The following is an 82396-nucleotide window of genomic DNA, read 5'->3' on the forward strand; positions in this document are numbered from 1 at the left end:
GAGCAGAATCACGCACACCGCTATTACTCTCATGCCACTTTTCATATGCAATGGGATGCACCCAAGGCACTCGATGCAGTTAGAGCCCAGGAGCCAATCATTTGCCACGCACTTGGGCTCTCAACTTTGTCGGGTGCTACTTGCTACTGTCGCGCGCTGCCTTCACGTAATCGTGAGATTCCTGGACGTGTGCGTACTGCGTCGATAGAAGCTGATGCACGGGCAACGGCAGTTCCTTCTCGAGTGCTTCCTTATATGCCTTTTTGGCCGAATCCTCGGCTGCCTCTGCTGTCTCGAGAAGTGTGTGATCAGACCCGCCGAGATGAGCCTTGAGGTCACCCCAACTGCGACGGAGCGTGCCACTTATGCTGCCGCTTCCTTTTGGATTGTGGTCTCCTTCGCTGTGAAGCAGCGTCTCAATTTCCCCACGGAACGAAGCGCGTTTAAGTGACTCGGCTGCAAAGTAACGCCTTAGCGTTTCATCTTTGAGGTGTTCGCCAATCTGTTGAAAACCTTCCTGTCCGTCGATCAGGCTTTCGATCACCAAGTGCAGAGTTTCTTTCACCTCTTGATTTGTAACTTTATGCGATTCATTTGATGGTGTAGACATTGGTTCCTTTCACTGAAGCGTCGAATAAAAAACAGAGTTCTGAAACAAGCACAATTCGACCGGTGAGAAATGGCATTCTTTCTCGGTCGGCGAGCAAAGGAAATGGCGAAAACCCAGCAGCATTGCCTGTTAACGAATATCGAGTGGCCGTCTCTCAACCACACCGCCTACCCGTATAGAAGCATCCCACCTGATCGCAGTTGCCTTCTTGTTGTGCCGGTCAGCATTGTTCGCGTACAAGGATTGCAAATCGTTGACAACCGGCGATTTCGCTTTCCGATCCCAGTTCAACTCGCCTATTCGCCGGTTAAGTTTTCTTGAATAGTCGCTGCTACCGCGTCCACTGAAGTCGGGCGCCCCAAGTCTCTAATTTCCTCGTCCTTCGAAATACTCAGAAGGCCCAGACGCTCCGCAATCTGCTGATTCATGCGAACGACAGCCGACACTTCTTTCTCTGTGAGGAGAAGGATTTGCAGCATGAGATGTTCCCGTTCGTCTGCCCGCTTTGCCAGTCCCGATTGGCGCATGAGAATGAAACTTGCAAGCAGGATGGCTTCAAGGGCAACACCCGTATCCAAGAGGGGAAATGGGACGGGATCGAAGTGCCGTATGCCGCCGACGGAGAGCGTGTTGATGATCATCCATGTAAAAAAGAAGGTGATATGGACCGCAACGAATGAAAAACTGCCGGCAAAGGCAGCCACGCGATCGCCAATTCGTTCTGCTCTTGATCGGCTGGCTTGAAAGTCCTGCTCATGTTTCGCGATGGTTTCGATGTGATCTTGAACGTGATTTGGGGTTCGCATAGTCTCGTCCACTCTTCTTCGAATCGTTCCACTGTGCATGAGATGCGCTTTGTCTATCAAAGTCTTCGTTTGCCCACCGCTGTTGTGGCATAGGGCGCACTCTAAAGCGATAGCTTGACCTGTTATGCTCACCTGCATGCAGGCACTTCCTTCTTTTAACTTGATTGGACAGGTTGCTCTCGTGACGGGCGCGGCACGAGGGCTGGGACGCGCGATTTCGCTTGCGCTGGCAGAGGCAGGCGCAGATGTGGCGATCGGGTTGCGGGATATTGCACGCGATGCGGGGCTGGCGGATGAGATCAAGGCGCGTGGACGCCGGGTGCTGCCGCTACAGATGGAGATGACGAATCTTACGCAGATTAAGAGCGCGGTGGATGAAGCGGCGAAACACTTCGGGCGGCTGGATATTCTGGTCAACAATGCGGGGGTCGCTCCGACGAATCTTGCCGAGAATGTGGTCGAGAAGGATTTCGATTACACGCTGGCAGTGAATTTGAAGGGAACGTTCTTCGCCTGCCAGGCGGCGGGGCGGGTGATGATCGAGCAGAAGTATGGGCGCATTATCAACATGGGCTCGCAGGCCGGGTCTGCGGCGCTGCCAACGGAATCGATCTATTGCATGACAAAGGCAGGGATTGCGCACCTGACGAAGTGCCTCGCGGTGGAGTGGGGCAAGTACAACATCAACGTGAATGCCGTGGCTCCGACGTTTATCCGAACGGATGGAACGCAGCCGGTCTTGTCTGATCCTGAGTTTTACGCGGATACGGTGGAGCGGATTGCGGCGCTGCACCGCATTGGCGAGCCGATTGAGGTTGCGGGGGCGGTGGTGTTTCTCGCCTCGCAGGCGGCATCGCTTATTACCGGGCACACGCTGATGATCGATGGCGGGTGGACGGCGCGGTGATTCGCTAAACCCGCCGGTGCATGGGGAGTTCGAGCAGCTTTTTGACCAGCGATGAAAGTCTTTCGAGATCGGCGGACATATCTCGCGCCATCGCTCTCATATCGACGACGCCGTCGCCTTCGGTTGCGAGATAGGCGATATTGGTGAGGCTTTGCAGCGGGTTGTTAATTCTGTGCGCAAGATCATTTGCCATAGCCGCTGCAGCTGCCGCGCTTGCCTGGTCGATGAGCGCCTGCTGCTGCCGCTGCTGGCGCACGCCGATGGCGGCGAAATCTGCGAGTGATTGAAGGACGCGGCAATCGCTCGAGTCGAAGGCTTCTTCTTTGCCGTGCGCCATGATCCAGATGGTGCCGTGGGTTTCGCCGACATGCCATGGCAGCAGCAGGCCATCAGTTACAACATCGGCCTCAATTCCCATGAGGTCAAAGAAGAGTTTGGATACGCGGAAGATCTGGGGTTTTCCGCGCTCGATGCAGAGTCCGCAGGCGCTGGGAAAGGACGGCAGCATGGCGTTCAAAAAGTGAGCATACTTGCCGGCGGTCGCAACCCAGTGATAGACGATTGCGCCGTCTTTGTCTTTCATCTGGACGCTGATGCCGGCGCTCTCGGCGCCGCAGAGGTCTACAGCCGTCTCGACAAGTTCCTGCAGAATGTTATTCGGATTTTCTACGAATGCGCGTGCAAGGCGCTGGATGCCGATCATCTGAGTGTCGGCGTCGCGCTGGTGAAGATCTCGTTTCAGGAATGTGGGGTCCTGATCGATATCGATCACTTCCAGACCCGTGCCCGCCAGACTGACTTCCGTGCCGTGGTCGATAACCATAGGTTCTACTGCTCCGATTTCCATGAACCCAGCCAGATCGGAGGAGTTGCCGTCTGAGTCGCATATAAATTGTTTCATATTTCATACGATTTCTGCGGAATTTTGCGACTGGGGTACAGGCCACGAGGAAAGTAAAGACTTGCTGTTATAACAGGCCTGATGCCTGTTCAGCATTTTCGCGCATTGCGCTCTACGATTCTTGGGCTGCTGGTTCTCGGCGGGATTGTTAATTTTCTCGACCGCAGCGCGCTTTCGATTGCCAATACGACGATCCGGGGTGATCTGCATCTTTCGGCGACGGCGGTGGGTGCGCTGCTGTCGATTTTTTCGCTGGCGTATGGGCTGGCGCAGGTGCCTGCGGGATGGCTGCTGGATCGCTTTGGGCCGCGGCTGATTTTGAGCGCGGGCATGATGTTGTGGTCGGCGGCGCAGGTGGCGACGGGGATGGTTTCGAGCTTCGCTTGGCTGGCTATGACGCGCATTGGCCTGGGCGTGGGTGAAGCGCCGTTTCTGCCGGGGGGCTTCAAGGTTGTCCACGATTGGTATGAGGTGCCGGAGCGCGGGCTGCCAACGGGAATCCTGAACGCGTCGACGACGCTGGGACAGGCCTTTGCGCCGCCTTTGCTGACGCTGCTTCTGCTGCGGTATGGCTGGCGCAGTATGTTTATTGCGATCGGATTGCTGGGCGTGGTGATTGCGCTGGCGTGGTATCCGGTGTATCGCGAAGCTCCGAAGCCGGAGAATGACAAGGCTATTGTGAAGGCGTCGGCTCGGGACTGGCGCTGGCTGCTGAAGCAGCAGACGCTGTGGGGCATGATGCTTGGGTTCAGCGGCGTCAACTACACGGCGTGGCTTTATCTGGCATGGCTGCCGGGATACCTTGAGGCGGCGCATCATCTGAGCCTGGCGAAGACGGGATGGCTGGCGGCGATTCCGTTTCTGATGGGGTCGGCAGGCATGCTCATCAGCGGATGGACGGCGGATGCTCTGGTGCGGCGCAGGGCCGATCCGCTGCGAAGCCGCAAGCTGCTGGTGGTTTCCGGCATGGTGTGTTCGGCTGCGTGTACCTTTGCGGTGACACGCGCGGCGAGCAGTGGTTCGGCGGTTGCGATTATCGGCATGGCGCTGTTCTTTATCCACTTTGCCGGGACTTCAGCGTGGGGCCTGGTGCAGGTGGCAGCGCCCGCGCGGCTGGTGGGAACAGTAGGCGCGACGCAAAATTTTTCGAGCTTTCTGTTTGCTTCGATCGCTCCGCTGCTGACGGGGTGGATTCTCGACCGTACCCATTCGTTTCAGATCGCGCTGGTGGTGTGCGCGTGCGTAACGTTTCTGGGCGCGCTGGCGTACTTAGGGCTAGTGCGCCAGCCGATGGCTGAGGATCAGTTGGTGTCGAGCATGCGGATAAGCTCCTGATCGCCATTGAGGAGATAGAAGGCGATGAAAGTCATGGGATCGGAGCTGGAGGCGTTGCCGAAGTTGGCAATGATTACATTCGCGGGCTCATAGAAAGCGGAGCCTGCAGGGAGCGTCTGCAGCGGCTCACCCTCGATCTGGTAGACGGCTGTACCTTCGGCGATGTATCCGAGGACAGCGCAGGGATGGAGATGGCGTCCGCTCTGCTGGCCGGGTTCGAGGTGGATTTCACGGATGTCGGCGGTGGTTACGTTATGGTTACTAAGGGCAGCCAACAAGAGCTGCCTGCGCTGGACTTTCTGATCGTTCATGGGCATCTGATGCGGTGCTTTATTCCCGCGATTCATGCACTTAAATCAATTGCAACCAACAGAATTGCATATGTAGAGCCAACGCGGCACGCTGGAAGTGCTTCTCAGCTGATGTGCTCCATTCGTTCCCCGGAGAATCCATATCATGCGCGGTACAGCGCAGCTAATAATTTGTTGTTTGACAATCAGTGTTTTCCTTAGCTTCGGCGTGGCTTGCAAGCGCGGCGAAGGCCAGGCGGCAGCATCACCAACCACAGCAGCTCCGCCACCACCCGCAACCAAGACTGCCCCTCCCACGCCGCTCGCAGAAAAGAAGGCGGAGTTAGGCAGCGATAACAATTGGAATCCGGACTGGGACAAGGTCGTGGAAACGGCCATCCCTCCGGAGATGCTCTCGCGGCAGGTTCCGCGCGATGTGCGCCGCTTCTGTCCACGCTTCTATCAAATGACGGAATTAGATAAGCGAGCTTTCTGGGCTTACTTTTTCCAGGCGCTTGCCGGTGCGGAAGCCGGGATGAATCCCACAACCAACGTGAAGCATACGGAAGCCGAAACAGATGTGGTCGACAGTGTGACTCATCAGAAGGTTCATAGCGAGGGATTGCTGCAGCTTACCTATGAAGACCAGCAGCGCTATGGTTGCAATTTCGACTGGGAGACGGATCGCCATTTGCCGCCGCATGACGCGCAGCGGACGATTCTGAATCCGGAGAACAATCTTCGTTGCGGCATTAACATTTTGAGCAACCAGATTATGACGCTGCACAAGCCGCTGGTGACAAGCACCTCTTACTGGTCGACGCTGCAGCCGGGGACGGTGAGCTATCGCGTGTTTGCGAAGCAAATGACGAATCCTCCGGCCGCCTGCGGTCTGCGACGAACTGCTGCACCCGCACATTCGGCGGCTAAGGCAGCAGAAGTGGCGGCAAAAGAGTAGAAGCGGCTACTGAAGCGTATAGAATGGCGACGCACGCATATCTGCTGGCGTGACGGTCGCCGATGGACGTCTATCTTCATGTAAAAGTTCTGTTGAGCATGATCCTCGGACTGGGTGTGGCGCACCTGCTCCGGGGAATTGCGCGCATCGTTCAGCATCCGAGGAAGTACACGATCTATTGGGTACACCTGGTATGGGTGCTATTTCTGTTTCTCTACTTGATTCATTTCTGGTGGTGGGAGTTTTACCTACAGCGCGTGGCACAGTGGACCTTTCCGCTCTATTTTTTTATCGCTATTTATGCGACGTTGCTTTACCTGCTGTGCTCGCTGTTTTTTCCCGATGAAATGGATGAATACGACGGCTATCGCGGGTATTTTTACTCGCGGCGGCAATGGATCTTCACGTTCATGGCGATTCTGTTTGTCGCCGATGTGATCGATACGTTTATCAAAGGCCCCGATTACCGTGCGCGGCTGGGTATGTTTTATGTGATTCGCACGGCGGCCTATATTCTGCTGAGTTTGCTGGCTGTCAAGATCAGGAATCCTCGCTTTCACGCCGTGTTTGCCGTTCTGGCGGTAGCGGGTGAGGCATTGAATATTCTTAGGCTGTATCTGACCATTCATTGATTCAGCTACGATGAGCAGTCGGTCCGTGAGGAGTTTCCATGCAATTGCTGCGCTCGTCTTTCAACAGGTGCCTGCTGGCTTTGCTTCTGCTGAGCGCTGCTTCGTCGATGGCGCTTTCTGCGCAGTCCGGCATCGATGAGCAATGTGATGGATCGACGGTCGACACGCAAGGACCGGAGACGGCTAAAGCAGCCCGCGCTTTTCTTGCGGAGCTGCAGGCGGCTCTCCGCGCGAATGATAAACAGAAGATTGCCGGGATGGTTTCGTATCCGGTGAACGTGATTCACGCCGGCAAGCGGGCGCACATTCGCGATAAGCAGACTTTTCTTGCCCGCTATGACAGTCTCTTCGACGAGCATCTGCGCAAGGTGATTCTGGAGCAGTCGGCGCATTGCCTGTTTGGGAATGCGAACGGCGAGATGATCGGGCAGGGTGAAGTGTGGTTCAGCGAGTTGGGTAATGGCTCGGTGAAGATTATTACGATCAATCCGACGGCGGGGACGTAGATTTCTCTAAATGTAGAACCAGGCACAAATTCGTCATTCTGAGCTACAGGCGAAGAATCCCCGGCCAGCCTGGCTTGAGATTCTTCCTCCCTTCGGTCGTCAGAATGACGGCGGTCTTGGGCTGTAGGGAAAATGATCTAAATCGCCGGCTGCAGGCGTTCGATAAATGTTTCAAGCTCTTTGGGGAGAGGCGCGGATAGCTCCAGCATTGCTCCTGTGCGTGGATGGGCGAAGGCAAGCTCGGCGGCATGCAGGAAGTTGCGGTCGAGGCTGATGTCTTCTGTGTCTCCGCTGCGCTTGCCTTTGCCAGGCGGCGTGAGGTGCGCGGGTGCTCCATATAACGTGTCGCCTACAACGGGATGGCCGATCGACGCCATATGCACGCGTATCTGATGGGTGCGGCCGGTTTCAATGCGGACTCGCACAAGTGTGAATGCGCCGAATGGCGATGCGATGCGGCGCTCTACTTCATAATGCGAAACTGCCGTGCGCGCGCCGGTGTTGCGGCGCGTGGTCATGCGGGTGCGGCGGATGGCGTCGCGGCTGATGGGTGCATTGATGGTTCCAGCGTCCTGCTTCAGGTTGCCGTGTACCAGCGCGAGATAGGTTTTGCGCATCTGGCGGCGGGAGAACATATCGGCCAGCTTGAGATGGGTGGCGTCATTTCGGGCGATGATGATGAGGCCGCTGGTCTGCTTGTCGAGACGGTGAACAATGCCGGGGCGCAGCTCACCTCCAGCGGAAGAGAGCTGGCGGTAATGATGCAGCAGCGCATTGACCAGGGTGCCGAGGTTGCGCGCGTCGTCAGTGGCCCCGGAGCCTGCATGCACCATCATGCCGGCGGGCTTGTTGACGACGGAGAGGTCGCTGTCCTCATAGATGATTTCGAGCGGAATTTCTTCTGGAATGGCGCGCAGGGGTGGTGGTGTGGGCTCACCTGTGACTTCTACCGACTCGCCGCCGCGCAGCTTGAGCGAAGCTTTCGCGGGCTTCTGGTCGACGAGCACCTTGCCTTCGGAAAGCAGCAGTTGCACACGCGAGCGGCTTACGCCGTCAAGCTGCGCCGCAAGCCAGGCGTCAAGGCGCTGGCCTGCGGCTTCTGGAGCAACGGAATAGGTGGCAATTCCCGGCATGATTGGATCGAGGTCCTGCCTGATTTTACAGGCTTTACTTCTGCAGGCCGGGACCTGTCAGGCCTGCGGGTATCTCTTCATTGGGCGCTGGTGGCGGAAGCATGGGCGCATCTTTCGGCAGCCAGCCGGTGTGGTTGAGCCAGACGCGCAGCAGCATAGGCCAGGTGGAAAGCTCCGGGATATCGCCGCAGAGGCCGCAGCCGTGGTTCGCGTAATCGTAGATATGGATTTCTGCGGGAGCATGGGCGCGTTCCAGCGCGCGATACATGTCGAGACTGTTTTCGACGGGAACCGTTGGATCGCCGGTGGTAGCGAAGAGGAATGTTGGCGGAGTCTGCGCGTTGACTGCAAGCTGATTGGAGAATTTCTGCTGCTGCTGAGGGTCGGGCGTGTCGCCAAGCAGATTCTGGAGCGAGCCTTTGTGCGCCTCGGGCGACTGCATGCTGATGACGGGGTAGGCGAGGATCATGAAGTTCGGCTTCGCGTCGGCTTTATCTATCTCGTCGGTTTTCTCGGGGAGCGGAGCGGCGTCATTGCCATGCACGCCCAGGGTCGAGGCGAGATGGCCTCCGGCGGACGATCCCCAGACTCCGATGCGGCTGGCGTCAATTCCATAGTCGGCGGCGTGGATGCGGATGTAGCGCAGCGCGCGCATGCCGTCCTGTATCTCGACAGGATATTTGTAGGGCGCGACACGGTAATCGAGCACGAAGGCCGCCACGCCCTGCGCGTTGAGCCAGCGGGCGAACTGAAAGCCTTCATGCGCGATAGCGACGTGGGTGTAACCGCCGCCGGGAATCACCAGCACGGCCGTGGCTGTGGACTTTGTGTCGGGAAGGAAGGGATAGAGGCGCGGCTTGTCGGCTTCGGTGTCACCGAGGGCTCCGGGGGCTCCGTTGGGCCAGAGAAAAATGGGCTTAGGAAGGTTTTTGAGGGGGTCAGGGGCGGTTTGTGCCTTCATCGGAATATGTATAAGAGACAGCAGAAAGATCACCAGGAAGAGACGAAATGTAAAAGGCTTCATCGGCAGCAGTATACGGGGATACGGCTGCCCTTTGGCTGGCTCGTGATTTCCATCACAGCCGCCATGTAAAATGACGGCAGCACAATGAAGACGGTTTCTGCTACAAAGTTTCTCCTGCCTTGCGTGTTTGCCGCTGTTTTTCCTTTTTTCACGGCGCAGTCACAGACGACACCTGCGGCCACTCCGCCGCCGGCCCAGACGCAGCCTGCCCAGCAGGCGCCTGCGAATGGACAGCCGCCGAGTGCTCAACAGCCAACGCCAGCCAATGGGCAGCAGCCCGGCGACCAGCAATACACCATTACTACTTCGGCGAACGAAGTCGATCTGGTATTTACGGTCACGGATAAGCATGGCCACTTCATCAAGGACCTGAAACAGAGCGATTTTGCATTGCTCGACGATCAGAAGGCCCCGGCGCAGATCTTCAGCTTTACGCAGCAGACGAATCTGCCGCTGCGCGTGGGTATCGCGATCGATACAAGCACGTCGATTCGCCAGCGCTTTCAGTTTGAGCAGCAGGCGGCAGCCGAGTTTCTATTCAAGATTCTGAAGCCCCAGAGCGATAAAGCTTTCGTAATGGGCTTTGATGTAACGCCGGATTTCAAGCAGGACTGGACGAACAATCTCGACCTGCTCAATACGGGCATCAATTCCCTGCATTCCGGTGGAGGCACGGCGCTCTTCGATGCCGTGTACTCGGCATGCCGCGACAAGCTGCTGAACTTTTCCCGCGAGCGGGAGCCGGTGCGGCGCGCGATGGTGCTGGTTTCAGATGGCGACGATAACCAGAGCCACGCTTATCTGGACGACGCGATTAAAGAGTGCCAGCGCGCTCAGACGATCGTGTACACCATCAGCACGAATGTGAGCCCGAGCCGCGATCGAGGTGACGATACGCTGCAGAAAATTGCGGATGCGACGGGCGGCCGCGCGTTCTTTCCGAAGAAGCTGGAAGATATTTCGCTGAATTTCCAGGACATTGAAGACGAGCTGCGCAGCCAGTATGCGCTGGTATACAAGCCTGCCGACTTTACAGCGAATGGGGCGTTTCGTACGATTTATCTCTTTTGCCTGGATCGCCGGTATACGGTGCGCGCCAGTAAAGGGTATTTCGCTACGAAGTAGTTGCTCGGTGCTTTGAGGCGTTGTCAGACCCCACCCTTTCGCAAACTGCGCGAAAGAATGGGGCACGCGGCTTTTCTCTCTTAGTGACGCAGTTCTCTTTTTAGCTGCTTCCTAGCATCTTCAGCAGTTTGGCTTCGTTGATGATCGGGACTTTGAGATCGTTCGCCTTATCGAGCTTGCTGCCTGCTTCTTCACCTGCGACCACATAGCTTGTTTTTTTGCTGACTGAGCCGGAGACGCGGCCTCCTGCGGCCTCGATCTTCGCCTTGGCGTCTTCGCGGGATAGACTTGGCAAAGTACCGGTGAGAACAAAGGTGAGTCCTTCAAGCTCTGAGGATTTTTTTCGTTTCTCGGCGGTGAAGGTCAGCCCGGCTTCGCGCAGATGCTCGATCAGCTGGCGATTTTTTTCTTCCTCAAAAAATTCACGGATGGCCTGCGAAACGCGTGGACCGACTTCGTTGACGCGCTCCAGCTCTTCCTGCGAGGCTGCCATCAACGCGTCCATAGAGCCGAATTCTTCGGCCAATAGCTGCGCTGTGCGCTCACCGATGAAGCGGATTCCCAGCCCAAAGAGAACGCGGTTGAGCGGAGCTTTCTTTGACTGCTCGATTTCTTTGAGCAGCGTTCGCGCTGTTTTTTCGCCGATGCGTTCGAGCGAAAGCAGTTTTGGCTCGTCAAGCTTATAGAGGTCGGCGATGCTGCGCACGATCTTGCGATCGAGTAACTGGTTGACGACGGCCTCGCCCAATCCTTCGATGTTCATGACATTCCGCGAGGCATAGTGCAACAAGCTTTCGCGCAGTCGGGCCGGGCAATCGACGTTGATGCAGCGGTAGTCGGCTTCGCCTTCATCGCGCACAATTTCGCTGTTGCATTCCGGGCAATGTGCGGGGAAGTGAAATGTCTTGTGGCCGCGCGGGTGATCCTTATCCTCGATCACTTCTACGACTTTCGGGATGACATCTCCGCCGCGCTCGACCTTCACCCAGTCACCGATTTTCAGTCCCAACTGCTCGATGAAGTCGGCGTTGTGCAGCGTGGCGCGGCTTACGGTTGTCCCACCAATCGACACCGGCTTGAGTACTGCAACCGGCGTCAGCTTTCCGGTGCGCCCCACCTGCACCTTGATGTCTTCAGCCTGCGTAGTGCCGGCGCGCGCGATGAACTTGTAAGCGACAGCCCAGCGTGGGGCGCGGCCTGTATAGCCGAGGCGCGCCTGTAATTCTGTGGAACTGAGCTTGATGACGACGCCATCGATCTCGTATCCCAGTTCTGCTCGGTTCTGTTCGGCGCGATTGATGAAGTCCATCAGCTTGTCGAAGCTGTGGATGGCCTCGCGATGAGGGTTGACGCGAAAACCGGCGGCTGTGAGTACGTCCAGCGCGTCGCTCTGCTCGGTGAAGAGGTTTTCTCCGGTAGCAGTCAGCGCGAAGTAAGCATAGAAGTCGAGCCTGCGCTGAGCCACGATATTCGGCTCCAGGGTACGGATGGTTCCCGCTGCGTAATTGCGCGGATTTGCAGCGGCAGTCAGCCCCTGGGCTTCGCGCTCTTCATTCGCTTTGAGAAATGCGGCCAGCGGCATCACGACTTCACCGCGAACTTCAAAGGTTGCGGGCAATTTTGCCTTGTGAAGCTTTGTCTTGGAGATCGACAGCGGCACGGAACGAATGGTGCGCACGTTGGTGGTTACGTCTTCGCCGATGGTTCCGTCTCCGCGCGTCAGGGCGCGGGAAAGATGCGCAGATGCGTCGGCGGCCTGCCGATAATGCAGCGCCATGGAGAGGCCGTCCAGCTTGTATTCGCAGACGTAGCTAATCTCAGCGCCTTCACCGGCACGCTCGCGCACGCGTCGATCCCAGTCACGCAGCTCTTCTTCGCTGGTGACGTTGTCGAGCGAAAGCATGGGGCGAGAATGCGCGATCTTTGGAAAGCCCTCCTTGGGCTTGCCGCCTACGCGCTGGGTTGGCGAATCGGTTGTGACAAGCTCAGGATGTTCCTTTTCAAGCGCCTGCAGCTCACGTGTCAGTACGTCGTAGTCGGCGTCCGATATTTCGGGCGCGTCCATCACGTAATACAGGTGCTCGTGGTGCCGTATCTTATCGCGCAGTGTTTCGATGCGCGCGGCTGGAGTAGTTTTCGCCATGAAGGAAATTATAAGAAGCTTGCGTCAGGTACCGCTTCGTGAAGCGGCAGGATTTTTCCTTCTTTTGCGGGCGAGCTCAAGAAAAGCGCGCAGGACCGGACGTTCGTGCTCGGGACACCAGGCGATAACGAGGTCGATGGTGGCTGCTTCGTCGGCGAGCGGAATAAAGACAATTTTCGATGCCGAGGGCTTTCGATCCAATTGGAAGGACGGCCAAGCCTTCTCCGGCTTCGATGAGCGCGATGACTCCGGGGGATACTGTCGCGCTGGCACTAATCCTGGGAGAAAACCCGGCCTCCGCGCAGAGTGTGACGCTGCGCTGAACAATGAGCGCAACGATCTGGATATTATGCAGAGGCGCCCTGGATGCGAGCGTGCTGTTGATCAAGGCGCCAGGCGGTGGTTGGGATACTTCGAAGCTTCCGAAGATGTAAGGGAGAAATTCCGTCGTTCTGAGTCGACAGCGAAGAATTTCAAATCAGGTGGTTGAAGATTCTTCGCTGCGCTCAGAGTGAGAACTGTATCGAAGGGACAGAAATTAAAGTTTGTGAAGTGGGGTGATTTCTGTCTCGCCGGATTCGGCAATCTCAGAGATCGGCGGCTGTGGCACCCGCGGAGATGTAGCCACTAATCCAAAAATTATCAGCAGCGATACTGCCAGCAATCCAAATTCGACGAGCTTCAGCATTTGACCTCATTCTCTGGCTCCGGCCAGCATGGCCGCCAGCAATGCTGTGCGTGGGGCCACGTGCTCGAGCAGAAGAGATTCGTGCGTGGCATGCGCGCCTTCTCCTACTGCTCCCATTCCGTCTAATGTAGGCACGCCCAACGCGGAGGTAAAATTGCCGTCCGATCCGCCTCCGGTTGCCGCTTCATCGAGCGTAAAGCCCAGCGTGTTGGCATAGGCTGCGGCTTGTTGATAGAGCGCGATGGTTCCGCGTGTGCGCTCCATTGGAGGACGGTTCAATCCGCCTTCAACGTGCAGACTGCACTTGTTATCAAAGACGCGCAAGGATCGAAAATGTTTCTCAATGCGCTGTGTATCTTTCGCCTTCGCGATGCGGACATCGACCTCCGCATGTGCTTCGGCTGCTATTACGTTAGATCGCGTTCCACCTTGAACGGTTCCAACATTTACCGTGATACCGCGATCCAATTCGGTAAAAGCTGTAATACGCTCGATCTGCCGTGCAAGTTCAACGATGGCGCTGTGCCCGCGCTCGAAGTCGACGCCGCTGTGAGCGGCCACGCCCTGCACGCGAACCGAGTAATTGCCCACGCCTTTGCGCGCCGTCTTATAAGCTCCTGCGAGCCCCTGCGCCGGTTCCAGCACATAGACTGCTTCACATGCGCTGGCGATTTTTTCGGTCACCGGACGCGAAACGGTGCTGCCTATTTCTTCATCACTGACGAGCAGCATGACGATGGGGCGGTTTAACCGTTGTTGCTCTTTGAGAATGGCGATGGCTGTAAGGGCCATGGCGACTCCCGCCTTCATGTCGAGAACGCCTGGTCCCCACACACGTCCCTTCGCCTCGCGGAAGGGCATATCCTTTAGTGTTCCCAGAGGCCAGACCGTATCAAGATGGCCAAGTAAAAGTGTCGGCTTCTGCTTATTTTTTTTGGGGCCGAAGCGTGCATCGAGCAGATCGCCGAAGGTTTTCTGGCGATGGATACGGACTCGGCCTCCGAGGGCAGTGCACTTCCCGGCAACAAAGGAAACGCAGCGATCCACCGCCGCTTTGTCGTCGCTCGGAGATTCGATTTCGACCATTTCCCGGAGCAGTTTCAGCGTCGGCTGGAGTTGTTTTTCGGCTGCTTTTGCCAAGGATTGGACGGCGTAAGTGGTTGCCTGGTCAGTCATTTACTTTGTTGATACCTTTTCGAATGCGCTGCTTTTCTGCCACACCTGGTGTGGCAAATATACAACAGTGAAACTTAATTCTCTGCCAGTAGTCTATGACGTTGTTGCCCTAAATTGGGCCAGGAAGTTTTGTTTGCTAGATTCATCGTATCTGGAACAGACCGTCGCTTCTGTCATTGAATTTTCGGGCATTGGCCTGCACAGCGGGGCTCCCGTTCAGATGCGCCTGCTGCCCGCCCCGGCTGGCTCGGGTGTCGTTTTTAGGCGTACTGATCTCGATAATTTTGAAATTCCTGCCACCGGGCGTAACGTCGCCAAGGTGAGCTACGCCACCAGTCTGATGCGGCAGAGTGTGCTGATCTCTACCACCGAGCACCTGCTCTCGGCACTAATCGGGATGGGCGTGGATAATGTCATCGTCGAGCTGGACAATCTGGAGCTGCCAATTCTGGATGGCAGCGCGCTGCCTTATGTCGAAGCTTTTCAGCAGGTGGGCCTGAAGACGCAGCGGCGGCGGCGTGAGTATCTCCAGATTCAGAAGACCGTCGAAGTGCGCGAGGGCGACAAATTCATCGGCGTTTATCCCGGCGAAGGCTACAGCGTCTCGTACCAGATCGATTTCCCCGCACCCATCGGACGGCAAGGCTTCACCGTCGATCTGGCGACACGCAATTACGGATTGCAGATTGCTCCGGCACGTACATTCGGCTTCAAGGAAGACGAACAGATGTTGCGCAACATGGGGTTGATCCGCGGAGTCTCCGAATCGAGCGCCATCATCCTTACAAAACATGGCGTGGTGAATGGACCGCTGCGCTTTGACGATGAATTTGTGCGGCACAAAGTTCTGGACCTTATTGGCGATCTTGCCTTGGCAGGGCATCAGATTCTGGGCCGCGTCGTGGCCGAGCGCGCCGGGCATGCCATGCATACCGCGCTCGTGGCCAAGCTGCTCAAAGACCGCTCCGCCTGGAAGCTGGTAACGGCCACGCCGGAAAAAACAAAGTCCAAGACGGTTTCTACCGCGGCGGCTTCGCTGGTGACGGCTTAGCCAATCCCACGCAAGTGCTGATATTCCCAACAACATGCGTTTCGCCCTGGATTTCGTCCCCGGGAGTTCAGCGTTGGGCTTCCATCAGGTGACGAGTGGAGTGCGCGACGAAGGAGCCCTCGCGCCTCATCCGCTGGCGAGTTGCAAAAGCTTATCGTGGTATCTCTTCACGGAGAAGTCTGGAACCCACCACACGCACTTACGAAGGATCCACACGACTGCACCGATGTCGTAGAACTCCATGCGGCAGCGGGCCGTTTGAAGGTTTGTGATGGTCAAGCCCGTTTGCTCAGGACGTGATGCCTCCTCGAGTGGGTCTCGATCCTGATGATGTCTGGGACGCGGGCCGAGAAAGAATTCGATCAATTCGAACGCAGACGCCGGGCCGACATGCTGTGCGAAGTAGTGTCCACCAGGTAAAAGCACACGATGAATCTCCGACCATTTTGGATTCACCGGATGCCGGGCGGTCACAAGTTCAAATGACTCTCCGGAGAAAGGCAGTGGGCTGTCCCCGCTCACCTCATAGACCTCTACGCCTCTGGGAATAAGCAGTTCACGCGCCCGCTGCACATTTGGCGGCCAAGCCTCTGTAACACACATTCTCTCCGGCAAAGTAGCTGCTTCCGAGACCACTTCGCCGCCACCGGTATCGATGTCGAGCGCGGAGCGCACTCGCGCAAGGCGGTCACTCAGCAGACGCGCGTACCCCCATGGCGGCCGTTCTTCGGTTGCGCGTCCAGCCAGCCAGCCGAAGCCCCATCCTGCCACGTCAGCTGTCTCGGCCTCAGCGACCAAGTCGTCAAAAGATCGCATGCTTTTGAGCATACTGCCGAACCCTGTGGCGACCGCGATGATGAACGCTCCGAGACCGTGAGGAGCAGTTATACAGGCGGCTAAGCAAACACGAGGCACTGGGGTTTTACCAGAGGGAAGCTGTTCCCGGTCTCTGCAAGCTTGCCTGTTTTTGGATCGCGCTGGATGACGGCGATATTGTCGGAGGTCTGGTTTGCTATCAGCAGCCAGCGCTCTGTGGGATCGAGCGTCATGTGGCGCGGAACTTTGCCGCCGCAGGATACGGTGCCAATGGCGGTGAGCTTGCCGGTGGACTGATCGATGCTGAAAGCAACGACCTTATCCCAGAATCGGACGCAGGCATAGGCGTAGTGACCGGTACGGTCAATTACGATCTCGGAAGCCGCGGCTTGTCCGTGGTAATCCTTTGGCACGAGGCCGAGGTGCTGGCCTGAATGCAGCGAGCCGTCCTTGCTGTTCCATGCCAGCACGTCGATGGCGGACGAAAGCTCGTGAACGCAGTACGCCCATTTTCCGTTGGGATGAAAACGCAGCGCGCGCGGACCGGAAGCAGGCTGCGCCGTCCACTGCGGCGGATCATTGGGGGTCAGCTTCGATGTGGCAGAGTCAAGCTGATAGATATGAATGCAATCGAGTCCGAGGTCGTTGATGTAGGCGTAGCGGTTGTCAGGAGATAAGGTGCCGCGATGCGCGTGCGAAGCTTCCTGCCGGTCGGTAACCGGGCCGTGGCCTTCATAATGGAATTGCGAGACCGCCTCGCTCAGATGGCCCTGCGCATCGACGTGGAACGAAGCTGCTCCGCCGCCTGAGTAATTGGCGGCGAGAACGGTGTGTCCGGTTGCGTCGACGATCACATGGCACGGGCCGGCTGATGTCGAGGAAACGGTATTGATGTGGGTCAGCTTGGCTGCTGCGCGATCGAGAGAAAATCCGCTGACTGCTCCGCTCTTTGCACCTTCGTAAGAATCGATTTCGTTGGCGGCAAAGAGATGCTTGCCGTCGGGCGATAGCGCGATGAAAGTGGGATTGTCGCTTTCAACTGCAAGGCCGAGTTCTTTCAACTCGCCGCTCTTCGGATCCCACTGAAATGCGTAAATGCCTTTGCTGGACGGACCGGTCTGCGTACCGGCCAGAAGAAGATGGCTTTCTTCAGACATGTTGGTTTTCGCCTCTGCCCACCATGCGTTGGATGCAAGGGATGTGATTGCCGCGGCCTTGATAAAGGTGCGTCGAGAAACAGAATCGTTCAAAGCAAATATCCTCTGAGAGGTGGAACTGCGTTTACTGGGCAACGGTGACGGGCTGACGCAGCCATCCGTAGAGTGGAAACTGTTCGGCGAGTTCAAGCACCTCTCCGCGGATGCGCGCGAGGGCATGGGGATTGGCGCGTTCGTTCAGCGCCTCGGTAATCCACTTGCCGATAGTGCGCATCTCCGGCTCCTTCATACCGCGCGTGGTGAGCGCGGGCGTGCCAATGCGAATGCCGGATGGTTTGAGCGGCGGATTAGTGTCGTAAGGAATGGCGTTCTTGTTTACGGTGATGCCTGCCTCGCCCAACGCAGCCTCGGCTTCACTGCCGAGCATGCCCTTGGCGAAGACATCGACGAGCATGAGGTGCGTGTCGGTGCCGCCGGAGATGATGCGGAAGCCTTCGGACTGCAACGTATCGGCCAGCACTTTGGCGTTGGCGACTATCTGCGCCGCGTACTGCTTGAAATCAGGCTGAAGCGCTTCGCGGAAGGCGACGGCCTTGGCTGCCATAACGTGCACCAGCGGACCACCCTGCTGCCCGGGGAATACGGCCTTGTCGATGGCAGCAGCAAACTGCTGCTGCGAAAGAATCATGCCCGCGCGCGGGCCGCGCAACGTCTTATGCGTGGTGCTGGTGACGATGTGCGCATGCGGCACTGGCGAGGGATGCGCTCCGCCGGCGACGAGCCCGGCAAAGTGCGCCATGTCGACGATGAGCAGCGCGCCGATTTTGTCGGCGATCTGGCGCATGCGGGGAAAGTCGAAAGTGCGCGGATAGGCGCTGCCGCCGCCGATAATGACCTTGGGCTTTTCACGCGCGGCGGTCTGTTCGAGCTCGTCGTAATCGATCACTTCCGTGTCTTTGCGCACGCCGTAAGAGACGACTTTGTAGAGCTTTCCGGAGAAGTTGAGCTTGTGTCCGTGGGTAAGGTGGCCGCCATGTGCGAGGTCGAGACCAAGGATGGTGTCGCCGGGATTGAGCACCGCCATGTACGCACCGGCATTGGCCTGCGAGCCGGAGTGCGGCTGCACATTGGCATGTTCGGCGCCAAAGAGCTGCTTGGCCCGATCGCGAGCGAGGTTCTCAACTACATCTGCGAATTCGCAGCCACCGTAGTAGCGGCGGCCCGGGTAGCCTTCTGCATATTTGTTGGTGAAGACGGTTCCGGCCGCCTCAAGTACGGCTTCGCTGACGAAGTTCTCTGAGGCGATCATTTCCAGGCCTTCATGCTGGCGGCGAACTTCGTTTTCAATGGTGGCGGCGATCTCGGGATCGGCCTGCGAAAGCGGCAGAGACATGCGGTCGGACATGCTTCGATTGTAGGATGTTTAGACTTTAATGTGCCACCAGTTCGCGCATATCTTTTGGCTTGGATGAGAACCGTGGCTCCTCGGCCAGTTGCTTGAAAGCGTTATAGACAAAAGAGCCCAGATACCAGCCATCCATAAATTTGTAGGGCGTCTCGCCGGTGGTGTAATGGCCGCAGGGCAGCACCTTCGAGACGTAATCGATACCCAGATCCGAAAACTGGCGTAACACTTCGACGGAATATTCGCGCAGGAAGGTCAGATCGTAGGTCGCATGCACGACGAGAACTTTCTTCGGCGTGGCGGCGAACCGCTTCATATACGAGACAGGACTGACGGCGGCAAAAAGTTTGTGCAATCGCGCCTGTGTTAATCCGGCGTCTTCAAAGGCTTTACGGATGTGCCGCGTGCTCTGGCCGGTCCATGCGACGTCGCCAAAAGAGACGGAAGCATGGTTGAAGGCATTCACCCGCAAACGCGGATCGTGGGCGCTGGCGATGAAGCCGTAACAGGAGCCAAGGCTGGTGCCGAGAATGCCGAACTGCTCGTAACCCTGCGCCTCAAGCCAGTCGAGGCAGCAACGGATATCGACCACCGCCTGCCTGCAAGCGGAGATGGTACGGCCAATGTTCGAGCTGACAGCGTAGTCGGAGCGCTCGAGTTCCGCAGGGCGCCGGATGTCGTGATAGGGCTTGCTGAGACGGAGCGCGGAGACGCCAAAGCGGTTAAAGAGCGCGCAAAGCGCATTGTGACTGAAGGCATCCGCATTCCACTGCGGCATGACGATGATGGCCTGCTTCGGCTTGCCTGCCTGTTTCTCCGCTGGAGCCGGATACCAGCGCGCGTTGACCAGATCATTTTCCGGGTAGGGCGTGCTGATGGGCGAGGTAAAGCGCAGAAACTGCGCAGCTTTCAGCTTTCCGCGCGCTGCTTCCTCTTTCAGTCTTGCGTCCTGCGCCAGGGTCTCCGGGCGCACATTAGTGGGAAAAAGCTGCGGATGCCGCTCTTCCAGGCGGTAATCCTTGGGCGGTTCGTAGCCGAAAAAGCTGTCACTTTCATGCACAACGGCATCATTCAGAGCGACCATACACGCCTCCTGCCGCTCAGGGTCCACCGGCGCCTGCGCTGCGGTGCCCAATTTGTGCGAGTGCAGAAAATCATCAAGCCATTCAAAGCCCCACTCCATGGGGCGAACGACCCGGTTCTCGTCACGTGTTGTCAGCGCTGTTTCCCACGCAAACATCTTGCGCGCATACCACTTACCAAGCATGTATCTAGTTTAATCAATCATGACGCGAGGCACACGCGCGCCGATGGCGCAAAGTACCTCATAGGAGATGGTTCCGGTTAAGTCTGCGAGGTCGGTGGCAGTGATTTTCTCCTGGCCCTGCTCTCCGATCAGGACGACTTCATCGCCAATTTCAACGCCGGAAATATCGGTTACGTCAAGAATGGTCTGGTCCATGGAGACTCGACCGGCGATTAGGGCGCGTTGTCCTCGCACCAGCGCATGGCCTCGATTGGAGAGGAGGCGATTCAGGCCGTCCGCGTAGCCGACGGGGATGAGGTCGAGCCGCGTGGGACGCCGAGCTTTGAAAGTCATGTTGTAGCCGGCGGTTTCTCCCGGCTCGATTGTGCGGACGGAAACAATGCGGGTTTTCCAGGCGAGCACGGGAGTAAGCTTTTGAGCTGCGTGTGATGGCGATGCTTCTTGCGGAGTGACTGGGACGGGGTAACCGTACAGAGCGATGCCGGGTCGTAACATGAGGCGCGCGTTATGCCTTTTTGCCAGCTGTAAAAGCGCGGGAGTGTGATGCTGCGCCAACAGAGTGGTGGAGTTGCCGGCATGTATCCAGCGCGGATGGATGCCACATTCTGCGATGAGATCGAGCGCGGCTGCGAAACGCTCCAGCTGCTGCGCGGTTTCATCGGGCTGCAAAATTTCCGGCGCGCTGAAATGCGTCATGACGCCTTCGATCTGAATGGGTGAATCGGGTGTGATGCGTGCGAGCAGCTCTTTTAACTGAACGAAAGAGCGAACGCCTTGACGTGACATACCGCTGTCGATTTCAAGCTGGACGCGTACCGATTGCGGAGGGCTGTTCAGTGTGCGTGCTGCTTCTTCGAGCAGATCAAAATGAAGGGGCTCCCACACCTGCGGAGAAAGCCTGTGTTCAATCACTGCTTCCGCTTCTCCGCACCATAAGCCGGACATGACCAGAATGCGCGAATCGGAGGACACCTGGCGAAGCGCCACAGCTTCTTCAACGCAGGTCACTCCGAACCATTCGGCTCCTGCGGCTGCCAGCACAGGCGCGCACGCGGCTGCGCCGTGCCCGTAGGCATCTGCTTTGATAACGGCCACTAATTCGGCTTCGACAGGAGCGGCTGCGCGCAGCAGTTTCCAGTTGGCAGTAAGACGCGAGCGGGAGATCTCCGCCCAGACGGGACGAGTTGGAATCATGGCGATATTTTCATCGTAAACCGAGGTTGAGTTCCCAAATCAGGAAGCCACGATTTGTTTCGGGAAGTTAGCGGTCAGGAAGTTCATTTTGTCGCCTGCACACATGCGAAGGGCATAGAAGATGAGGGCGAGGAGAATGTTCATGGGTCCCCACAAAGATCAAACTCTTGCTAATTTCGGAAGTCTTGCTCTGCTGATGCTGCTCTGCCTGATTTTCTTCTTTCGCTGGAGTTAGTTATGTGCAAATTTGCAGCGTGATATGCTGCGTTTTATGCGTCGTTCCACTATCTGGTGGTTTATTGGCGGCTTATGGCTGGTTATTGCGATTGCAGCCGCGCTACGCCACGGATGGCAGGCGGCATGGCTGCAAGCCGTCGTTGCGACGGTCTTCTTTGGCGTCGCGCTATACACCCACCGCAAAGAAAACGTCAGGTAGCTACAGCTCCGGTATACACCGCCATACCCGAGACGACGTCGACACGGATTTGATGCAACGCGTCGATCTCGGCCTGTTCACGAATGCCTCCGGCAACGATGAGTTGTCGCTCCGTGAGTGCTCGTAATTGCCGTGCGATCTCAAACGGAAAGCCCTGCATGGTGCCTTCCCTATCGACATGCGTATAGAGGAATGCGCCGCAGAAAGGATTGAGGGCGGCGATGGCCTGCTGTGGTGTAAGGCCGGCCTGCTCCTTCCATCCCTTGACTGCAACCTGTCCTTGTTTTGTATCAATACTGGCTACAAATTGCTCGGCGCCGATCGATTTTTGAATGTCGCTTGCGAGGTCCACATTCACCATGCCGACGGTGTTTTCGCCGCTGAAGAGCGCTGAGCCGAAGATGATGCGGCGAGCGCCTGCTGCGAGAATCTGTTTGGCGCGCTCGACGGTCGCGATACCGCCGCCGACCTGGCAGGGCAGCCGCTTCGCAATTTTTTCAATGAGCGCGGCGTTGTCGCCCTGGCGCATGGCCGCGTCGAGATCGATGAGTTGAACCATGGGGTACGCGCTGAAGCGTTCGATCCAGTAGTCGAAGTCGTCGAATGCAAGCTTCAGCTTTTCGCCCTGCACGAGCTGGACGATGCGTCCGCCCATCAGGTCAATGGAGGGAATCAGCACGGCAGCCTCACTGGTACTCCTCGTTTTGCAATTTCTTTTTTCAGCTCACGCACATCGGCGATACCGAAGTGGAAGATGCTGGCGGCAAGCGCCGCATCGGCTTTGCCATCGAGCAAAACGTCGGCAAAATGCTGCGCGTTCCCTGCGCCGCCTGAGGCGATCACGGGAATCTGCACTGCCTCGCTCACACGAGCTGTCAGTTCGCAATCAAAACCTGCGCGGGTTCCATCGGCATCCATGGAAGTCAGCAGTATTTCTCCTGCGCCACGCTCTTCAGCTTCTTTGGCCCACTCCACGACCTTGCGGCCGGTCGACTTGCGGCCTCCACTCGCGAAGACTTCCGCGTCAGAAACGGGATCGCAGCTCTGGGTTGCGCGACGTGCGTCGATAGCGACGATCACAGCTTGCGCGCCAAATCTGCTGCCAATTTCATCGATCAGCTCGGGCCGGGCGATGGCTGCGGAGTTGATACTGACTTTGTCTGCACCGGCATCGAAGATTGCCGCTGCGTCGCCTACAGTACGGATGCCGCCGCCTACGGTGAACGGGACGAAGAGCTGCTTTGCTGTCCGCTTCACCGTGTCGATCAGTGTTCCGCGGCCTTCGTGTGTCGCTGTGATGTCGAGCAAAACAATTTCATCTGTCCCAGCTTCGGCGTGACGGTGTGCCAGCTCTGCCGGATCACCGGCGTCTATGATGTCCACAAACTGCACACCTTTCACTACGCGGCCGGCGTTGACGTCGAGGCAGGCGATGATACGTTTCGTCAGCGTCATGCGAGCCTCACAAAATTATCCAGAATATGGAGGCCGATGGCTCCGGATTTTTCGGGATGGAACTGTACGCCCATAATGTTGCCGCGCTCTACCGCAGCGGTAAAAGGCTGGCCATATTCTGTAACTGCAATCGTTTCATTTACCACTGGCGCTCGATAAGAGTGCGTAAAGTAGACGTGCTCACCGTTGGCTACACCTCGCAGCAGACGCGATTCTTTCACTTGAATCGCATTCCAACCTACGTGCGGCACTTTCATGCCTTCCGGAAAACGTTCGCACTTGCCGGATAAAGCCTTGAGGCCTTCTGTGTTTGGCGATTCGGTGCTGCCTTCAAAAAGCCACTGCAAGCCCACGCAGATGCCGAGAAACGGTGCGCCGTCCTGCACACGCTTTTCGATGGCGGCTTTCAGTCCGTGCTCTTCGAGGTAAGCGGTCGCGGAGAAGTGGCCGACTCCCGGAAGCACGAGCTTTTCTGCCTCGAATACATCATCTGGATTCGATGTCGCAACTGCTTCAGCGCCGACTGCATGCAGGGCTTTCATCACCGAGGTCAGGTTGCCTGCTTTGTAATCGATGACGGCAATCACAGCAGACCTTTCGTGCTGGGTAGCATATCGCCGAGTTGCGCATCGCGCATGCAGGCAAAGCGCAGTGCCCGCGCGAATGCTTTGAAGAGCGCTTCGACTTTGTGATGGTTCGAGCGGCCATACATTGTTTTCAGGTGCACGTTGGCCCGTGCGCCGCGCGCGAAGCCTTCGAAGAAGTCTTCTACCAATTCTGATTGCAGATCGCCTACCAGCCGCGTTTTTACTTTTGTGTCGATGACGGACGAGACGCGGCCGCTCAAGTCAACGGCTGAAATGCCAAGGGTCTCGTCCATTGGCATAAGAAAATATCCCGCGCGCATAATGCCCTTTTTATCGCCGAGTGCGCGATCGAAGGCCTCGCCGAGTGCGATGCCGACATCCTCGACAGTGTGATGCTGATCGACGTCGAGATCGCCTTTACACGTCAGTTCAAGATCGAAAGCGCCGTGGCGCGTAAACAGCTCAAGCATGTGGTCGAAGAATCGGATGCCGGTGCTGACCTTATACTTGCCGCCGCCCTCAATTGTGAGGCGCAGACTGATTTGAGTTTCTGCGGTTTTACGGTCGATCTCTGCGGTGCGTTTATGGGCTGTGCTCTTAGTCTTCATTCGCTCTCCATGCAATCTCTGCCAATGACGCTTCGAGCGCCTTGATTCCTATTGTCGTATGTTCCAGCGTTCCCATGGTGATACGTACACAACCATCGCAACCCGGGTCGTTCGAGCGGTCGCGCACCAGTACGCTGCTTCGACGCATCGCCGCAGCAAATTCTTTATGCTTGGCGCCAATATTCGCCAAGATGAAATTCGCATCTGAGGGCCAATAGCTAACGCCTAAACGCTCGAGTGCAGCGGCAAACTGTTTCCGGCCTTCGAGCACCTCTTCCACATACCATTTCAGGTAGGCTTCATCTTCCAGGGCCGGAGGCAGACAGGCCAGCGCCAGCCCGTTGACGCTATAGGGCGAGATGATGCGGCGCATCCACTGCATCTGCGATTCATGCGCGGCGAGCATGCCAAGTCGAAGGCCGGCCAATCCGTAGGCTTTGGAAAAAGTACGCGTGACGACGAGGTTCGGTATTTTGTCGATCAGGTCGAGAACAGTTTGACTGTAAAAGTGATAATAGGCCTCGTCGACCAGGACGATTGCATTTGGAGCGCGATCAAGTACTTTCAGAATTGATTCTCGCGACACGCTGCGTCCTGTTGGGCTATTCGGGTTTGCAATCGCGATGAGCTTCGTCGAGGACGTGATTTTTTGGAGCACAGCTTCGAGCGGGAAAGAGAAATCCACACCGGCCTGTACGAAAACAATTTTAGCCTCGGTTGACGAGCCGTACACCTCATACATGGAATATGTCGGTATCGGCAGAAGAAACTCATCGCCCTCATCGAGGAAGGTCTGGCACAGGACATGAATCGCTTCGTCCACGCCGTTCGTCAACAGAACCTGCTCAGCCTTCAATTCCAGATGAGAGGCGACAAGCTTTTCGACAGGATCGCGCTCAGGATACTTCGTCAGATCAGCGCGCGAGATGCTTCCCAATACTCCGAGCACTTTGGGGGAGCAGGCAAATGTATTTTCGTTGAAATCGAGACGCACGCCATCGCGCGACCCGAGCGGCGGGTGATACTCCTTCGTGCGCAGCACGGCTGCGCGAGGCTTAGGTCCCTCAAACATTTTTCCCTCGTACGCGAATCGCTTCTGCGTGGCCCAGCAATCCTTCGGCTTCGGCCAGGGAAATGGCGGCGGATGCCAGCGATTTGATTCCCTGACGCTGATACTTCTGAATGGTGATCGTCTTCACAAAATCGCTAACACTCAGTCCTCCGCGCACCCGGGCCAATCCACCCGTAGGCAGAGTGTGGTTGGGACCGGAGATGTAATCACCCAGCGGTTGCGCTGAGTAACGACCAACAAAGACAGAGCCTGCGTTTGCTACCCACTCCAGATCGCTTTCGTTGTCGACGGTCAGGTGCTCCGGTGCGAGGCGATTCGTGAGCGAATGGGATTCTGCCACTGAATCTGTTACAAATATGACACCGCTGTTACGAATTGACTCCCTGGCAATCGAATTCCCAGCCGCTTGGCGCTTTACCTCGGCGCTTACTTCTTCAGCCAAGCTGGCATTGCTTGTGATGAAGACGGCGAGTGCATCGGGATCGTGCTCGGCCTGCGCTACCAGATCAGAGGCGATGAATATTGCGTCTCCGATTTCGCTGGTGATGACGATTTCCGTTGGCCCGGCGAGCATGTCGATGGCGCAATCGAAGGAGACCAGCTTCTTGGCTGCGGTTACGAAGGCATTGCCGGGGCCGACGATCTTATCGACCGGCGCGATGCTTTCTGTTCCGTAGGCCAGCGCTGCGACCGCCTGCGCGCCGCCAATGCGGTAGAACTCGGTGACGCCAAGGAATCCGGCGACCGCCAGCGTTTCCGGTGCAGGTTTCGGCGAAACCGTCACGATCCGCTTGACGCCTGCGACCTGCGCGGGGATCACTGTCATCAGCATGGTGGATGGCAGCGGATAACGTCCGCTGGGAACGTAGCAGCCGACAGACTCCAGAGGGCGAATTTGCTGGCCGACAGTCAAACCTGCAACTTGCTCGAAGGTCCAGCTCTTTGGCATCTGGCGCTGCGCAAAGCGGCGGATATTTTTAGCTGCCACCTGAACAGCCGAACGAAAGGCAGGCGAGGCATCGCGCCAGGCCTGCTTCATTTCATCGGATGAGATTTGCAACTGTGATTGTTTCGTGATTCCGTCAAAGCGGGTGGCGTAACGGCGCAGAGCCGAGTCGCCTCCATCTCGTACGGCGTCGACGATGCGCCGCGCTACAGGCACAGCGCGTTCGTCTACCGAATTGCGACGGCGCTCCAGCTCGGCGATCAAGGTCTGAGCCTGTTTCGTGGTGCGTCCTGTTGTACGCAATATGCGCATTTACAGGACCACCTTGCTCAGTGGATATTCGACGATGCCGGTGGCGTTGGCTGCCTTGAGTTTCGGAATTACGTCGCGGACAACGGTCTCTTCGAGGATGGTATTCACCGCTACCCACGACGGGTCACTTAATGCAGAGACTGTCGGCGAATTCAACGCCGGCAATACGGAGAGCACCGAGGCGAGGTTTGCCTTCTGCACATTCAGCATCAGGCCAACCTGTCCTTGTGCGGCGATGGCAGCCCGCAGCATCAGCGCAATGTTGTCGATCTTATTTTTCTTCCAGGGATCTTCGTAAGCTGCCGGGTTGGCAATAACGTGCGTTTCACTTGCCATAACGGTATCGATAATGCGCAGGCGATTGGCTTTAAGCGAGCTGCCAGTCTCCGTTACTTCTACGATTGCATCGGCCAGCGTCGGGGGTTTTACTTCTGTCGCGCCCCAGCTGAACTCAACCTTCACTGGCACATTCTTTTCGGCAAAGTAACGCTTCGTGACTTCCACCAGCTCGGTCGCGATGGTTTTGTTGGCGAGGTCTTCGGCCTTCTGGAATGGAGAATCTTCCGGCACGGCCAGCACCCAGCGAACACGCTGGCGGCTCTGCTTGGCATAGACGAGGCTGATAACGCTTTTCACTTCGCGGCCGCTTTCGACGACCCAGTCGATTCCGGTGAGTCCTGCGTCGAGTGCGCCGTGATCCACGTAGCGGGCCATCTCCTGCGCGCGAATCAGCGTGCATTCAATCTCTGTGTCGTCGATAGAAGGAAAATACGAACGGCCGTTGGCGTAAATATTCCAACCCGCGCGTTGAAAGAGTGCGATGGTCGCATCTTGAAGGCTGCCTTTGGGAATACCGAGCTTCAGTTTGTTTGCCATTAGCGCACCTCCGCCATTGCGTTGATTGCGATCGGCCGTGTGAAGCAGCTAACGGTTCCTTCGTGGCAGACGAGACCGTCGCCTTCGACCTGTACACGATAAAGAAGTGTGTCGTTGTCGCAGTCGGTCGCAGCATCCACAATGCGTAGGCGATTGCCGCTCGATTCGCCTTTCATCCACAGCTTCTGGCGCGTGCGGCTCCAGAAGGTTACAAATCCTGTTTCGAGTGTCTTCTGATAGCTGACTTCATTCTGGAAGCCAACCATCAGCACCTGTCCGGTTACCGCGTCCTGTACGATCGCCGGCACCAGCCCGTCCATCTTTGCGAAATCAATTGCCTTATCCGTCATGACTCGTTCCTTTTCGATTCAGCCCGTTTTTGCGGAGTCGGTGCAGGCGGCAGATGCAAAAAGCCCGCCTGCGCTTAGCGCATCGGCGGGCTTTCTAGTCCTTTGATTCTGGCTTTTTACTCTAAGCCATAAGGATTCGCCGACACGCTCGTCACGTGATGATGGTGGTGATGACGATGGTGAAGGTGAATCTGCATCTGTGATTGAAGATATTCGGCCCACGGAATCATGTCAACCCCCTATCGGCACGCCGCACAGAATAAAGAACTTACTTCAGAGCTGATTCGTTTTACGATGATGCCATGCCGACTCCCATGAAAGAACGTCTGTTGCACGCTGTTCGTTTCACTTCAGCACTCTGCCTGCTCGCAGCCCTGGGAGCGGCGGCCAGAAGCGAAACGGCTATTGAAGGCCGCAATGGGATTACGCTTCCCGCACCGCCGCCAACCGCAAAGAATACGGTAATCGATAATCTGCACGGCACGGAAGTTGCCGACCCGTACCGCTGGCTCGAAGATGGCGACAGCCCGCAAACACGGGAATGGATCACCTCGCAGATAAAGTACACGGACGAGTATCTTTCGCAGGTAAAGATGCGTCCGCAGATTGTCAGCGACCTGACGAAGCTGCAGCGCGTCGACGTCTACTCGGTACCGGCGGAGTATGGCGGAAAAATCTTTTTTGAGAAAAGGCTGGCAAATGAGAATCAGTCATCCATTTACATGCGCGAAGGGCTGCAGGGTGAGGATATTCGCTTGGTGGATGCGACAAAGCTCAGCGCTGATCAGAATACTTCGGTTTCCATCAACGATATTTCTGTCGATGGCAAGCTGATTGTCTATGGCATTCGACAGGGCGGCGCGGATGAGGAATCGGTGCACGTGCTGAACGTGGATACGAGGCAGGAACTTCCGGATACATTGCCCAGCGGCCGCTACTTTGGAGTGAACCTCAGTCCGGACAAGCAGGGCCTCTATTACGCACGATTTACGCACGAGGGTACGACGATCTACTTCCATAAATTTGGCACGCCAGCCGCCAATGACGCGATGCTTTTCGGCAAGGAATATCGTGGCGAGAAGCTCGGCGAAATGGAATTAGTTGGCGTAGGCGTTACAGATAACGGCCATTACCTCGTCATCAACATCAGCCGCGGTGTTCCAGCTACGCGCGTGGATATTCTGGTAAAAGACCTGCGCAAGCCGAACAGCGATATCGTGCCGCTGGTGTATGGGGTTGAGGCACAAACATCCGTTTTCAATATTGGCGACCGCTTCTTTCTCGGCACCGATTACAAGGCTTCGAACAAGCGCATTATGGAAGCAACGCCGGGCGAGTCGCCGGATGCATGGAAGACGGTCATCGCTGAAGGTAAGGACGTGATCGACGGATTCAGCATCGTCGGTGGCAAGCTCTTTGTGCGGCGACTGCACGATGTGAAAACCGAGACCACCATCTATTCCCTCGATGGAAAACAGATCGGACAGGTCACGTATCCGGGTATTGGATCGGGATCGGACGTTATGGGAAGGCCGGAAAAAGACACCGGCTATTACGTCTTTCAGTCCTTCATCCTTCCGCCAACGATTTACCGCTATGACACAAAAACAGGGAAATCCGATATTTTCTTCCAGCCTAAGGTGCCGTTCGCTTCATCGCAGTACGAGATGAAGCAGGTCTTCTATACATCGAAAGACGGCACACGTGTTCCGATGTTCATCGCGGGCAAAAAGGGCTTGAAACAAGACGGCAGCGAGCGCCTGCTGATGACTGGCTACGGTGGATTTCAGCTTCCGATGCTGGCTACGTGGAATCCTGAATACGCATGGTGGATGCAGCAAGGCGGCTTCTTTGCCGAGCCGAATTTGCGTGGCGGCGACGAATATGGCGAGCCGTGGCACAAGGCAGCCATGTTTGAGAAGAAGCAGAATGTCTTCGATGACTGGTTGGCGGCGGCCGAATATCTGATCCAGAACCGCTACACGACGCCTGAGCGCTTCGCTATTCGAGGCCGTTCAAATGGCGGTTTGCTGATGGGCGCTTCCATAACGCAACGGCCCGACCTTTTTGGGGCAATCTGGTGCGGCTATCCGCTGCTCGATATGTTGCGCTACCAGAATTTTCTATTCGGGCGACTCTGGACCACGGAATACGGCAGTGCGGACAATGCGAAAGACTTTCCCTATCTGCTTAAGTATTCGCCCTACCAGAATGTGAAGCTGGGCACGAAGTATCCGGCCATCATGTTCTTTACCGGAGACAGCGATACGCGTGTGGCTCCCCTGCATGCCCGCAAGATGGCGGCGCGGGTTCAGGCTGCGAACGGCGGGAGTCGCCCGATCCTGCTGCACTACAGTCTGAAGGGCGGGCACAGCTCCGGGGTTTCTCTCACGCAACTCGTTGATGATGAAGCAGATGAGCTGGCTTTTCTATGGCACGAGACGAGCGTGAAATAGACGGCCTGCGCCCCATTCGCATGGGCTAAATCCCCATTCAAATGGACAAAGCCTCCGACGGGCGACCTCGCCTCGCCCTTAGCGCTTGTATGTGGTTCAATAAGAAGAGTATGTCTGCTGTCCGTCCACAAACCGCAAGCCGCCGCATGAAGGCTGCCAACCGCAAAGTGCGCGAGCTGGCCCTGGTGGGCCATGCGCTTGCTTCCACGCGGCATCCGGTGATGGCGCAGATTGTGCCGATGCGCCGCTGCAACCTGGCTTGTGCATATTGCAATGAGTATGACGATGTTTCGAAGCCGGTGCCGATTGATGAAATGCTGCGCCGCATCGACCATCTGGCGCGCCTGGGCACCAGCATTATTACGATTTCGGGCGGCGAGCCGCTCCTGCATCCGGAACTCGATCAGGTCATCGCCCGCATTCGCCACCATGGCAGCATGGCGGGCATGATCACGAACGGCTACCTGCTGGTTCCCGAACGGATTCAGCGGCTTAACAAAGCCGGGCTCGATCACCTGCAGATTTCGATCGATAACGTCCAGCCGGATGAGATTTCGAAAAAGAGCCTGAAAGTTCTGGATAAAAAGCTGCAGTGGCTCTCAGAGCATGCCGAATTCCATGTGAATATCAATTCCGTAGTGGGTGGCGGTATCAAGAATCCACAGGATGCGCTTACGATTGGGCGTCGCGCCATTGAGCTTGGGTTTACTTCGACGATCGGCATCATCCACGACGGCGATGGCCAACTGAAGCCTCTGGGCGGCGAAGAGCGCAGTGTGTGGACTGAAATGCGCAGCTGGAAGAAGAAGAATTACTCACAGTTCAATCAATTCCAGGAAGCAATTGCCAACGCGCAACCCAACGATTGGCGTTGTCGCGCCGGCTCACGCTATCTCTATATTTGCGAAAACGGCTTGGTGCATTACTGTTCGCAGCAGCGCGGCTTTCCCGGAGTGCCGCTGGCCGAATACACCAAGGCCGACCTGAAGCGCGAATTCACCACGGAAAAAACCTGCGCGCCGCACTGCACCATCAGCTGCGTGCATCAGGTGTCGCATATCGACCACTGGCGCGCTCCGCAGCATTCGAGCACAACGCCGGGAGCGGCGTCAGGACTGATCAACATCCAGATGTAATCAGCCGGCGTGCGGTGGCTGGTTTCCGCCGGAGTCTTTCTGCTCTTCCTTCTTCTCGCGCTGTTTCTTCGTCTTCCAGAAATCCTGTTGCAGCCGGAACTGATCGTTGATCTCCCAATCGATCAGCTGCTGCTCAGATTCCTGGCGCGATAACTCTTCGACTGACGTCACCTCAATACGCTGCACCTGGTGCCAAGGATAAATGTAGCGCCCACGGAGCAGGAAGCCGGATTTCGCCCAGCTCTCCATCAAATCATTGACTTTGCTCTTCACATCTTCGGCGCTCTCAAAAGGTAAAAGTTCAAATGAGTCGCCGCTGAGCAGATGCACTGTGACGTGCGCAATCAGAATCGTATCTGGCAGTTTATTTTCTTCGGGCAAGGCTTCTCTCGCTTTCTTTTCAGAGTCACAACATTGAGATGCATCACGGCGTCTCGATCGACCTTACAAATTTTTCTCCGTCTGTCACAAAGCAAAATCCTGTCTCGTCTTAGCGGCGGAGGAAGAAGCTTATGCGTTCTTATGTAGTCATCGGCGGCGGACTGGCGGGATTGACGGCGGCAAATGCGCTTGCTGTGGAAGGCCATCAGGTCACATTGATGGAGCAATCGAAGCATCTTGGCGGATGCGCTCAGACGCAGCAGCATTTTGGATACTCCATGAACCTGGGCCCGCATGCCCTCTATTGCGGCGGCGTGGCCTTTGAAACCTTCCGCACATGGCAGATTCCTTTCACCGGCAATTTTCCGCCGAGCGGGCCGCTGTCGTATTTTGTGCGGGAGGAAAAGCTTTATCCGCTCGTGCGAGACATCGGTGGATTAGCGATGACAAGGCTCTTCGGCGTACGTGAAAAACTGGAAGCAGGACGATTCCTCAGTCAACTGATGGCAGAGCAAGCTGACGATCCGCACCAGACCATGCACGATTGGCTGAAGCGGCGCATCTCGTCTCAGCACGTGTATGACTTTGCGGTTTCGGCCATACGCACCGCTACTTACGCAATCGATATGACTCGGCTGAATGCAACGGCAGCACTGCGGCAGGTCTGCCTCGCGTTGAAACATAAGGTTCTCTACCTGGATGGAGGATGGCAGACCATGGTCGAAGGCTTGCGCGCACGTGCGATTTCGCTTGGCGTTCAGATCCGCTGCGAACAGCTGGTTCGGCACGTGGATGAAATGGATGCCGACGGCATTGTGCTGGCCGTTGGACCGGCGAGCGTCGAGAAGTTGACCGGAATTACACTGCCGAAGAGAGACCCGCTATACATGGCAACGCTCGATCTTGGACTCGAAAAATTGCCGGAGAACGCAGCAAGAGTTGCCTTCGGATTGGACAAGCCGTTGTATTTCTCGGTGCATTCTGAATCTGCACGACTGGCTGCGGAGGGCAGTGCCATGATCCATGTAGCAAAGTATTTCGGCGACTCGAAGCCGGATGCGGCAGCGCTACGCGAAGAACTCGAGGACTTTGCCACACTCCTCATCCCTGAGTGGAGACGCTGCGCGCAGATCACCCGGTTTCTTCCTAACCTACTCGTTACGTCTATGGCGCCAACTTCTGAAGGACGCCCGGACGTTGATTTCCCGGATCTCGAAAATGTCGTCATCGCAGGAGACTGGGTTGGGCCAGAGGGGATGCTGGCTGATGCCGCTGTCGCCAGCGCACTGCGGGCCGCACAGGTGATACAAAAACGAGGGGTGCTGGTGGCATGAGTCAAAACCGAGAGACAGCGTTTCTCGAGTTCCGCCCGTTGCTCTTTTCGCTTGCCTATCGCATGCTTGGCACGCGTGCCGATGCGGAAGACGCTGTGCAGGAGGCCTATCTGCGCTGGCAACAGGCGGCAGACGATGAGATACGCTCACCCAGGGCGTATCTCACAACCATCGTCGCGCGACTTTCTCTCGACGCGCTCAAAGCCGCGCATCGGAAGCGCGAAGTTTATGTCGGGCCATGGTTGCCCGAGCCTATCGTTGAGCCTCTGGCAGACAACTTTGCCCACTCCTATGAAATGGCGCAGTCGCTCTCCATTGCATTTCTTCACTTGCTTGAATCGCTCACGCCCTCTGAGCGTGCAGCTTTTCTGCTACGCGAAATATTCGAGACGCCCTATCCGGAGATCAGCGCTGTGCTTGAAATGAGCGAAACAAACTGCCGCCAGCTTGTCACCCGCGCACGCAAAAGCATCCGCGATCGCCGCAGGCGTTTTGTTGTCGATCGCGATCGCCATCGGCAGATGCTCGAAGGTTTTCTCGCGGCCTGCGCCTCGGGCGATCCGTCGAAACTGGTGGCTACCCTCGAGCAGGATGCCGTCCTCTACTCAGACGGCGGCGGCAAAGTACGCGCGGCGCTTAATCCGATCTATGGAGCCGACCGCATCGGCCGCTTCTTCGCGGGAATCCTCCGGAAACATCCCACAGACCAGCGCTTTCTGCGCATAACAGAGGTCAATGGAGAGTTGGGCGCCTTGATCTACACCAACGGCCAGCTCTCCCACATCCTCACACTCCAGGCTGGCGAACAAGAGAAGATCCAAAATATCTTCCTGGTGGCCAATCCGGAAAAGCTGCCCGCATCCCTGCCTGTCTAAAGAATTTCGATCCGGCCGCACGCGTATCATAGTGGCAGACACGAATACGAATGCCAGACCGATCTTTCAGCTCAGGCGCAGCAGCATTTCTTTCTCGAGATTTTCGCCGCTATCAACTGGCGCGTACGCTCGTGATTATCGGAGCCGAGGCGCAGGCACTGGCAGTGGCGTGGCTGGTTTATCAGATCACTCACAGCGCGCTGTATCTCGGCTATACGGGACTTCTTCTCTTTCTACCCGGATTTTTCTTCATGCTCCCCGCCGGGCATGTGGCCGACCGCTTCGACCGGCGGCTGGTGATTCTGGTCTGCTACACATTGCAGGTCTTCTGCACCACCGCGCTGGTTCTTTTTGCGTGGCATGGACTGCGCACCGTCTGGCCAATCTATTCGATACTTTTTGTGGTGGGATGTGGGCGAGCATTCAGTGGACCTGCCAGCTCGGCGCTAATTCCGCACCTCGTACCGAAAGAACATTTTGTAAATGCGGTGACGTGGGGAGCGACGGCATTCCAGATCGCCAACGTTGCCGGCCCTTCGCTGGGAGGCATACTTTATACGCTGCCCTTGCGCGGGCGTCTGGCTGGAGCCGGCATCGTTTTTCTCTTCGCGCTTGTCACCCTGTTTATCTTTCTTTTTCTTGTCCTCTCATTGAAAGTCAGGCCCGGGCGCATGGAGCACCGTGCTGCCTCGGCAGATGTAATTCTGGCTGGTCTTCGCTACGTCTGGAATACGCAGATTCTACTCGGCTCTATCTCGCTGGACCTCTTCGCGGTCCTGCTGGGTGGTGCGGTGGCGCTGATGCCGATCTTTGCTCAGGATGTACTCCACACCGGACCACGTGGGCTGGGCCTGCTGCGCGCCGCACCTGCGATCGGTGCGCTGATCGTCTCGATGTGGTTGACCTGGCGGCCCATTCAGCGCCGTGCAGGAGCGCAGATGTTTGTTTGCGTGGGAATTTTCAGCGTGGCTACCATCTTGTTTGGACTTTCAAGAAATGTGCTGCTCTCGATGTTTGCGCTCCTGCTGGTGGGCGCATCGGATATGGTCAGCGTGGTGATCCGGTCGGCCATTCTGCAGTTGGCCACACCGCAGGAGATGCGAGGCCGTGTCAGCGCCGTGTATCAGCTCTTTGTGGGAGCGTCGAACGAACTGGGAGAATTTGAAAGCGGCGTCACTGCCTCCTGGTGGGGAGCGGTGCGGGCTGTGGTCATTGGCGGAATCGGCTCACTTATCGTCACAGGGGCGTGGAGCCTGATGTTCCCAAAATTGCGGCGCGCTGACCAGCTTACGCCAGAAGCGCTTCTGGAATTGGATCGCGCGCAATCTGCACAGCAAGTGCGCCAGTTGTAACGCCGCAGACGTTATTGCATCCAAGCAAAGAGTTCAGAGCAAGGGACCGAATCATATGAAACTATGGCAAAAAATCAGTGTGGCTACGCTCCTTGTCGCTGCCATTTTTGGCATCCGCGTTTATTTTGTGTGGAAAGAGCGCCATGAACCTGTTGTGGTAAAAAATCAGCGGCAGGATCGTCCGCTGACCGACGATGATGTAGTGCAGCCGCGCAAGCTTTATATCGATGATTTGAAATCGGCAAAGACATTAATCGGCAAGACGATCTGGATTCAGGCCGGCTATGAGCTGGACTATTACCCCTACTCGAGCCATAGCGTCGTCTTTGCCCATAAGGCAGGTGTGTTGCCGAGCATTCAGGCAATGGACATCAAAGACGTCGTTCTTGCGAAAGCGCCTGCGGGCCTTGTCAGCCGCGTGCCGCATGGAGACAAACAGGTTTACGCCGTGTTCACCATGCCGGGCGATGCGAAGCAGTATGCGACCGCCATCGGTTATGAGCAGGGTTCCGACTCGACATATTATTGTGACGACGTTTTCTACTACGATGATCCGCATCAGTTGTACAAGCATTGGCCCGCCGATGTGTGGCAGGCAGTCGATCAACATCAACCTAAGGCTGGCATGAACGAACTACAGACCGCCATGGCGCTGGGCGTGATGCAACAATCGGATTCGTCAAGCTATGGCGACCGCAGTGTGACCTACGATGCAGGCGGAAAGAAATGGTCGGTCAGCTTCCAGCACAACAAGGCTACGACGGTGCAGGCTGAATAAAATTTTTAGACGCAAAAGAACGACTTGTGAATCGAAAAACCATGGCTCTCGAATTTACAACCTCTTACGTAAAAGACACTTTGGCACTCTTTCGCCAGTTCAAACGTCTGGCGGAGGCGGCGTTGACACAAGCAAGCGAGGAGCAGTTGCTGGCGGCGATCGATCCTGAAAGCAATTCACTTGCGGTCATTGTGAAGCACATGGCCGGTAATATGCGTTCGCGCTGGACGGATTTTCTCACCAGCGATGGCGAAAAGCCGGACCGCAATCGTGACAGTGAATTCGAAGAGCCACCGGCAACACGCGAGGAGATCATGCGCCTTTGGGAAGACGGCTGGTCCCGGCTTTTTTCCGCACTGGAGTCGCTTACGGACGAAGATCTGCCGCGCACTATTACCATTCGAGGCGAAGCGCACTCGGTAATGCAGGCGATCAATCGGCAGGTGGCACATTATGCCTACCACTGCGGACAGATTGTTTTTCTCGCGAAGCACTTCAAGGGCAGCGACTGGAAGTGCCTGAGCGTGCCGCGCCGCCAATCGGAAGTCTTCAACCAGCGGGTTCGCGCAGGCGAGGCGAGCCAGCGATAACGCTTAGGCGCGAAGTCGCATTGTTGTTGTTTTCATACCAAAAATGCCGCGAATGAATTGAGCAAATGTGCCTGTCGCACTTCGCTGCGGAATAGATATCGGCGGCAGATTAGTCGCTGCGGACAGTTGTTTAACGCGGGTACGGAGCGCTTCCACTTCGAGGGCGCACTGCCGCAGGTACGCGGATACTGATACATCAGCTTCGGCTGCGCGTTCTTTGAAAAGAGCATGCTCGGCGGATGAAATCCGCAGGGAAAGTGCGGTGGTACGCGACTCCACTGCCAGTGGCCGTGCCACCGCAGGAACCATGGCAACAGTATCTGCGAGTACATGGCGAAAAACAGGCTTTGCGACAAGTTTTTCAGTTTGCTTGCCCGACTGCGCATCTCGACGCGTGTGACGCGGGGCCGCAGTACGCTTTGCTGGCTTGGCCAATTTTGCTTTAGGAGAGATCCTGGCTTTCTGCATTGAAGTCGCCGCTGCCTCCGCTTTTTTTGATGGAGCCACTTTCAGACTGGCGCGCCGCTGTTTTGGGCGAACGGCTTCTTCGTAAGTGAGTTCACGTATGCCATACGTTGGGGTAGCCGAAGGCTGTGCGCCGGCCCAGGCCCGGAAGCGGCCTGCGATGGCATTGATGTCTTCGAGGGGCGGTTGCGTGTTCATGCGCCGAGTGTATGACGCTTGAGTCATGGAAAGTAGGCCGGGAAAGAGGAATTCCTCCTGCCCGGCCCGATCTGGAACTCCAGCTTTCCATCAGTGCTGATTCGGGAATCAACCGGTATTTCGCAGTCCCGCTGAAATACCGTTGATGGTCCCCGCAATGGCGCGATTGATCTCATCCGTATCCTCGCCTGCACGTTTACGCCGCAGCAGATCGACCTGGATGAGGCTCATAGGATCGACATACGGATTGCGTAATCGTATGGAATGCGCCAGCATGCGATTGTTTTCGAGCAGCTCTTTCTGCGCGGTCACGGTGAGCACGGCATTGAGAGTGCGGTTGAACTCGGCTTCGATTTTTGAGAAGACGCGCTTGCGCATAGCCACATCCGGAACCAGCGCCGCATAGAGCGAGGCAATACCGAGATCCGTCTTCGCCAGAGCCATCTCCACGTTGCGGATCAAATCGATGAAGAGCGGAAACTCGACCATCATGTCGCGCAGGAGCTTTGCGCCCCCCGGCTTTTTGGAATACTGCTCGATGGCATAGCCTACGCCGAACCACGCCGGTACAAGCTGGCGGCTCTGCGTCCAACCGAAAACCCACGGAATGGCGCGAAGATCGGCGAAGCTGCGCTTGCCGCTGCGGCGCGAGGGGCGGGAGCCGATCTTCGCATGCTCAAGCTCTGCGACCGGCGTCGCTATTTCGAAATAGCTCAACACTTCAGGGTCATCGATAATCTGACCGCGGTAGAAGTGAAAAGCTGTTTCCGACAGCTCTTCGAGAGCGGCTTCCCATTCCGGCAGCAAGACACCGGATTGATGGCCATTCGGATCCTTTGCATTGGGCCGCGCCAGCGCGTCAAGCGAGGCAGCGATCATTAACTCCAAATTACGCTCGGCCAGTACGACATCGCCATATTTCCAGTTGAGCACCTCGCCCTGCTCCGTAACGCGAATCTGACCTTCAAAAGCGCCAACGGGTTGAGCGTAGATGGAACGGTGGGTGGGGCCGCCGCCTCGCCCGACGGTGCCGCCTCGCCCGTGGAAGAGACGCAGCTTTACGCCGCATTCACGGGCCACGTCATGCAGAGCGCGATGAGCGCGGAAGATCTCCCATGTACTGGTGAGCATGCCGCCGTCTTTATTCGAGTCGGAATATCCGAGCATGAGCTCCTGCGTGTTGTTCCACGAGGCAAGAAGCGTGCGGTATTCGGGCAAATTCCACAGCGTGCGGCAGACTTCTGGCGCGTTGCGCAAGTCTTCAATCGACTCGAAGAGCGGCACAGGCATCAGGCCGGGATCAGTGCCATTAGCGGCAGGTTCCACGCCACCAAGACGGGCCAGCCATAGAACTCCAAGCACGTCTTCCACACAGCTGGCGCCGCTAATGACGTATTGCCGGATCGCCTCCGGACTGCAGCCCGCCTTGACTTCAGCAATCGTGCGGAATGTCTCGATTACGTTCGCGCTTTCAGGGCTTAGACCCTGCGGTACGACCGTGGCATTACCTGCACACCATTCGGAGGATTCCTGCAACGCCTTCTTGTGAAGCTTGGCGTGCTGGCGAATGTCGAGCGTGTGGAGGTGCAGACCAAATGTGCGAACCAAAAGAATCAGCGGATCGATCAGAGTCTGCGCCAGCCGCAGCCCCTCGTTTTCCGCCAGGCTGCGGCGCAGAATTTTCAAGTCATCGATAAATTCCTGCGCGCTGCAGTATGCAGGCAGAGCAGTAAGCGCTGTTTCCAGGCTGTCAGCATCTGTCGCGGCTTCACCGGCTGTACGCAGCAGGCGAGCATGCACACAAACCATAAAGCGGCGATACAGTTCGAACTCAAAGCGCGCGCCGAAGATCTGCAGTGTGCCGGTGCGAAGCTCGGCCATATATCCGTGCAGACGCTTGCTGAGCTCTTCACTGATCGGCAACTGCTGCGCCGATGTTGTCAGCAGATCGATGATCAACTGTACCTGGAGCTGATAATGGGCGAGCAGGCGTGACCGGGCCGCGCGGATCGCTTCGCGGGTCACATCTGGCGTGACAAACGGATTGCCGTCGCGGTCGCCGCCGATCCATGAGCCGAAACCAAGCAGTAACGGCAGATCGGACATGTCGAGGCTTAGGCCGTACTCGCTGGCCAGCGCCGCGGAGACTTCTTCATAGAGCTTTGGCAGCGTGGCGAAGATGGAGACATCGTAGTAATCGAGTCCCATCTTGATTTCATCCCCGACAGTCGGGCGACGGCTGCGCACCTCATCGGTCTGCCATAGAGCCGTAATTTCCGCAACGAGTTGCTCCTGAAGTCGCAAAATCTCTTCGTCAGGCACAGGGATGCGGTCCAGATCCTCCAGGAACTCGCCAAGGCGCCGCCTCTTAAACAGGACGGAGCGACGCGCGATTTCGGTGGGATGCGCCGTAAACACAGGCACTATGAAGATGCGGCGAAGCCAATCGAGAGCTTCGGTCGTCGTGACGCCGACCCGCCGCATTTCGCGGAGGGTTCCTCGCAGCGAGCCGCGCTGATTCGACCCCTTGCCGCTGAGCTGCAGCGACAGGCGCCGGCGTTTGCGGTGGTTTGTTTCGGCAAGATTGATCAGCTCGAAATAAAACGCAAATGCGCGGCTCAGCGGATAAGCCTGCTCGACGGGCAATGTGCTAATGCCAAGCACCGTCTGCTGCAAAAGGTCTTCGGCCTCATTGATCTGGCCCGCAGCCTGCGCCTCTCGGCGGCGAATGGCGGATTGACGCAGCTCTTCAACTTTTTCGTAGAGAGAATCTCCAGCCTGCTCGCGCAGCACTTCTCCCAGCAGCATGCCCAGAGAGCGCACATCGCGCCGCAAGGGGGCCTCTTTTAAGTCGCCGGTGCGTGCCTCAAGTTCGGCCAGACGCTGCGACCAGCTTTCGGGTTTCCAAAGGAGGGGCATACTTTGATTATGCCGGAGTACTAGCCGTCCACGCACACGCGCTTCGCGCTTATAGCAAAATCATGAGCGTTTCGCCATTTTCACGTCCCTAGGGTTCTTCGCAATGCTCGAAATGGTTCTCTTAAATAGCCGAGCATTGCATTGTTAGCTGTTCACCTGCTGCTCTTCCAGCTGTAACATCAGCTCTTCCCATTCGGCCGTGAGCGCGTTCTGCTGTTCGCGCAGGGATGCGAGCAGCTGAGTTGACCGTTCCGTTTCTTCGGCGCTCACGAAAATGCCGAGCGACTCTTCTGTGGCTGCAATCGAAGCCTCGACCCGCGGAATTTCTTCCTCGACAAACGCAAGCCGCTCCTGCATCTGGCGGAGCCGAATGGGATTCAGGCGGCGAACTTTCTCTTTCTCGGCGGGGACGGGCAATACAGAGGCGACTTCTTCTACGACGACGATCGATGTAGGTATTGCCGCTAGGGGAGCCACTTCGCGGCCCTCTTTGCGCCACAGATAATCTTCATAATTGCCCGGATAAACATGGACGTGGCCGCTTTCTACCTCCAAAACACGGGTCGCCAGCCGATCGATGAAATAGCGGTCATGCGAAACGAAGATAACGGTGCCGGTAAATTTTTTCACCGCCTCCAGCAGTACATCTTTGGCGCGCAGATCGAGGTGGTTGGTTGGCTCGTCAAGAAGAAGAAAATTGGCCGGACTGACAAGAATCCGCGCCAGGGCATAGCGATTGCGCTCGCCGCCAGAGAGCACGCCAAGCGGCTTGAAGACATCATCACCGGAGAAGAGGAAGCACCCGAGCAAGCTGCGCAAATCGGTCTCCGGCACGCGTGGCGCGATGCGGCCGATATCGTCGAGCATCCGCGACGAAGCATCCAGAACCTTGTACTGATCCTGAGCGAAATAATCTGGCAGCACGTTGTGTCCTAACCGCAAGACGCCTGACGTCGCCGCTTCCTGCCCGGAGAGCATGCGGATGAGCGTAGATTTACCCGCGCCATTTGCACCGACGAGTGCAATGCGATCGCCGCGATCGATGGTAAAGCTGACATCGTTTAATACTCGCTTTTCGCCGTAGCTCTTGCTCAGACCGGTAACTTCCACCACGGTGCGGCCCGATGGAGGCGGTTGCGGAAAGGTGAAGTGTATCGCCTGCTCTTCCTGCGGAATCTCGATGCGCTCAATCTTCTCGAGCTCCTTGATGCGGCTCTGCACCTGCTTTGCCTTCGTCGCCTGATAACGGAATCGGCTGATGAAAGCTTCCAGATGCTCTATCCGCTCACGCTGGTTCTTATAGGCTGCTTCGAGCTGTATCCGGCGTTCCTGCTTCTGCTGCAGGTACTTTTCATAGTTGCCGGAGTACACGTGCAGGCCCTTATTCCATATCTCGATGATCTTGTTGACCGTCACATCGAGAAAGTAGCGGTCGTGCGAGATGAGGATAAAGCCGTTCGGATAGCTGCGCAGATACTCCTCGAGCCAATTGCGGGTTTCAAGATCGAGGTGGTTTGTGGGCTCGTCGAGCAGGAGCAGATTCGGCTTCTGCAGCAGGAGCTTGGCGAGCGCGATGCGCATCTGCCAGCCTCCGGAAAACTCCTTCGTATCCTTCGACCAGTCTTCTTTGCCGAAGCCAAGCCCGCCCAGCACTGAGCCTACTTGCGCGTCGAGCGCATAGCCATCATGCGCATGGAATCTCGCACCCAGATTGGAATAACGTTCGGCCACTGCAGCGTAGGCGCTGGTGTCGGGATCAAGCTCCGCCAGAGATGCAGCCAGGCCTTCCAACTCCTGCTCGATGCTGCGCAGCTCGTCGAAGACCGACAGGCACTCTTCAAATACTGTGCGTCCGGAGAGCGAGAGCCCGTCCTGCGGCAGATAACCGATGCTCATGCCGCGCGTGCGCTGCAAGCTGCCGTAATCGAGCGTATCGAGACCAGCAAGCGCCTTCAACAGGGTCGATTTGCCCGTCCCGTTGGCGCCGACCAGAGCCGTGCGCTCGTTCGAGGTAATGAGCCAGTTGGCATCTTCAAAAAGGAGTTTCGGGCCGAATCGTTTACCGGCGCCGGCGAGTTGCAGCATACATCTATTTTAGCTGGCGTTGCGCGCGGGTTTCTTCGGCATATGCCGCGATCTGCGTAGCGCCTCCCAATCGCGCTCCGTCTGATCGGCGTAGGCCTCGGCAAATTTCACGATCGCTTCAGCAAAGCGCCTGCCGTTACCGATATATCCAGCCAGTATGCACGGGTCTCCGGAGCGCGAATGTCCGCGCGCCAGTAATTCGCCGCACATTTCCGCGTATTCCAACAGTCCGGTACCTCTCAGGTCATCCATCTCGATACTGGCCTTATGGTCGTTCAACTGTCGCACCAGATATTGTCGATGACCGATGGTGGTCCATCCCAGAAACAGATCGGACAGGAACTGCATGGCTCGCTGGCCTTCGGCCACACGCTGACCCTGGTGATGCGGCCCATGATACTCAAGGTATTTCGCATAAGCCGATGCGGGTTCTTCCTTAATCTGAAGAAAGAGCGGGTCGCCTCGGCCATTACCTTCCAGATAAACGAGATAATCGCGCAGGCCCACCGACCCGGTTCCCACCACTTTGAATCCCACATCCACGGCTTGATATTGCACAAAGAAATGCTGGCGTTCGGGCAACAGGTCTTTTTTATATTCCCGGAGCGACGTGAGTACCGCTTGCACCTGCGACGAAGAAAGCCTCGCCAGTAGCGGCTTGCTTTCCTTGAAGATGCGCCTGCCGGTTTCCTGGCCGCGCTTCATCTCCGGAATCGTCAGTTGTTCGAGCGTGTGGATGGGAGTCGATCGCTCGGCTTTAAGCAGTGCTGTCGAAACCGGGTTGATACGCTGCAGACGATGTATCTGGTAACGCGCCATCTCCAACACTGGCATGTGCGAAAACATTTCGACATACTTTCGATAGCGGGCAATCAACGCATGTACCGCTTCTTCGCACTGAGCGTTCCTGATGCCGATCTCACGACCTGCCAGCACCAGGCTGGTGGCAAGTCGCTTCAGATCCCACTCGAACGGTCCGCGGATAGTCTCGTCAAAATCATTGATGTCGAAGACAAGTCGGCCATCGGGAGCCGCATAGGCTCCAAGATTGCGTACATGCGCATCACCGCAAATTTGGTTCACGATGCCGGTATGCGGCAGGAGCGATAAATCCGAAGCCATGATAGGCACGGCGCCGCGAAAGAAACCGAAGGGCGACACGACCATGCGCTCGTACTTTAGTGCAACCAGCGAAGACACACGCCCACGCATCGACTCTTCGAGGAGAGCGATGGGATCATGCCGCCTCTCCTGTGAGCACCACTGACAGTGATCCTGCCGCCGCAGCTGTTTGCGGCGCGACTGGCCAATCGCCCGCCGCTCCTGCGATTTCGATAATTTGTTCAGTATCTCGGCCATCTATCTCTTTCGAGGGCGGCACGCTACTGCGCCTGCTGAATTCGCCCTTCAATCTCCACGCGTGTCTCTTCAGATAACATAGGCATCGCACCTTTCTGCGACGCAACCCAGGATCCCCAACGGTTTCCAGCTTCGTTCAACAGCGCCAGAGAAGCTTTTCTTAGATAGGCATGAACCAGCGCAGCGGTAAACGCATCTCCAGCGCCGACGGTATCCGCTACCTTCGTTTGAATTCCATGGTGGCGGTGATGAGCCTCTCGCGTGACCAGCAGACTGCCCTGTGAACCCATGGTGATGCAGATGAGCTGCGGAGGAAATTTATCGAGCAGCAGCCGTGCACATCTTAACAGTGATTCTTCATCCGATCCGGCATTCTGCGTGAGGCCAAGCAACGACATGACGATCGGCATTTCTATCTCGTTCAGTTTAACGATCGTAGCCAGTTGAAGAGAGTCTTCCAGTAATTTTGCGTGATAGAAGGGGGTGCGCAGGTTCACGTCGAAAATCCGCACGCACTGGCCGGAAGTTCCCTGCAGAAAAGAACGAATCGCTGTGCGAGAAACCTCGTGTCGCTGCGCAAGCGTTCCGAAGCAAACAGCATCGGCACGGCGTGATAAGTCCGCCCACGCCGGGGAGTAGTCGAGAAAATCCCACGCTACCGGCTCATGTATCACATACTCTGGCTGCCCATCCTTCAGCGTGACTGAGACGCTTCCCGTAGCATGCTCATCGTCCTGTTGGAGAAATTTGTTATCAGCAGGAAAGGATGCGAGCACCGCGCGCGCTTCGTCTCCCAAGGCGTCACGCCCGATGCGGCTCGCAATCACACCATGGTTTCCGAGGCGTGCTGACATCACCGCGAAATTAGCAGGTGCTCCGCCGAGCTGCTTTCCACCTGGCAGCAGATCCCACAGCAGCTCTCCCAGGCCAACGATCAGCTTCGCGTCCTGGTTCACTGTTTGCTTCCTGTGTCGGCCAGCAGCTGCTGCATCTCCAGATAGGCCGCATTGGTCCAACCGAAACCTATTTCGTTCGTCTTATAGCCTGTAGCGACATCGAGCTGCGAGGAGCCATGTACGACGTCGTACTTCTCGCGGATGGTGTGATCACGATCAAAGTTACTCTTGATGGTCGCGCTGAATTTTTCCGATAGCCGCCTTGCATCCTCCACGTCGCCGACTTTCTGCATGCCGGCAATGGCGATCCATGATGGAGGAGCCCAGCCGTAAGGAAGATCCCACTGTGTACCGGAGTCATAGGTACTCATCGCCATCCCACCTGGCTGCTCGAACCAGTGGAGTGCATTTTTCAACCCCGTGATCTGTTGGTCATCGGCAACGCCAGCCCACAGCGGAAAGAAAGTCGTGATGTAACGATATGTCGATTGCCGATGCTCCATATAGTCGTAATCGAAATACATTCCTTCACTCGCATTCCACAAATATTTGTTGATCGCAGCTTTGCGCGCTTCCGCCTGCTCATTCCACTGCTTTGCCTCGGATGGCTTGCCCAGTTTGTCGGCCATCCACGCCAAATCGAGCTCATATTTATAGAGCAGGCTGTTCAGGCAGATAGGCGCGTTGTGATGCGTTGACCCGCTGAACGGACCAAAGCGGAAACTTGGGTCGTAACCGGACTCGCGCATCGCGCGATCTCCGCGATAATAATCGGCGGAGAGCCAGTGCCCGTCGAGATGTGCTCTCGCGCATACGGTGGAGATGCTCACATCACAGCTTGTCTTGGCCAGCTTCGCTTCTTCGGCTGCATCGGGCTTGTCGGGGCCATCTACCAGATAGTCAGTGTGCATATCTGGATGCGCCAGCAGCCAACGAATGACATCCGGATAATATGTGCTGTCGTCTTCCTGCTCGGGTACGGGACCTTCGCCAAGGTCGAAATATCTTGCGAGGCCGGTATCTCCGGCACGATGAAAATCACTCAGCCACAAATCGTGATCGTGCGTGGCAAAACCATATCCTTTTGCCAGCCACGCTTCGGCTTGCTTATTGTCTCCCTTATTTGCAGAAAGTTGCGCCTCATACACATCGCGAATCATCGAAGAGAGAAATGGAGGCTGCGAGCGTGTCAGGTAATATGTGCGGTTGGCGTTCAAAATGCTGCCGTAATGCTCAATCTCGAAAAAGAAGTTCTCCACCATGCCGCGCGCCAGATCAACGCGTCCGTCGCGAAGCAGTCCCAGCAGAATAAAGTAACTGTCCCAGCCGTACATTTCGTTGAAACGGCCACCGGGTACGACATATTTATTGGGAAGATAAAGAAGGCCCGGAGTTTTGATGGAACGCGGGTCGATATCGCCGATATGTGTAATGCGACGCGGAAGCCGCTCCACATCGACCTTGCATTGCGATTGCAATGCCTTCACCTGTGCCGGTTCCGCAATCTCCTGCGGGAGATAGAGAACTGGCGCTGTTTTGAGTTTTGGGTCAATCAATGAGTTGCAGTCGATCATTGATCTTGCCAAGGTGTCCCATGCACGGTGTATATATTGGTCGATGTTTGCGGCGGCAGGTGCCGACGGTGGCTTCACGCCGGTGGTTACCTGCGCAGGCAAAACAGTCTGGCAAATTGCCAGGATCGCGGTCGTAACAAAGCCATGTTTCATTACTGAACAAATGCGATTTGAACCAACGCACCGACGAGAATATGCCTCTAATCCCATAACACACCCGTACTTATTTCTTGAAAGGCTCTAACGTGCAAGATCAAGATCGTCTGCAAGCCGCCAGTCCTGAGCCAACAAACAAGAAGAATAGCCGCTTAAAGCGTATCTTGCTATGGACAGGCTGCATTTTTTTAGTCCTTGTCATTGCCGGACTCATCGCTGTGGAGATTATGTTGCGCCGTGCAGAACCGATTCTGCGTGCACGAGTCATTGATGCTCTGAGCCACCGTTTCGATAGCAGGGTCGAGCTTGATCATTTTCATGTTCATTTTCTGGCCGGCTTTCAGGTCTCGGGCTCCGGCCTCAAGTTGTTTCCGAATGATCTCGATATGGACAAGCCGCTCTTCGCGGTCGACGAATTTTCCTTCCGCACTACCTGGCAAGGCCTGTTGCGCGCGCCAATGTATGTCGATAGGGTCAATCTGAAGGGCATGCATATTCAGATGCCGTCGAAAGACCAGCGCCAGAACATTCCTAAGCTGAATGGAAGCGCCGGTGACGGTAAAAACAAGATATTCGTCGGCCAGATAGAGGTGGATGGGGCATCTCTCGTGCTCGCCACCAATAAGCCGGGCAAAGTGCCGATGAACTTCGAAATCAGCCATATAACGCTACAGTCCGTGGGCGCGGGGCAACCGATGAAGTTTCACGCCATACTCACCAATCCCAAGCCTATCGGCAATATTGATTCAACCGGCTATTTTGGTCCGTTTGATGCACACCATCCTGGCGATTCACCGGTGCGCGGGGATTATCGTTTCAGCCATGCTGATCTCAATACCATCAAAGGCATCGGCGGCATGTTATCTTCTATAGGAAAATACGACGGGACTCTCAATCACATTGTGGTCGACGGTGAAACTGACACCCCCAACTTCAGCCTCGACTCCGCGAATCATCCCATGCCGCTGCATACAAAATTTCATGCCATCGTCGATGGCACAAATGGTGACACCCACCTTCAATCGGTAAACGCCCAGCTCCTACATTCGCACATCATTGCAGTTGGAGATTTTGTGCGCATACCCCAGGGTGGCCACAATCTCACCCTCGATGTCACCGTAGGTCCAGCTCGAATCGAAGATATGTTGCGGCTGGCTGTCAAGACCGTTCCGCCCATCATGGACGGAGACCTGAAGCTCAAGACGAAATTCTTTCTCCCTCCCGGCAAGATTTCCGTCTCGCAGAAGCTGCACCTCAAAGGGACATTCGAGGTCACTAACGCCACTTTCACCAACGACAAAGTGCAGGAAAAGGTGGACGAACTGAGCCTGCGCAGCCAGAACAGAGCAAAGGAAGCAAAGAATATCGACAAGCAGAATCCCGATGCGATCGCATCTCAGATGCGCGGCGAATTTCAGCTGGCGGATAGCAAGTTGACATTCAATAGCCTTCAGTACAACGTTCCTGGTGCTGATATTGCTCTCAATGGCGTCTACAGCCTCGATGGAAATCAGTTTGACTTTCACGGCAACGCCAGGCTGAAAGCAAAGGTTTCGCAGCTCATGACGGGATGGAAATCCGTGTTGTTAAAGCCGGCCGATCCGTTTTTCTCGAAGGACGGCGCCGGCACGGAAGTGCCCATCCAGATCACCGGAACGCGCTCGGCGCCGAAGTTTGGGTTAGACTTCCACCACAAGGACAAGGATAACCACGGCGGCGATAACTCTTCCGACAAAAACAAGCACTAGTCCGTCCTGCAAGCCTGCCGCGGGATGTGTTAGTTTCTGTGACGTGATCATCAGCATCGCGTCGGAGCCAATAGAATGCGATGCATCGTACTTCCTGGAGGGACACGATGAAACGCGCTTCGATCAAACATCTCTGCGCAGGCATGGCGCTTGCCATCAGCAGCTGCCTGTGGGCTCAGACAGCTGCAACCCAACCGGCCGCAGCTTCTTCGGCGCAGCCATGGTGGAAAGGCGCGGTGCTCTATGAGATCTATCCGCGCAGCTTTCAGGATTCAAACGACGACGGCATCGGCGATTTGAATGGCATTACACGGCGTCTCGATTACCTGAAGACTCTCGGCGTCGACGCCATCTGGCTCTCTCCGATCTACCCGTCCCCCCAAGTCGACTTCGGCTACGACATCTCGAACTACGAAGCGATCGACCCCCAATACGGTACGCTGAAAGATTTCGATCACCTTGTCGCCGAGGCGAAAAAGCGCAACATTCGTATCATCATGGATCTCGTGCTCAACCACACTTCCGACAAGCATCCATGGTTCATTGAATCGCGCAGCTCGAAGACAAATCCAAAGCGCGACTGGTATGTGTGGCGTGACGGCAAAGGCGCGGGCCAGCCTCCAAACGACTGGCAATCCGACTTCGGCCATTCGGCATGGCAGTTCGACCCGAAAACAAACCAGTATTACTACCACAAGTTCTACATCCAGCAGCCCGACTTGAACTGGAATAACCCTGCGGTACGCAAGGCCATGTATGACGTGGAGCGCTTCTGGATTAACCGTGGCGTCGCCGGCTTTCGTCTCGATGCCATCACCACGCTCTTTGAAGATCCGCAGTGGCGTGACGACGTTGCCGTAAAAGACGAGAACGGCAAGACCAAAATCAACGAATACGGCGATACGCAACTGGACGACGCCATGACGAACAACCTGCCGGAAGTACATGACGTATTACGCCAGCTGCGGCAGGTTGCCGACAGTTACAAAGGTCGCGACGTTGTCCTGATCGGTGAGACGTATCTGAACAGCATCAACGATCTGAAGAAAATGTATGGCGCGAACGACGACGAACTGCAGCTTCCCATGGATATGCAGATCGGTTTCATCAACAAGCTCGATGTAAGTCTCTTCCGCAAGCGCATTGACGAAGTGCAGAACGATGTCAACGGCGATGAGCCGATGATCGTCTTCGACAACCACGACAACCCGCGCTGGGACCGCTATGGCGACGGCACGCATAATCAGGATATTGGCCGTGTGATTGCGACGATCCTGTTTGCCACCCGCGGCACCGCGCTCTTCTATTACGGCGATGAGATCGGTATGGTCACCACACCTCCTACTCGCAAAGAAGATGTGAAAGATCCTGTTGGCTTAACCGGATGGCCCAAAAACAAGGGCCGCGACGGTGAGCGCACTCCTATGCAATGGGATGATGGCCCAAACGCCGGGTTCACCGCTGCTAACGTGACGCCGTGGCTGCCAATTCCGCCGAGCTACAAAACGGTGAACGTAAAGAATCAGGTGATGGATTTCGATTCAATGTTGAACTGGTACAAGCAGCTCATCGAATTCCGCCGCTCCACGCCTGCATTACGAGATGGCAAGAATGTCATGCTGAACACCAGCGACAACAATGTGCTCTCATGGCTACGTGTCGCGCCGGGACAACCGGCGGTGGTAATCGCCTGCAACTTTACCGCGCAACCGCAGAAGGTCAGCTTCGATCTGTCATCGCAGGGCATTACCGGCAAGCAGGCAAAGACATTGATGAAGACTCCGGGATCGAGCGATCCTTCGTCTCTCGACAACGTTCAACTGCCGCCCTTCGGTGTCTACATGGGACAAGTGCAGTAAAACTTGAATCATCATAAAAGCCTGCGTTTCCGCGCAGGCTTTTCTTTCACCTCATATGCAGCCAGGAAGGCATCTGCCACGTACGGAGCCAGGTCAGCAGGTAGTTTCCCCCCAAACCGGCTTATGAACACATGCCGATAAAGCATCGGACCGATCAGCAGTGCAATACCGACCTCAGGATCGAGGGACTCGGCCAGCCTTCCCTGAGCGATGCCGCGTTTCATCATCTCGCGCAGCTGCGCCCGAGGCCGCTCTAACACGCGTGATCGCCACTGCTCTCCAAACGCACGATTGCGCGCGGAATAAGCGATCATGTGCGGCATGATCCGCTCTTTCATTTCTTTGCGATGGGCGGCAGGCTGGTAGTTGAGTTGCGCAATCAGGTCTGCGCGCAGGTCGCCTGAATCAAAGACCGGAGGCTCTTCATCGACTCCGTGCAAGTAACCAAGTACTTCAAGACAGAGCTTATCTTTGTCGCGCCAGTGGTTGTAGATGGTCGCCTTGCTGACACCCGCCGCTTCGGCGATGGCGTCCATGCTTGTCGCTTCAATGCCGCGCTCGGCAAAGAGATGGAGCGCGGCCTCGAGTATGTTTCGGTGTACGGTAGCGCTTCTCGTTCGTGCCATTGCTCAGATTTGAATCTTCGAAAAGAAGTATGCGCCGAGACTCAGAAATGCGGCCGCGATGAATGCCATTACAGCAACGTCCAAAGCGAAGTTAAAGTGCCACACCCCAGTCAAGGATCCGCGCAGCCCGTCGATTCCATAGGTCAATGGATCGAGGCGTGTAATCACTGTCAGCACTGATGGCAGATGCGAGAGTGGATACAGCGCACCCGACAAAAAGAACATCGGCATCACCATAAAGTTCATTACGATGGGGAAGCCCTGCATGTCTTTAATGACCGATCCGAACGCGGTTCCAAGCGCGGCAAAGGTAATGGCCACCATCGCCATGAATACGAATGCCTGCGGCAACGCTGTGGCCCAGTTATGCGGACGCAGCCCGGCAATCAGGCAGATGATGAAGACCAGTACGCCCTGAAATGTAGCGACCGTCGCCGACCCCAGCGTGCGCCCCAGCATGATCTGCATGCGGGACACAGGAGCTACCAGCGTTTCCTTGAGAAACCCGAACTGCCTGTCCCAAAGGATGGAAATGCCGGAAAAAATGCACATGAAAAGAATTGACATGCCCACAACGCCGGGCGCAATGAACTGTACATAGCTGCCGTTGCCTGCGCGTTCGAAAACCGGTCCAAGTCCGAAGCCCAGCGCCAGCAGATAGAGCAGCGGCTGACCCAGCGAAGCGATGATCTGCACACGAGAGCGCGTATAACGCTTCAGCTCGCGCAGCCAGAGAATATAAATCGCGCTCATCCTCTACCTCCTCCACATCCGCGCCATCTGGCGCATGCCTTCCGCGGTGCTCGCGCTCTCATCGCGCAGAGACTCGCCAGTAAGCGCTAGAAACGCCTCTTCGAGCGACTCCGTGTTGGTGCTCGCCTTCAGCTCGGCCGAGGTTCCCTGCGCAATCAGTTGCCCGTGATCGACGATGGCGATGCGATGCGCCACGCGATCGGCTTCATCCATGTAGTGCGTCGTCAAAAAGACCGTCGTCTTCTCCGTCTCGTTAAGCCGCTTCACGTGCGACCACAGCTGATTGCGGCTCTGCGGATCGAGCCCCAGCGTTGGCTCGTCAAGAAACAGAATCTTAGGCGTATGCAGAAAGCCGCGCGCAATCTCCAGTCGGCGCTTCATGCCGCCGGAAAACTCTTTCACATAGCTGTCTCTGCGATCCCAAAGCTCGAAAAGTTTAAGCAATGACTCGATGCGCTCGGTGCGCACCTTGCGCGGCACATGATACAGAACGCCGTGCAGCTCCATGTTTTCGTAAGCGGTTTGCTCGCCATCGAGGCTCGGGTCCTGAAAGACGATCCCGAAGCGCTGCCGTGCTTCTTTCTGCTGGAGCATGGGATTCAGCCCGTCCAGTTCAACCGTTCCGCTGGTCGGCTTCAGCAGGGTGGTCAGCATTTTGATGGTCGTGGTCTTACCCGCCCCATTCGGCCCAAGAAAAGCGAATATCTCCCCCTGCTTTACATCAAACGAAATACCCTTCACGGCGGTGAAGTCGCCAAACGTCTTAACCAGGTTGTCGACACGGATCATAGAAGTCCTTCCTGCATATCCAATACTGTACGGTACAGTTTAGTATTGTCAAGAAGGACTTCGTGATATCGACGCCAATTTGACGGAAATTCAACGCGCGAAGGCGTATTCTGAGCGCAGAAACGCTATTACTGAGGCATGAACAATGGCAGCGACTACGACAGCCGAATCAACCTTCCACGCAGCCGGAAGCTCCAGCCGTATTCCGTGGTATCTCTGGTGCGCTGCCCTCTCTGTCACTTCGGTCACCATCGGCGCCCACTGGGATGTCTCATGGCACCGCTCGATCGGCCGCGACACTTTCTGGACGCCCGCGCACCTGGCCATCTATGCCTGCGGTGTTCTCGCCGGAATCTGTTGCGGCTACCTGATCCTGAATACCACCTTCCGTCGCGTGCCGGAACTTCTCGCTTCATCGGTGAGCGTCTTCGGCTTCCGCGCACCCTTAGGTGCGTTTCTTGCGGCATGGGGCGGAATCGCAATGCTCACCTCCGCGCCTTTCGACAACTGGTGGCATAGCGCCTACGGTCTCGACGTAAAGATCGTGAGTCCGCCGCACACGTTGCTGATGCTCGGCATCTTTGCCGTCGAAGTCGGCTCATTCTTCCTGATCGCCGCAGCCATGAACCGCGCCGACAGCGCGCTCTTCAAGAAGCTCCAGTGGCTTCTTGTCTACCTCGGCGGATTGATGCTCGTGCTCACCATGTTCTTCCGCATGCAATACACGTGGGACATCAGGCTGCACTCTTCGGCCGCCTACATCGTCGTTGCGCTCGGCGTGCCAACTTACTTTGCCATGTTGTGGGAGTGCTCCCGCCATCGCTGGGCCGCGACATTGTCAGCGGCCTTCTACAGTCTTTTTATCATTGGACTGATACTCATCCTGCCGCTCTTTCCCGCTGAGCCCAAGCTGGGGCCAGTCTATGAGCCGGTCCATCAATTCATTCCTCCGCTCTTCCCGCTGCTGCTTATCGTTCCGGCGTTCTTCATGGACCTGTTGCTCGATAAAACCCAGACATGGAAGTCTTGGATGGTTTCGCTTATCGCAGGACCGGTCTTCGTGCTCTCGTTCGTAGCCGCAGAGTGGCCTTTTGCCAGCTTCCTGATGACTGCAGCGGCAAAAAACCGCTTCTTCGGCACAGGCTATCTCGACTACGGCACGCCATCCTGGTCACATGTGGCCCTTCGGCAGTTCGTCGATGTCGATCACGGCTTCGCCCTGTGGAAAGGTCTTCTCCTCGCGATGGTGTACGCCGCACTCAGCACGTGGCTCGGACTCGCGCTCGGCAAATGGATGCGAAAGGTACAACGTTGATGCAGCGTTTCAAATCGCCATACTTGTTCGGAATTTTTCTTGCCTTGTTTTGTACTTTGCCCGTGAGCGCGCATGTCGGCAGCCCCGACGTATATGCCCAGGGCGATGCCGGCCCCTACAAACTCTTTGTCGTTATACGTCCGCCGCTCGTCATTCCCGGTGTTGCTGAAATCGAGGTGCGGTCCAGCACACCTGGCGTCGATAAAATCACAATCACACCCATGCTGCTGACGGGCGAGGCCTCGAAGCATCCGCCCGTTCCCGATACGATGACCCGACCCTCGGGCGATGCCCAGTTCTTCACCGGTCATCTCTGGATCATGGCAACCGGCTCCTGGCAGGTACGCTTTTCAGCTGATGGCAGCCAGGGTCCGGGTGTGCTGTCCATTCCGGTCCCGGCTACCTCGATTGCCACCCGCAAGATGAAGCATGGCATGGGCCTCATGCTGGCCGCACTCGGCGTCATTCTTGTTCTTGGCATGGTAGGCATTGTCGGCGCAGCAGCGCGCGATGCCCAGCTCAAACCGGGCGAAAAAGCGCCGCCTCAAAACCGCCGCCGCGCTTATGTAGCGATGACAGTTACACTAGCGATTCTCGTGCTTGGCGTGATTCTCGGCGGTAAGTGGTGGAATGCTGAAGCAGCAGATTACGCCTCGAACATCTACAAGCCGCTGCAGATGACGGCAACCCTGCAACCGAATGATGTTCTCGATCTAAAAATGACCGATCCCGGTTGGCTCAGCGCTCGTAAGCTCGATGACTTCGTTCCCGACCACAACCACTTGATGCACCTTTACGCCATACGCTGGCCAGCCATGGACGTGGTGTATCATCTGCATCCCGATCAGGCAGAAACAGGTGACTTTCGGCTAACGCTCCCATCCATGCCGGCAGGCGATTACCACCTCTACGCTGATGTTGTCCATGCCAACGGCTTTCCCGAGACCCTCGTCACCTCGATCAAAGTGCCGTTCATCCAGGGGCGCGCTCTCGCCGGAGACGACGCCGAAGGAACCGCCACTTCGCTCAAATGGAATGGCAGCGGAACGGAACTCAGCCCAAGCTATAAGCTGCCCGACGGCTACACCATGACATGGAAGCGTCCTGTAACCTTCACCGCGAAGGCACCAGAGGACTTTACCTTTACCCTGCTCGATGCGCAGAACCAACCCCCTAAAGACATGCAGCTTTACATGGGAATGGTAGGCCACGCCGCGTTTGTAAAGACTGATGGCACCGTCTTCGCCCATATTCATCCGTCAGGATCGGTTTCAATGGCGGCGCTTATGATGGCGCAGTCGCAGAACGGAAGTTCCGCAAACAATTCGGGAGACATGAAAGACATGCCAGGAATGGACATGAGCGGGAGCTCGGAATCCATCCCCAACACGGTGAGCTTTCCCTATGGATTTCCCACACCCGGCAACTACCGTATCTTCGTCCAGATGAAGCACGGCAGCACAGTCGAAACCGCAACCTTTGATGCCCAGGTGCAGTAAGCCTGATTACAGAGCAGGCTTATCCCAGTCTGCGAGCACAATCTCTGCCAGCGCCTTGCGCTGCCGCGGAGCTTCCTCATTGGTGCGCATCTGGTCGTGCAGCGTCGCCGGATCGCCGAAGTAACCGAGCGCCGTCACGGCTCCCACCTCGTAATCCGCGGGAACATTGAATGCCTTGCGTGCCTTGCCGTGATCGAAGCCGGCCATGGAATGCGCATGCAGCCCTAATGCTGTGGCCTCAAGCGCGAGAGAGATCGTCGCAGCGCCGGTATCGTGCAGCGCATGGTAATTCGGGTTTCCGTTCTGCAGGAACTTGTTGCTCGCCACAGTCAGGATCAGTACCGGCGCGCTCTTCGCCCAACCCTGGTTGAACTCAACCAGCGAGTCAAAGATCTTCTGGTAAGTTGCATCGCCACGCAGTCCGACGAAAAACCGCCACGGCTGCTCGTTGTAAGAGGACGGTGCCCAGCGCGCGGCTTCAAAGACCTTCTTCAGATCATCGGTGGAAACGTCTTTATCAGCAAAGGCGCGAGGACTCCAGCGGCGCAGGAAAACATCTTCCACTCCGGGTACTGCAGGTGCGTGTTTCAGTTTTTCGACTTCTTCGGGTGTATGCGGCACGGTAAAACTCCTTCCAAGGAATATTCTCCTCCTTTTAGATTCCGCATGGCTCGCGAAGGCTTCCATGCATCGTGAAAATCCGATTTCTTTCGCTGTATCATGGGCTTTCTCAGGAGATTCTGCCGTGAAGATCAAATATCTGGCTCTGTGTCTGCTCGCTCTTACCTTCCTCAAAGGCTTTGCCCAGACGCAAAACAATCTTTCTCCCAAATGGGAAGAACTTACCGGTCCTGATTTCATCACCGCCATCCACAACGCACAGGGAGTCTGCCTGCTGCCCTTCGGCATCATCGAAAAACACGGCCCGCATCTGCCGCTGGGAACAGATCTCATCAACGTCCGCTATGTCACCGAGCATGCTGCCGCGCAGGAATATGCGGTCATCTTTCCGCCTTACTATTTTGGACAGATTGCCGAGGCGAAACACGAGCCCGGCACCCTTTCCTACAGCATGCATATGCAACTCGAGCTTCTGCAGGAAACCACGAATGAAATGGCGCGCAACGGCTGCAAAAAGATCCTGATCGTCAACGGTCACGGCGGCAATGAGGACCTGCTGCCCTACTTCGCGCAATCGCAGCTGCAGGCGCCGCATGATTATGTCGTCTACATTTATCGCTGGCACGCACGCTATCCCGGCCGCCCCGCCGAACATTCCACGGTCGATATGCACGCAGGAGAATCGGAAACTGCGCACACCATGGTCTCCCGTCCCGACCTCGTACATCAGGATCGCGCTTCTCAGGAATCGGGCGCCGATCAGGCGCGCCTGCATCTCCCCGATGATGTCTACACCGGCATCTGGTGGTACGCACGCTTTCCAAACCACTATTCAGGAGACGGAAGCGTAGCCACGCAGGAACTCGGCCAGGCCGACATGAAAGCCTACGTGAGCGATCTCGCGGGAGCGATCCGCTCCATTAAAGCCGACCAGACCAGCCTGACATTACAGAACGAGTTTTTCGAGAAATCTCAGCACCCGCTCGATCCGAAGCAATAGCTATTCCCAATGCCCGTTCAGCGAGAGGCTGGCCGTGCCCGGCGTCTCTCCAATGGATGTGTCATTGCCCACAAAATAGCTATGCATGATCAGCGTCACCGTCGTGCCTCCCTGCACACCCAGGTGCACTGGCTGCGAAAGCACATAGTGCGGATAGCGCGTGGATGAGCCGACACGAGCGGCGGCAAATCCCGTCATCTGCTCATAGCGGCCCACAGCTGTATCCAGGTACCACTCCGCATCTGTCGGCAATGGAGCATCGTAATCGGCCTCGGCAAAGAGATGATCGATCACAAAAGTCCGTCCGGGCGGAATATGGATACACAAATAGCCCCGGCTCGCCGGCTGAGGAAACGTATCGAACTGTTGAAACTGCTCATAACCGTTTACGTTGCTCTCCGGAGTAAAGCATGACTGCGTCTGGTCTGTCGGAATTTCAAGCTGAGGATCGTTCGAGGGCGAGTTTGGATACCGCGAATGACGCGGGCGGTGCATCTGCGCCATAAGCAGCAGCGGACAAAGCAGAATGCCGGACAAGAGGATCGAAATCCGAACAGAGCGCATAGAGCAAGAGACCTCGCTAGTGAAATCAGCAAAACATCCACTAGACGCGACATACTGCTCGTCCGTTGCGGAAATTTATCTCTGTCGATTTACAGGTCCCTGCATTCCGGCTCTTTCCCTGCACCGGCGAACGCAGCAGTTATGTCTGTTGGGAATGCGCATGTATCGTATTTCACATGGACCTGAAAAAGATTCGCAATGCTGGCAGCGCGCTGGCACTCGCCTCCGTCTGCCTCCTCGCGCTTCCCTGCCTGCCCGCACATGCTCAGGCTGATAAAGATAAGCCTGCCGACAAAGCTGCTCCCGACAAAACCGACAAATCCGATAAGCCTGGCCTTCTCCCGCTTCCAGCCGATGCACATACACAGCAAACCATGGAGCTGAATGGCAAGACGCTGCATTACACCGTCACCGTGGGCACGCTGCCAACCCGCGACAAAGAAGGTAAAGAAGCGGGCAAGGTGGTCTTCACGGCTTATACCGTCGAAGGTGCCAACCGGCCTGTAACCTTCGCCTTCAACGGTGGTCCCGGAGCGTCGTCTGTTTATCTCAATTTTGGAGCCATCGGCCCCAAGCATCTCGCCAAGGTGGGAAATGAAGGCGACAGCCCATCTGATCCCGCAACGCTGGTCGATAATCCCGGCACATGGCTCGACTTCACCGATCTCGTCTTCATCGACCCGATTGGTACCGGCTTCAGCCGCGCTACCGTGCCTGAGGCCGACGCCAAGAAGCTCTTCTACAGCACAGAGCCTGACATCGAATACCTTTCGCGCGTCGTCTACGATTGGCTCGTCAAGAATGACCGCCTGACCTCACGCAAGTATCTCGTCGGAGAAAGCTACGGCGGCTTCCGCGGCCCGCGCATTACGCATTATCTGCAGTCGCAGCTTGGCGTGGCCATGAACGGCGTTGTGCTGGTCTCGCCTTATCTAAACCCCACTATCGAAGACAATGGGGATCTGTCGCCTATCCCCTGGATGGTGACGCTGCCCTCCATCACCGCCGCGCACCTGGAGCGAGAGCACAAGCTTACCCAGCAGGCCATGTCCGACGTCATCGCGTACACCTTCGGCGAGTACGCGACCGATCTCTTCAGGGGCCGCACCGATCCTGAAGCCACCGCCCGCATTGTTAAGCGTGTCACCGAAATGACCGGCCTCGATCCCGAGTTCGTAAAGCACTCCGGTGGACGGCTCGAAACCGGGGCTTATCTGCGCGAGGCTTTCCGCGAAGAAGGCAAAATAGGCTCCGTCTACGACTCGAACGTGACTGCGTATGATCCATTCCCCTACTCGCCCGATCAGCGCTCGAACGATCCTCTGCTCGAAACGCTCATCGCTCCGAGCACAACCGCCATGGTCGACTTTGTGACGCGCACCGTGGGATGGAAGGTCGATGCCCGCTATAACGCGCTTTCGTTCGATGTGAACCGCCTGTGGGACGGCGGAGATGAACTGCGCAAAGGCTCAGTGGAAGACCTTCGGCAGGCCGTGGCGGCCGACCCCAAGATGCGAGTCATCATCGCCCACGGATGGAACGATCTTTCCTGCCCCTTCATGGGATCGGTCCTCACCGTGAACCAGATGCCGCTCATGGGCACTGACACCACGCGCGTGGCCGTGCATGAATATCCGGGCGGCCACATGTTCTACACGCGCGAATCCAGCCGTCTTGAGCTGAGAAAAGATGTGATGGATATGGTCGACAAACACTGATCCAAAGCCAACCTGATTGATACAAGTACGACCTGGGTGCCCCATCCTGAGCTGAAGGAAGGGTGGGGTTATCTCAACCTTTTTTCTTCTGCTTACAGCTGGGTGCCCCATCCTTTCGCGCTTTTTTGCGAAAGGGTGGGACTTCAACAAGCTAAGCCCAGTTTCATTCAGATGAAAAGGGGACGAATGGAAGGGACGAGCGTGAGAAAAGGTAGAAGCACCGGGCTTTGGCCCGGTGATAAGTGGACAATAGAAAGGGGCTTTAGCCCCGGGATTTTTTCAATTCAATGCCGAACACAGTCAAAACATCAGCAATCTGAATCAACCCTTCTTCTTCTGCTCACCCGCCTGCATATTCAGCTTCTGTTCCTTCTTGTCGCGCATGACGGTAAGCTGCACCTGTTTACCGCGATTGCTATGCAGGATCTTCACCCAGTCAGCACGGGAAGCCATGTTGCTGTTGTTGACCTTGGTGATGATGTCTCCAGCCTTGAGCCCTGCCGTGGACGCTGGGCTGTTGTCATCGACGCTTCGCACCAGCAGGCCTGTCCCATCGCTCACGCCAAAGTAACTCGCCAGCTGTGTGCTCAACACATCTACATCCGCGCCCACATAGAGGCCGTTTGTCGTGAATACACCGAAGAAACCGTTTCCAAACCAGCGCGAAGAAGGCGCTGAAAGACCGTCCATCACCGGCTCCTGGCTGGGGTCAGGAACGGTAAAGTGCTTTGCCCAGGCGTCCGCTTCCACCTTGGCGCGGTCGGCCATCTCGACAGAAATATTCTGCAGCTGCCCGTCCCGGCTGATGACGAAGTTCGCTGTATGTCCCGGCGGCGTCTCGCGCAGCATGCGGTGCAGCTGATCGGCGTTGTCAATGCGCTGGCCATTCATCTCGAGCACTACGTCGTGAAGCTTTAGACCGGCTTTATTCGCAGGCGCATCGTGATCGATCGTGACGATCTCTGCGCCATGATTGTCTTTAAGTTTGAGGGCTGCGGCGCGCTCGTTATCGATGTCATGGGTATTGATACCCAGATAGCTTTGTGGATTATGCGCCAGATAGGCAGGAGTCTCGCTAAAAACAACAGTAAGCGGTTGCGCAGCTAACTCTCCTGCACCGAAGGAGAGTACCGCCCCCCCCGCTGCAAGAATCGTCCAACCCAGCCTCAAAAAGTGTTTCATGTGCGTTTCAATCAGTCCTTCCTATTTGTAGGACTTTCTTATGAAAAGGACGTTATCGTTTGATTTTCGACTTCTATTGTATTTGCGGTAATTGCTGCAGCACTTGCCGCGAAACCGTCCGAATCTGCGGATTATCGTCCTGCAATGCCACGGTATGCAAGACTTCCCTCACGCTTGAGTCGCTTTCGACCGGCTCAATCAGATTAATGGCCTGCGAGCGAACCTGCGGGTCGGAGTCCTTCATTAGAGCCTCAAGCACCGCATCGCGCACGCGCATATCTTCGGCCACATACGGTTGCAGTCCTTCCAACGCCTTCATCCGAACACTGGAATCCTTGTCATAGCGCAGGGCAACCATCAAGGCGTTGCGGATGGGGCCATCATCGTCACACTGGCGTCCATTGCGGCACTCATGAGCCAGCAGATCTACGGAGTCGTCACGCACACCCGCATTCAGGTGGTTCTGCGTTCCCAGCAGCAGAAGCTGGCGTATACGGGGGTCGTCCGCCGTTCCCTGCATCGTTTCCGGGACTAATTTGTTGTAATTCACCTTCACGATGTCTGACTTCGGATCGCGTGTGATCCCGCTTACATTCGCGATCTGAGCGGGGTTCTCTTCGACCACTGCCGGCGGCTGACCGAGATTCAAAATCAGCTTGGATTGTTCCGCTTCATGCGCCTTCAGCCCGGCACGATAACCGCCATACCCGCCCGCACCCAGACCCACCAGCAGCAGCAGCGAAGCCATTACGGGGGCGGCGCGCAAACGGCCAACCCCGCGGGTCAGGAGCTGCGTAAGCCGTACCAGCCAGCTTCCATGCGGAATGTTATCGAGCGCCTCTTCCAGGCGCATACGGGCCTGCGCCAGCATGGCCGCGGGTGGCTCTTCGACCGGATAGAGCGCCATGGTGGTCTTGAAGCCGCGCATCGCCTGCATATCGCGGCGGCAATCGTCACACTCCCGCAGGTGCTGTTCGAGTTGGTGGTTGGCGTCGTCGGAGATTTCTCCGTAGGCTGCCAACGCAATATTCTGTTGAGCCAGATCACACTTCATGGCTTTCATCCTTTGCCTCACATTGCCTCAAAAAATTTACTTTCAATCGGCTTCTTTGAGCCTTCTTGCGAGGCCTTTGGCCCCTTCTTGCTATGGTTAAAACCTAGGTTCTAACGTATCTCCGCCAGATTTGCGCGTAACTTTCGTGTTGCTCGAAAGAGCGTGTTCTTCGCTGTCTCTTCCGTTGTGTTCAGCATTTCGCCAATGGTTCTCAGCTTCAGTCCCTGGTAATGCTTCAGCTCAAAAACCATCCGCTCACGGGGTGTCAGCGTATCGAGGGCAGCTTGAATTTTCTGCCCCAGAATTTTGCGCTGCAGCTCGCGGTCAGGATTTGCTCCGGCCCGGTCATCGCTGACATTGCTGAGCAGGTCCATCTCTTCGCCCGAAGCGTCGATCATCACCGCCGGGTCTTCGCGCCGGGACTTGCGCCGCCGCAACTGGTCGAGGCACAGGTTGGTAACGATGCGGTAAATCCACGTATAAAACGAGCACTCGAAACGAAAATTTCCGAGATAGCGGTAAGCCTTTAGAAAGGCTTCCTGGTGAATATCCTGCGCGTCCTGCTCAGAGCCTGTCAGATGCAGCGCCAGCCGCAGCACGGCTTGATCATACTGACGCACCAGAAGATCAAAGGCTGCGCGTGAGCCCTGCTGGGCCTCGCGGATCAGCTCCGTTTCCGTAGTACGGTCGCGTACGTCTGTCAGCATGCGCTGCGAGGATTGTATCGTTCGACCCTCAGGATGCGCGTTGGCCGTCGTGGGGACGGGAATTCTCAGTGCGTCTGCCGGCATACTTCCACTGCTCCAGAATGCGATCGCAAATGCAATGAAATAGACGATTCGGAACGACTTTCGTTAGCCGAAGACGTTGCTTTTCAGATTCCTTTAAACTCGGCTCATGGTCTTTGAAAGCACTCTTTTCCCCCACTCTGAACCTGAAACGAAGTCTGGCTGGATTACCGCCTTCTGTGACGGCGGCTCCCGCGGCAATCCCGGCCCCGCAGGATATGGCGTCTATATTCAGGACGAAAATGGCAAAAAAGTGGCCGAACTGAGCGAGTTTTTGGGCAAAAAAACGAACAATTTTGCGGAATATTCGGGCCTTTTAGCGGCACTGGACTACGCCATTTCCCACGGCCATACCCACTTGAAAGTCGTCGCCGATTCAGAACTGATGGTGAAACAGATGAAGGGCCAATACAGGGTCAACAGCCCCGAACTTCGTCCCCTTTATGACGAGGCGAAAAGCCGCGCATCCAAGCTGGAAGCCTTTCAGATTCAACATGTTCTGCGATGCAAGAATCAACGTGCCGACCAGCTTGCCAATCAGGCAATGGACAAAGGCACCGGCAAGTCTCCACAGCCTGCTGCGCCTTCAGCACCCAAGCCGCAGATTCTACGAGGTTTTGTGAAAGGCGGCGTTATCCACCTGGTTGAGGGTGAGCTGCCGGATGGAATTTTTGTACGTGTAACGCGAGAAAGCTAGGAATTTCAACAGGTTACCAGTCTCGTCAACCTTTCATAATGATCGCGCGGCTTCGTCACTATAATGCGGGCCATGTTTCCTTATGATTCCGCGCTGTTGCCTGCGGTGCAATCGACGCCTGTTTCCATAGCCGATGTCCTCACCATCCTGCGCACCATCGACGGCACTTGCGCGGACGGGGACGGACTGAAGTGGTTCAACTGGCTCTATCTGCAGGTCACGGAGGCCGTCGAAGCCCGCATCGTCGCTGGCGGCTTCAGCGCTCCGGCATGGCTTGCCGCGCTCGACGTGCAATTCGCACGCCTTTACTTCAACGCGCTTGCCGCATCACTCTTAGGCCAGCCTGTGCCGGATTGCTGGCAGGCGTTGTTTGAAAGGCGCAATCAAGCCCAGATCGCCCGCATCCAGTTCGCCTTCGCCGGGATCAATGCACACATTAATCACGATCTTGCTGAAGCGATTGTCGCCACCTGCACAGCAACCGGTTCTGTTCCGGCGCACAGCGGAGTTCTGTATACCGACTACACAGCCCTCAATTCGACACTCGACAGCCTGATTGATCAGGCCAAGCATACCCTGGACGTTCGCCTTCTCGGCGACGCGCTCCCGCCCGCGGCGCAACTGGAAAACACGCTTGCGGCCTGGAGCGTCAGCGCCGCCCGCGAATCCGCCTGGCGAAACGCGGAGATTCTGTGGCACCTGCGGGCATCGCCTGATTTGTCGTCCGCTTTTATGAATTCGCTCGACGGTTTGAGCAGTGTAGCCGGGAACGTTCTTCTGGTTCCTGTCCCCTGACAGACCGCGTATCTACGCCTTCACTGCCCCGATTGCCGGGTCGCTCATACTGTCCTTCCCGGTTTCAAGATGCCCGGCCAGTTGATGGCGAAAGCTGGGATCGCCCTCGGACTCGATAGTCAGGTCATACCAGCCGAAAGTGTCGTTGAGCTGCCATTTCTGGCGCCATTCTTTGCCTGCGTGCAGGGTATGAGAGATCGACTTTTCGCTATATGCGTCGCGTACACGCAAATTAAAGTCGGCATTTCCGCGATTGCGCAGCCGAAGCTGGACATGATTGCCGGCGGCATCGTAGTCCACCGTGCTCTCAATCTGATCTTTCGGGCCTCCCTTGAAAGCTCTCAGGAACCCATTCGGGCCGTAGACGGCAAGATCATAATCAGCCTGTATCTCCCAGGTATCGGACAGCTCGGCGTTCGGACCGACGGTGTAGCTGCGCGGGTGAATGCCGCTCTGACCGGAGCGCACATGGAAGACGGCTCCCTGCTTTCCCGCATTCCTGAAATGAAGCTGGAAATGACCGGAATCGGCGATGCCTTCCATATATAGCTCATAGGGCAAGACACGGGACGGACGTGTTCCCGGCTCCTGTACCGGCATGGCCTGTTCGACGGGAGGCGCAGGCTTGTAGTCCGGATGACTTTTGTTATCCGGAGGAAGATAGGCAACGGTATGCGGCAACAAAACAGCGCTGCTGCTGGGCGCTGAAAAATCAAAAGCCGAAGTCAGATCACCGCAGACTGCTCGGCGCCATGGAGTGATATTTGGTTCATGTGCACCGAAACGGGCTTCGATAAAGCGAATCATCGAAGTATGGTCGAAGACCTGAGAGTTGACCCACCCGCCCTTACTCCAGGGCGAGATCACGATCATCGGCACGCGTACACCCAGCCCATATGGGCCAGCGGGATATTTCTCGTGTCCGGGAAAGATGTCGTGCGTCGTTTCCACGGTGGACAGACCATGGTCTCGCGATTGCGGAGGCACAGGCGGCACCATGTGATCGAAGAAACCGTCATTCTCGTCATAGGTGAGGAAGAACGCGGTCTTGCTCCACACTTCAGGATTTGCAGTCAGCGCGTCCAGAATCTGCGAGACGTACCATGCGCCGTAATTCGCGGGCCAGTTTGGGTGTTCGGTATAGGCCTCGGGGGCAACAACCCATGAAACCTGTGGCAGCTTACCGGAAGTTACATCTTTACGGAACTCGTCGAAGAGCGAGCCGCCGGCGGCGATGCTTGTCCCGGTTTTTGCCCGGTCATGCAGTGGGCTGCCCGGCTCCGCCTGCTGATATTGCTTGAAGAAGAGCAGCGAACTGTCACCATAGGTGCCCATGTAGGCGTTCTTGGTCTGGCCCCATTCCTCTTTGGCGGTCAGACCACCGCCAATGTCCTGATAAATCTTCCAGCTCACGCCCGCTTCCTGCAGGCGCTCCGGATACGTAGTCCAGGTGTAGCCCGCCTCCGCGTTATCGACAACCGGACCGCCCCCCTGGCCGTCATTGCCAACCCAGCCTGTCCACATGTGGTAGCGGTTTGGATCGGTGGGGCCGAGCAGCGAGCAATGGTAGGCATCGCAAATCGTGAAAGCGTCGGCTAGGGCGTAATGGTAAGGAATGTCGCTGCGAACAAGGTGCGCCATCGTGGTCGTTCCCTTGTTGGGAATCCACTGGTCATAATGGCCTTTATTGTGGGCTTGCTGGGTTGAAGTCCAGTCGTGCGGCAGGTCTTCGAGAAATTGCAGTCCCAGATTCGGTGCTCCAGGATGAAAGGGTAAGAGATGGTCTTCGCCATTCGGCTGATACCAGACTGGCTTACCGGAGGGCAGGCGAACGGCTCGCGGATCTCCAAACCCACGAACACCGCGTAAAGCACCGAAATAGTGATCAAAAGAGCGGTTTTCCTGCATCAGGATGACGATATGCTCGACATCGTTGATAGTCCCAGAGCGATGGCTGGCAGGAATCGCGAGCGCCCGGCTGATGCTGGCCGGGAAGCTCGCGGTAAGGGCGCTGGAACTGAGTAACTTTAGGAAGCTGCGGCGGCTCGTGCTCATTGCGACTAAAAATCCTAATGAAAATCTATTGCTTGAGCGCCGATTCAATGGCGGCTATGACCTGAGGCGAATCTGGCGTCACATTCGGCTCGAATCGGGCGACCGGCTTACCATTGCGATCGAAGACAAACTTCGTGAAATTCCACTTGATATCGCCGCCGATCTGCGGGTTCGCCGACTTATCGGTAAGAAAGGCGTAGAGTGGCGCCTTGTTATCGCCCAGCACCGAGACCTTGGCCATCATCGGAAATGACACGTTGTATTTTGTGCTGCAGAACTTCTTGATTTCTTCGTTCGTGCCCGGCTCCTGGCTGGCGAAGTTATTGGCGGGGATACCGACGATCACCAGTCCGCGATCCTTGTATTTTTCATAGACCGATTCAAGTGCCGAATATTGTGGGGTGAAGCCGCATTTACTGGCGACATTGACCAGCATGAGGACTTTGCCGTGGTACTCCGATAAAGGAGTGGGCTTGCCGTCAATAGACTTCAGCGTGAAGTTGTAAACAGACATGGTGGCGGCCATGAGGCTGCCCGCCATGCAAAGCACAAGTGCAGACGCGATCTTACGCACAGTTTTCCTCCGGATGATGCTGGAATTATAGCGGTCTGCCGTTACGAAGGATGGCAGGCCGGGCTATTTCATGACGTGTTTACACAGCCTTTTAGTCTCATAAAGATGACGCCTTCAAAATGTATGATCCTGATAAAGATTGAAATTCAAGGAGAGCATCATGTATCAGCCTGATCCTAAACGCTACGAACAAGCGGAATACCGCCGCTGCGGGCGCTCGGGAATCGTTCTGCCCCCCATCTCGCTCGGACTCTGGCAAAACTTTGGCGGCGAGGACGTTTTCGAAACGGGACGTGCTGTGATTCGCCGCGCTTTTGACCGCGGCGTGACACATTTCGACCTGGCGAACAACTATGGGCCGCCCTATGGCTCGGCGGAAGAGAATTTTGGATTGATCCTGAAAAAGGACTTCGGCAGCCTGCGGGATGAGCTGATTATCTCGTCGAAGGCGGGCTGGGATATGTGGCCGGGACCTTATGGCATTGGCGCGTCCAAGAAATATCTCATTGCCTCGCTCGACCAGAGCCTCAAGCGCATGGGTCTTGAGTATGTCGACATCTTTTACGCGCACCGGCCGTGGAACGACACGCCGCTCGAAGAGACGATGGGCGCTCTGGCGCAGATTGTGCGGCAGGGTAAGGCGCTTTATGTGGGCATTTCTTCCTATGGGCCGGAGCGGACGAAGCGCGCTTATGAAATTCTGTGCTCGGAGGGCGTTCCGCTGCTGATCCACCAGCCTTCTTACTCCATGCTGAACCGTTGGATCGAGGCCGGGTTGCTGGACACTCTCGGTACGCTGGGCGTGGGCTGCATCGCATTTTCGCCGCTGGCGCAGGGTTTGCTGACGAACAAGTATTTGAACGGCGTGCCAGCGGATTCACGTGTGAAGCTGGATAACAGCAGCTTCAGTAAGAATTTTCTGAGTGAAGAAAATCTGAACCGCGTGCGGGCGCTGCATGCGATTGCTGAAAAACGCGGGCAGAGCCTGGCGCAGATGGCCATTGCCTGGGTGCTGCGCGATGCTCGCGTGACTACAGCGCTGATTGGGGCGCGGAATGTGGCGCAGCTGGATGATTCGCTTGATTCGCTGAAGAAGCTGGAGTTTTCTGAGTCGGAATTGAAAGAGATTGATCAGCACGCTAAGGATAGCGGGATTGATTTGTGGCGGTCTGTTTCGGCGGAGTGAGTGTCCACCTTTTGATTTGAAGTCCGTCATTCTGAGCGCAGCGAAGAATCCAGATAATATCTGGGATAGCGGAACTGTTTCAGGATTCTCACACAAACCGTTGGCTCCTTACTCGCGCCAACATTCTCTGAATTCTTCGCTGCGCTCAGAATGACGGCATATCTGGCTTAGCTGCCGGCCAGCTTTGACTTCACAAGTTCGCTTACCTGGCGGCCATCGGCGCGCAGACCGGATGCCTGAATGCGAGCTTGGACCAGCTTCATGGCGGCTCCCATGTCTCTGGGGCCGAAGGTTTGTCCGGTGAGCGCTTCGTCTACAAGCTTCTTGATCTCTTCTTCCCCGGCTGCCTTGGGCATGTAGCCTTCGATTAGTACGATTTCCGCCTGCTCTTTTGCAGCTAGCTCCGGGCGATTTCCCTTGGTGAACTGCTCGACGGATTCCTTGCGCTGCTTGATGAGCGTAGTGAGAATCTGCTGGGCTTCTGCTTCGGTAAGGGGTTGGCGCTTCTCGATCTCTTTGTTTTTGAAGGCGGTCTTGACCATGCGCAGCGTGGAAAGGCGCTCGGATTCGCGCGCCTTCATGGCGGCGATAATATCTTTTTCAATCTGCTGGACTAAATTTTCCTGACTCACGTGTCTCCGGCTCCGATAGCGGGCTTGAGGATGGCCCAAACCTCTCATTATAGAAAGAAACGCGTTTTCGAGCCTCTGGATACAATAAATGTGAGGATTTCGAGACAATGATTCGCAAAACGCGCCTGTTTACGCCCGGTCCCACGCCGCTGCTTCCCGCAGCCCAGTTCGCCATGGCGGCTGCCGATATTCACCATCGGACGCCTGAGTTTCGCGCCCTGTATCTGCGGGTGCTCTCGCAGTTAAAGGACTTTGTCGGCACCAAGAACGATGTGCTGCTGCTGGCCTCATCAGGAACCGGCGCGATGGAAGCATCGGTATCGAACCTGACTTCGCCCGGCGATCGCGTGCTGGTGCTGACTGCTGGAAAATTTGGCGAGCGCTGGGAGGCGTTGGCAAAGGCATTCGGCTGCGTCGTCGATGCGATCAAGGTTCCGAATGGCCAGACTTTCTCGCTGGACGAAGTGCGCAAGGCTTTGAAGCCGGAGACGCGCGCCGTGCTGATGCAGGCGACCGAGTCCTCGACCGGCGTGCGCCACGATGTGCAGGGCGTAGCCGCGCTGCTGAAGGATGCAAAGAGCGATGCGCTGTTGATTGTGGACGCTATCACCGGCCTTGGCACCACGCACTTCGATGTGGATGCCTGGGGCGTCGATGTGATCATCGGCGGTTCGCAGAAGGCGGTTATGATTCCGCCGGGTCTTGCTTACCTTGGGGTCAGCGATCGCGCATGGAAGGCGATGGAGACCTCGAAGAATCCGCGCTACTACTTCGACCTGCGCAAGGAGCGGAAGAACGCGCAGAAGGGTGAGTCGGCCTATACGCCGGCGGTGGCTCTGATTGCCGCTCTGGGTGCGGCGCTCGATTACATTGCCGCGCAGGGCGGAGGCGATCTCGCCACTGGCCGCAAGGCGCTGGTAGACAATGCGGAGACCTGCGCTGCGATGACGCGCGCTGCGGTCGAAGCTCTTGGATTGAAACTATTCGGCCCGGATGCTCCGGCTGCCGCCGCGACCGCTGTTCTGCCGCCAGAGGGCGTGGACTCTGGGGTGATTGTGAAGGATCTGAAAACCCGCTTCGCTGCTGTGATTACGAATGGACAGGGCGAAATGAAGGGGCAGATCTTCCGCATTGCACATATCGGCTTCTTCGACTACATGGACACGATTGCGATCATCGGCGCGCTGGAACAGGTGGCTGCGTCGGCGCTGAAGCTGCCGGGGTTTGAGTTTGGCAAGGCTCTGGCTGCTGCGCAGAAGGTCTACGTGGAGCGCACAACGAAGGCTGCTTCCGAAACGCTGGAAGCGGTTGGAGCACGGTAGGCTGCTGTTTTCCATATTGACGACGGAATCAGGGAAGAATCTCAAAGCTGCTGGCTGTGCCAATTTCTCTGAGATTCTTCGCTTCGCTCAGAATGACCTGATCGAAGCTGCAATGAATTTCTGAAGACTCGTCCTCCCCACATAATTTGAAGGAGCAAGATGAAGATCGTTCTCGCCGAAAAAGTTTCCCCCGCGACACTCGCTGTTTTCAAATCTGAGCCGGACTGGCAGATTCTTACCCATGACCAGATCACGGATCTGCCGGAAGCGCTGGCCGATGCCGATGGCCTCGTAGTGCGTTCGGCTGTGCAGGTGGATGACAAGCTGATGGCTTCTGCGCCTAAGCTGCGCGTGATTGGCCGTGCAGGAGTAGGCGTGGATAACATCGACGCGGACGCTGCTACTCGTCGCGGCATCGTGGTGATGAATACCCCGGGCGCGAATGCGATTGCTGTCGCCGAGCTGACGATCGGCCTGATGCTCGCGCTGGGACGCATGCTGCCGAAGGCTAACTCGACCATGCATGCAGGTAAATGGGAGAAAAAATCACTGCAAGGTACAGAGCTGCGTGGTAAAAAGTTCGGCATCCTTGGCCTGGGGCGTATCGGCCTTGAAGTGGCCCGGCGCGCACGCAGCTTTGGGATGGAGCTGATCGGGCATGATCCTTTTGTTTCGGCTGCAGTCGCGCGCGAGAATGCCATCCGGCTGGTGACGGTCGAGGAGCTGTTCAGCGAGTCGGATTACCTGACGCTGCATGTGGGACTCACGCCGCAGACGACGGGAATCATCAATGAAAAAACGCTGGCCACGATGAAGAAGGGTGTACGGATTATCAACTGTGCGCGCGGCGAGCTGATCGTGGAAGAGGCGCTGGCTGATGCGCTGAAGAGCGGGCACGTTGGCGGCGCAGCTCTGGACGTGTTTCATAAGGAGCCGCTGAAGGATTCGCCGTTCTTTGGGCTGGAAAACGTGATTCTGACACCGCATATCGCGGGGTCGACTGCGGAAGCGCAGGAGGCCGTGGGCGTGCAGATTGCGCTGCAGGTGCGCGAATATCTGAAGCTGGGCGTGGTGCAGAATGCGGTGAATTTACCGTCGCTTTCGCACGAAGAGTACCTGGAGGTGGCGCCTTACATTGATATGGCGGGGCGTCTTGGCACCTTCCTGGCACAGTTTCCGGAAGGCAGCATTGAGAGCATTGAGCTTTCATACAGCGGGCGCCTTGCGGAAGGCAAGACAGAGTTGATTCGCAACAGTGCCATTGCCGGCGTGCTGGGCCACTCGGAGAGCGTCAACCGCATCAACGCAGCGGCGATTGCCGCCGAACGCGGCATTCGCATCCACGAAGAAAAGAAAGAGGCTGCATCGGGCGGAGCGGGCAGCGTGCTGAAGCTTACATTGCATACGCCGACGTCCGACTTCACCGCGAGCGCTACGGTGTTGCACGGCATTTCTGCGCGTTTGCTGAGCCTCGACAATATTGACATTGAAGCTCCGCTGCAGGGTGCGCTGCTCACGATTCACAACCGCGATGTGCCCGGCGTCATCGGCCGGGTCGGTACGATTCTCGGCGATCACGAGGTCAATATCGCAAACTTCGCTCTTGGCCGTTCAGATCGCAGCCGCCGCGTGCCGCAGGGCGATGCACTAGCTGTGGTGCAGGTGGATGGGAGCATTACACCAGCGGCGCTGACCGCACTTCGTGACGTGGATGCCATTCTTCAGGTGCATATCGCGAATCTGGATGGTGCGAAGTAGCGCGTCTGTTCCCTTTTTTATTGCGGGGGTTGCGGATTTGCCTGGGTATCGGTCTGAGCTGGCGGCTGTTTTGTGGAATCGGAGCCCTTAGAAATAAAGGGGACATGGAAGGGAAGTTCGGCGTTGCTCTTCTTGGCTGCCTTCTGTTTTGAGGGCGATTCCTCGGCTACGATCGTGCGCTGAGAGTTGATGCAGAGCCAGTTGGAGCGCACGCGTTGGTAGACATGCGTGAAGATGCCGCGCTCTTCGATAGTATCGCTGCCGGTCTTGCGACGTGTAATGTAGGTGCCATTGACGACGGCAACGTCACCCAGCATACGTGCGCTGATAACGCGCTGTTCCATGGTGAGCGGGTCGGTAGTTTTCTGGAAAAGCTGTGCAATCTGCTGGTTGCGCGTGGTTACCTCACCGCCGGCTGAGATACCGACGTACAGCGGGGACAGCAGCAACTCCAGACCGTACTGATCGCGCTTCACGATGGCATCGCTCCACTGATCTTCAAGCTTCTGCATCTCTTTGATTTCAACGGATTGCGAGGCGTTAGCTGTGGCGGGAGTAACGGCGACGGAACTTTGAGCGGACAATAGAGCAGCAGGTGCGCAAAGCACAATCAGAAACAGAGGAAAACGGGTCAATGTATGCTTCATAGTTGCATTTGGGGTGTCATGCTGATGATATCGCTTTCTGACTATTAGACGAAATAGATGCCTTGAGCGGTGCATTCGGGGGACAAATGCACAAAAATGACCCAGTTTTCAACTGGATTCACTGATACATCTGCTACCCAAAGGTGGCCTACACTAGAGTTTCATGGCCACAACTCCCGATATCGCTTTTGAGCGCGGACTGCCTGCAAGCATCGACGCCGAGCGCTCGATCCTTGGCGCAATCCTGCTCGATAACCATTCCTACAACGAAGCTGCGGAGAAGGTGAACGCGGACGATTTCGCGTTGGATTCGCATCGCCGCATCTTCGCGCGCATGGCGGAGCTGATCGACGCGGGTCGCGCGGTCGATATCGTCACTCTTGCCGAAGAGTTGGCCAAGCGTAAAGAAGTCGAGGCCATCGGTGGCGTTGCCTATCTCGCATCGCTGACTGAAGGTCTGCCGCGCCGCATCTCGATTGAAGAGTACGTCCGCATCGTGAAGGACAAGTCTCTGCTGCGGCAACTCATCAATATCTGCTCGACTGCGATCACACGCGCCGCCGATCAGGGTGAGGAAGCGCTCGAGGTGCTGAACGCCGCAGAGAGCGGCCTGCTCGAAGTCACCGAGCGCGGCATCACGCGCGGCTTTGCAAGTATTCCGGAGATTGTCAGTGGTTCCTTCGGCAGCATCGATAACTTGTTCAAGGAAGGCCAGCGCGAAGTAACAGGACTCGCCACGCACTTCACCGATTTCGACAAGATGACCAGCGGGTTGCAGAAGTCGGAGTTGACGATCATTGCAGCTCGCCCGTCCATGGGAAAAACGGCGTGGGCAATTAATATCGCGCAGAATGCTGCCGTACATGGCGGCAAAATCGTCGCCATTTTTTCGCTGGAAATGTCAAAAGAATCTCTTTTGCGACGCATGCTTGCTTCGCAATCATTGGTCGATTCGCAAAAGATTCAGAAGGGTTATTTTACGGGCGAAGATCAGCGGAAGCTGACGCATGCGCTGGAGCAACTGGTCGAATCACGCATGTACATTGACGATACGCCCGGCATCTCGCTGACCGAAATGCGCGCCAAGGCGCGACGTTTGCGACAGATGTCGGGATCGCTCGACCTGATCGTGATCGATTATCTACAGCTGATGACGGCGAGCGTAGTTGGAGTTGGCGGAAAGCGCTATGAGAACCGAACCCAGGAAGTCTCTGCAATTTCGCGTGGACTGAAAGCCTTGGCGAAAGAACTTGACGTTCCAGTTATTGCGCTTTCGCAGTTGAGCCGTGCCTCGGAGCAGCGCGGAGGCGATAAGAAGCCGATGCTCTCTGACCTGCGCGAATCTGGTTCCATCGAGCAGGACGCGGACGTTGTCGCATTCATTCATCGCGAGGCGTATTACAACCGGGATGAGAACGGCCAGCCCGATCCTGATACCGAGGGCAAGGCTGAAATCATTATCGCCAAGCAGCGTAACGGCCCAACCGGTTCTGTGCATCTGGCATATATCTCGAAGTGCACACGCTTTGAGAATCTTGCTTATGGGCAGGATGGCGGCGATTACTAGCTTTGTAACTCAGCGCCGCTCTGGAGTAGTGGTTTTAGCAGCAAGCAGCGCCTCGTATTGCTGCTTTTCGCGTGCGGCATCGGCAGGGCGGGCTGCTTTCTCATACGCAGCAGCCAGCTCGCGGTGCACGTCGGCAATCGACGGGTCAGCTTTCTCCAGTGCGACGAGACGATCCACGCCATTGTTGAGATTACCTGCCTTCACCATCGCCGCGGCGTAAATGAAATCAAGCTGAGGGATTGTATTGATCTGCGCTTCCATCGGCTGCAGCGTCTGGAGCGTTGCTGCGTAGTCGCCAACCATGTACTGACTGATGCCCAGCATCGAGCGCACGTTTGTATCCGCCGGCGCCGCATGGAGAGCACGGCTTAACGGAAGCACGGCATCCTGAAACTGACCGGCTGAAAGCGCGGCGCGTCCCCAGTTGACATCGAGGCCTTCGAGCGATGGTTTCCATTCAGCAGCGCGATGGAAATACGTCAACGCGGAGGTGAAGTCTTTGCCGCTTGCAGCGATGGCGCCGAGATTGTTGTAGCTATCGGCGAGCGCCGGAGACAACCGCTTTTCAAAAGCGTCGATCTGCTGACTTGATTCGCTGACAGCAGCATTCTGTGTTCCCGGGGTCGATTTCTTTTCTCCGATGGAATCGGCATCACCAGAACGGTTCGCGGATGCGTCGGCAAGATAATCGGCAAGCCGGTCACGATCGAGCGTGAGGCTCTGTTTCGTGAGCGCTGCGGAAGCTTCCATTTCTTTGTGTGCTTCGTCCGCATGGCCGGATTGCATGAGTATCCGCCCCAGGAGATAGTGTGCCTTCTGCACCTGGTAACGATTGTGGGAAACGTCCCGCGTGGTCGCAATCGAATGGCGCAATGCGGTTTCTGCTTCGGCAGGCCTGCCGGTATCGAACAACAACTGCCCGAGATAAAAATATGCGTCCGGATTTTCGCCGTTCAGTTCGATTGCCCGTTTGAGATCGCGTTCCGCTTCAGCATACTTATGCTGGCCTTGTTCCAGATGGCCAAGCGCTGCGTATGTGAGCGAATCGTTTGGCGAAACCGCCAGCTCTTTGTGCAATTCTTCTTCGGCTTCTGCGATTTTGGCGCCTTCGGAGCTGGACAGATACACGGCTGCGAGCGCGTAGTGCGTTCCCGGCAGGTGACCATCGAGCGCGATGGATTTCTGAAGCTCGTTGATAGCATCCTGCTGGAAGTCCGAATTGCCATAGGCGAGCCCGAACTGGCGATGGATGAGCGCCGTATCTCCGAAGGCGGTCTGCATCTCGGAGAAGACTTTCGCCGCGCAGGGTTTGTCCTGCATATTCAGGCAGGCGATGGCCAGCGCATAGCCACTTTCGAAATCGGGTTCAAGCGCTACGGCGGATTCAAATTCCTGACGCGCCTCGTTTCCCTTATTTGACTTCGAGAGCACTCGACCGAGAATTAGGTGCGCCTTTGCAGTGGCATTTGTATTTGCGGGATAGTCATGGATCACCAGCTGCGCCAGCGTTGCCGCACGGGAAAAATCGCCGTGTGCGAAGGCGGCGCGGGCATATTCAATTTCAAGCGCCGGCGAGTTTGGCGCGAGGCGCAGAGCTTCGTCAAACAACGGTGCGGCTTTCTCGTATTCACCCAGACGCGCACGTTCGATTCCGAGTTCGTCGAGGGCGTCGGCGATAAAAATGCGATATTGACGGGCGGCTTGAACGAGGTCGCCAGAACTTTGGAATTTCTGGGCCGCATCATAGTGCTGTTGCAACACAGAGTTTGCACCGTTTTGCGCTACAGAGATGGCCACGCTGCATAATGCGAGAAGAAGCATGGCGTATTTTGCGGAGGATTTCATCTGCTGCCGTACGATGTCGGGCTTAGCTTCCTGTTGATTGTGAACCTTCTCCGCATGCTGATAACTACTGCTTCTAGTCCTGACACTTTGTAGTTCGTCGATCACCCGGTCCTGCAATCCGACACTATATGCGAAAGGCTATGCCCCAGGAAAGCGGCATAGCCTTCGGTTTGAGAGTTCTGATGGGAGCAGCTTACGGCTGCTCCCGGTTTAAGGTTAGAACGAATATTTCACAGCGAGTTCGAGAATACGCTGCGTCGGTGCGCCCGCCTTGTTGTCGAGGACACCGAAGTTGTCAATGTTGCCGGAAGGATAGTTGCTGGTGTTCTGCGTATATGCCTTCGTGGCATAGTCCACGTTGTAATGCAGCGTGAGCTGGTTATTGCCGCTGAATTGGGGCAGCGGGTGATTGAGGAAGTTGAAGGCAGAGGCGCGGATCTGCACTGCCTGGCCTTCCGTGACATGGAAGGTTTTGTAGAGGGCGAGATCGCTGTCAAAGTACGGAGCGCCAGAGATATAACGATACTGGCTCGGTCCGAACGTTCCTATCGACGGTGGGGTGAAGCATTCTGCCTTCAGCTTCTGGTTGTTGCTCAATCCCGCTGTCGGATCGCAGGTCAGCTCGGGTTGAATCGAGTAGGACGCTGACGTTCCGTAGAGAGTTGCGTTGCCGATGCCGCTCGTAATCCCTGCCGCAGAAGCGTTTGTCGGAAGATTGACATATGCCAGCGACATGCTGAAGTTCGGGCTGCTCAGCGCTTGCAGATTGCCACCAGCCTGCCATGTGGTAATACCAGAAATGGTCCAGCCATTGACAGCGCCTTCCAGCAATTTATTACCGTGGTACGCCTGCCCTACGTTGTATGCGTAGGAGGTGTTGATGACATGCGGGCGGTCGATCGAAAGCACACCATAGTTGTTGTTGATGTTGAATGGATCGATCTGCAAGCCAGTTCCGAGACTCTTGGACCAGGTGTAGTTAAGGTTGAAGGTCAGCTTATCGCTGCGCTTTACCCAGCTCACCTGCATGCCATTGTAGTTGGCATAGCCGATGTTCCGGTTTACGTCGATGGTGTTGGTGCCATAAGCATAGCCATAGGGGCGATAGTCTGCTTCCTTGTTGCTCGTTGAACCGGGGCCACCAAGGTTTTCCGGGTTAGGCGAAACCACGCCGGTTACCGGATCAGGCTGGTAGAAAGCTCCGACTGGCACCTTGTTGTAGTTTGTAAAGTCGCCAAAGCCACTGCCCGACACGCTCTCGCCACCGACAACCAGATTCGAGGTCTGATTACCGACGTAGGCTATTTCAAAGAGAGTGTTCCATGGCGCCTGCTGTGAGACGGTGAAGTTGTAGCTGTAGGTCACCGGCATGCTGTCGTCTGTCGGGCTAAGAGCATTCACTCCGCCGTTGATGCCACCGGGAGTTGGCGGCTGCAACTGACCGATCTGCGAGAGCAATACGCTCTTCTGTCCAGGCAGTCCATAAGACAGGATGTGCTGCGAAGTAGTGAGAGCGCCGGTGAAATCGTTGTACTGATCGGAGAAGCGATACTCGCCCCATCCACCACGCAGGATTGTCTTGCCCGTTCCATAGAGGTCATAGGAAAGGCCGAAGCGAGGTTCGACGTAGACAAATGCATCCGGTTGCCCACTCTTCGGGATTTTTGAATCAATTCCGTGGGAGCGGACGCCGGGGTTGACGAGGCCGTTTGCGAAGTCCGCTGATACTAGATCAGGGTAGAAGACGGACATGCCATCACCCTGACGATCGTACCAGTGACCAATGTGGTCGAAGCGAACTCCGTATTCTAGCGTGAAGCGATTGGTGACTTTCCAGATGTCATTACCATAGAAAGAAACAGTCTGGTAGGCCATGTCGCTCACGGGCGAGGAGCTGTTTTCTGCGTAGCTGGTGACGACGCCCATCAGGAAGTTGGCGGTCGGGTTTTTTGGCGAACCCATCAGCTGGCCAGTAAGAACGTTGGGATTCTGTCCGCTGAAGCTGTTGAGAGCCCCATTGGGGGATTCGGATGCGCCCTGGATATTGCCGACGTTCTCAGTGAAGGCGCCAGCCTTGATGGTGTGCGTCTTCCAGACCTTGGTGACATCGTCCGCGAAGGCAGGCATTTCTTTGCGGACCAGGTATTGACCGCCAGTCTCAAAGATGTCCTGCTGCGAGAAGTCGGGGAAAGTCAGCGTTCCCGCCGAGCTATAGGACGGAATCAATTTAGAGCCAGTGTTAAAGACCGTGCCATACGAACCCGGATAGCCGAGTGTGCTGCGGTAAGCCGCTGTCTGATCCGGTGGCGCGACGGGGAAGTTGCCGTATCCCCAGCTGGCGATGAACTCATTGGTGAGTGTCGGGCCGAAGATGTGTACGAAGTGGCCGGCAAGCGCTTTCGAGTAAGAACTGCTCGTAAGGCCGCCGCCAGGGTAAGGAATGGAGTTGCCGGGTGTCCAGTAGATGTGCGCGCCATTGCCCTGCGAGAGAGCGGCGTCAAAACCCTGCTGGTACGAGATGAAAAACTGGTTGTTCTGATTGAGGTTGTAATCGACACGCAAGCGGTAGAGCCAGCCATCGTGGGTGCCCGGGATGATCTGGTAATAGTTGTAACCACCGGGGGTGGATGCCGGGTTTGCATTGGCGGCGGGCCAGAACTTGGAAAGTGCCATCGCGCCTGGGTCAAGGAACTGGGATGGAATCATGCCTGCCGGACGAGTGCCTTGGCCAACGGTGGTTCCGTCAGGAAGGATGGTTCCGGTCAGATCGTTGCAACCGTTGGTATTGGTGGCATTGAGGGTGCCCTGGCAGAATGCCGTGTTGGCAGCCGTATTGGTGAAGTTACCGGCCATCATGTCCGGAGTCGGAATGAAGGACGTCAGAACGTTGGCGTTGCCAGTATTCTGCAGGAAACGTTCGTAGCCGCCCCAGAAGAACAGCTTCTTGTGCGTGAAGGGGACCGGTCCTCCGAAGTTGCCGCCAGGATAGTAATAGTGGGCCGCGCCACGCGGGTCGCCCTGATGATTGCTCTGCCAGTCATTGGCGTTTAGAACGTCGTTGCGTGCATAGAAATATCCTTCACCGTGATACGAGGCGCCACCGGATTTGCTGATGGTGTTGATGACCACCGGGCCGTGTGGGGCATCGGCGCCGAAGTTTGAGGTCTGCACCTGAGCTTCCTGCGTCATGTCCGGATTGATGGTCGCGATGGCGTTGCAATCGCAGCCGGGATCATCGACGTCCACGCCGTCAGCCAGCTGCGATGTGCCGCCGCGGTTGGGAGCGCCGTTCGCATTCAGGCCGTTACCCACCGCGCTTTGCGCCACGCTGACAGAGAGTGCGCTGAACTGAGGGCCGTTGCTGATGCCGTTGGCCACTGAAGTCACGCCTGGCAGAACCTTAAGCAGCTCGGAAAGGTTACGAGACTGCAAGGCGAGCTGCTGGATATCTTTCGAATCGAGAATCGCAGCGCGCTGGCCATTTTCTACGGGGATGATCTGCGTGCTCGTCTGGACGGTAACAGTTTCCTGCGCCGTGCCCACGTCCATCATGAGGTCGGGAATCTTTTTTACATCACCGGCGTTGATCACAATGCCGTGCTGCTCGAGCGCCTTGAATCCGCCGGCCTCTATCTTTACCGAGTAAGAACCGGAAAGCAGTGCCGGAAATGCGAAGTAGCCGTCGCCATTCGCCACGGTATTGCGGATTTCCTTGGTGGCGTCGTTCTGCAGGGTAACGGTTGCGTTTGATATGACGCTTCCCGACTTGTCAGTGACGGTGCCGTTGATAGTCGCGGTGACCTGCGCATGCAGGGCCGGCAGGAACAGCAGCCATGCCATACATGCCACAAGTATAAGGATGCGCCGCCGGAAAATGGCAGCTACAGATGAAATGTCTCGTGAGAGACATATATATTTCATTTCTTTGCCTCCAAAAATAACTGAACTTACACGTTTTCTAAGCATTGCCACTTGCCGGAACCTGCTTTGTTCGGGGGATGGTACTGGCAGAGGCTGCATTTCTGTATGGAATGCCTACTCAGAGGGCACCAGAAAATGCATTTAGTAAAACAACCGGCGCATATCCAGATCAAACGATTTTTTAGCCAATCAAAGTGATGTCCAGACATTCAATAAATCGTTTTATTACCCACGGCGGCAAACGTTATCTGAATCGTGATTCGATTGTCAAGCAGAACTTCTATCTCTTTGGAATCCCTTTTGTTTTCAACTGGACAGGGTGAACGCAAAATCCGAGGCCGAGCGATAGGCTGGATAAGCCCGCAGGACCGCTCGCACTCACGTGCCCTGCCCAAGCCGCCATCATCAATGTCCTGAGACAGTTCGGTGAGAGAAAGAGTCCGTTCCGACGGCCTCTATGCTAAAAAGCAACCGTTCAGAAATCTATTGTCTCGGGCCAACGGAAGGAGCGGGTGAATTTTGTTTGGCGCCGGGTTGAGGCAGGCAACCCCGCATCTTGAAGCAAATTATGGATCAACATCATCGATGAATGCCCGCTTCCCTGCCTGGTCAAATTTGAGGGATCATTTCTTGATTCCGTCAAATCCCGAAATCAGGATAAAATTGAAATGCCTAATCTATTCACGTGGGTTTGTATGAACCACGTCTGAGGACCTTTTCCCTGACATCCGCCGACCAAACCATCCAAGATCGAGTTTTGAAAGTAATTGCTACCTCGAAACGTGTGCCCATCGAGAGTGTGCAGCCCGACAGCAGCTTCGAATCCCTGGGAATCGATTCGCTGGATCGACTGAATATCCTCTTCGACCTCGAAAGCGAGTTTGACATCGAGATTAACGATGAGGAAGCTAAGCAGGTCCAGAATATTCACGAGATGATTGAAGGCATCACCCGTCTTGTGGAGGCGAAGAACACCTCTTCGCCCAGCGAATAGCATGCATCGCGTCGTCGTTACCGGAACTGGCGTGGTAAGCGCCGTGGGCAGCAACACCACAGATTTCTGGCGTGCCTTGCGTTCGGGCCACTCCGCTATTCGAGAGATCTCGAGCATCGATCCCGCGCAGATCCGGTTCAAACACGCCGCAGAAATCAAGGATTACAGACCCGAAGAACACTTTGAGCCACAGGAGATTGGCTTAATGGATCGCTTCGCCCAGTTTGCGGTTCTTGCCGCACGCCAGGCGATCGCCGAAGCCGGTATCGAGTGGACGCCCGAGCTGCGCGAAACGGCTGCGGTCATCACCGGTTCCTGCCTGGGAGGCCGTGCAGTCGAAGAGACGGGCTACTGGGAACTCTTTCACAACGGCAAAAGCCGGGTCCATCCGCTCACAATTCCTCTGAGCATGAGCAACGCGGGCGCAAGCCATATCTGCATGCAGTTTGGAATCGAAGGGCCTGCCTATACTATCTCTACTGCCTGCGCATCTTCAGCACACGCCATTGGGCAGGCCTTCTGGATGATTCGCTCTGGAGCTGCCCCATTTGCCATTACCGGCGGCAGCGAAGCGCCGTTCTTTCTAGGGGGTCTCAAGGCATGGGAGGCGATGCGCGTTATCAGCAAGGACACCTGTCGACCCTTCTCTGCTGAACGCAGCGGGATGATTCTCGGCGAGGGGGCAGCCATGCTGGTGCTCGAACCCCTTGAAAGAGCGCTCGCCCGGGGGGCACGTCCGCTGGCCGAGATTGTTGGTTTCGGCATGTCGGCGGACGCGAATCACATTACGCAGCCAGTGCCCACCGGTCCGATACGCGCCATGCGGCTTGCTCTTCGCGACGCTGGACTTGCTCCCGAACAGATCGGCTACATCAACGCCCACGGCACTGCCACTGAGGCTAACGATCGTATCGAAACAGCAGCTATCCGGAGCACATTCGGCGCGCACGCAGACAAGCTCGCAGTCAGCTCTACAAAGTCGATGCACGGTCATGCCCTCGGCGCTGGTAGCGCCCTGGAAGCGGTCGCCAGCATCCTGAGTCTCCGGTGCGGCACTCTTCCTCCTACAGCGAACTTTCTCACCGCCGACCCAGCCTGCGATCTTGACGTTATTCCCAATCATGCGCGGTCGATGCAGGTGGAGTCATGTCTCTCAAATTCATTCGCTTTCGGAGGCTTGAATGCTTCTCTCGCATTCAAATATCTTCCTTAGGCCTGATTCGAATTTTTAAACCAGGCTACCGATCGCTCCATTCCCTCATTGAACGGCACGCGTGAGACAAAGCCAAAATCTTTGCGGGCCTTGTCGCTCGGAAATTCCTGGTCTCGGCCTAATAGGGAAACCGCATGGCGAGTTAGCAAAGGCCGACCCGGTAGTCCGTTGAAGCGGTGGTACGGAGCTTCCATCGTTCTCGCCACGGCCATCGCCACCTTATAAGGCAAATTGATCCACGGTGGTTTTGAACCCAGCCCCGCGGCCATAGCCTCAACGTATTCGCGCCAACTCAAGCCTGTACCGTCGGTGAGATTGTATGCCTGCGCTTCTGCATGCGGACTTCGGGCAGCGGCAATGATCGCGTCCACGGCATTATCGACGTACAGAAAGCCTCCTCTCGCCTTGCCGCCAGCGATGTATGCCATCTGCCGCGTCAGCAGCAAATCCGCAATATCCTTGACGAAAGCTTTTCCCCGGGGCCCGTAGATGGTCGCCGGGCGAATCACAGTCACAGGCAGACCCAACTGCGAACTGCGCCACACCGCCTGCTCCGCCAGGATTTTCGTCGTGTTGTACGGCAAACCCACGTCCACCAATGGGCTCGTCTCGGCGCAGGCAACAGCAGGATATCCATACACGTCCGTTGTGCTGACGTGCACAAATCGTTTCAAGCCAGAGACCTGCCGCGCTGCAGCCAACAGAGTCTCTGTGCCGGTCACATTGCTCTTTCGAAAGACTTCCGTGGGCGCCCAATCTGTGGAAGCCGCGGCGCAATGGAAGATGTGTGTGGCTCCACGAGCGGCTTCGTTAACTGCCGCGCTTTCAGTCAGATCGCCGAGTACAATTCGAAGCCCGGACAGACCGGCAATGTGCCGCAGATCGGAGCTTGGCCGCGCCAGAACAGTCACCTGCTGACCTTCTTGAGCGAGCATTTCTGTCAATCGGCCGCCCAAAAAGCCACTTGCCCCGGTTACAAATACGGCCATTCGTCAGACGTTCCGCATCTTCGCAAAAACATCCAAGGCAAACTGGAGATGATCTTCAGTATGGGCAGCGGTGGTGCATAGCCGCAGCCGGGCCGCCCCCTGCGCCACCGCAGGAAAAAGCACGGGCGAGACGAGAATCCCGTGATTGCGCAGCTCTCGCGCAAAAAGGGCCGTTTTCGCATCATCGTGAAGCATGACCGGAATTACTGCGGTCTGCGACAATCCCGTGTCGTATCCCAAGCTCTGAAGACCCTCGCGAAGAAAAGCCGCATTTCTTTGTAGACGCGTAACGCGCTCGGTTTCTTCTTCCAGAATCTTTATCTTTCCCAGAACCGCCGCAGCGGCGGGTGCCGCCATCGCTCCGG

At 56.4% G+C, this 82396-nt stretch carries 74 protein-coding genes; 29 read left to right on the forward strand and 45 right to left on the reverse strand.

All coding sequences use genetic code 11. The features are described from left to right. Positions 1 to 136 precede the first annotated feature (136 nt). Complete coding sequence (locus GSQ86_RS14780) at positions 137 to 610, reverse strand: PA2169 family four-helix-bundle protein (protein WP_158750724.1); 474 nt, start codon at positions 608 to 610, stop codon at positions 137 to 139. 296 nt (positions 611 to 906) lie between these two features. After that, positions 907 to 1416, reverse strand: coding sequence for a DUF1003 domain-containing protein (locus GSQ86_RS14785; RefSeq protein WP_158750725.1), 510 nt, complete (start codon positions 1414 to 1416; stop codon positions 907 to 909). A gap of 124 nt (positions 1417 to 1540) precedes the next feature. On the opposite strand from GSQ86_RS14785, the gene GSQ86_RS14790 reads away from it, so the two are divergent. Beyond that, positions 1541 to 2323, forward strand: coding sequence for an SDR family NAD(P)-dependent oxidoreductase (locus GSQ86_RS14790; protein ID WP_216841177.1), 783 nt, complete (start codon positions 1541 to 1543; stop codon positions 2321 to 2323). 4 nt (positions 2324 to 2327) lie between these two features. Here GSQ86_RS14790 and GSQ86_RS14795 read toward each other — a convergent pair whose 3' ends face one another. Continuing rightward, on the reverse strand, positions 2328 to 3224 hold the full coding sequence (locus GSQ86_RS14795) for a GAF domain-containing protein (RefSeq protein ID WP_254062404.1): 897 nt from the start codon (positions 3222 to 3224) through the stop codon (positions 2328 to 2330). An 81-nt stretch (positions 3225 to 3305) separates the two neighbouring features. Between GSQ86_RS14795 and GSQ86_RS14800 the strand changes: the two genes are divergently transcribed. Continuing rightward, entirely contained in the window at positions 3306 to 4559 is a 1254-nt protein-coding gene (locus GSQ86_RS14800) for an MFS transporter (RefSeq protein WP_158750726.1), read from the forward strand. On the opposite strand, the gene GSQ86_RS14805 is transcribed toward GSQ86_RS14800, so the two are convergent. Continuing rightward, positions 4526 to 4870 (reverse strand): cupin domain-containing protein, encoded by a 345-nt coding sequence (locus GSQ86_RS14805; protein WP_158750727.1) that lies wholly within the window; start codon positions 4868 to 4870, stop codon positions 4526 to 4528. The genes GSQ86_RS14800 and GSQ86_RS14805 overlap by 34 nt on opposite strands. Positions 4871 to 5048: 178 nt before the next feature. Between GSQ86_RS14805 and GSQ86_RS14810 the strand changes: the two genes are divergently transcribed. The 3 genes from GSQ86_RS14810 to GSQ86_RS14820 all read left to right on the forward strand — a co-directional run bounded on the left by GSQ86_RS14810 (position 5049) and on the right by GSQ86_RS14820 (position 6945). Beyond that, positions 5049 to 5807: a hypothetical protein gene (locus tag GSQ86_RS14810; protein WP_158750728.1), complete on the forward strand. Its 759-nt coding sequence runs from the start codon at positions 5049 to 5051 to the stop codon at positions 5805 to 5807. 62 nt (positions 5808 to 5869) lie between these two features. Beyond that, positions 5870 to 6439: a hypothetical protein gene (locus GSQ86_RS14815; RefSeq protein WP_158750729.1), complete on the forward strand. Its 570-nt coding sequence runs from the start codon at positions 5870 to 5872 to the stop codon at positions 6437 to 6439. Between the two features lie 38 nt (positions 6440 to 6477). Next, positions 6478 to 6945, forward strand: coding sequence for a hypothetical protein (locus GSQ86_RS14820; protein ID WP_158750730.1), 468 nt, complete (start codon positions 6478 to 6480; stop codon positions 6943 to 6945). A 137-nt stretch (positions 6946 to 7082) separates the two neighbouring features. On the opposite strand, the gene GSQ86_RS14825 is transcribed toward GSQ86_RS14820, so the two are convergent. Both GSQ86_RS14825 and GSQ86_RS14830 read right to left on the reverse strand, forming a co-directional pair. Continuing rightward, a complete protein-coding gene (locus tag GSQ86_RS14825; RefSeq protein WP_158750731.1) occupies positions 7083 to 8078 on the reverse strand; it encodes an RluA family pseudouridine synthase in 996 nt (331 codons plus the stop codon). A gap of 34 nt (positions 8079 to 8112) precedes the next feature. Next, positions 8113 to 9102 (reverse strand): alpha/beta hydrolase, encoded by a 990-nt coding sequence (locus GSQ86_RS14830; protein WP_158750732.1) that lies wholly within the window; start codon positions 9100 to 9102, stop codon positions 8113 to 8115. Between the two features lie 84 nt (positions 9103 to 9186). Here GSQ86_RS14830 and GSQ86_RS14835 point away from each other — a divergent pair, with 84 nt between their 5' ends. After that, complete coding sequence (locus GSQ86_RS14835; protein ID WP_158750733.1) at positions 9187 to 10227, forward strand: VWA domain-containing protein; 1041 nt, start codon at positions 9187 to 9189, stop codon at positions 10225 to 10227. Between the two features lie 100 nt (positions 10228 to 10327). On the opposite strand, the gene ligA is transcribed toward GSQ86_RS14835, so the two are convergent. The 3 genes from ligA to GSQ86_RS14850 all read right to left on the reverse strand — a co-directional run bounded on the left by ligA (position 10328) and on the right by GSQ86_RS14850 (position 14234). Beyond that, positions 10328 to 12370, reverse strand: a complete 2043-nt coding sequence (gene ligA, locus GSQ86_RS14840) for an NAD-dependent DNA ligase LigA (RefSeq protein WP_158750734.1) — start codon at positions 12368 to 12370, stop codon at positions 10328 to 10330. A gap of 538 nt (positions 12371 to 12908) precedes the next feature. Then, on the reverse strand, positions 12909 to 13058 hold the full coding sequence (locus tag GSQ86_RS14845) for a hypothetical protein (RefSeq protein ID WP_158750735.1): 150 nt from the start codon (positions 13056 to 13058) through the stop codon (positions 12909 to 12911). A gap of 6 nt (positions 13059 to 13064) precedes the next feature. Continuing rightward, complete coding sequence (locus tag GSQ86_RS14850; RefSeq protein WP_158750736.1) at positions 13065 to 14234, reverse strand: M20 family metallopeptidase; 1170 nt, start codon at positions 14232 to 14234, stop codon at positions 13065 to 13067. A gap of 133 nt (positions 14235 to 14367) precedes the next feature. Here GSQ86_RS14850 and lpxC point away from each other — a divergent pair, with 133 nt between their 5' ends. Next, on the forward strand, positions 14368 to 15285 hold the full coding sequence (lpxC, locus tag GSQ86_RS14855; protein WP_158750737.1) for a UDP-3-O-acyl-N-acetylglucosamine deacetylase: 918 nt from the start codon (positions 14368 to 14370) through the stop codon (positions 15283 to 15285). A gap of 126 nt (positions 15286 to 15411) precedes the next feature. Here the strand turns inward: lpxC and GSQ86_RS14860 are convergent, their stop codons facing one another. From GSQ86_RS14860 to alr, 5 genes are all read right to left on the reverse strand, one after another. Next, the gene (locus GSQ86_RS14860) at positions 15412 to 16101 is read right to left on the reverse strand and encodes a methyltransferase domain-containing protein (protein ID WP_216841178.1); all 690 of its coding nucleotides are present in this window, start codon (positions 16099 to 16101) and stop codon (positions 15412 to 15414) included. Positions 16102 to 16181: 80 nt separating this feature from the next. Continuing rightward, entirely contained in the window at positions 16182 to 17351 is a 1170-nt protein-coding gene (locus GSQ86_RS14865; protein WP_254062405.1) for a lactonase family protein, read from the reverse strand. 31 nt (positions 17352 to 17382) lie between these two features. Then, positions 17383 to 18663 (reverse strand): serine hydroxymethyltransferase, encoded by a 1281-nt coding sequence (glyA, locus tag GSQ86_RS14870; protein WP_158750739.1) that lies wholly within the window; start codon positions 18661 to 18663, stop codon positions 17383 to 17385. Positions 18664 to 18688: 25 nt separating this feature from the next. Further along, entirely contained in the window at positions 18689 to 19930 is a 1242-nt protein-coding gene (locus GSQ86_RS14875; RefSeq protein WP_158750740.1) for an alpha/beta fold hydrolase, read from the reverse strand. Between the two features lie 9 nt (positions 19931 to 19939). Continuing rightward, positions 19940 to 21124: an alanine racemase gene (gene alr / locus GSQ86_RS14880; protein WP_158750741.1), complete on the reverse strand. Its 1185-nt coding sequence runs from the start codon at positions 21122 to 21124 to the stop codon at positions 19940 to 19942. Positions 21125 to 21383: 259 nt separating this feature from the next. Between alr and GSQ86_RS14885 the strand changes: the two genes are divergently transcribed. Further along, on the forward strand, positions 21384 to 21560 hold the full coding sequence (locus tag GSQ86_RS14885) for a hypothetical protein (RefSeq protein ID WP_158750742.1): 177 nt from the start codon (positions 21384 to 21386) through the stop codon (positions 21558 to 21560). Here GSQ86_RS14885 and GSQ86_RS14890 read toward each other — a convergent pair. From GSQ86_RS14890 to hisI, 8 genes are read right to left on the reverse strand one after another with little or no spacing between them, the layout of a single operon-like run. Then, on the reverse strand, positions 21553 to 22239 hold the full coding sequence (locus GSQ86_RS14890) for a HisA/HisF-related TIM barrel protein (protein WP_158750743.1): 687 nt from the start codon (positions 22237 to 22239) through the stop codon (positions 21553 to 21555). The two genes, GSQ86_RS14885 and GSQ86_RS14890, sit on opposite strands and share 8 nt — an antisense overlap. Then, positions 22233 to 23015 carry an imidazole glycerol phosphate synthase subunit HisF gene (gene hisF, locus GSQ86_RS14895; RefSeq protein ID WP_158750744.1) on the reverse strand — a complete coding sequence of 261 codons (783 nt, stop codon included), beginning with the start codon at positions 23013 to 23015 and terminating at the stop codon, positions 22233 to 22235. Before hisF ends, GSQ86_RS14890 begins: the two co-directional genes overlap by 7 nt. Further along, entirely contained in the window at positions 23012 to 23602 is a 591-nt protein-coding gene (gene hisH / locus GSQ86_RS14900) for an imidazole glycerol phosphate synthase subunit HisH (RefSeq protein WP_158750745.1), read from the reverse strand. Before hisH ends, hisF begins: the two co-directional genes overlap by 4 nt. Beyond that, positions 23599 to 24210, reverse strand: coding sequence for an imidazoleglycerol-phosphate dehydratase HisB (hisB, locus tag GSQ86_RS14905; RefSeq protein ID WP_158750746.1), 612 nt, complete (start codon positions 24208 to 24210; stop codon positions 23599 to 23601). The genes hisH and hisB overlap by 4 nt, the downstream gene beginning before the upstream one ends. Further along, positions 24200 to 25282, reverse strand: a complete 1083-nt coding sequence (gene hisC, locus GSQ86_RS14910; protein WP_158750747.1) for a histidinol-phosphate transaminase — start codon at positions 25280 to 25282, stop codon at positions 24200 to 24202. The genes hisB and hisC overlap by 11 nt, the downstream gene beginning before the upstream one ends. Beyond that, entirely contained in the window at positions 25275 to 26540 is a 1266-nt protein-coding gene (gene hisD, locus GSQ86_RS14915; RefSeq protein ID WP_158750748.1) for a histidinol dehydrogenase, read from the reverse strand. Before hisD ends, hisC begins: the two co-directional genes overlap by 8 nt. Next, positions 26541 to 27416: an ATP phosphoribosyltransferase gene (gene hisG, locus GSQ86_RS14920; protein ID WP_158750749.1), complete on the reverse strand. Its 876-nt coding sequence runs from the start codon at positions 27414 to 27416 to the stop codon at positions 26541 to 26543. Continuing rightward, the gene (hisI, locus tag GSQ86_RS14925) at positions 27416 to 27766 is read right to left on the reverse strand and encodes a phosphoribosyl-AMP cyclohydrolase (protein ID WP_158750750.1); all 351 of its coding nucleotides are present in this window, start codon (positions 27764 to 27766) and stop codon (positions 27416 to 27418) included. The genes hisG and hisI overlap by 1 nt, the downstream gene beginning before the upstream one ends. 302 nt (positions 27767 to 28068) lie before the next feature. Between hisI and GSQ86_RS14930 the strand changes: the two genes are divergently transcribed. Next, positions 28069 to 30222, forward strand: a complete 2154-nt coding sequence (locus tag GSQ86_RS14930; protein WP_254062406.1) for a prolyl oligopeptidase family protein — start codon at positions 28069 to 28071, stop codon at positions 30220 to 30222. A gap of 110 nt (positions 30223 to 30332) precedes the next feature. Next, positions 30333 to 31358 carry a radical SAM protein gene (locus tag GSQ86_RS14935; protein WP_254062407.1) on the forward strand — a complete coding sequence of 342 codons (1026 nt, stop codon included), beginning with the start codon at positions 30333 to 30335 and terminating at the stop codon, positions 31356 to 31358. Here the strand turns inward: GSQ86_RS14935 and GSQ86_RS14940 are convergent, their stop codons facing one another. Then, on the reverse strand, positions 31359 to 31739 hold the full coding sequence (locus GSQ86_RS14940) for a hypothetical protein (RefSeq protein WP_158750751.1): 381 nt from the start codon (positions 31737 to 31739) through the stop codon (positions 31359 to 31361). It lies immediately after the preceding gene. A gap of 131 nt (positions 31740 to 31870) precedes the next feature. Between GSQ86_RS14940 and GSQ86_RS14945 the strand changes: the two genes are divergently transcribed. The 5 genes from GSQ86_RS14945 (at position 31871) to GSQ86_RS14965 (ending at position 36668) form a co-directional block, all read left to right on the forward strand. After that, the gene (locus GSQ86_RS14945; protein WP_158750752.1) at positions 31871 to 33073 is read left to right on the forward strand and encodes an FAD-dependent oxidoreductase; all 1203 of its coding nucleotides are present in this window, start codon (positions 31871 to 31873) and stop codon (positions 33071 to 33073) included. Continuing rightward, on the forward strand, positions 33070 to 33948 hold the full coding sequence (locus GSQ86_RS14950; RefSeq protein WP_158750753.1) for an RNA polymerase sigma-70 factor: 879 nt from the start codon (positions 33070 to 33072) through the stop codon (positions 33946 to 33948). Before GSQ86_RS14945 ends, GSQ86_RS14950 begins: the two co-directional genes overlap by 4 nt. Before the next feature lie 50 nt (positions 33949 to 33998). Then, the gene (locus GSQ86_RS14955) at positions 33999 to 35300 is read left to right on the forward strand and encodes an MFS transporter (RefSeq protein ID WP_158750754.1); all 1302 of its coding nucleotides are present in this window, start codon (positions 33999 to 34001) and stop codon (positions 35298 to 35300) included. Positions 35301 to 35379: 79 nt separating this feature from the next. Then, positions 35380 to 36078 (forward strand): hypothetical protein, encoded by a 699-nt coding sequence (locus tag GSQ86_RS14960; protein ID WP_158750755.1) that lies wholly within the window; start codon positions 35380 to 35382, stop codon positions 36076 to 36078. 26 nt (positions 36079 to 36104) lie between these two features. Next, on the forward strand, positions 36105 to 36668 hold the full coding sequence (locus tag GSQ86_RS14965) for a DUF1572 domain-containing protein (protein ID WP_254062408.1): 564 nt from the start codon (positions 36105 to 36107) through the stop codon (positions 36666 to 36668). Positions 36669 to 36671: 3 nt separating this feature from the next. Here GSQ86_RS14965 and GSQ86_RS14970 read toward each other — a convergent pair whose 3' ends face one another. From GSQ86_RS14970 to GSQ86_RS14995, 6 genes are all read right to left on the reverse strand, one after another. Continuing rightward, positions 36672 to 37331, reverse strand: coding sequence for a hypothetical protein (locus tag GSQ86_RS14970; protein WP_158750756.1), 660 nt, complete (start codon positions 37329 to 37331; stop codon positions 36672 to 36674). A 108-nt stretch (positions 37332 to 37439) separates the two neighbouring features. Further along, positions 37440 to 40250: a phosphoenolpyruvate carboxylase gene (locus GSQ86_RS14975; RefSeq protein WP_158750757.1), complete on the reverse strand. Its 2811-nt coding sequence runs from the start codon at positions 40248 to 40250 to the stop codon at positions 37440 to 37442. A gap of 144 nt (positions 40251 to 40394) precedes the next feature. After that, positions 40395 to 42335 (reverse strand): ribosomal protection-like ABC-F family protein, encoded by a 1941-nt coding sequence (gene abc-f, locus GSQ86_RS14980; protein WP_158750758.1) that lies wholly within the window; start codon positions 42333 to 42335, stop codon positions 40395 to 40397. Between the two features lie 9 nt (positions 42336 to 42344). After that, on the reverse strand, positions 42345 to 43694 hold the full coding sequence (locus GSQ86_RS14985) for a DUF2252 domain-containing protein (RefSeq protein ID WP_174239980.1): 1350 nt from the start codon (positions 43692 to 43694) through the stop codon (positions 42345 to 42347). A 23-nt stretch (positions 43695 to 43717) separates the two neighbouring features. Continuing rightward, positions 43718 to 44650, reverse strand: a complete 933-nt coding sequence (locus GSQ86_RS14990; protein WP_254062409.1) for a carbohydrate kinase — start codon at positions 44648 to 44650, stop codon at positions 43718 to 43720. Beyond that, a complete protein-coding gene (locus tag GSQ86_RS14995; protein ID WP_158750759.1) occupies positions 44647 to 46317 on the reverse strand; it encodes a trehalase family glycosidase in 1671 nt (556 codons plus the stop codon). The genes GSQ86_RS14990 and GSQ86_RS14995 overlap by 4 nt, the downstream gene beginning before the upstream one ends. A 230-nt stretch (positions 46318 to 46547) precedes the next feature. On the opposite strand from GSQ86_RS14995, the gene GSQ86_RS15000 reads away from it, so the two are divergent. Further along, positions 46548 to 48068: a hypothetical protein gene (locus tag GSQ86_RS15000; protein WP_254062410.1), complete on the forward strand. Its 1521-nt coding sequence runs from the start codon at positions 46548 to 46550 to the stop codon at positions 48066 to 48068. A 107-nt stretch (positions 48069 to 48175) separates the two neighbouring features. Continuing rightward, positions 48176 to 49927, forward strand: coding sequence for an alpha-glucosidase (locus tag GSQ86_RS15005; protein WP_254062411.1), 1752 nt, complete (start codon positions 48176 to 48178; stop codon positions 49925 to 49927). A gap of 11 nt (positions 49928 to 49938) precedes the next feature. On the opposite strand, the gene GSQ86_RS15010 is transcribed toward GSQ86_RS15005, so the two are convergent. From GSQ86_RS15010 to GSQ86_RS15020, 3 genes are read right to left on the reverse strand one after another with little or no spacing between them, the layout of a single operon-like run. Next, complete coding sequence (locus tag GSQ86_RS15010) at positions 49939 to 50553, reverse strand: TetR/AcrR family transcriptional regulator (protein ID WP_158750761.1); 615 nt, start codon at positions 50551 to 50553, stop codon at positions 49939 to 49941. A 3-nt stretch (positions 50554 to 50556) separates the two neighbouring features. Further along, the gene (locus GSQ86_RS15015) at positions 50557 to 51306 is read right to left on the reverse strand and encodes an ABC transporter permease (RefSeq protein ID WP_158750762.1); all 750 of its coding nucleotides are present in this window, start codon (positions 51304 to 51306) and stop codon (positions 50557 to 50559) included. Between the two features lie 3 nt (positions 51307 to 51309). After that, a complete protein-coding gene (locus GSQ86_RS15020) occupies positions 51310 to 52095 on the reverse strand; it encodes an ABC transporter ATP-binding protein (protein WP_158750763.1) in 786 nt (261 codons plus the stop codon). A 145-nt stretch (positions 52096 to 52240) separates the two neighbouring features. Here GSQ86_RS15020 and GSQ86_RS15025 point away from each other — a divergent pair, with 145 nt between their 5' ends. After that, on the forward strand, positions 52241 to 53410 hold the full coding sequence (locus tag GSQ86_RS15025) for a hypothetical protein (protein WP_254062412.1): 1170 nt from the start codon (positions 52241 to 52243) through the stop codon (positions 53408 to 53410). Positions 53411 to 53454: 44 nt separating this feature from the next. Then, entirely contained in the window at positions 53455 to 54909 is a 1455-nt protein-coding gene (locus GSQ86_RS15030; RefSeq protein WP_254062413.1) for a hypothetical protein, read from the forward strand. A 6-nt stretch (positions 54910 to 54915) separates the two neighbouring features. Here the strand turns inward: GSQ86_RS15030 and GSQ86_RS15035 are convergent, their stop codons facing one another. Beyond that, positions 54916 to 55530 carry a nitroreductase family protein gene (locus GSQ86_RS15035; protein ID WP_254062414.1) on the reverse strand — a complete coding sequence of 205 codons (615 nt, stop codon included), beginning with the start codon at positions 55528 to 55530 and terminating at the stop codon, positions 54916 to 54918. 124 nt (positions 55531 to 55654) lie between these two features. On the opposite strand from GSQ86_RS15035, the gene GSQ86_RS15040 reads away from it, so the two are divergent. Continuing rightward, positions 55655 to 56530 (forward strand): creatininase family protein, encoded by an 876-nt coding sequence (locus tag GSQ86_RS15040; RefSeq protein WP_254062415.1) that lies wholly within the window; start codon positions 55655 to 55657, stop codon positions 56528 to 56530. On the opposite strand, the gene GSQ86_RS15045 is transcribed toward GSQ86_RS15040, so the two are convergent. Then, positions 56531 to 57094: a hypothetical protein gene (locus tag GSQ86_RS15045; protein WP_158750767.1), complete on the reverse strand. Its 564-nt coding sequence runs from the start codon at positions 57092 to 57094 to the stop codon at positions 56531 to 56533. It abuts the gene before it with no gap. 176 nt (positions 57095 to 57270) lie between these two features. Here GSQ86_RS15045 and GSQ86_RS15050 point away from each other — a divergent pair, with 176 nt between their 5' ends. Then, complete coding sequence (locus GSQ86_RS15050) at positions 57271 to 58812, forward strand: S10 family peptidase (protein WP_158750768.1); 1542 nt, start codon at positions 57271 to 57273, stop codon at positions 58810 to 58812. Positions 58813 to 59133: 321 nt separating this feature from the next. Here the strand turns inward: GSQ86_RS15050 and GSQ86_RS15055 are convergent, their stop codons facing one another. The 3 genes from GSQ86_RS15055 to GSQ86_RS15065 form a co-directional block, all read right to left on the reverse strand. Next, positions 59134 to 59994, reverse strand: coding sequence for a PDZ domain-containing protein (locus GSQ86_RS15055; protein WP_158750769.1), 861 nt, complete (start codon positions 59992 to 59994; stop codon positions 59134 to 59136). A 73-nt stretch (positions 59995 to 60067) separates the two neighbouring features. Then, complete coding sequence (locus GSQ86_RS15060; protein ID WP_158750770.1) at positions 60068 to 61048, reverse strand: anti-sigma factor; 981 nt, start codon at positions 61046 to 61048, stop codon at positions 60068 to 60070. A 110-nt stretch (positions 61049 to 61158) separates the two neighbouring features. Next, positions 61159 to 61755: an RNA polymerase sigma factor gene (locus GSQ86_RS15065; protein ID WP_254062419.1), complete on the reverse strand. Its 597-nt coding sequence runs from the start codon at positions 61753 to 61755 to the stop codon at positions 61159 to 61161. A 190-nt stretch (positions 61756 to 61945) separates the two neighbouring features. On the opposite strand from GSQ86_RS15065, the gene GSQ86_RS15070 reads away from it, so the two are divergent. Together GSQ86_RS15070 and GSQ86_RS15075 are read left to right on the forward strand one after the other, a co-directional pair. Next, on the forward strand, positions 61946 to 62533 hold the full coding sequence (locus GSQ86_RS15070) for a ribonuclease HI family protein (RefSeq protein WP_158750772.1): 588 nt from the start codon (positions 61946 to 61948) through the stop codon (positions 62531 to 62533). 72 nt (positions 62534 to 62605) lie between these two features. Then, positions 62606 to 63328 (forward strand): DUF5995 family protein, encoded by a 723-nt coding sequence (locus tag GSQ86_RS15075; RefSeq protein WP_158750773.1) that lies wholly within the window; start codon positions 62606 to 62608, stop codon positions 63326 to 63328. 12 nt (positions 63329 to 63340) lie between these two features. Here GSQ86_RS15075 and GSQ86_RS15080 read toward each other — a convergent pair whose 3' ends face one another. Together GSQ86_RS15080 and GSQ86_RS15085 are read right to left on the reverse strand one after the other, a co-directional pair. Further along, entirely contained in the window at positions 63341 to 65383 is a 2043-nt protein-coding gene (locus GSQ86_RS15080) for a phosphocholine-specific phospholipase C (protein ID WP_158750774.1), read from the reverse strand. Positions 65384 to 65408: 25 nt separating this feature from the next. Next, positions 65409 to 65897 (reverse strand): glutathione peroxidase, encoded by a 489-nt coding sequence (locus GSQ86_RS15085; protein WP_158750806.1) that lies wholly within the window; start codon positions 65895 to 65897, stop codon positions 65409 to 65411. Between the two features lie 220 nt (positions 65898 to 66117). Between GSQ86_RS15085 and mgrA the strand changes: the two genes are divergently transcribed. Further along, positions 66118 to 67143 (forward strand): L-glyceraldehyde 3-phosphate reductase, encoded by a 1026-nt coding sequence (mgrA, locus tag GSQ86_RS15090; RefSeq protein ID WP_158750775.1) that lies wholly within the window; start codon positions 66118 to 66120, stop codon positions 67141 to 67143. 167 nt (positions 67144 to 67310) lie between these two features. On the opposite strand, the gene GSQ86_RS15095 is transcribed toward mgrA, so the two are convergent. Continuing rightward, complete coding sequence (locus GSQ86_RS15095; protein ID WP_371720661.1) at positions 67311 to 67724, reverse strand: GatB/YqeY domain-containing protein; 414 nt, start codon at positions 67722 to 67724, stop codon at positions 67311 to 67313. 158 nt (positions 67725 to 67882) lie between these two features. Here GSQ86_RS15095 and GSQ86_RS15100 point away from each other — a divergent pair, with 158 nt between their 5' ends. Then, entirely contained in the window at positions 67883 to 69097 is a 1215-nt protein-coding gene (locus GSQ86_RS15100) for an alanine--glyoxylate aminotransferase family protein (RefSeq protein WP_158750777.1), read from the forward strand. A gap of 159 nt (positions 69098 to 69256) precedes the next feature. Next, entirely contained in the window at positions 69257 to 70855 is a 1599-nt protein-coding gene (serA, locus tag GSQ86_RS15105) for a phosphoglycerate dehydrogenase (RefSeq protein ID WP_158750778.1), read from the forward strand. A 17-nt stretch (positions 70856 to 70872) separates the two neighbouring features. On the opposite strand, the gene GSQ86_RS15110 is transcribed toward serA, so the two are convergent. Then, a complete protein-coding gene (locus GSQ86_RS15110) occupies positions 70873 to 71490 on the reverse strand; it encodes a nuclear transport factor 2 family protein (RefSeq protein ID WP_158750779.1) in 618 nt (205 codons plus the stop codon). 175 nt (positions 71491 to 71665) lie between these two features. Here GSQ86_RS15110 and dnaB point away from each other — a divergent pair, with 175 nt between their 5' ends. Beyond that, on the forward strand, positions 71666 to 73069 hold the full coding sequence (gene dnaB / locus GSQ86_RS15115) for a replicative DNA helicase (RefSeq protein ID WP_158750780.1): 1404 nt from the start codon (positions 71666 to 71668) through the stop codon (positions 73067 to 73069). A gap of 9 nt (positions 73070 to 73078) precedes the next feature. Here the strand turns inward: dnaB and GSQ86_RS15120 are convergent, their stop codons facing one another. Together GSQ86_RS15120 and GSQ86_RS15125 are read right to left on the reverse strand one after the other, a co-directional pair. Continuing rightward, on the reverse strand, positions 73079 to 75019 hold the full coding sequence (locus tag GSQ86_RS15120; RefSeq protein WP_158750781.1) for a tetratricopeptide repeat protein: 1941 nt from the start codon (positions 75017 to 75019) through the stop codon (positions 73079 to 73081). A 111-nt stretch (positions 75020 to 75130) separates the two neighbouring features. Next, the gene (locus GSQ86_RS15125; protein WP_158750782.1) at positions 75131 to 78754 is read right to left on the reverse strand and encodes a carboxypeptidase regulatory-like domain-containing protein; all 3624 of its coding nucleotides are present in this window, start codon (positions 78752 to 78754) and stop codon (positions 75131 to 75133) included. Between the two features lie 838 nt (positions 78755 to 79592). Here GSQ86_RS15125 and GSQ86_RS15130 point away from each other — a divergent pair. Further along, a complete protein-coding gene (locus GSQ86_RS15130) occupies positions 79593 to 79829 on the forward strand; it encodes an acyl carrier protein (RefSeq protein WP_254062417.1) in 237 nt (78 codons plus the stop codon). Position 79830: 1 nt separating this feature from the next. Next, the gene (locus GSQ86_RS15135; protein WP_158750783.1) at positions 79831 to 81042 is read left to right on the forward strand and encodes a beta-ketoacyl synthase; all 1212 of its coding nucleotides are present in this window, start codon (positions 79831 to 79833) and stop codon (positions 81040 to 81042) included. On the opposite strand, the gene GSQ86_RS15140 is transcribed toward GSQ86_RS15135, so the two are convergent. Together GSQ86_RS15140 and GSQ86_RS15145 are read right to left on the reverse strand one after the other, a co-directional pair. Next, positions 81039 to 82031: an NAD(P)-dependent oxidoreductase gene (locus GSQ86_RS15140; protein ID WP_158750784.1), complete on the reverse strand. Its 993-nt coding sequence runs from the start codon at positions 82029 to 82031 to the stop codon at positions 81039 to 81041. The genes GSQ86_RS15135 and GSQ86_RS15140 overlap by 4 nt on opposite strands. 3 nt (positions 82032 to 82034) lie before the next feature. Continuing rightward, positions 82035 to 82396: aminotransferase class I/II-fold pyridoxal phosphate-dependent enzyme (locus GSQ86_RS15145; protein ID WP_158750785.1), on the reverse strand; the 362-nt coding region annotated here is incomplete at its 5' end.

This window comes from Acidobacterium sp. S8 (assembly GCF_009765985.1).
Taxonomy (GTDB): Bacteria; Acidobacteriota; Terriglobia; order Terriglobales; family Acidobacteriaceae; genus Alloacidobacterium.

Excerpts from the sequence above, each read along its gene's own strand:
- GSQ86_RS14780 (WP_158750724.1), bottom strand. The coding sequence starts at position 610 with ATGTCTACACCATCAAATGAATCGCATAAAGTTACAAATCAAGAGGTG.
- GSQ86_RS14785 (WP_158750725.1), bottom strand. The coding sequence starts at position 1,416 with ATGCGAACCCCAAATCACGTTCAAGATCACATCGAAACCATCGCGAAA.
- GSQ86_RS14790 (WP_216841177.1), top strand. The coding sequence starts at position 1,541 with ATGCTCACCTGCATGCAGGCACTTCCTTCTTTTAACTTGATTGGACAG.
- GSQ86_RS14795 (WP_254062404.1), bottom strand. The coding sequence starts at position 3,224 with ATGAAACAATTTATATGCGACTCAGACGGCAACTCCTCCGATCTGGCT.
- GSQ86_RS14800 (WP_158750726.1), top strand. The coding sequence starts at position 3,306 with ATGCCTGTTCAGCATTTTCGCGCATTGCGCTCTACGATTCTTGGGCTG.
- GSQ86_RS14805 (WP_158750727.1), bottom strand. The coding sequence starts at position 4,870 with ATGAACGATCAGAAAGTCCAGCGCAGGCAGCTCTTGTTGGCTGCCCTT.
- GSQ86_RS14815 (WP_158750729.1), top strand. The coding sequence starts at position 5,870 with ATGGACGTCTATCTTCATGTAAAAGTTCTGTTGAGCATGATCCTCGGA.
- GSQ86_RS14820 (WP_158750730.1), top strand. The coding sequence starts at position 6,478 with ATGCAATTGCTGCGCTCGTCTTTCAACAGGTGCCTGCTGGCTTTGCTT.
- GSQ86_RS14825 (WP_158750731.1), bottom strand. The coding sequence starts at position 8,078 with ATGCCGGGAATTGCCACCTATTCCGTTGCTCCAGAAGCCGCAGGCCAG.
- GSQ86_RS14830 (WP_158750732.1), bottom strand. The coding sequence starts at position 9,102 with ATGAAGCCTTTTACATTTCGTCTCTTCCTGGTGATCTTTCTGCTGTCT.
- GSQ86_RS14835 (WP_158750733.1), top strand. The coding sequence starts at position 9,187 with ATGAAGACGGTTTCTGCTACAAAGTTTCTCCTGCCTTGCGTGTTTGCC.
- ligA (WP_158750734.1), bottom strand. The coding sequence starts at position 12,370 with ATGGCGAAAACTACTCCAGCCGCGCGCATCGAAACACTGCGCGATAAG.
- GSQ86_RS14845 (WP_158750735.1), bottom strand. The coding sequence starts at position 13,058 with ATGCTGAAGCTCGTCGAATTTGGATTGCTGGCAGTATCGCTGCTGATA.
- GSQ86_RS14850 (WP_158750736.1), bottom strand. The coding sequence starts at position 14,234 with ATGACTGACCAGGCAACCACTTACGCCGTCCAATCCTTGGCAAAAGCA.
- GSQ86_RS14860 (WP_216841178.1), bottom strand. The coding sequence starts at position 16,101 with ATGCGATCTTTTGACGACTTGGTCGCTGAGGCCGAGACAGCTGACGTG.
- glyA (WP_158750739.1), bottom strand. The coding sequence starts at position 18,663 with ATGTCCGACCGCATGTCTCTGCCGCTTTCGCAGGCCGATCCCGAGATC.
- GSQ86_RS14875 (WP_158750740.1), bottom strand. The coding sequence starts at position 19,930 with ATGCTTGGTAAGTGGTATGCGCGCAAGATGTTTGCGTGGGAAACAGCG.
- alr (WP_158750741.1), bottom strand. The coding sequence starts at position 21,124 with ATGATTCCAACTCGTCCCGTCTGGGCGGAGATCTCCCGCTCGCGTCTT.
- GSQ86_RS14885 (WP_158750742.1), top strand. The coding sequence starts at position 21,384 with ATGCTGCGTTTTATGCGTCGTTCCACTATCTGGTGGTTTATTGGCGGC.
- hisF (WP_158750744.1), bottom strand. The coding sequence starts at position 23,015 with ATGACGCTGACGAAACGTATCATCGCCTGCCTCGACGTCAACGCCGGC.
- hisB (WP_158750746.1), bottom strand. The coding sequence starts at position 24,210 with ATGAAGACTAAGAGCACAGCCCATAAACGCACCGCAGAGATCGACCGT.
- hisC (WP_158750747.1), bottom strand. The coding sequence starts at position 25,282 with ATGTTTGAGGGACCTAAGCCTCGCGCAGCCGTGCTGCGCACGAAGGAG.
- hisD (WP_158750748.1), bottom strand. The coding sequence starts at position 26,540 with ATGCGCATATTGCGTACAACAGGACGCACCACGAAACAGGCTCAGACC.
- hisG (WP_158750749.1), bottom strand. The coding sequence starts at position 27,416 with ATGGCAAACAAACTGAAGCTCGGTATTCCCAAAGGCAGCCTTCAAGAT.
- hisI (WP_158750750.1), bottom strand. The coding sequence starts at position 27,766 with ATGACGGATAAGGCAATTGATTTCGCAAAGATGGACGGGCTGGTGCCG.
- GSQ86_RS14930 (WP_254062406.1), top strand. The coding sequence starts at position 28,069 with ATGCCGACTCCCATGAAAGAACGTCTGTTGCACGCTGTTCGTTTCACT.
- GSQ86_RS14935 (WP_254062407.1), top strand. The coding sequence starts at position 30,333 with ATGTCTGCTGTCCGTCCACAAACCGCAAGCCGCCGCATGAAGGCTGCC.
- GSQ86_RS14945 (WP_158750752.1), top strand. The coding sequence starts at position 31,871 with ATGCGTTCTTATGTAGTCATCGGCGGCGGACTGGCGGGATTGACGGCG.
- GSQ86_RS14950 (WP_158750753.1), top strand. The coding sequence starts at position 33,070 with ATGAGTCAAAACCGAGAGACAGCGTTTCTCGAGTTCCGCCCGTTGCTC.
- GSQ86_RS14955 (WP_158750754.1), top strand. The coding sequence starts at position 33,999 with ATGCCAGACCGATCTTTCAGCTCAGGCGCAGCAGCATTTCTTTCTCGA.
- GSQ86_RS14970 (WP_158750756.1), bottom strand. The coding sequence starts at position 37,331 with ATGAACACGCAACCGCCCCTCGAAGACATCAATGCCATCGCAGGCCGC.
- GSQ86_RS14975 (WP_158750757.1), bottom strand. The coding sequence starts at position 40,250 with ATGCCCCTCCTTTGGAAACCCGAAAGCTGGTCGCAGCGTCTGGCCGAA.
- abc-f (WP_158750758.1), bottom strand. The coding sequence starts at position 42,335 with ATGCTGCAACTCGCCGGCGCCGGTAAACGATTCGGCCCGAAACTCCTT.
- GSQ86_RS14985 (WP_174239980.1), bottom strand. The coding sequence starts at position 43,694 with ATGGCCGAGATACTGAACAAATTATCGAAATCGCAGGAGCGGCGGGCG.
- GSQ86_RS14995 (WP_158750759.1), bottom strand. The coding sequence starts at position 46,317 with ATGAAACATGGCTTTGTTACGACCGCGATCCTGGCAATTTGCCAGACT.
- GSQ86_RS15000 (WP_254062410.1), top strand. The coding sequence starts at position 46,548 with ATGTTGCGCCGTGCAGAACCGATTCTGCGTGCACGAGTCATTGATGCT.
- GSQ86_RS15005 (WP_254062411.1), top strand. The coding sequence starts at position 48,176 with ATGAAACGCGCTTCGATCAAACATCTCTGCGCAGGCATGGCGCTTGCC.
- GSQ86_RS15010 (WP_158750761.1), bottom strand. The coding sequence starts at position 50,553 with ATGGCACGAACGAGAAGCGCTACCGTACACCGAAACATACTCGAGGCC.
- GSQ86_RS15015 (WP_158750762.1), bottom strand. The coding sequence starts at position 51,306 with ATGAGCGCGATTTATATTCTCTGGCTGCGCGAGCTGAAGCGTTATACG.
- GSQ86_RS15020 (WP_158750763.1), bottom strand. The coding sequence starts at position 52,095 with ATGATCCGTGTCGACAACCTGGTTAAGACGTTTGGCGACTTCACCGCC.
- GSQ86_RS15025 (WP_254062412.1), top strand. The coding sequence starts at position 52,241 with ATGGCAGCGACTACGACAGCCGAATCAACCTTCCACGCAGCCGGAAGC.
- GSQ86_RS15045 (WP_158750767.1), bottom strand. The coding sequence starts at position 57,094 with ATGCGCTCTGTTCGGATTTCGATCCTCTTGTCCGGCATTCTGCTTTGT.
- GSQ86_RS15050 (WP_158750768.1), top strand. The coding sequence starts at position 57,271 with ATGGACCTGAAAAAGATTCGCAATGCTGGCAGCGCGCTGGCACTCGCC.
- GSQ86_RS15055 (WP_158750769.1), bottom strand. The coding sequence starts at position 59,994 with ATGAAACACTTTTTGAGGCTGGGTTGGACGATTCTTGCAGCGGGGGGG.
- GSQ86_RS15060 (WP_158750770.1), bottom strand. The coding sequence starts at position 61,048 with ATGAAGTGTGATCTGGCTCAACAGAATATTGCGTTGGCAGCCTACGGA.
- GSQ86_RS15065 (WP_254062419.1), bottom strand. The coding sequence starts at position 61,755 with ATGCTGACAGACGTACGCGACCGTACTACGGAAACGGAGCTGATCCGC.
- GSQ86_RS15070 (WP_158750772.1), top strand. The coding sequence starts at position 61,946 with ATGGTCTTTGAAAGCACTCTTTTCCCCCACTCTGAACCTGAAACGAAG.
- GSQ86_RS15075 (WP_158750773.1), top strand. The coding sequence starts at position 62,606 with ATGTTTCCTTATGATTCCGCGCTGTTGCCTGCGGTGCAATCGACGCCT.
- GSQ86_RS15080 (WP_158750774.1), bottom strand. The coding sequence starts at position 65,383 with ATGAGCACGAGCCGCCGCAGCTTCCTAAAGTTACTCAGTTCCAGCGCC.
- GSQ86_RS15085 (WP_158750806.1), bottom strand. The coding sequence starts at position 65,897 with ATGTCTGTTTACAACTTCACGCTGAAGTCTATTGACGGCAAGCCCACT.
- mgrA (WP_158750775.1), top strand. The coding sequence starts at position 66,118 with ATGTATCAGCCTGATCCTAAACGCTACGAACAAGCGGAATACCGCCGC.
- GSQ86_RS15095 (WP_371720661.1), bottom strand. The coding sequence starts at position 67,724 with ATGAAGGCGCGCGAATCCGAGCGCCTTTCCACGCTGCGCATGGTCAAG.
- GSQ86_RS15100 (WP_158750777.1), top strand. The coding sequence starts at position 67,883 with ATGATTCGCAAAACGCGCCTGTTTACGCCCGGTCCCACGCCGCTGCTT.
- serA (WP_158750778.1), top strand. The coding sequence starts at position 69,257 with ATGAAGATCGTTCTCGCCGAAAAAGTTTCCCCCGCGACACTCGCTGTT.
- dnaB (WP_158750780.1), top strand. The coding sequence starts at position 71,666 with ATGGCCACAACTCCCGATATCGCTTTTGAGCGCGGACTGCCTGCAAGC.
- GSQ86_RS15125 (WP_158750782.1), bottom strand. The coding sequence starts at position 78,754 with ATGGCATGGCTGCTGTTCCTGCCGGCCCTGCATGCGCAGGTCACCGCG.
- GSQ86_RS15135 (WP_158750783.1), top strand. The coding sequence starts at position 79,831 with ATGCATCGCGTCGTCGTTACCGGAACTGGCGTGGTAAGCGCCGTGGGC.
- GSQ86_RS15140 (WP_158750784.1), bottom strand. The coding sequence starts at position 82,031 with ATGGCCGTATTTGTAACCGGGGCAAGTGGCTTTTTGGGCGGCCGATTG.